Raw genomic sequence first — 113877 nt, 5'->3', positions numbered from 1 at the left:
CCCGGTACGGCAGCTCGCACTTAGCCAGCATCTCCTCTTCCCAGGCCAGCAACCGCTCATGCTCGGCCGCGGCCTCTTCCACCGTGGTGTAGATGAACATCTCCACCTTGTTGAACTGGTGCACGCGGATGATGCCGCGGGTGTCCTTGCCGTGCGAGCCGGCTTCACGCCGGTAGCAGGAGCTCTGGCCGGCAAACCGGATGGGACCCGAGGTGAGGTCCAGGATTTCGTCCGCGTGGTAGCCGGCAAGCGCCACCTCGGAGGTTCCCACGAGGTAAAGGTCGTCCTCCGCCAGACGGTAGATCTCGGCGTCGTGCTTTACGTCAAAACCGGTGCCCTGCATGGTTTCGGGGCGCACCAGGGTAGGTGTGATCATGGGAACGAAACCGGCTTCGATGGCCTGGTCCATGGCCATCTGCAGCAGCGCCATCTCCAGCCGCGCACCCACGCCGCGCAGGAAGTAGAAGCGGGAGCCGGACACCTTCGCGCCGCGCTCCATGTCGATCGCGCCGATCAGCTCACCAATTTCCAGGTGGTCCTTGGGCTTGAAATCGGGGAATTCGCGGGGCGTGCCAACGGTCTTGACCACAACGTAGTCGTCCTCGCCGCCCTCAGGGACGCCGTCCTCAATGAGGTTGGGGATGCTGCGCAGCAGTTCGTCCTGCTTCGCCTGCACTGCATCAGATTCGGCGGAGGCCGCCTTCACGGTGTTGGCCAGTTCTTTGACCTCGGCGAGAAGGGCTTTTTTCTCATCGCCCTTGGCCTGCGCCACCTTCTTGCCGAAGACATTCTGCTCGGCCCGGAGGTTTTCGTACCGGATCAGGGCGGCCCGCCGGGCGGAGTCTGCTGCGATGATCGCGTCCACCACTGATTCGTCGGCGCCGCGGGCGCGCTGGCTGGCACGGAACTTGTCCGGGTTTTCGCTGAGGTCTTTTACGTCGATCACCAGACAAGAGTATCTAATCCCGCGCACGGAGGACTGCCGCCCGGAACGCGGAAATAGCGGCGGCGGGCCCGGGCTACTGTTGAAGCACCATGAATGACTGGCTTCTTTACCTCCTGAGTGCGGCAGCGCTGGCTTTTGCTGTCTCCAGTTGGTGGGGTGTGCGGAAGCTCAAAGCCCTGCACGTGCGCAGCGCCGTCAACGAAGTTGCCCACGAGGCCGGCCTCACCCACCAGCGTGTGGCCGTCATCCTTAACCCCGTCAAAGCGCGCTCCTCCGAGGCGAAAGCAGCCATCCAGCGCGCCTGCCTCACAGCCGGCTGGGACGATCCCCTCTTTTTGGAGACGACGGCGGAGGACCCCGGCTACTCCCAGGCCAAAGCGGCGCTGGACTTTAAGGCCGACGTCGTCCTGGTGGGCGGCGGCGACGGTACCGTGCGGGTGGTGGCTGAGTCGCTCGCGCATACGGATATTGCCATGGGCATCATTCCGCTGGGAACCGGGAACCTGCTGGCGCGCAACGTTGAGCTGGACGTCAACGACCTCCGGGCCAACATTCAGACGGCCCTGTTTGGCCAGCAGCGCTACATCGACACCGCACGGATGGGCATCGAGAACTCCCGCACCGGCCACTCCTCCAAACACCTCTTCCTGGTGATCGCAGGGATCGGGATGGATGCGGAAATCCTGGCAGACACCAATGCCGGACTCAAGAAAGCGGTGGGCTGGCTCGCCTACACCGAAGCCGGCATGAGGCACCTGCCTGGGCGCCGGCGCAAAGTGTCAGTGTCCCTGGACGAAAGCCCGGAGCAAGCCCGAAACATCCGCACCGTCCTCTTCGCCAACTGCGGGCTGGTGCCCGGCGGCATCGATTTCATCCCCGAGGCCATGATCGACGACGGAATGCTCGACGTGGTGGTCATGAGTCCGCGCAGTGCCTTCGGCTGGCTGGCTATGTACGGAAAAATCCTGCTCAAACACCGGGGCAACCTGCCCATCATGACGATGTACCGGGCGGGGAAGATCGTCATCAAGTGCCCGGAGCCCATGCCGACCCAGATCGACGGCGATCCGTCGGGTTTGGCCACGAAGGTCACCGTCCAGGTGGCGCCGCGGTCACTCCTGATCAGGGTGAAGGGTCAGCAGGCCTGAGCCAGGCCGGTCCTCAGGCGGTGGCTTTCTTGGCGGCTTCCTCTGCGGCGGCCTTTGCGGCACGCGCCTCAGACTGCTCGCGGATCAGGGCCTGTTCCTCTTCGAAGCGCAGGCGGTCGGCGCGGTCTGCTTCGTCGCCGTCCCAGTCCTGGTTGTCTTCGGCCGGCTTGGGGTTAACGATCATGCCCTGGCCGTCATCGTCTGTACTGCTGGTACTCATGACCCGCTCCCTTCGTTAGGGGCCGTCCCCCAAGTGGATCAGGCAAGCATACGCACAGTAACTAGCACGCGGAAGTACCCTGTTCTACGCTGTGGGCGAAGCTCCGGAACCGGTTTCGGGGCGGACCGGCTGCGCCTGCAGGATCCCGCCCACCCATTGATGCGCTGCACGGAATGCCTCGTCCGAGGTGTGCGGAGCCACAAGGACCTCGTGTGCGTCCGCCCGCCCATAGGAACCCAGGAAGCGGGTGGCCGGGCTGATGCGGTGAAGTCCTGCGAGTGCGTCGGCTACGCGGGCATCCTGGACATGGCCGTCGGCGTCGATGCTGAAGAAGTAGTGACCCAGGTACTGACCGGTGGGCCGGGACTCGATCCGGCTGAGGTTCACGCCCCGGGTGGCAAACTGATCAAGGATTTCCATCAGCGCCCCCGGCCGGTCCTCGGGCAGCGGGACCACCACGGTGGTTTTGTCCGCCCCGGTCCGTTGGGGCAAGGCACCGGGCCGGCCCACCATGATGAACCGCGTTACCGCACCTGGGTTGTCGCCGATGTTCTCCGCCACGACGGCCAGTCCGGGCTGTTCCTGAGCGACGATCGGTGCACAGATGGCGGCGTCGTAGTGGGCATCGTCGGCCAGGAGCCCCATGGCGGCGGCCGCCGTGGAGGATCCCGGGATGTATTCCGCACCGGGAATGTTCGCCTCGACCCACAGCCGGCACTGCGCCCACGCGTGGCCGTGGGTGGAAATGCGTCGGATCTCGGTACTCTTCACCCCCGGCCGGGCCACCAGCACAAAACTGATGGGCACGAGGACCTCCCGCGTAATCCGGAGTTCCGGACCACTGGCAATTGCGTCCAACGTGGCCGTGACGCCGCCTTCCACGGAGTTTTCGATCGGGACCATGGCGGCATCCGCAGAACCATCCCGGACCATGTCCAGCGCAGCATTTACGTTGGAGGCCGGGATGCGAGTGGCCTCGGCGGCCCCCGGCACCTGCATCAGCGCCGCCTCGGTAAAAGTTCCCTCAGGTCCAAGAAACGTGTAGATAGCGGCTGACGCAGGCATGGCATATTCCTCTATGGCGATGGATGCAGGAAGAGTCGCGGCTTAAAGGACCAGCGGCTTGAGCCCGTTGTCCGAAACCAGCGGCTTGCCTGACTCCAGCCACTGGTCCATTCCGCCAGCAACATTGATGGCGGCGTAGCCCTGGCCGGTGAGCCACTGGGCAGCGCGGAAGGACCGCCCGCCGGTCCGGCAAATGATGTAAAGGTCCTGGTCCGGGTCCAGTTCGTCCAGGCGTGCGGGAAGCTGGTCCAGCGGAATGTGGAGGGCGCCCTCGGCGTGGCCGGCCACCCACTCGTAGTCTTCGCGGACGTCAAGAATAGCCGCGTCTTCCGGAACGTCGTTGACAGGCACGGATTCGAAATCGCTCACGGGATCCCTTTCGGATGATTGTGGTCTCCTCCCAGCCTAACGCCGGCCACCTGCCATCCCGGCCGGGAACGGGGAGGTTACGCTTCTACATGATCCCGAGGAGGACCCTTGCCCGCTAAGCAGCCCACCGGTTCCCTGAGCGACCTTCACGAAATATCCGCCGTCCAACTGCGGGACTCCCTTCGGTCCGGAGAACTCTCCGCCCGTGAAACGACCGCACACTTCCTGGCCCGCATCGCCGAGCGGAACCCCCTGCTGGGCGCTTTTATTACCGTCACCGCCGAACAGGCCATGGCCGATGCCGCTGCGGCCGACGCCCGCTACGCCCGGCTTCGGAAGAGTTCTGGGGCAGCCCCCGCCGGCGGTACTGCGAAGGACCTGCCGCTCCTGCACGGCATGCCGCTCGCCTTCAAGGACCTGACCGATGTGGCGGGCGTGGTGACCACCCACGGGAGCGCTGCGCTGGACCACAAACCTGCGCTTACCGACGGGGCAATCGTTGCAGTCCTCAAGGCAGCCGGCGTGATCTCGCTGGGTAAGACGCAGGTCCCGGAGTTCGGACTGACGGCATACAGCGAAAACCGCATCGCCCCGCCGTCGCGCAATCCTCACGCCCCCAGCCGCAGCTCCGGCGGTTCCTCTGGCGGCAGCGCCGCCGCCGTGGCCGGCGGCTTGCTGCCCTTTGCGCCCGGGAGCGACGGCGGCGGCTCCATCCGGATCCCGGCGGCGGCCTGTGGACTGGTGGGACTCAAACCGGGCCGTGGGCTGGTGCCCTCCGGCGAGAGCTCTGCTGATCCCGCCGGGCTGGTGGTGGCCGGCCCGTTGGCACGGAGCGCAGCCGACGCTGCCCTGCTTCTGGACGCCCTGGTGCCCTCCCCCGGAAGCGGCTACCTCGACGCTGTGACGCAGGAACCGCGTCCGCTGCGGATCGGCCTCAGCCCGGACAGCCCCTGGTCTGCTGCCTTCCCGTTCACGCCCGAGCCGGAGGCCCTGACGGCATTGCGGACGGGCCGCGAGATGCTGGAACATGCCGGGCACGCCGTGACCGAAGCCAGCATCCGCTACGACAACCGCTACCCTGACGCCTTCACCACAGCCTGGACTGCCGCCGTCGGAACCGCCCGGATCAGTCCGCACCTTGAGGCATTGCTGACCCCGCTCACCAGGACGTTCCGGCGCAGGGCCCAACAGCGCAGCGCATCCAAGCTGAGCGAATCCCTGGCGTTCCTCCGGCAGTTCACGCGTGACACCATCACCCAGTACGGCGCGTGGGATCTCATGCTCATGCCTGCCCTGGCGCAAACGCCCCGTCCGGTGGGCTGGTTTACCGGCGCCTCCCACGGTGACGAGCGTTGGCCCGCCGCGGCATGGGCGGGCGACGCCGACGACGACTACCGCAGGCAGTGCGAATTCGCGCCGTGGTCGTCCATGGTTAACGTTTGCGGCCTGCCGGCCGTGACCATTCCCGTCCACTGGACCGGCGGGCAGTCAGGCGAGGGACTCCCGATGGGCATTCAACTGGTTGGTCCGGAGGGGTCGGAGCTGCTCCTGCTGCAGGTGGCGGCACAGCTGGGATTCTGAAGTGGGTTGAACGGCTCCGGGGTGTCGACTCTGCGGCCAATCGGGTGGACCATTAAAGGGCAGTCACCTAAGAGGAGGCCTGTGATGTGCTATTCATCAAGCAAGGATTTCGGGTGGGGCACCAAGAAGGACGCCACCCGCGAACCCGAGGCGCGCCAGCAGAAACTGCCGGACCGTACCGAGCCGCATTACACGGCTCAGGACTTCACCTTCTGGACATTCCCGCGTCGGCGGAAGACCCATGAAGCCGAAGAACCTGCTGCCGAGCGCACCAGCGAGAGGGTCTGACCCGTTGGCCAAGCCCGCTTGAAGAAAGGCCCCGCCCGGGGCCTTTCCCCTGCCCCGGTATGGCACCGCATGGCTCCGCCGCCGCGCCCTTGGCCCCGCATCATGCGGGCCACGCCCGGGACGGCAACGAGGTCAGGCTCAGGGTCGTCTTCGCCACCGAACCGGCTAAGGAAAACGAGGTCCGCCGCCGGATCGAAAAGGCCCTGGCGGGCGGGTCCCTCCCTGGGCCAGGCGGAGTGAAAACGAACTGGACATTCGGCGAAAGCGGGCCCGCAGAGCTGAGCGAGGCGGAGCGGGAGCAGGCGAGGAGGATCGCCGCGAAAGCCCCGTCCCCCGAAGCCTAATACCCGTACGAGGAGGTGCGGTAGGCCGACAGCCCGAGGATGAGGAGCAGCCAGAATGCGCCGTAGCCGAGCAGGCACAGGTATCCCAGGATCAGCCCGGTAATGGACATGCCCTTGCCGGAGGGTTCGCGGCCGAGGGCCAGGTGGCCGGTGATGATCGCGGCGAGCTGTGGAATGAGGAACCACCCCAGCAGGACCGAGGAAATACCGCAGACCATGCTCGTGATGCTGAGGCCCTTGGGCTCGGCTGCCGGCATGCCGTAGTACGCGGGCTGGCCGTAAGGGTTGGGCTGGGCGTCGGTGCTCGGCGGACCGTAAGGGCTGCCCGGCTGGGCGTAGGGCGCACCATACTGTTCGGCAGGCTGGTTGTACGCGCCTGGGCCGGGCTGGCTGTACGCGCCTGCTCCGGGCTGGGTGCTCCCATACTGGCCTCCGCCGTACTGGTCCCCGCTCTTGCTCCAGTCATAAAGGGGCGGTGCGGGAATCTCCGGGCCCTGCGGCGGCACAAACTGCGGCGGCTCGTAGCCGGCCGGTGAATCGCCTGCTCCTTGGGCGCCGGACCCCTGGGAATCCGGGCGCGGCGTGGTGTGGTCACTCATGGTTTTCCCCGTTCGAAGTCTTCGCTTTCCAGCCTACCGCCGCGCCCCCTGCGGGCCTATCGTCCCAAATACGGCAGCACGTACACAGCGAAAACCACAAAGCCCACGAGGCACAGCAACCGGCCCATCCCCGCGGCAGCCTGCTGTTGGACATTCTCTTTCCGGCGTCCGTAGCCGCTGCGTGCCCCGCTGGCGACGGGCGGGAGTTGCCCGGAACCGCGCGGACCCGCCGGTGCCGCCGCTGGCCGCCGGGACGCATCCGGCCGGTAAGACACCTCGGGGCCGCGGGACGGATCGGTGCCCCGAGACGGATTGGGCCGCGGAGGCACGTCGGGCCGGCCGGTCGACGGCACCACACGATGGCTGGTCAATGACCTCAGGGCGAGGCTTTCCGCCTCCGGTTCCTGCGTGAGCTGCTGGCTGAGGTTCGCATGCAGGCCCACCACGGTCGCCTTGTCCAGCACCGCAGGCAGTGCCAGGACGGCCTCAACAACGCGTTCGGCACCGGTGACGGCGACGTCGGCATTCGTGATGGCGAAGAGGTCCGGCTGACCTGCCAGGCAGATCAAGGGGCGGACCAGGCGGCGATGCGGCGGCGTCAGGACCGAGGCGACGGCGGCGCACTGCGCCAACGCCCCTTCCACCGACTGCGTCCTGGCAAACCGGCCCTGCCACAGGACCCCGGCGGAAACGCGGACCTCCCCTGTCCAGTTTTTGGCATCCACAACCACCACGCCGCCGGGACCCACCAGTACGTGGTCGAGGGTGGCCCTGGGCCTGCCGGGCCAGTGCACGTCGTGGAGCAGGAACCAGCCGTGCGGGACGAGCAGACCGAGATGCTCGGCAACCATCCGCTCGCCGACAGCGCCTTCGTCCCAGGACTTGGTTGCACGCTCCGCCTGGTCCAGTTGGTGTTTAAGCCGCTGCACGCGCTCCGCTGCGAGCCTGGACTGCTCGGCCGCGCCGTCTCCTGCCCCCATGACCGGTCCCTTACTTTCCTGGCGGCGGTGCTGCCGCATGCGCGACGGCGGTGCTGCCGCCGTCGCGCTTTCCTTGCTGACTTTTCCGAACGTAACAGCGGCGGCGGGAGCCGGTATATAGGTACTTTGGGGCTGAGTACTCAGGTTTGACCACCTGTTTCATGACATTCCGCGTCACAGGGTCCGGAATTTGGACAGGGGCGTATTGCCGTCCGCCCGTGTCTGGCATGCTGGTCCCATGGCTAGCCGCGCGGGCACAGTTGCCCAACCCCAGGACCTTGTTGACATCACTGCGCTCCTCGACGCGTACTACGACATCTCGCCGGATCTGGGTGATCCCGGCCAGCGCGTAGCGTTCGGCACGTCGGGACACCGTGGATCCAGCCTCAAGGCGTCGTTCAACGAAAAACACATCGTTGCGATCACGCAGGCCATTGTGGAATACCGCGCCGGCCAGGGCATCACCGGCCCGCTGTTCCTGGCGAAAGACACCCACGCATTGAGCGAACCAGCGCAGAACTCCGCCTTGGAAGTGCTTGCCGCCAACGGCGTTAACGTGCTGGTTGACGCCCGCCACGGCTACACCCCCACACCTGCCCTCAGCCACGCCATCCTCACGTACAACAACAACCGCCAGCCCGGCTCTCCCGAGGCGGACGGCATTGTGGTCACGCCCAGCCACAACCCGCCGGGCGATGGCGGCTTCAAGTACAACCCGCCCCACGGCGGCCCCGCCGATTCCGACGCGACGGGCTGGATCGCCAACCGGGCCAACGAACTGCTCGAGAACGATCTCCGCGGCGTCAAGCGCATCCCCGTCGCCGAGGCCCTCGCGGCGGACAGCACCGGCAAGTTCGATTTCCTCAGCAGCTACGTTGACGATCTCCCGTCGGTCCTGAACCTGGACGCCATCCGCGAAGCCGGCGTCCGCATCGGCGCCGACCCCATGGGCGGCGCGTCCGTTGATTACTGGGGCGAGATCGGCGAGCGCCACCACCTGGACCTCACCGTGGTGAACCCCACCGTGGACCCGCAGTGGGCCTTTATGACCCTGGACTGGGACGAGAAGATCCGGATGGACTGCTCCTCACCCGCCGCGATGGCCTCGCTCATCAAGCGGATGTCCGACGGCGGCACTTCGGCCGCGTTCGACGTCGCCACCGGGAATGACGCCGACGCCGACCGCCACGGCATCGTGACCCCGGACGGTGGGCTGATGAACCCGAACCACTACCTCGCCGTCGCCATCGATTACCTCTACCGCAACCGCAGCGGCTGGAACCCGAACTCGGTGGTGGGCAAGACCCTGGTGTCGTCCTCGATCATCGACCGCGTGGCGGAGAGCCTGGGCCGCAAGCTGGTGGAGGTTCCCGTGGGCTTCAAGTGGTTTGTGCCGGGCCTGCTGTCCGGTGAAGGTGCGTTCGGCGGCGAGGAATCAGCCGGCGCGTCGTTCAACAAGCTGGACGGCAGCGTCTGGACCACCGACAAGGACGGCATCCTGCTGGCACTGCTGGCCTCGGAAATCACTGCGGTGACCGGCAAGTCCCCGTCGCAGCTGTACAAGGGCCTGACGGACCAGTTCGGCGCCCCCGTCTACGCGCGCATCGATGCAGCAGCCACGCGGGAGCAGAAGGCGGCACTCGGCAAGCTCTCGCCGTCGGACGTCACCGCGACGGAGCTGGCGGGCGAAACGATCACTGCGAAGCTGACAGAGGCGCCCGGCAACGGCGCACCCATCGGGGGCCTCAAGGTGGTCACGGAGAACGCCTGGTTCGCCGCGCGTCCGTCCGGCACGGAGGATGTCTACAAGATCTACGCCGAGTCCTTCAAGGGCGAGGAGCACCTCAAGCAGGTGCAGGCCGAAGCCAAGGCCCTCGTGGACAGCGTCATCGCCTGACCGCCTCATAGAGCCAAACGCTCTCTCACCTAACGCAATTAAAACACCATCGCTCTCTCACTTTCTTGAGGAAAGTGAGAGAGCGATGGTCGTTAATCTGCGTTAAGTGAGAGAGCGTTTCCCCAAAACACGCATTAAGTGAGAGAGGGTCAGACGGTGCGGACGACGTCCTCGTAGGTGAACTTGGGCTTGGCCGCGCCCCAGGCGCCTTCACCGGGCTGGCCGATGTTGACCACCAGGAAGCTCTTCTGCTCGCCGGCCGGGAAGAGCTGGGCATCGATGGCGCTGAAGTCGGCGCCGGTCATGGGGCCCGCGGCGAGGCCGAGGGACCGGACGGCAATGATGAAGTAGCCGGCCTGCAGGTGCGCGTTGTTGTTGCCGGTGGCTGCAGCCAGGTCCGGGGCGGCGTCGTACATGGCCTTCGGCGCGTTGTACTCGGGCAGGAAGGTGTCCCACTGCTCAGCCCAGGCGGTGTCGTAGCTGAGGACGGCAACCAGCGGAGCCGAGGCGGTCTTCGCCTTGTTGCCGTTGGAGAGGGCGTCAACAAGCTTGGCGCGGGCCTCGTCCGAACGGACATAGGTGACGCGCAGCGGCTGGGAGTTGAAAGCCGTGGGGCCGAACTTGGTGAGCTCGTAGATGGCGCGGGCCTGGTCCTCAGTCACCTCGCCGGTGAAGGAGTTGGCTGTGCGGGCTTCGGCAAAGATGGCATCGACGGCGGCCGAATCGATGACTGCTTCTTCGTGGGCAATAGTCATATGCGTACCTTTCGCTGGGCCCGCTCATCGGGGTGATGTGCCGGCGGTCTGCTTTCCATAGTTGCAACTTCAAGCGTTCCTGTCTTCTTCCCATGACGGCACGTGACGTCCGGCACAGCCGCGCGGCAGGCGGGGTGGCGCGGTATTCTTGCACCGGAAGATTCAGCCCCAGCGGCAACCCCCTTGAAAGGCCCCCGACCATGAGCATGCTCGGAATGAAATGGAAGCTGCACGGCACCGGCAGGTCGATCAAGCCCGGCCACGTGGTTGCTCCGGACGAGCGGCTGGCCTGGCCACTGACCATTGGCGTCGGCATGCAGCATGTCGTGGCCATGTTCGGCGCCACGTTCCTGGTCCCCATCATCACCGGGATGCCGCCGGCCACCACGCTGTTCTTTTCCGGCATCGGCACCCTGCTTTTCCTGGTCATCACCAAGGGCCGGGTGCCCAGCTACCTCGGCTCCAGCTTCGCCTTCATCGCGCCCATCATGGCGTCCCAGCAGCAGTTCGGCATCCCCGGAGCGCTGGGCGGGGTGCTGCTCGCCGGCGTCGCGCTGGCCCTGATCGGTGCGATCGTGCAGAAATTCGGCGCGGGCTGGATCAACCGGCTGATGCCGCCGATTGTCACCGGCGCGATCGTGGCCCTGATCGGCCTGAACCTGGCCCCCGCGGCGAAAATGAACTTCGCCGCCGCCCCCATCACGGCAGTGGTCACCCTGGCCACCATCATCCTGGTCAGCGTCCTGTTCCGCGGGATCCTTGGCCGGCTGAGCATCCTGGTGGGCGTGGCGGTGGGCTACCTGGTGGCCATGCTGCGCGGCGAGGTGAGCTACGACAAAATGGACGCCGCCGCATGGATCGGCCTCCCCCACTTCCAAACACCCGAATTCCATGTCGGCGTGCTCGGTCTCTTTGTTCCGGTGGTCCTGGTCCTCGTGGCTGAGAACATCGGGCATGTGAAGTCAGTGGCGGCGATGACCGGCCAGAACCTCGACGACGTCTCCGGACGTGCGCTGATGGCCGACGGCATCGCCACGGTACTCGCAGGTGCAGGCGGTGGTTCCGGCACCACCACCTATGCGGAAAACATCGGCGTCATGGCGGCCACCAAGGTGTACTCGACGGCGGCCTACTGGGTTGCCGGGACCTTCGCGATCGTGCTGAGCTTCTCACCGAAGTTCGGAGAACTGATTGCCACCGTCCCCCCGGGCGTGCTCGGCGGTGCGGCCACCATGCTGTACGGCATGATCGGCATTCTCGGCGTGAAGATCTGGGTGCAGAACAAGGTGAACTTCGCCAACCCGGTAAACCTGACCACCGCCGCCGTCGCCCTGATCATTGGCATCGCGGACTACACCTGGACCATCGGGGAGCTGACCTTCACCGGCATCGCGCTGGGCTCTGCCGCCGCCCTGGTGATCTACCACGGCATGAAAGCCATTGCGAGGGCCCGGGGCACGGTGGCAGAACCGGAAACTGAGCTGGCCGGCCTTCCGCCGGCGGCGAAGGCCGCCCTCAATGCCGCAGCGAAACGTGGACCGAAGAAACGCTGATCACGCGGCGTGGCTGCCCCCGATCAAGGGCCCGGGTGAGCTTCCAAAGCCAAACACCGGCCCTGGCTCGGGCCGCTTGGCGGTCAGCGCCTCCACAGCCGGGTGCCTCAGCTGTCTGATCACCCATGGGACCAGATATTCCCGGGCCCAGATCAGATCCTCGGACCTTGCCGCCTTCCAGTTACGCGGCAGCGGCGGCTTGGGTACCAAGGGCACCAGCGTGTGCGGGACGCCGAGGGCCGTCAAGACTGCCGTGGCGATGGTGTGGTGCCCGAGGGGTGAGAAGTGCAGCCGGTCACGATCCCACATGCCGGGGCTTGAGAGTTCGCGCAGGAACCACAGATCAACCATCACCGCGTCGTGATGGGCGGCCACGGTGTGCAGGTTCTCATTGAGGATGGCCACTTTGCCACGGATCTGGTTGAAGACCGGAGTGGCACCCCAGTCCGGCCCGGCGAACATGACCACGGTGGCGCCGGACCGGGTCAACTGGTCCACCCCGGCGTCGATCTTTTCTGCCAGTCGGTCCGGATCGCTGCGCCGGAAAACAATGTCGTTGCCGCCTGCGGAGAGCGTCACGAGGTCGGGCTTCAGTGCGAGTGCCGGCCCGAGCTGCTGGTCAAGGATCTGCTGCACCAGCAGCCCTCGGACGGCGAGGTTGGCGTAGGCGAAACCAGGCTGGTTGGCGCTGAGCTCCTCGGCCACACGGTCAGCCCAGCCGCGCAGGCCGCCGTCGCTGCGGGGGTCAGGGTCACCGATCCCTTCCGTGAAGGAATCGCCCAGGGCCACCAGCCGGTGCCAAGGGTGAAGTGCTGGCTCTGCGGGGGCGCTTGTGGCTGCCTTCTCCTGCTTCCAGGCGTTCATGCCGTACTCCCTGTTTTGTAGGGTCCTTCGTCCAGCGCCGGTGTTTCGACCGCGATAAGGCCGAAGTCAGCGTTGTCCTGGCGGGGTACCGCCGTTTCGGGGCGTGAGGCCGCCACGATATTCAGGGCCGTCTGGCGCAGCCCTTGGCTGGTATGCCTTGCGACGGTCCGGAGGTACTGCATAGCCGCTTCATGGCCGAGTCCGTAGTCGGACATGAGGATGCCGACGGCCAGGTCCATCAGGACTGCGGAACTCTGGGCTACTGCCAGTTGCGCAGCGACTTCGGCCCGCGCAGCCACCCGCACCACCAAGCGCAGGGACCTCGCGACCTGCCGGGCATACCGGCGCGCCAGGACGATGTCTTCGCTGCTGAAGGTATGGGGTGTGGCGGCATAGAGGCTTAGGGCCGCATGCCATCCTGCCGCAGACACAATCGGGATGGACAGCAGCGACCTGACCCCGTGGTCTGCGGCAGCGTTGGCGTAGCCTGGCCACCGGCGGTCGCGGGCCGTATCTGCCAGGTGAACAAAATCTCCGGTGCGCAGCGATTCCAGCACGGGTCCGTCGGCGAACGAACACTGTTCTTCGTCTGCGGCCCTGGCCGCAGCGCTGCCGGCGGCGGCTGTCCGGGCCGCCCCGAGACGGAAGAACGTGACAGCCCAACTGATTGAGCGGACGTCGCCGTCCAGGCTACGCATGAACTCGCCGGTGACCGAAGCAAGGAAGTCCTCAACGTCCGTGCTCTCGAACACCACATCCTGGGGGTCGGGAAGGGATTCCCAACCCGGCACCCTTGGAGTCTCCGCGGCCATGTTCCACGCCTAGGATCGATACGCGCGGCCCACTGCAAAACCTGTTACTAGGATACGTCCGGAGTTGGTTTCGCGGGTGCGGTTCTGCGAGACCAATATGCGGCGTCTATAGCCGGGGGTGGCACAAAAGTGCCACCCGGGGCTCACCCGGGCGGCACTTTTGCTGCGTCACTGGCGCCGGGGCTAAACCTGGCGGCACCTCGGGTCAGCCGGCGTCGAAACTTTCGTCTTCGTCGTTCGGGGACTTTTCCTTCGGCAGGTCATTGCCGCTGCCGTCCGGCAGGCCGGCCGCGTCGTTTTCCGATTCCGAGGAGAAAGGCTCCGAGCCCTGTGAATCCGCGTTTGACTCGTCGATTTCGGCCTCTGCGGACGGTACGGCCGCGTCCCGCGGCACGGGCGGCTCACCCGGTTCGAACCCAGGATCGTTCGAGTCGACTTCGGCATGGTGCTGCTCGTCGGTGCCGCCGAACCGGCCAGCTCCGGGCTCACCGGCACTGTCCTTGTCCTCCTCGTCGAAGTGACTGAGGTTGGGCGTGCCCGTGGCGAACGTTTCGCCGTCGGGGCTGTCCTGGTTCAGGCCGGCGGCGTCGAAGTCCTCTTCGTCCCGGGGCTGCGCGAACTGCTTGTTGTCAGCTCCGCCCATCTCCTGCTCTGCGGTTGGCGAGCCGTATCCGCCCACTTCCTCTTCCGGTTCCGTGCGCTGGTTTTCCTGACTCATGGTTCCTCCTGTTGTGGATGTGGAATGAATCTGACGGGCAAGTATTAGAGACCCTTGCCGCCGGTGACCGGCAGCACCGCTCCGGAGATGTAGGACCCCTGTTCAGATGCCAGCAGCACATAGGCCGCTGCGAGCTCTGCCGGCTGGCCGGCCCGCTGAAGTGGAGTGTCCTGGCCGAACGTGGGGAGCTTGTCCGGCCACTCGGTTGCCGGAATCAGCGGGGTCCAGATGGGCCCGGGTGCCACGGCGTTGACGCGGATCCCCTTGGGTCCCAACTCCTGGGCAAGCGCCTTGGTGAACGCCACCTGGGCGGCCTTGGTCATGGCGTAGTCAATCAGCCCCGGGGACGGGTTGAAGGCCTGGATGGAGGCCGTTGTAATGATCGATGAGCCTGCTTTGAGATGGGGTACCGCGGCCCGCGCTGTCCAGAGCAGCGAGTAGAGATTGGTCCGGAACACCCTGTCGAATTCTTCGGTGGGGAGGCTCTCGAAGCTGTCCCGGTTCTTCTGGTAGGCCGCGTTCAGCACCACCACGTCGAGCCCGCCGAACTCGGCCACCGCGTCCTCCACGATCCGGGTGCTGAAATCCTCTTCCCGTCCGTCGCCGGCCAGCAACAGCGCGCGCTGGCCCGCCTTGCGGATCCATTCGGCGGTGTCCTGGGCGTCTTCCTCTTCCTCCGGGAGGTAGGAAATTGCGACGTCGGCCCCCTCGCGGGCGAAGGCAATGGCCGCAGCCTTTCCAATCCCGGAGTCTCCCCCGGTGATGAGGGCTGCTTTGCCTTGGAGGGCGCCATGACCCTCGTAGCTGAGTTCGCCATGATCCGGTTTGGGATCCATGGGCGCCGTGAGCCCCGGCTGCTCCTGCTCCTGCCTTGGGAAGCCGCCGGAATGGTAGCTGCCCCGGGGATCTGCGGGCGGTTCTGTCTGCTTCTGCTTATCGCTCATAGTCCACCTCTTCACTGAATCGGTTTTCGAAGGGCGCATGCTGCACCAGCCCTTCGAAACTATCCCGCCTGGCGGACCAAGTCCACCGTTCGACACAAACCATAAGTAACCTTAGCAATTGTTGATCTTGGCGCAACTTCGGCCTAGCTTGGGAGCAAATGGCTTGGGAGCTGACGGCTCGGCGGCGATGGCCGGGGGCGAGGAGGAGTAATGTCCGGTGTGGAGGACGTCAGCGGCAAGTCGGGCCGGAACGAAACCCGGGAAGAGCAGCTCGACCGGAACTGGGCCGAACTGCTGCAGGAACTCCGTGTCCTGCAGACCGGGGTGCAGATTCTGGCAGGCTTCCTGCTGACCCTTCCCTTCCAGCAACGCTTCGAGGAACTGGACGACTTTCAGGTCACCCTCTACCTCGTCAACGTTGTCATCGCCACCCTCACCACCGCCTGCATCCTGCTTCCGGTGAGCGTCCACCGCCGGCTGTTCCGCCAGCGCCTTAAAGAGATGCTGGTGTCAAGCGCCGACACCATCACGAAACTGGCCCTGGCCGGGGTTGGCATGCTCAGCGTCGGAACCGCGGCACTCGTTTTTGATGTGACTGCCGGCCGCTCCGCGGGCCTGACCGCCGGCGGCATTCTGCTGGCGGTCCTCCTGGTCCTGCTGATCTATGTCCCCCTGCGGCTGAACCGCCGCGCCGAGGGACGGTAAGCCGGCCAGGTTGAATCAGGGGCGATAACCGCCCGACCCCGCCGACTGCGGCGGAAGAGACCTTCAAACAAAGGAGCAAACATGCGCAAGTGGGCCAAAGAACATGGGCTGCTGCTCGCGAACGCCGGACTGTTCCTGGCGTTTTTCGGCGGAATGATCCTTTCCGGCGCAGCGGCGTACAGCGAGGATCAGGCGGCCCACGGTCAGCCGGGCGTCACCGTGCTGGAGTACCTGTCCACGGGCGATTTTGTGGAAGCCACGTTCGAAAACTGGGAATCCGAGTTCCTGCAGATGGCCATGTACGTGATCCTGACGGTCTTCCTTTTCCAGAAGGGCTCCTCCGAATCCAAGCCCATGGGTAAGACCGCCCCGCAGGACCAGGACCCGCGCGATGCCACCATCAAGGACTCAACGCCCTGGCCGGTGAAGCACGGGGGATTTGTGCTGAAGCTCTACGAGCACTCGCTCTCCATCCTCCTGCTGCTGCTGTTTCTTGCCTCGTTCAGCCTGCATGCGGCGGGCGGGGCCGCGGCGTACAGCGATGAGCAGCAAAGCCATGGCCAGCCCGGTGTCACCATGCTGCAGTACCTGGGCACCAGCCGGTTCTGGTTCGAGTCCTTCCAAAACTGGCAAAGTGAATTCCTGGCGGTGGCCGTTTTGGTGGGCGCCTCCGTTTACCTCCGGGAGAAGGGCTCGCCGGAGTCCAAGCCGGTGGCCGAGCCGCACTACGAAACGGGCGCCTGATGGCGAAGCGGCCGCGACGAAGGGCCCGGGTCTCAGGCGCCTTCCAGGACCTGGCTGGTTGCCCACGCCAGGTACTTTGCGGCGTTGGCGACGGCGTCTTCGGGGCTGGCTGCCACATCGAGCAGCTGCGCGGCGGCTACCACGCCGTGGCCGGCCAGGTCCTCGGGCGTGACCAGGATCCGGCCCGCCACCACAATGACGGGGATGCCCCGTTCGCGGGCGGCATCGGCGAGCGCGATGGGGGCCTTCCCGGTCAGCGATTGCGAGTCCAGGGACCCTTCGCCGGTGATCACGAGGTCTGCGTTGTCGAGCTGGGCCGAGAGTCCGGTGAGCCCTGCCACTAGCGCAAACCCGCCCTCCAGCCGGGCGCTGCTGAAGGCAAGGAACGACGCCGGGAAGCCGCCGGCTGCCCCGGCCCCGGGGAGGTTGACGTCCCGGCCGGTCGCTTCACGCAGCACGGACGCCCAGTTGCGGAGGCCGGCGTCGAGCAGTTCCACAGCTTCGCCGTCGGCTCCCTTCTGGGGACCAAACACATGGGCGGCGCCGGTGGGGCCGAACAGCGGGTTCTGGACGTCCACGGCGATCCGGAATGAAACGGAGGACAGCCGCGGATCCAGTCCGGAGGTATCAAGGGCCACCACGTCCGCAAGCGATCCGCCGCCCAACGGGACCACGTTTCCCGCGCTGTCCAGCGGCTTGAGGCCCAGTGCGCGCAGGGCGCCGCTGCCGCCGTCGGTCATGGCCGAGCCGCCAAGGCCGAGCACAATCTCGGTGGCGCCGGCGTCGAGGGCCGCGGCGATCAGCTGCCCGCAGCCATAGCTGTGGGCCCGCAGCGCGTTGGCCGCGGTGGGCTCCATCTGCGCGAGGCCCGAGGCCTGCGCGGTTTCGATGACTGCGACAGCGCCGCCGTCGGTATTCTTACGGATGGCCCAGGCCGCGCCGACGGGCTTAAGGATGGGCCCGACGACGGCGTTGAGCCGCTCCTCGTAGCCGGCGGAAACGGCTGCCTCCAGGGTTCCCTCGCCGCCGTCGGCAATGGGAAACTGGTTGGCAACGGCCTCCGGATAGACGCGCAGCGCCCCTTCCGCGATGGCGGCGGCGGCCTCGGCTGCGGTGAGGGAACCCTTGAACTTGTCCGGAGCGATGAGAATGCGCATGCGCTCCATCATGCCAGTCCGGCATGGGAAAGCGCTTGCCTAATCCGCTATGCGGACAGTTCCTTTTGGGCGGGCGCCTTGCCCTTAAGGACGGCGAAGTAGCCGGGGATTCTGCTGTCCCCGTCAGCATCCATCAGCGGATTGGTTTCGATGGTGGCGGCGCCGTCTTCCACGAGCGTCCACCGGTCCGTTGGCATCACCACGGCCAGCTCGTCAGGGCCGAAGTGGCCGGGCATGGGCAGCTTACGGATGGCCAGTTCCAGCGGCGCCGGGATCCTCCGAAGCGAGGCACCCAGGTGCGAAACGTATTCCACCGGGTTTCCGCGAAAGTTCGTCTCCGCCAGGAACACCCGGCCGCGCTCGCCCACCAACAGCCGGAGATTTTCCATCAGGGCAGCCTGATCGGCCGTATCCAGGACATGGAGCACCCCCCGGATGAAGACATTGGCGTCCGTCGGTCCCGCCAGTCCGGCACCCGCTCCCGGCAGCGTCATGTCGCATGCCACAAAGCTGACGTTGTTCACCCCTGCCGACGTGGCCCGCGCGCGGGCCACGGCATGATCAGCCACGTCCACGCCGATCACCTGCGGCGAAAATGCCGCCAGGGCGCGGCTGAAGGCACCATGGCCGCAGCCCACATCAACCACGGGCAGGTCCGGATCGAAGTGCCGCGCAAGAATGTCCCGGTAGCCCCGCAACTCATTGTCAGAGCCGGAATCCCAGAGCACTTCACTCCTGGTCCCGGTGCAGACGATTCCTGCCCAGTACTTATCCCAGGCAACGGCCCGGTCCTTGGGGGCGGAGCGGGACAGCCGGATGAGCTTGGGCAGGATCAAGTACTTCCGCCAGGCGGAGCGCATCGGTTTCGAGGGGGAGGGCACCGTTCAAATATAGGACCCTGAACGCCCTGCGCCTGCGCCGGCAAGCATGGCGGAGTTCAGGCGACGGCCTGCTGGTCCTTCAGCAGCCAGGCCGTGGCCTCTTCCCTGGACGTGAAAAACCGGGTGGGGCAGGGCAGCTTGTTGATGCCCAGGATGAAGTTTGCCAGCACTTTGTCCACGGGCGATGCCCCCAACAGCGCGATCCGGGACGCCTGGCACGGCTTGCCGAAAACCGCACGGGCACCGCGGCTGACCTGCGCCGTCGTGGCCATGTCCACCAGCATGGGATAGCGGAGGGCGCCGCACAGTTCATTCACGCCGCGCATTGCAGCTTCGGCGTCGGCCTGGGAGATGGACACCGCGCGGGGCCACTTCAGTTGGATGACACCCTGCCCATCCAACGTCAGATCCGCCTTCACACCTTCAGCAGGCTGATTCGTCACGATTACCCTCCGCGCATCCTAATAAGGGCCAGCTGTGCCCCGTCACCCTACAATGTACTCATTCAGGACTGAACAGTGCTCAACCACATCGAGGGGGACGGGTTGCCAACGGACACACCACACGTAGCAACCGTGCCCTACCTGGCCGTAGTCGCGGACCCGGATTCCGGGCGTCGGCAATTCATCACGGCAGCGCTGGAGGCGGCCGGCTTCACGGTCCGCGCTGCCGGGAATGCCTCTCGCCTGTCGGCGATCCTGGACGACGCCGAGCCCTCCGTCCTGGTCCTGGACAGTTCCCTGTCCGATATCGACGTTTCAGCTCCTGTGCTGGCGCTCGTGGACCTGGACAGTCCGTCCGAGGTCAAGGCCGTGGAGCATGCCGGCGTGCGGGACTGCATCGCCAAACCACCTGCGGCCAAGGAGCTGATCCACCGGGCCACCGCACTTATCAACCTGGTCTCCCGCCGCGCAGAGACGCGGCATGAAGCCGAGACGCTGCGCGAAAGGCTGCGTCAGGTTTCGGCGGCCCTTCGCGGAACCAACGACCCGCAGCAGATCGCCGACTTTGTGGTGACGGGTTTCGGTGAGACCTTTGGCGCCGACCGGGTCTGCCTGGCCACGTTCGAGGACGACAGAGTGCCGCTGATCACTGCCCAATGGCACCGGCGCGGGCTGGAGCCCCTGCCTGCGGAGTTGTTCGCGGCTGCGGAGGAGGCCCGCTCGGCAGCGGATCTGCTCTGGTCGCGGGCAGAGCCCCTGACAGCGACCGGGGCCTTCGTACAGGGCGGCACCGATAGTGTCGGGCTTCCGGCCGAGCTGGCCGCCCTCAACGCGGCAGCATACGTTGCCGTCCCGATGGGCGACGGCAGTTCGTCCCTGGGCATCATCTGGATAGCGCTGCTGGACTCCCCCAGGGAATGGTCGCGCGCAGAGCTCGGCCTCATCCAGCACGTGGCCGGCAACGCGGCACACGGACTGATCCAGAGCCACCTGATCACCAGTCAGCAGCAGGTGGTCAAGCAGCTCCGGGAGCTGGACAAAGCCAAGACCGACTTCCTGGCCACCGTCAACCACGAACTCCGCACCCCGCTGACCTCGATCATGGCGTACCTGGACATGATCCAGGAAAACACCTCAGATCCGGTGTCCACCGACGTCCACCACATGCTGGACATTGTGGTCCGGAATACGGAGCGGCTCCGCCTCCTGATCGAGGACATGCTGAGCGTTTCCCGCAACGGCCACGAGCTCAGCCCGCTGCAGCTGACGCCTGTCCGGCTGGCCCGGACACTGAAGATTGTCACCGCCGCGCTCACTCCGCTGGCGAAACTGCAGAACGTCAGCATGGTTCTGGCCCCCAACGCCGAAGACCTCGACATCATGGCCGACGAAGTCCAGCTGCAGCAGGTTTTTACCAACCTGGTTTCCAACGCCATCAAGTTCACCCCGGGCGGAGGACGGATCGACGTCAGCAGCGTCTTCGAGAACGACGCCGACGGCACCTGCTGGGCAACGGTCAGGGTCGCAGATACCGGGATGGGGATCTCCGACGATGAGCTGGCCCACGTCTTCACCCGCTTTTACCGGGCCTCCAACGCCATGTCCGGGGCGGTGCCCGGCACCGGTCTGGGGCTTGCCATCACGCAGGACATCGTGGACCGCCACGGCGGCCGCATTGAGGTGGCGTCCCAGCTGGGCCTGGGCACCACTGTCACAGTGAAGCTCCCACTCGATACCCATTCGCCACAGAACCCCTGAACCGCAGCACCCCTGAACCGCAGAACACTGATCCCCGGAGAGGAGGTCCCCTTGTTCGCCGACGATGACCCCAGGCTGTCCCAACTTTTGGAGGGTATTGTCCGGCTTGCCTCCGGCGACCTCCAGTCCCGGATAGACGTCTCGCCCGCCCGCGACGAACTCGACGCCATCATCATGGGCACCAACCTCCTGGCCGAGGACCTGCAGATCATATACGAGGAACTCGAACAGCGCGTAGAGGACCGCACCCAGCTCCTCCACGAGGCACACCGCGAAATGCAGAAGATGGCCATGGAGGACCCCCTTACCGGCCTTGCCAACCGGTCGGCACTCCTTGCCGCGCTGAAGTCCGCCCAGGACCACCAGGGCGCCGGCCAGCCGGTGATCCTGCTCCTTGACCTGGATGCGTTCAAGTCCATCAACGACAGCCTGGGCCACGCCGCCGGAGACAAGGTGCTCACGACCGTCGCAACGCGCATCCGCAGCGCCGTCCGTCAAACTGACGTTGTCGCGCGGCTGGGCGGAGATGAGTTCGCCATTGTTATGCCTGCGACTGGCGCCGACCAGGCCGCCGTCGTCGGTCAGCGCGTCCTGGCCTCCCTCAAGGAACCGATCGAACTGCCGGACAGGACCATCCGCTGCGGGGCGAGCATCGGACTCAGCGTCGGCGAACCGGGCCGGTCGCCGGACGACCTGCTCATGGAGGCTGACGTTGCCATGTACGCTTCGAAGGCCGAGGGCCAGAACCGGCTCCATGTGTTCGAACCCGGCCTCCTTCTTGTCCGCAGGCTCCGCAGCCAACTCCTCGATGACCTCCGGACCGCGGTCAAGGGCGAAGGGCTGGTGATCCATTACCAGCCCGTGATTGAGCTGGACACGGGCAGGATTGAAGGCGTGGAAGCTCTGGTCCGCTGGCAGCACCCCACCCGGGGGCTCATCATGCCGGATGAGTTCATCCCCCTCGCTGAAGACGCCGGACTGATCTCCGAGCTTGGCCTCTGGGTCCTTACGACGGCGGTGCACCAGCTCCGTCAATGGGTTGACGATGCGCTGGTGGACAGTTCGTTCTCCGTACGGATCAACATCTCCGCCACCGACCTGCAAAGCCTGCGGTTCATCGAGGACGTCCGCGGCGTGCTCCGCGAAACAGCCGTCCGGCCGGAGCAGGTTGTCCTCGAGCTGACGGAAGTTGCGATCGTCAGGGGCAACGACCTGGACCGGTACTCGCTGGGCGGTCTGCGGGGCCTCGGTGTGGGAATCGAGATCGATGACTTCGGGACGGGCTACTCCTCCATCAGCTACCTGCGCCGCCTCCCTGTGGACCGCGTCAAGGTTGACCGGTCGCTGATCGAAGGCCTGGGTACTGATCCGAGCCAACCCGCCCTGGTGGCTGCCGTCCTGCAGTTGGTGCGGGCCTGCGGGCTGGAAGCTGTCTGGGAGGGGGTAGAAACTGCGGAGCAGGCTGAGCACCTCCGCAACCTGGGCTGCCTCAGTGCGCAGGGATACTACTTCAGTAAACCTGTTCCGCCCGAACAGATCCCGGGGCTCCTGGCCGGAAGTTCGGCGCAAAGTAATAGCGCTTAATCGTTGGGGGGCTGCGCTTTTGGCATGTCCCGATATACGATCTACTTGCGGTATCCGATTCTTCGCGGTAGGGAGATCGGCCTAATCAGAAGTATCGAATTCTGGAAAGTGCCAGGAAATTTGAAAACTAAACGGCCACCGGGCCATTACTTCGTCAACTGGGGGCGTCGCTAATGACAGTGCGCGTGCAAGCATGGGGAGTTATCGCTGCGGTTTTGGCGGATCCGGATCCTGCGGGGGCGGCCATCCGCCAGCGCCTCAGCGATCGCTTGGGCGAAAACCCCGGCGTACCGGAACGGGCCCTGCTGGAATACCTGCTGGAGCGCCGGCAGCTTGATGCCGCCCGGGAGGGGAGCGCGGACACGGCCCGCGCCCTTCAGCCCCTGGGTGCCGTGCCACCGCATCTTGCTGAGCGGCTTGATTCGCTGCGGAGCCTCTCCAGGATCAGCGCCTTGCTGGAGCACCAGATGCTGATGACCGCTTTCCAGCCTATTTACGGGCTGGACTCCAAGAGTGTGGTGGGCGTTGAGGCCCTGTCCCGCTTTGTGAGTGACGACGGCGCCGGTGCGGAACTCTGGTTTGCCGAAGCTGCCTCGGTTGGCCTGGGCGCCAATCTGGAATTCTCAGCGCTCGGTTCTGCAGCGCTGGCCGCCGCGAATCTCCCTGAACACCTTTATGTTGCCATGAACATCTCGCCGGCCTCGTGCCTCGACCCGCGCCTGCCGGAATTGTTTGACCACATTGAGTTGCCTATCGAGCGAATTGTCTTGGAATTGACGGACGGAATTCCTGACGAGCAATACTCGCATTTCATTGCCGCAATTACTCCGCTGCGGGAACGAGGGCTGAGAATTGCCATCGATGACTCCCATTCCAGCGCGGGCACGCTGAGCCGGATGCTCCACTTGCGCCCCGACTTCATCAAGCTGGGACGAAGCGTCATCAGCGGCGTGGACCAGGACCCGACACAGCATGCCGTTGCCTCCTGCATGGTGGAGTTTGCCACGCAGATCGGAAGCGTCGTGGTGGCGGAAGGCGTCGAAACCGCCGAGGAACTTGCGGCCCTGACCGAGTTGGGTTTCAGCGCCGGGCAGGGCTACCTGCTCGGCAGGCCCTCTGTGCGGCCGATGGACTGGGCCGTCTGGAATGCTCCCCTCGACCCGGACGAGCTCCGGCCCCTCGCCGCGGATTCCGGCCGTTCATTCCCAGGCACAGGCGGCGCTGACCGGCACTAACCGGCCGCGCCGCCGGTGGATGGACGCGCTATTCGTCGCGGCCCTGGTCCCCGCTCATTTGGTCTTCCATGGGCGGGGTTTCGCCGGGCGGTACTCCCCCGCCCGGCTCGAGGCCGGTGATGTTGCCCTCCGCGGGGTCCGGGTTAGCCGAGCCGGCGGAGTCTTTGTCCGCAGAATCCCTGGCGTGGACGGACGGCTTCGCTGACTCTGCAGAATCGTCTTCCGGATAGTTGCTCATGTTGCCGGTTTCCTTCCTCGGGTCGGCTGCGGCTTCTCCTCAGCTCTGGACTAATTGTAAGCATGCTGATAATTCTGGACGATAAGTTCCGGCGCGACTTGAAGAGCTTTGCCGGAGCCCAACGTCAAGGAGGAGCGGTCAGATGGGCATAGGAGACAGCATCAGCAAGGCAGCGGAAAACGCCATGGAGGACCTGGCTGGCACGTCTAAGCCGACCGATGGCACAGACGTTCCGGAGCCCACGGATCCCAACAGCGACGTCGAGGTGCACTCATCCATCAGTGAGGGGTCCAATGCCATGGAAGCGGAAAAGGAGAAGGCGCCTGCCCTGAAGCCTGGCTCCGCCACCGGGCCGGTGTCCGCCAACCCTGCGCAGCCGGAAGACGGCAACAGCGGCAGCTGACACTTTGGGGCCGGGGCCCGGCATTGCCCCACACCTCAGCTGCCGGGCCACTCGCCCCGTTCCAGGAGCACCTGCCTCAGCAGGTCTGCCCGGTCCGTCATGATCCCGTCCACGCCAAGGTCCAGCAGGCGGTGCATCTCGGCGGGATCATTGATGGTCCACACGTGGACCGCGAGGCCGAGGGCGTGCGCGCGGCGGACAAAACCGGGCGTGACCACACGGATCGCCCCCTGCCGCACCGGCACCTGCAACGCCTGAACGTCACGCAACGGGCTCCGGAGCACAAAGCGCAGCAAAGGGACCGGAAGAACAGGGCCGAGTAGGACAAACAGTCCGTTTGTCACCACCCCGGCCGAGGACGCAACCGGCCGGCTGAGCAGCTTCAGTACCGCACGGCGTCGGCGGTCTGAAAAGCTGGCCACCAGGACGCGGTCATGCGCGCCGTGGCGTTCGATGCCTGCGGCCAGGGTGTGAACAGAGCCCCAGTCCTTGATGTCCAGGTTCACCCGCACTTCGGGGAACGCCGTAAGGAGCTCGTCGAACAGCGGCACCGGTTCGAACCCGCCGATCCTGGCGGCTGCGACGTCGGCGGCAGTCAGATCGGAGATCCGGCCGCGGCCGTCCGTGACCCGGTCCAGGGTGTCGTCGTGGAAGAGCAGCAGCACGCCGTCGGAGGTGGTGTGGACGTCGGTTTCGACGTACCGGCAGCCGAGCTCCACTGCGGCACGGAAGGCAGCCATCGAGTTTTCCAGCCCCTCCCGGGAGAAACCGCGGTGGGCCATGGCGATGGGACGCGGCGGGAGCGAGGCATCCCCGGAAGAGTCAAAGTACCGCTCAGTCACGCTGCGAGCGTACCGGAAGCTGCCCGCTATGCCTCCTGCGGCACGATCTCCACGCCGTCGCTGCAATGAAGCATCGTACGCCCCAGCCCGCCGTCGAGATTCACCCACACAGACGTGTAGTCCGAGGTGATGGCGTCCACGAGCCCGCCGGTTTCGTAACCGGGAGTGAGGAGGACGCGCACACGGTCGCCCTCTTTGAGCACCTTCCAGTGCGCAGCCGGCTCCGCCGGGCGCACTGCCGCTTCGGACCTGCGTTGGTTGCCGTTCCTTGCCATGACGTTCCCCTCAAGCCGTGGATGCTTGTCCACCCCAACGTTAGGGGAAGAAAGTTAACGCGAGGTGAGCGGTAGCTGTGAAAAAGGACTATGCCACCCGGTCAGGCACGCCCTACCCCGAGCCGCGCGAGCCTGGCCTCGAGAATCTGGGCCACGCCGTCGTCGTCGAAGTGCGGTGCCTGCTGCCCGGCGGCGCGGATGGCGTCCGGGTGGCCGCTCGCCATTCCGTAGCCGTTGCCTGCCCAGCGCAGCATCTCGACGTCGTTGGGCATGTCGCCGAAAGCCACCACGTCCGCGGCATCGATCGAGAGGGACCTGGCGTATGCGGCCAGGGTGACTGCCTTGTTGACGCCGGGAAGGCACAGTTCCAGCATGGCCACGCTGGGGGCGGAGTGCGTTGCGTACGCAAGATGCGCGACGGCGGGGCGGACCTCAGCGAGGAAGTCGTCCGGAGTGCCCTCCCTGACGATCGCAAGGAACTTCACGACGGCGTCATCCGCGGTGAGCGTTTCCGCCAGCGGGGCAGGGGTGAATTCGGCCAGCAACTCGCTGGAGCCGTTCTCGATAAAGCCCGGCTCCAGGTGGAACCCGGTCAGGGTCTCCGCAGCGAACAGCGAAGCGGGCCGGAGGGCCTTGATGATCCGGCGCGCCTCCCGGACGGCATCAATGCTCAGCGTCTGCGCGGAGACCAGCCGGTCCGTCTCGAGGTCCCACACCACGGCGCCGTTGGAGCAGATCACCGTGCCGGTGTGGCCCAGCTGCTCCTGCAGCGGGTGCAGCCAGCGCGGCGGCCGGCCAGTAACAAAAACCAGTTCGACGCCGGCCTCCCGGCAGGCGTGGAAGGCGCGGACGGTGCGGTCACTAATTTTTCCGTCGTGCCCCAGAATAGTTCCGTCAATATCACTTGCTACGAGCCGCATCCTCCCAGTCTACGTGGATCCATTGGGGGCCTTGCCGTTCAGGGGAGGGCCCCCGGGAGAGGGTCGCCGTTGTGGGCGGCCAGCAAGTAGCGGGTGAACCACCCGGCAGCCAGCTTCGCCGCCTGCGCGAGCGTTCCAGGTTCTTCGAAGAGGTGGGTGGCACCCGGAACGACCTCAAGGCGGGTCAGCCCCCGCATGTTGTTCATCGCCGCGCGGTTCAGGGCCAGGACCTGGGTATCGGCGCCTCCGACGATCAGGAGGGTGGGGGCGCGGACGGCAGCAAGCCGCGGGCCCGCCAAATCTGGCCGTCCGCCCCTGGAGACGATCGCGCCCACCTGGCTGCCGGCGTCGGCTGCGGCCCGGAGCGCGGCGGCGGCGCCAGTGCTTGCCCCGTAGTAGCCGACGCGCATTGAGGTGCCGTATTGACTCGCCAGCCACTGGGTTGCCGCGGTTAGCCGTTGGGCCAGCAACGGGATGTCGAACACGTTTCCGCGGTCCGCTTCCTCCGCCGGAGTCAGCAGGTCCAGCAAGAGGGTGCCCAGGCCTGCGTCTTGGAGGATGGAGGCAACATACCTGTTGCGGGGGCTGTGCCGGCTGCTGCCGCTTCCATGGGCGAAAACGACAACCGCTTCGCAGTGTCCGGGCAGGTGCAGGTCTCCCTGAAGCATCAGGGCGGCGGCCGGGATCTGCACCGCTTGGTCAACCGCTGCGCCCTGCCCTCCGACGACTCTGCTGGAATCGTCGCTGGTGGAATCGCTGGCGGAATCGCGCTGTGCAAGGGCGTCCAGCAGGTGCACCACCTCCTCGTCTGACGTGGGTGAGAAGTCACGGTAATACTGACCGACTGCCTGGAAGTCACGGGCGGAAATGAGGGAGACAACCTCATTCGGTTCAGTCATGGTGTCCAGCAGGTGTGCCGGGGCCACCGGGACGGCGAGAATTATCGTGGCCGCGCCGAGCTGCCGTGCCACTTGGCAGGCAACCCTGGCCGTTGATCCCGTGGCCATGCCGTCGTCGACAATGAGGGCAGTCTTCCCGGTCAGGTCCGGTCGCGGCCGTGCCCGGCGGTACCTTTCCACCCGGGACTTCAGAAGTGCTCGCGCCTCCCGTTCCACGGTCCGCAGATCGTCTTCCGTTATCCCTGCGAGCGAGATGACGCGCTTGTCCAGTACGCGCGCGTTTCCTTCCCCAATGGCTCCCATCGCCACCTCCGGCCGGAACGGGACGCCGAGTTTGCGGACCACAATGACGTCCAGCGGCGCGTTGAGCGCTTTCGCAACCTCAGCTGCCACCGGAACACCGCCGCGGGGCAGCCCCAGAATGATCACGTCCGCCCCCCGGAAACGGCTCAGCTGCTGCCCCAGCCGCCGGCCGGCGTCGACCCTGTCACGAAACTTATTCATCGCGGCAGGATGAAGTGGCCCTCATCGCTGTTGCGGGGGCGCAGTTGGGTGGTTCCTGGCGTCATGCTCCCATCCGACGCCCTGCAGGGTGGCGTGGCAAGGGTAGAAAGTCCCCCGGGAAAGCGACGTACCGCGACGGTCTTTGACGCTGTGCGACGCCGTATTGAGCCTTCGCTACGCCCGGTGACCGCCCGTGTCCGGAACCGTTGTGGCGCATCAGGCCCGTCCGTAATCTCTTCTCAACACCCCCGCCAGCAAAGGAAAACCCCATGAGCGCACCCTCGGACAAGAGTCCACAGAACCAGCAAGGATCCACCCGCATCGTTGCCGGGCAGTCAGCCACTCCCAAGCGGCCGCTTGGGCTGAAGATCGGCGTCGCGGCCGGTATCCTCGCCCTGGTGGGCGGCGGCGTGGCCGTGGCCTCGGCGTTCTCCGGCAACAACGCCGCTGCACCCGCCGCATCAGCGGAAGCTCCTGCGGGCAATCCCGCGGCCGAGCTGAAGCTGGGCTACTTCGGGAACGTCACCCATGCCCCTGCCCTGGTGGGTGTCAGCAAGGGTTACATCGCCGGCGAACTGGGTGACACGAAGCTGACCACCCAGGTGTTCAACGCCGGCCCCGCCGCCATCGAAGCGCTGAATGCCGGCGCCATCGACGCCACGTACATCGGCCCGAACCCGGCCATCAACTCGTTCGTCAAGAGCGGCGGCGAATCGATCAACATCATCGCCGGTGCTGCCGCCGGCGGCGCCCAACTGGTGGTCAAGCCGGAGATCAACTCCGCAGCCGACCTCAAGGGCAAAACCCTGGCTTCCCCGCAGCTCGGCGGCACGCAGGATGTTGCCCTGCGCGCCTGGCTCACCGCTCAGGGCTACAAGACCAACGTTGACGGCAGCGGCGACGTCGCCATCAACCCCACCGAGAACGCCCAGACTTTGAAGTTGTTCCAGGACGGAAAGCTCGACGGCGCGTGGCTGCCTGAGCCTTGGGCGTCCCGTTTGGTACTGACCGCCGGCGCCAAGGTTCTGGTGGATGAAAAGGACCTCTGGGACGGCTCGCTCTCCGGCAAGCCGGGCGAGTTCCCCACCACCATCCTGATCGTGAGCAAGAAGTTCGCCGCTGATCACCCGCACACCGTGAAGGCCCTCTTGCGGGGCCACGTTAAGTCAGTCGAGTGGCTGAACGGTGCGGCGGCCGGCGAGAAGGCAACAGTCATCAACGCCGCGCTGAAGGAAGCTGCCGGCGCAGAGCTGAAGGCGGACGTGATTGACCGATCGCTGAAGAACATCGTGTTCACCGTTGACCCGCTGGCCGGAACCTACCAGAAGCTCCTGGCCGACGGCGTGACTGCGGGAACCACCAAGCAGGCGGACATCAACGGCATCTTTGACCTGACCGCGCTCAACAGCGTGTCGGGTGAGAAGACCTCAGCTGCGGGGCTGGGCAAGGAATAGTTTCTCGTCCGACACCCAGGCGTCGCTGAGTTACTGCTGCTGCCGCTTCACCATCTCGGTGATCCAGACGGGTGCGAACGGTGAGGTGCAGTTCGGCGGCGTCGGGTAGTCCTTCAGCACCCCGAGCCGCTCCCCGATGTCCAGGGCGCGGGCACGGTGCTCGGCGTGCTCAATGCCGATCTGGGCCAGGCAGTGGTTCATCGCCCACTGCAGGCGGTCCGGCGCAGCCTGCATCTCAGCCTCGATGACGTCGAGCAGCCACGGGAGGTCCAGGCCCTCCGGCTTCTTCGCCACGCGTTCTGTGGTCAGGGCCCAGCCGGCACTCGCCACCACCGGATCAGGATCGAAGAACCAGGCCACGCGGAGCTCCTCGGCGTGCGGGCTCTTTTTCACCACATAGTTGACTAGCCAGTCTTGGACTTTGGGCGTGCGAGCCTCGTGCAGCATGGCGTCCAGCTCCGCGCGCCCGAACGCCTTGGGGCGGCAGATCAGCAGCGCCAACAGCCGGGCGGCCGTGCCTCCGGTTTTCCACAGTTCGAGGGCAAGCTCCTGCTGGGTCTTCAGCCGTTTGGCTACCGCCCGCAGCTTGCTGAGGTTCACTCCGTGATCGTCGCCGTTCCGGGCATTCACTTCACGGGCCCGGGGATCATCGAGCGCTGCCAACTCGGCCAACAGCTCGTTGAGCGTCGTCCCGGCCATCGCCGTCGTCTGGGCCACCTGAGTCTCCTGTCCATCGTCCGTATGGGATGCAGATTCAGCCTACCCATCGATGCGCGCAATTATCGAGTATCCATAACCGCTGTGAAAGACTGGCGGCATGTCGGTCCCTGCAGCATTTGAAAACGAGAGCCTCTCGGAAAAGGTCAAACGGACCATCGTGGACCGGGTCGTTGATGGCACCTACCCTCCCGGCATGCGCCTCGTGGAGTTGCAGCTCGCCAAGGAGTTCGGCGTCAGCCAGGCACCGGTCCGCGAAGCCCTGCGGGAGCTGTCCTCCACCAGGCTGGTCGAAAACATCCCCCGCCGCGGAACCTTTGTCCGGTCCGCTTCCCAGGATGATCTGGCTGAAGTCTATTTTGTCCGCCTCGCCCTGGAGGGAGCCGCGGCCGCCGCCGCCTATCCCGCCTTGCACGCCGACTCCTCACCGCTGGACCAGGCGCTGAGCGGCATGCGCGAAGCCGCGCTGGCGAAGGATGCCCACGGCATCGCCAAATACAGCACGGCCTTCCACCGCGCCGTCATTGTGGCCACCGGGAACCGGCTTCTGATAGAAATCTGGGACTCGCTCCATGTTGAGGCCCGGACCATGGCCACCGTGGTCCGCGGCCACGTGGATCTTCACGCGGCCGCGGAAGCTCATGTCCCGATCCTGGAAGCCTTCCAGACGGGCACGCCGGAACTCTGCACCAAGCTTGTCATCAAGCACCAGCACGAGTACTCCATCCTCCCCCAGGAATAACGCCGCACGCGGGCACAACCTGAAGCCCCCTTCAAAATTATCGATAATCGCTTGTGATCTGAATCACTCGCGTGTATAGTCTTTCTTATCAATTATCGATAATCGATCAAAGGAGATCACTTTGAAGCTCATCACTTTCCGCCACCAGGGCGCCCAGCAGACCGGCGTCCTCAACGAGGACGCCTCGACCGTGACCGCCGTCCCCGGCGCGCAGGACCTGCTCTCACTCATCGACAACTGGGACGGGGCCGCGGCGCAGCTCGCCGCCGCCACCGGTCCGGCCATCAACATCGCTGACGTTGAACTGCTCGCCCCGATCCCGCTCCCCCGCCGCAACATCTTCTGTGTGGGACGCAATTACGTCGAGCACGCCAAGGAATTCGCGAGCTCCGGGTACGACGCCACAGCCAGCGCGACCGCGCAGCCGGAATACCCGGTCGTGTTCACGAAGGCACCCTCCACTGTCATCGGCACCGGCGCGGACATCGACCCGCACACCGGCGTTACCAACGAACTCGACTACGAAGCCGAACTCGGAGTCATCATCGGCAAGGGCGGCCGCGGCATCAGCCAAGCCGATGCACTGGACCACGTCTGGGGCTACACGATCATCAACGACGTCACAGCCCGGGACCTGCAGAAGGACCACAAGCAGTGGTTCCTCGGCAAGAGCCTGGACACCCACGCACCCATGGGTCCGTGGGCTGTCACCCGCGACGAGGTCGGCGACGGGCCGCTGGACCTGCTCTGCACCGTCAACGGCGAAACCCGGCAAAAGGCCACCACCGCCGACCTGATCTTCGACATCCCCACCATCATCGAAACCATCAGCGCCGGCATCACGCTCCAACCCGGTGACATCATTGCCACCGGCACCCCCGTCGGCGTGGGCATCGGCTTCACCCCGCCGCGGTTCCTGACCACCGGAGACGTCATCGAAATCAGCATCAGCAAGCTCGGTACCCTGCGCAACCGGATCGGAGAAGGACGATGAGCACCACCACCCTCGCCCCCGGCCTGACAGCAGTCGGCACGAAACAGCTCTTCGTCGAAACCACGGGCGCCGGACCCGACGTCGTTCTGGTCCACGGCCTGGGCGGCACCACCAGCTTCTTCGAGCCCCTTGTCGCCTCGCTGGCCGAGCGGTTCCGGGTCACCCGGTATGACTTCAGCGGACACGGACGCTCACCCCGGGCCGGGGAACTGACCCTGGAATCCCTGACCGCCGAGCTAGCTCTGGTCATCGAATCCCAGACAGCCTCCGGACGGGCGCACCTTGTGGGCCACTCGATGGGGACCCTCATCGTCCAGCAGCTGGCTTCGACCCGCCCGGACCTGGTCCAGGAAGTCGTCCTGCTCGGCCCGGTCCGCGAACAGGCCCAGGCCGCAAAGGACGCCACCCGGGCACGCGCCGCCCTCGTGCGGGACAAAGGCATGGCCGCCGTGGCCGACACGGTCGCCAACGGCGCAACCGCCGACCACGCAGCAATCGGGAACCCGCTCGTTCGGCCCTTCGTCCGCGAGCTGCTCCTCGGCCAGGACCCGGAAGCGTACGCCCAGGCCTGCGAAGCCCTCGCAAACGCCACCAACCCGGACCTGACCGCCATCCAGGCCAAGGTCCTGCTCCTGACCGGCAGCGAAGACAAAGTCAGCACACCGGCCTCCAACGAGGACATGGCCACAGAGCTCGGTGCCGCCGAACTCCTGGTCGCGCCCGGTACCGGCCACTGGACCGTACCCGAGGCGCCGGACTTCGTCACCGCCGCCGTCCTCGACTTCCTCACCGGCGCCACGCTCACGCCGGTAACGAAGAAGACCTGTGCATGCACCAAGGCCAGCCCGGGCTGTCAGTCCCGCCGCCAGCAGACCATCACCATGCAGATCCGCAAAGCCCCTTAACCACCGCTCCACTTTCTCCATCTCAAGATAAGGACAACGAAGTCATGTCGAAAACCCTCTTCACCAACGTCAACATCCTCGACAGCACCGGAGCCCAGCCCTTCCTGGGCGAAGTGCTGGTCGCCGATGAGCGCATCACCGATGTCCGCGCCGGTTCCGGAAACCTGCCCCGCGAGGGCGTCAAGGTCATCGACGGCCGCGGACAGACCCTGATGTCGGGCCTGTGCGACGCACACACCCACTTCACCTGGAACGACGGCGACCTCAACGGCCTGGAAACCATGCAGGTCGAAGAGCACCTGCTCCACACCGTTCAGTCCGCCAAAACCTACATCGACTACGGCTACACCATGTGCTTCGGTGCCGCCAGTGCCAAGAAGCGCCTCGACGTCGTGGTCCGCAACGCCATCAACGCCGGCGACATCCCCGGCCCCCGCTACCTGGCCAACGGCCAGGAAATCGCCACCACCGCCGGCGACCTCGTCCCCGGCATCACCCAGATCGCGGACGGCGTCGAGGAAATGCGCAAGGTGGTCCGCGAAACCATCGGCCTGGGCGTGGACCAGATCAAACTCAGCATCTCCGGCGAGGAAATCACCGGCTCCAAAGCAGCGACCGACACCTACATCACCGAAGAAGAACTCCAGGTCGCCGTGGACGAGGCCCATCGCCGCCACGTCCGCGTCTGCACCCACGCCCGCAGCCGCGACTCCGTCATCATCTCCCTGAAAACAGGCGTGGACATGATCTACCACGCCTCCTACATCGACGACGAAGGCATGGACATGCTCGAAGCCGCCAAGGACCGCGTCTTCGTCGCACCCGCCATCAACTGGATCGTCGCCACACTCAACGACGCCGCCGCCTTCGGCTACTCCCACGAAGCCGCCGAAAAAGCCGGCTACGCCCGCGAACTCGAAATCGCCTGCAAAGCCATCCAGGAAATGCGCCGCCGCGGCATCCGCGTCCTGCCCGGCGGAGACTACGGCTTCGCCTGGACACCCCGCGGCACCTACGCCCGCGACCTGGACCACTTCGTCAAGCTCTTCGGCTACACCGAAATGGAAGCCATCATCGCCGCCACCGCCCTCGGCGGAGAACTCTTCGAAAAGCCCAACGAACTCGGCAAGGTCCTGCCCGGCTTCTACGCCGACCTGATCCTGGTCGACGGCAAGCCGCTCGAAGACATCACCATCCTCCAGGACATCACCAAAATCACCGCAGTCATGAAAAACGGCGAATTCCACCGCGAACCCGCCGAACACAGCCCGGCCACCCCGGAAACCGCACCCGACCTCGCACTGACCCACCTCTAACCGGCGCCGCTACGGTCCCGGCCTCACTGGTTGGGACCGTAGGCGGTCATACCGGTAAAGCGGAACGCAGTGCGGCTCGCCCTCGGGAGTGCCTGTTGTTGCATGCACTGCCAACACCTGTCTGGCGGCATATCCCGGCCTACTCCTCCGGGACCGCGTTCAGTTCCGCCCGGGTGGGCGGGTTTGCTCCGGGCCGGGAGACGGTGATGGCGGCCGCGCGTGAGGCGTGGGCCAGGAGCTCAGCAAGGCCCTCGGCCGAGAGCCCGCGGAGGTCCTCCCGGTTCTGGGCGCCGTCCAGGCCGCGGTCCACAATCCCGGAGAGCAGGGCAGCCATAAAGGAATCCCCAGCGCCCACGGTGTCCGCCACCACCACTTCCGGTGCCGGACATTCCACCTCGCCGGCGGCTGTCATCCCCCATGGACCGTCCGCGCCGCGGGTGACCACCACCATCGCCGGCCCTTCCTCACCGCCCGGAGCCAGCCAGCGCCGGGCTGATTCCAGCACATCGACGCCCGGATACAGCCACGCCAGGTCCTCGTCGGAAGCCTTCACAACATCCGCCAGGGAGGCAAACTTTTCCGCCTGCCGCCGTGCGTAGTCCACGTCGGTGATGATGCTCGGCCGGCAGTTGGGATCGAAGCTGATGGTGGCGGAGGGGTGTGCGTGTTCGACGGCGGCCAGCACGTCTGCGGCGCCCGGCGCCAGCATCGTGGCGATGGAACCGGTGTGCAGCAAAGTGGTGCCCTGCAGCATAAACGCGAGCCGGTCCGCGAGGCCGGGGAGCTCCCAAGCGAGATCGAAGGTATAGGTAGCGGCGCCGTCGTCGTCAATCACTGCGGTGGCCACGCTAGTAGGCAGCTCATCCGGCCCCTGCGGCAGCATGACGGAGCTCGCGCGCAGGTGGGCGGCAACGGAGTCCCCGTAGGCGTCGCGGCCGTAGCGCCCTATGAACTGCACGGGATGGTCCAGTCGGGCCAGGCCCACCGCGACGTTCAGGGGGCTGCCGCCCACGTGGGCCTCGGTTCCGGAGGCGCGCTGGACAACGTCAACAAGGCCCTCGCCAATTACAGTGAGCATGCTCATACTCTGCCAGAGAAGCGGCCCCGGCACGCAGGTTTATTGCCCATCGCCTACCATGGAGATATGACATCCCACGTCTTGCCGATGACGACCGCCGTGCCCGACGTCGAGCACGTCCTCGCGGTCCGGGGTGCCGGCGGGTACCGCCAATACAGGATTCCCGCCCTAGCTGTATCGCGGCAGGGGACCCTGCTGGCGGCTTACGACGGGCGGCCCAATCTTGACGACCTGCCCAATCCGATTGACCTCCTGGTCCGGCGCAGCACGGACAACGGCCGGACGTGGGGATCCCAGCAGGTGGTGCGCACCGGCGTCGGGCTCAACGGCTACGGCGATCCGAGCCTCCTGGTGGACGCGGACACCGGCCGGATATTCATGTTCCACGCCGCCGGAACGCACGCAGGCTTCTTCGAAGCGGTGGCCGGGATGGCGCCGGGTGACCAGGTCCAGCACTGCGATCTGAGTTTTTCCGACGACGACGGACTGACCTGGCAGCACCGCCGGATCACCGCCGAGCTCAAACTCCGCTCGCCAACACGCACCGCCGAACCCGCCATCACGGGAATTTTCGCCGCCGCCGGCCAGGGCATCCAGATCCACACCGGGCCCTTCCGCGGCCGGCTGGTGCAGCAGTATGTTGTCCTGGCCGGCGGCGAGATCATGGCCGCGTCCGCGTTCAGCGATGACCACGGCGAGAGCTGGACGCTCGGGGAACCGATCGCCGCGGGCACCCACGGCTTCAGCCCTAACGAAAACAAGGTGGCCGCCCTCGCAGCCGGCCGGCTTCTCCTCCACAGCCGCGGAACGCCGCGCCGCCTTGCCGCAACGTCAGACGACGGCGGCGCCACCTGGAGCGCGCTGGTTCCGGTTGAAGACCTCCCGGACCCGGGCGACAACGGGTCGCTGGTCCGCTTCGATGGCCTGCCTTCGGTGACTTCCTTCCCCGGGGGCGCCACCGACTCGTGGCTGCTGGCGACCAACAACCACGACACTGCTTTGCGGCGGAACACCGTCCTCAGCCTCTCCCCCGACAATGGACGCAGCTGGCCGGCCAAGCTGGTGCTGTGTCCCGGCAGCTCCGCCTACTCCACGGCCACCCGGCTTCCCGACGGCAACATCGGCGTGCTGTATGAGCGGCAGGGGTACCGGGAGATCGTGTTTGCTTCCGTGCCCGCGGGGCAGCTCATCGAACAGCTAACCGCCGGGCCCTCTGACTACGGCGAAGCACCCGGCCCCGACGGTGCCGCGGGCCTGGTGTTCGACATGGTGCTCCGCTCCATCACCCCCGGCCGCCCGCCCGTCTGGCAGAATGCCGGAGAGTTCCATGTGATGCCCGCCGGTGCAGGCGAATGGGGTGTGCACACCTGGAAGGAAATCGGCCAGGGCTACACGGCTGACGCTGCGCAGGTGATCGGCACCCGGGAAGCGCAGGACCTGAATTACGGCCCCATCGTTCCCGGCTACAAGGCCGGGGATATCCTCGCCTTCACCGGCCGGGCGCGCAACGACGGGGATTTGCCGGTGACCGGCGTCCGGTTATCCGGGCCGGGCTCGGAGGCCTTCCCGGCCGCCGACCTCGGCCCCGGTGAGGAAGTCCTCTACTTCACTCCCGCCTACACCGTCACCGAGGCGGACGTGGCAAGCGGCTGCGCGGAAGTCGCGTTCGAAGTGACCGCCGGGTGCGGCACCACAGCCGTGCGCCGCCGTCGTGCGTTCAGTTTTGACACCCGCACCGGCGGCGTCAGCGCGCCCGAGTGAGAGAGCGTTGCGCCCCAACCCGCGTTAAGTGAGAGAGCGTCCGGGAAAAGCCCACATCAAGTGAGAGAGCGTCGGCGGGGGAACGGGGGGAGCGGCGCTTGACGGGAGGCTGTGATCCGACTTACAGTCATCCTACGAGCTCGGACGTCCTACATCCGATAAACCTTCTGGAATGGCGAGGCTTTTATGAACAACATCACCAAGAATCTGCCGCTGGTCAACGACGCCAGCCGCCGAAACTTCCTCAAGCTGACCGGTGCCATGGGCGCTGCCGCAGCATTCACCGCCTCCGTCGCCGCCTGCGGTAGCCCGGCGGCCACCACCACCGGCAGCTCCGCGAGCGCCGGGGCCGTGAACAAGGACCTCACCATCGAAGCGGGCATCTCCTACGCCCTCTCCACCGGCTTCGACCCGCTGAGCTCCTCCGGCGCCACCCCGATGGCCGCCAACCTGCACATCTTCGAAGGCCTGATCGAACTGCACCCGGCCACCCGCGAACCGTACAACGCCCTCGCCGCAGCGGACCCCAAGAAGGTCAACGACACCACCTACCAGGTCACCATCCGCGACGGCGCCAAGTTCCACAACGGGTCCCCCGTCACCACCGAGGACGTGGCCTTCTCCTTCACCCGCGTCATGGACCCGGCCAACAAGTCCTTGTTCTCGCAGTTCATTCCGTTCATCCAGGACGTGAAGCCCGTCGATGCCAGGACGGTCGAGTTCACCCTGAAGTACGCGTTCCCCGGCTTCGGCCCCCGCATCTCCGTGGTCAAGGTCGTCCCCAAGGCCTTGGCCACGGACCTCAAGGCGTTCGACGCCGCACCGGTCGGCACCGGCCCCTACAAGCTGATCTCCGCCGTCAAGGACGACAAGATCGTCTTCGAGGCCTTCGCCGACTACAACGGCCCCAAGCCGGCACTGGCCAAGGGCATGACCTGGCTCCTGCTCTCGGACGCCGCAGCCCGCGTCACTGCCGTCCAGTCCGGCCGCGTCCAGGCCATCGAGGACGTCCCCTACCTGGACATCGACGGACTCAAGTCCAAGGTCAAGGTTGAATCAGTGCAGTCCTTCGGACTGATGTTCCTGATGTTCAACTGCAACAAGGCCCCGTTCAACAACAAGCTGGTCCGCCAGGCCCTGCACTTCGGCCTGGACAAGGACGCCATCATCAAGAAGGCCCTGTTTGGCAACGCCAAGGCCGCCACCTCCTACTTCCAGGAAGGCCACCCGGACTACGTCAAGGCCAAGAATGTCTACGGCTACGACGCCAAGAAGGCTGAAGACCTGCTCAAGGAAGCCGGCGTCACCAGCCTCGAGTTCGAGCTGCTCACCACGGACACGGCCTGGGTCAAGGACGTTGCACCGCTGATCCTCGAGTCCTGGAACAAGATCCCGGGCGTGAAGGTCTCCGTCAAGAGCATCCAGTCCGGCGCCCTGTACACGGACCGTGTGGGCGCCGGCGACTACTCCGTGGTTGCCGCCCCCGGCGACCCGTCAGTCTTCGGCAACGACGCGGACCTGCTCCTGAGCTGGTTCTACTCGGGCGCCACCTGGATGGAAAAGCGTGCCTACTGGACCGCGCCGGAACGCGCCAAGGTGCAGGAACTCATGAACAAGGGTTCGCAGGCAGCCGCAGCAGACGCCAAGAAGATCACCGGCGAAATTGTGGACCTCGTCTCCGAGGAACTCCCCCTCTACCCGATCTTCCACCGCCAGCTGCCCTCCGCCTGGGACGACAAGAAGCTCAACGGCTTCAAGCCGCTGCCCACCACCGGCATGTCGTTCATCGACGTCGGACGCACTTCCTAACAAGGGCGTGCGTTGCGAGGCCCGCTCTGCGCCCCTCATCCCCTGGAGCACGCAGAGCGGGCCTCGCACCATTTTGAACTGCAGCACCCCAAACAAACCGGAGAATAAATTGGTCACGATATTGCGTCTGCTCGGCCGCAGACTCGCAGCACTGCCATTGATGATCCTGGGCATCACCCTGCTCGTCTTCCTTGTCCTGCAGGCCGCTCCCGGTGACCAGGCCAGCTCCGCCCTCGGCGACGGTGCGTCCGAAGAGGCGAAGGAGCAGTACCGCCAGGAAAACGGCCTGAACGATCCGCTGGTCCTGCAGTACTTCAGCTTCCTCGGCAAGCTGCTGCGGTTCGACCTCGGCGTCACCACCCCGCCGGCCAAGTCGGTGGCCTCCATGATCGGTTCCGCGTTCCCCCTGACGCTGCAGCTGACCTTCCTGGGCGTCCTCATCGCCATCGTGGTGTCCCTGGCGTTCGGCATCCTGGGCGCCCTCTACCGCGACAAGTGGCAGGACCAGCTGGTCCGCGTCTTCTCGATCGCCGCGATCGCCACGCCGTCGTTCTGGCTGGGCATCCTGCTGATCCAGTGGTTCGCCCTCGGCGCCACCCCGCTGTTCCCCTCGGGCGGCATCGCGACGCCGGAATCCGGCTTTGGCGGCTGGCTGAACTCCATGGCCCTCCCCGCCCTCGCGCTCGGCATCCCCGTGTCCGCCTCGCTGATCCGCGTGGTCCGTACCTCCATGGTGGAGGAACTGGACCGCGACTACGTCCGCACCGCCATCGGCAACGGTGTCCCCTACCGCGAGGTGGTGTCCAAGAACGTCCTGCGCAACGCCCTGGTGACCCCGGTGACCGTGCTGGGACTGCGGGTGGGCTACCTGCTCGGCGGCGCCGTCGTGATTGAAATGATCTTCGCCCTGCCCGGCATGGGCCAGCTGATCCTCAACGGCATCACCAACCTGGACGTCAACCTGGTCCAGGGCGTGGTGCTCACCATCTCCGTCACCTTCGTTCTGGTGAACATTGTGGTGGACCTCCTGTACTTGCTCATCAACCCCCGAATCAGGACGGTATAGCTCATGCGCAGCAAGCTAGCTGAACGGCTGAGTGCCCCGGGCATCCGTTTCAAGGCCCTCCCGTGGGGCTCCCGCATCGCCCTCCTCTTCCTCATCATGATTGTGCTCGCCGCCGTCTTCGCGCCGGTCATTGCCCCGCACGATCCGCTGGAGACCTTCATTCCGGCCACCCCGCCCGGCGCCGAGCACTTCTTCGGCACCGACCGCCTGGGCCGCGACATCTTCTCCCGCATCCTCTTCGGCGCGCAGTCCTCGCTGATGATCGGCCTCGGCGCCGTTGCCCTGGCGATCCTGGTGGGGTCCCTCCTGGGTTCCTTCGCGGCGACATCCAGCAAGGCCGTGAACGAACTGATCATGCGCCTCATGGACATCCTGATGGCGTTCCCGGGCATCGCCCTGGCCGCAGTGCTGCTGGCCGCGTTCGGCAACACGGTCCCCACCATCATCATCGCGATCGCCATCATCTACACCCCGCAACTGGCCCGCGTGGTCCGCGCCAACGTACTCTCCCAGTACGGCGAAGACTACGTCCGTGCCGAGCGCGTGATCGGTGCCGGCCGCTTCTACATCCTGCTCAAGCACATCGTCCGCAACACCGCCGCCCCCGTGCTGGTGTTCGCCACGGTGATGGTGGCCGACGCCATCATCCTCGAAGCCTCGCTGTCCTTCCTCGGCGCCGGCGTCCAGGACCCCGCACCCTCGTGGGGCAACGTGATCTCCTACGGCCGCAACCTGGTCCTGTCCGGCGGCTGGTGGGCCACCACCTTCGCCGGCCTGACCATCCTGCTCACCGTGCTATCCCTGAACATCCTGGCCGAGGGCCTCACCGACGCCATGGTGAACCCGAAGCTACGCAAGGCAGTTGTTGTTAAGGACGACGACGGCGCGTCGGCTGTTGTTGCCGGCGCTGCGGTGGGTGCCCCCGCCGTCGATACTGAAGTGGCCACCTCCGTGGCGCAGCCATCAGTGGTGGAGGCGCACGAGCTCGACGGCGTCCGCGCCGCCTATGGTGATGTCCTCACCGAGGAGCACTACAACGAGGCTGCCATCCTCTCCGATGCGAAGCTGGCCGCAGCCAACCCGCACCTGCTGCTGGACAGGGAACTGGAACTGCTCGCTGCCATCGAGGCCCGGCGCACGGACCGCCTCCCCCAGGTCCCGGCGGATGCCCGCAACGTCCTTGAGGTCAGGAACCTGTCCATCCGCTTCCCCGGCCGCTTCGGCGACACCGCGATTGTGGACAACGTCTCCTTCACTGTCCGCGAAGGCGAAACCATGGGCCTGGTGGGCGAATCCGGCTGCGGCAAGTCCATCACGTCCCTCGCGGTCATGGGCCTGCTCCCCAAGACCGCCGTGGTCACCGGGTCCATCAAGTTCGACGGCAAGGAACTGCTGGATCCGGCCACCAAGCACAGCAGCGTCAAGGCTTACGAAGGCCTGCGCGGCGAGCAGATCGCCATGGTCTACCAGGACGCCCTGAGCTCCCTGAACCCGTCCATGAAGATCAAGGACCAGATGACGCAGCTGACCAGGCGCGGCGGCCGCAAGACCCCCGCGGAGCTGCTGGAACTGGTCAAGCTCGATCCCGTCCGGACGCTCGCCAGCTACCCGCACGAGCTCTCCGGCGGGCAGCGCCAGCGTGTGCTGATCGCCATGGCCCTGTCCCGTTCGCCAAAGATCGTGGTGGCCGATGAGCCCACCACCGCCCTGGACGTCACTGTCCAGAAGCAGGTGGTGGATCTGCTCAACGAACTGCGCGAGCAGCTCGGCTTCGCCATGGTGTTCGTCAGCCACGATCTCGCCCTGGTGGCGTCCCTGGCCCACCGCATCACGGTCATGTACGCCGGCCAGGTGGTGGAATCCGCGCAGGCTTCGGAGCTGCTGCAGAACCCCAAGCACGAATATACCCGCGGCCTGCTCGGCGCTGTCCTCTCCATCGAGGCCGACGCCGTCCGCCTGCACCAGATCCCCGGCACCGTCCCGTCCCCGCGCGACTTCGCCCCGGGTGACCGCTTCGCCGCACGTTCGCTGCGGTCCGACGCCGACCCCAACCAGCAGCTGGTCCTGACCTCGGTTTCCTCCGCCGGAGGCGAGGCTGCAGACCACTTCTGGGCGAGCCACCTCAAGGAGGACGCAAAGTGACTGAATCCACCGGCAAGCCGGTCATCGAGCTCAAGGACGTGAAGGTCTACCACCATGCACGTGGCGGCGGGCTGTTCCGGCCGAACATCGTCAAAGCGGTCGACGGCGTCGACTTCACCATCAGCCGAGGCGAAACCGTGGGCATCGTGGGTGAGTCCGGCTGCGGCAAGTCCACGCTCGCGTCAGTGCTTGTGGGACTGCAGACGCCGACGTCGGGCGAGGTCCTGTTCCACGGCAAGCCCGCCATCAAGCGGAACGCCGCGATGCGCAAGGAATTCGGCCGCTCCGTGTCCGTGGTCTTCCAGGACCCGGCCACAGCCCTGAACCCGCGCATGACGGTCCAGGACATCCTCACGGACCCGCTGCAGATCCACGGCATCGGCACCGCAGCAACGCGCGCGGCCAAGGTCAAGGAACTGCTGGCCCTGGTGGGCCTGCCGCAGTCCGCGGCCGAGGTCACGCCGTCGCAGGTTTCCGGCGGCCAGCGCCAGCGTGTGGCGATCGCCCGCGCCCTGGCGCTGGACCCGGACATCATCGTGGCGGACGAGCCGACGTCGGCCCTGGACGTTTCCGTCCGCGCCCAGGTGCTGAACCTGCTGTCCGACCTGAAGACCCAGCTGAACCTCGGCATGGTGTTCATCTCGCACGACATCCAGACCGTCCGCTACGTCTCCGACCGCATCTGCGTGATGTACTTCGGCAAAATCGTCGAACAGGGCACCGCTGCACAGGTTTTCGACAGCCCCACCAATGACTACACCAAGAAGCTGCTGGGCGCCGCGCCGAGCCTGCTCCACATCTAGATTCCCCCAGTAAGTTTTCGTCTAACCATCAATATTTGGAGAACACTGTGACAACTGTCGCTTCCCGCTTCCAGGGCGTCATCCCGCCCGTCGTAACCCCCCGCACCGTCGACGGCGCCATCGACGTACCGTCGCTGGAAAACGTCACCAGGCACCTGCTCGACGGCGGCGTCAGCGGCCTGTTTGTGCTGGGTTCCTCCGGCGAGGTCACCCATATGACCAACACCGAGCGCGACCTCGTTGTACAGACCGTGGCAGGCGTGAACGCCGGCCAGGTGCCCGTGATTGTGGGCGCTGTAGAGCAGACCACCAACCGCGTCATCGAAGAAGCCAAGCGCGTCATCGCGCTGGGTGCCGACTCGATCGTGGCCACCAGCCTGTACTACGCCATCTCCAACGCCCAGGAGAACAACACGCACTTCCGCTCCATCGCCGCCGCAGTGGACGTCCCCGTCTTCGCCTACGACGTCCCGGTGCGCACCCACTTCAAGCTGCCCACGGACCTGCTGGTCGAGCTGGGCCGCGACGGCGTCATCGCCGGCGTGAAGGACTCCTCCGGCGACGACGTCTCCTTCCGCCAGCTGCTCATTGCGGCCAAGGACATTCCCAACTTCGACATCTTCACCGGCCACGAGGTGGTAGTGGACGGTGCCCTCCTGGGCGGCGCCCAGGGTGTTGTTCCGGGCCTCGGCAACGTTGACCCGGCCGGCTACCGCCGCCTCTACGACGCAGCCGTTGCCGGCGACTGGGCCAAGGCCGCCGCCGAGCAGGACCGCCTGGCCGATGTCTTCGAAATCGTCTACACCCCCAGGGCAGGCCGCATGTCCGGCAACGCCGCGGGCCTGGGCGCCTTCAAGACCGCCCTGCAGCTCATGGGCGTCATCAAGACCAACGTCATGAGTGCACCGATGCTCTCCCTGGACGAGGACGAGACCAAGGCAATCAGGGTCATCCTCGAACGCAACGGGCTGGTCTAGTGTTCGCGGCCGGCGACTGACATTTTCCGGCTGCTGCGCTCGTTCCTCACGCAACAACGCAGCCTACAAAAATGCCACTCGTCGTCCGCCTGCATAACCACCCCGGTAATCGAGATTGGCCTAATCCCTTGTTAGGAAGACTGTGATGTACGCGATCGGTGTTGACCTTGGCGGTACTAAGACTGCTGCCGGGGTTGTTTCCGGGGATGGGGCGGTCTTGTTTTCGGAGACTGTTCCTACGCTGAACCGGGATGGTGGGGACGCCATTTTGGATGCTACTGCAGCCCTGGTTTCTTCGCTCATTTCGAAGGCTCAAGCAGAGGGCCTGGATGTTGTGGGGGTTGGCGTTGGTTCTGCCGGGGTGATTGATGCCGGGCGCGGGGTGGTGGTTTCGGCTACAGATGCCATTCTCGGGTGGGCCGGCACGGAGCTGACCGCTGGATTGGCGGCGCGCGTCGGTTTGGGTCCAGAGGCGGTGCGAGCGGTGAACGATGTCCATGCGCATGCTCTCGGCGAGTCGTGGACCGGTGCCGCTGCCGGCACGGCCAGCTCCCTGTTGGTGGCCTTTGGCACCGGCGTCGGGGGCAGTTTTGTGCTCGGCGGGCAGCCGGTCCTCGGGCACCGCTACGTCGGCGGGCACGTGGGGCACTTTGCCTCGCCGTATGCGTTTCATGAGGGTGCGGCTGTTCCCTGCGTCTGCGGTGGAGCCGGGCACGTTGAGGCCATCGCCTCCGGGCCGGCCATCCGCGAGTCGTACCTGCGCCTGGGCGGTGAGGAACCGGCGGCGGACGCCCGGGCGGTCTTTGCCCACGCCGGGGCCAGCGATCCGGTCGCCATCAAAGCCGTGGGCATAGGCGCGGGAGCGGCCGGGCAGGCCGTGGGCGGGCTCGCCAACATCCTGGACCCTGAGGTGGTGGTGGTTTCGGGCGGCCTCTCCGACGCCGGCGCGCCTTGGTGGCGCCCCATGGAACGTGCCCTCCGCGCCGAGCTCCTGCCCGCTTTGGCCGGGCTTCCTGTTCTCCCGGCTAAACTCGGCAACGCGGCCGCCATGGTGGGTGCCGCGCGCCTGGTCCTCGCTTCCCCGTCCTGACACCATCGTCCTAAGCACCTCGACTAACCGCCCGCCAAACTTCCAGAGGAACCGATAGTGATCCTGACCCCCGAAGCCCTTGAAGCCCTCCGCGGGCAACTGATCGTCTCCTGCCAGGCGTACCCGGGCGAGCCCATGCGCGATCCCCGCACCACGGCGCAGTTTGCCGCCTCGGCTGTGATCGGCGGTGGCGCCGCTGTCCGTGTGCAGGGTCTGGCCGATGTGCAGTTCACCCGTGCAGCTGTGGAGGTTCCGGTGATCGGGCTCTGGAAGGACGGGCACGACGGCGTCTTCATCACTCCCACGCTCCGCCACGCTCTGGCGGTGGCCAACGCAGGCGCGCACGTCGTGGCAATCGACGGCACCCGCCGCCAGCGTCCCGACGGACTGACCCTTGCCGAGACGGTTGCAGGCATCCACGCCGAATCCCACGCGCTGGTGATGGCCGACTGCGGTTCCTTCGACGACGCCGCAGCCGCCGTCGAAGCCGGGGCTGACCTGATCGGCACCACCCTGTCCGGCTACACCGGCGAGCGCCCCAAAACGGACGGCCCGGACCTGGAGCTGCTGGCACGGATCGCCGCGGCCGGCTTCGGCGTGCCCCTCATCGCCGAAGGCCGTCTCCACACCCCGGCGCAGGCCCGGCAGTCGCTCGACGCCGGCGCGTTCGCCGTTGTGGTTGGCACAGCCATCACACACCCTGCCACGATCACCGGCTGGTTTGCCGAGGCGCTGAAGTGACCACACCGCCGGAACGAGAACGGCCGGAACGAACACTTCCGGAACAGACACCGCCGGTCCAGAAACAGCAGCGTCCCGCCGGCTCCGGAAGTTATCTCCTGGCAGGCACCGTCCTGACGGACGGAATGTCCATGGACAACGCCGTCGTGGCCGTCGCTGATGGCCGCATCGTATACGTGGGCCCCCGCGCAGGCATGGACGCATCGATGCCGGACCATGAAGAACTGGAGTTGCCGCCGGGCAGCATGATCCTGCCCGGCCTCATTGACCTCCACTGCCACGGCGCAGCGGGCGGCGACTTCCCCACCGGCAGCAGCGAACCGGCCCGCACCGCCGCCGAATTCCTGCACCGCACCGGCACCACCACGCTGCTCGCAAGCCTGGTGACTGCTTCCCGCGCGGACCTGCTGCGGGGCCTGGAAACACTGCGGCAGCTGGCCGACGAAGGTCTCATAGCGGGTATCCACTCCGAGGGCCCGTTCCTGTCGCACGCCCGCTGCGGCGCCCAGGACCCGCGGTTCCTGCTTGAGCCGGACCTCCACTTCCTCGGTGAGATGATCGACGCCGCCGGCGGTCACCTGCGCACCATGACCTACGCGCCCGAACTCCCCGGTGCCGACGCACTGGTGCGGATGCTCGCCGAAAACGGTGTGACGCCGTCGCTGGGCCACACAGATGCGGACGCGCACACGACGGCGGACTCCCTCACCATCGCAGCGGAACTGCTGCATACATCCGGGCGGGGACCGGCGTCGCGCCCCACCATCACGCACCTCTTCAACGGCATGCCGCCGCTGCACCACCGCAGCCCCGGCCCCGTGGCCGCGTGCCTTCGCCTGGCCGGCGCCGGCAGAGTGGCGGTGGAACTCATCGCCGACGGCGTGCACCTGGACCCCGAAACCGTGCGGATGGTGTTCGAACTGGTCGGCCCGGAAAACGTGATCCTCGTGACCGATTCAATGGCCGCCACCGGGCTGCCCGACGGCCACTACGAGCTCGGTCCGGCAACTGTTTCCGTGAGCGCTGCCGTGGCACGGCTCAGCGACGGCACCCTCGCCGGCGGGACAGCAACGCTGTTGGACGTGGTGCGCCGGACCATTGAGGCCGGGGTGGAACCCGCCGCCGCGGTCCTGTCCGCGACGGCCGTGCCGGCAACGATCATCGGCAGGCAACAGGACATCGGGAGCCTCCGCGCCGGGATGCGTGCCGACGTTGTGGTGGTGGACGGCAGCTTTGAGCGCCTCCTGGTCATGCGCGCGGGACAATTGCTGGATGCCTAAGGCCACTGGGCGAACACCCATTCGATAATCGCACCCCTTGTTCTAATATGGGACTGCCCCTCCCCGCGCGTTGTTGCATGGGACATATCAACCGCCTGGTCACAGGCGGGATGACCGGGCAGACGCGAGGGGAATGGGAATGGCGAATGCAGCACAGCCGGGCGAGAAGGCGGCACCCGCCCATTCTCAGACGCTTTCCCGCGGCATCAGGATGCTGGAGATCCTGAGCGAGGAAACTGCGGCGCTCAGCATCGCAGAAATTTCGGAGCGGATGGGGGTGCACCGCTCAATTGCCTACAGAATCCTTCGCACCCTTGAAGACCACGGACTCGTTGCCAGGGATAGTGCCGGCGGCATCGTCCTGGGCACCGGATTGGCCACGCTGGCCCGCGGCGTGGCCCGCGACCTCCAAACGGCGGCGCTGCCGGAGCTGACATCCCTTGCCAATGAACTCGGCACCACCGCCTTCCTGGTGGTACTGGACCGCGGGGACTGCACCACGCTGGCCAGCGTGGAACCGCGGCACAGCCGCGCCGCGGTGGTCCAGCGGCCCGGCACCCGCCACTCGCTGCACGTGGGGGCGCCGGGCCTGGCCATCCAGGCGGTCGTGGACGACTCGCAGTGGGAGGCGATTTCTCCGGATCAGCCACGGCGCCCGGAAGTGGCTTCGGTTCGCGAGTCGGGATTTGCCGTCAGCCACCACGAAGTCCTGCCGGGGGTGACGTCTGTGGCCGTCCCGCTCAGTCTCACGCAGGGGCTGCAGCCGTCCGCCATCGCGGTGGTTTACCCCAGCGCCCTGCTCCCTGCCGAGCAGGTTGGAAGCTCAGTGAAGGAAGCCGCCCGGCGGATCAGCGAGCAGCTCCGCTGACCAAGGATGCCTGCACGCGAGTGCCCCTGAGGGGAGCGAAGAACGCCGCGAGTTCAGAAGTCGCCGTCAGCGGCAGGACGTTTGCCACGTACTGGTCCGGCCGCACCACCACCACCACGCCCTCACGGCTCAGGCCCCGCAGCTCGAAAATATCGGCTGCGGGATCGGTGGCGTACACCTTCTCGTAATCGGTGAGCTTGAACGGTCCGACCTGCGGTTTGAACACGGCCGGAACCGCCCCGAAGTCCAGGCCGGCGTGGTCCTGCTGGTAGATCACCTTAAGGTCGAACCAGGCGTCAGTATCAGCGTCCGACGGCGTTGCGGCCAGCGGTGATTCCGGCGAGTTCGCGATCCACTCGGCGAACTGGTCCGTGACCGATCCTGCCGACTGGTTCCCTCCTGACGGAAGTGCCTGGTCCGCGAAAACGTAAATGCGCCAGCGGCCGTCCGCCGTGGCGTGGTGGCCAAGGTGGACCGGGTTGGTGTCCCCCACCCGCACAACAGGGGCTGACTTGAACCGCTTTCCCACCGGGAAGCCCGTGGCCAGGTTTTGGTGGTCGGCGGGTGCCACCAGCAGGGACGGCGCATATTCGGTCATGAACCCGGCCGGGAACTCGGCTGTGCTGACGTAGAAGTTTTCAAGTTCTGTGGGGTCCGCAAATTCCTCGGGCTTCTTCGCCATCATGGTGGACCACTCTTTGTCGAAGTCGATGAGGTTCTTGGCCACCACCTGACGCTCGTCCGAGTAGGTGGAGAGCAGGGCTTCCGGGCTGCGGCCCTCGAGTACGTGTCCCAGCTTCCACGCGATGTTGAAGCCATCCTGCATAGAGACGTTCATGCCCTGGCCGGCTTTTGCGCTGTGCGTGTGGCAGGCGTCCCCGGTAATGAACACCCGCGGGGTCCGCGTGCCGCGATCCTCCGGAAGGACGTCGTCGAACCGGTCCGTGAGGCGGTGTCCCACCTCGTACACGCTGTGCCAGGCGACGTTCCGCACGTCCAGGGTGTAGGGGTGAAGGATCTCGTTGGCCTTGGCGATGATCTCTTCGATGGTGGTGTTGCGAACGGCACCGTTGTCGTCCGGGTCCACTTCGCCCAGGTCAACGTACATCCGGAAGAGGTGGCCGCCTTCGCGCGGGATATGGAGGATACTGCCGCCCGAGCCGGACTGGATGGCGCACTTAGTGCGAATGTCCGGGAAGTCTGTCACGGCGAGGACATCCATCACGCCCCACGCGTGATTGGCGGCGTCTCCGGCCAGGGTGCAGCCGATCGAATCCCGCACTTTGCTGCGGGCGCCATCGGCGCCGACGACGTACTTTGCCCGGACGATGCGCTGTTGTCCCTCGAGGGGGCCGGACGTATGGAGCAGCGCGACGGTGACGGGGTACTCCCCCTCGCTGGCGACCTCGAGGCCTTGGAATTCAAAGCCGTAGTCGGGCTTCATGCGGGTGGGTGAATTGGCCATGAACTCAGCGAAGTAGTCCAGCACGCGGGCCTGGTTCACGATGAGGTGCGGAAATTCGCTGATCCCGGCGGGATCGTCCGGCGTGCGTGCTGCCCTAACGATGCGCGAGGGGTCAGCGGCGTCAGGCTTCCAGAATGCCATTTCCGTAATGGCATACGCCTCGGCGATGATCCGCTCGGCGAAGCCGAAAGCCTGGAAGGTCTCTACGCTCCGGGCTTGGATACCGTCGGCCTGGCCGATGGCGAGCCGTCCCGGGCGGCGCTCCACCATTCTGGTGGTGACGTTCGGAAACTGGGACAGCTGCGCGGCGGCGAGCATCCCGGCAGGCCCGGAACCGACGATCAGCACGTCAACCTCGTCCGGGAGCTCATCGTGGCGGTCGATGCCAACCCCTGCAGCGGGCTGGACCCGCGGGTCTCCGGATACATAACCGTGGTGGTGGAACTGCATGGGGCGTTTCCTCACTTCATTGTGGGCTTATTAATTACCAAGCGGTGTTCTATATGAGAATTTATATTTCTATATTAGAAAGCAGGGGCTTGGTCCAAGACTGTACGGCATGTGTGACGCTGCATACAAGTGACCGGCGCGGGGGCGTGAATTACAAAAGTGACGGACCTGACCCTGTTGCGCACGTCACACGGCGGTGCTACTGTCTATCCGCCCAATGACAAGCATCTCCCACTAGATGGGAAGTCTTGCACTCGAAGACGCAGGCAGGAATCTCATGACGCAGGAACTTCAACTGGAGGGCAATTCCCTCCCCCTTCAAGGCATCCGTGTGCTGGAACTCGGCAGCTTCATCGCCGCCCCGTTTGCAGCGCGCCTCTTTGGCGACTTCGGTGCCGAGGTCATCAAAATCGAAAAGCCGCAAGGAGGCGACGAGCTGCGGGACTGGCGCAAGACCCGCGGCACCACCTCCATGCTGTTCCGCACCATCGGCCGCAACAAGAAGTCGGTGGCGCTGGACCTCCGCTCCGACGCCGGGCGCGAAGCGGTCAAGAAGATCGCCGCACAGTGCGACGTGGTGATTGAAAACTTCCGGCCGGGAACCCTGGAGAAGTGGGGGCTGGGCCCGGACGTGCTGCAGGAACTCAACCCGGACGTGGTCATGGTGCGCATCTCCGGCTACGGGCAGACCGGCCCGTACAAGAACCGTGCCGGCTTTGGCAGTTCCGCGGAATCCTTCGCCGGGCTGCGCTACATCACGGGTGAACCTGACCGTCCTGCCGGCCGCGCTGCTGCCAGCATGGGCGACACTGTCGCCGGCCTCTACGGGGTCATTGGCGCACTGATGCTGATGCTGCAGAAAGCCCGCGGGCTGCCGGCGGGCCCGTCGCAGGTGGTCGATGTGGCGCTCTACGAAGGCGTCTTCAGCCTGCTCGAATCCCTGGTCCCGGACTACGACGCGTACGGCATGGTCCGCAAGCGCACCGGCGGTGCCCTGCCCGGCGTTGTGCCCACCGGCTCGTATCTTTGCGGGGACGACCTTGAGGTGGTCATCGGCGGAAACTCCAACTCGGTGTTCGTGCGGCTCATGCGCGCCATTGGCCGGGACGACCTTGCCGAGGACCAGACCCTGCTCGCCACCGAGGCGCGCGGCGCCCGGGAGGAGGAGCTCAACGGCGCCATTTCCGCCTGGACGGGAAGCATGCCGCTCACCGAGGTCCTGGACAAGCTGGACGATGCCGGCGTACCGGCCGGCCCCGTCTATGACGCACCCAGCATCGCAGTGGACAAGCACTACCTGGCACGGGACATGATCCAGACCCATGAGGTGGTCATCGAAAACGAGCCCGAGCTGATCCGCTTCCCGGGCGTTGTACCCAAAATCCCCGGTCATGAAGGCCGGGTCAAATGGGTGGGCCCCGAGCTGGGCCAGCACACGGCGGAGGTACTCCAGGAGCTCGCCGGCATGACCGCGGACGAGGTCGCCGGGCTCGGACTGCAGGAGGTGCGGTAGATGAAAGTGGAAATCACTGACGTCTTCCTGCGCGACGGGCTGCAGGACGAACCGGTCATCGCGTCCACAGCACACAAGCTTGAAATTGCGGAGGCCCTGGTCGCGGCCGGGCTTAGGCGCATTGAAGCGGCGTCCTTCGTGAATCCAAAGCGCGTGCCGCAGATGGCCGACGCAGCCGAAGTCATTTCCTCGCTCCCGGCGGCCCCCGGGGTCACGTATACGAGCCTGGCACTGAACGGAAAAGGTATTGAACGGGCCGTGGACGCCGGGGCCACCGACATTCAGGTGGTCACGTCCGCAAGCCAGGCCCACAGCAACGCGAACGCCGGTCAGGCCGTCGAGGATGCCCTCGCCAGCCTCGCCTCGACGGTGTCGAAGTACCCGGAGACGCGGTTTTTCGCCGGCATCTCCACCGCCTTCACGTGCCCGTTCGAAGGGAGCATCGACCCCGGCTACCTGCTGCGCGTAGTCCGCGCCTTCAAGGACATGGGCATCACGGACATCGGGCTTGCTGACACCCTGGGTACCACGCCAACGGAGCAGGTAATGGCAAGCATGCACCACGTGCGCAGCGCCGAACCGGACCTTGTGTACTACCTTCACCTGCACAACGCCCACGGCCAGGCCCTGGCAACCGCCAGCGCCGCCGTGGACACCGGCATCATCCGTTTCGACGCCGCCCTTGGCGGATTCGGCGGCTGCCCGTTCGCGCCAGGCGCGCACGGCAACATCGCCACCGAAGAGCTCGTCCGGCACCTGCATCACACCGGGCACGAAACCGGCATCGACGAGAGCCGCCTTGCCGAGGCCGTCCGGCTGGCCCGGGACATTGTGGCGCACTCCCCCGCAGCCGGCCTGCTGGACCCTGCCCGCTAAAGGCTCTCCCCCAAAAAAAGAAGCACATCAAACAATTCCTACACAGTTTCGGAGACGATGATGTCTACAAGTCCACGCACCACGGAATCCTCAACCCAACCAACGGATCCAGCCATGAACGAGACCTTCCCCGGCCCCGCCGGCGGAATCGAGCATCCGGTGACCCGCACCGCAGGACCGCGGCCCGGGACGCACTACCCCGGCCGGCTGGGCTTCCGCATCGCCAGCGTCCCCGCTCCCCTCTACCTCGTCCTCGCCGGCCTGGTAGTCATCGCTGCCCTCACGGGCAACCTTCCGGACACCATGGTGGTGGGCTTTGCCACCACCATCCTGTTGGGCGGGCTGTTTATCTGGATCGGCAACCTGTTCCCGGTTGTCCGCGACTTCGGCCTCCCCACCATCCTGTGCACCTTCGTCCCGGCCACCCTGGTGTTCCTGGGCGTGATGCCCGAAAACATGGTCACTGTGGTCAAGAACTTCGTTGACGGCCACGGTTTCCTGGACTTCTTTGTGGTGGGCATCATTGCCGGCTCCATCCTCGGCATGCCCCGGGCACTGCTGCTGAAGGCAGGCCCGCGCTTCGCGGTCCCGGTCATCGGCTGCCTCATCGCCACGTTTGTCCTGGTGGGGCTGCTCGCCTCGCTGACCGGATTCGGCTTCATTGAGGGGATCCTCTTTATCGCCGCCCCCATAATGGCCGGCGGCCTGGGCGTCGGCGCCCTTCCCATGTCCAAGATGTACGCCTCGGCCACCGGCGGCGATTCCGCAGCCTTCATGGGCGACCTTATGTCCGCCGTCGTGATGGCCAACGTGGTGTGCATCCTCATCGCCGGCATCTACAACGGGCTCGGCAAGCGCAAGAAGCAACTCTTCGTCGGCTTCAACGGTCATGGCCAGCTGCTGCGGATCAGCGGCCGCTCCGACGAGCTCACCCTCCCGCCCAAGCGCGACACTTCCTCGTTCATCGCCCTCGGCAAGGGCCTGCTCATTGCCGGCAGCCTGTTCATTTTCGGCAACCTGGTGGCCGCCTTCATTCCCGGCCTTCACCCCTACGCCTGGACCATCCTCGCCGCGGCCGCCGTGAAAATCTTCAAGCTGCTCCCGCAGGACGTGGAAGACTCCACGGCCGACTGGGGCGACCTGATCGGCGCCATCCTGGTGCCCGCCCTGCTGGTCGGCGTCAGCATCACCTACATCGACATGACCCAGGTCTTCGCCGCGCTCAGCAACCCGCTGTTCATCCTGCTCACCGTCTGCACCGTGGTGATTGCCACCCTGTCCTCGGGCGTCCTGGGCTGGCTGGTGAAGTTCAACTTCGTTGAGGCCTCCATCACGCCGGGCCTGGTCATGGCGGACACCGGCGGCAGCGGTGACGTGTCCGTCCTGAGCGCCGCGAACCGCATGCACCTGATGCCCTTCGCGGCGCTGACCAACCGCCTCGGCGGTGCGCTGGTCCTCTTCGTCACATCGCTGATCGTCCCGTTCCTCGCCTAGCGGCCTTCGCACCCAGCAACGTCTTCTCACACAGCAACACAGAATCACGACGGCGGTGCCCCGCACGTTCTGCGGGGCACCGCCCCTCCACCTCACCCAAGGGAACCCATGACCGCACACATCCTGGCCGTCGACGGCCGCAACCCCGCACTCTCCGAAGACACCTGGATAGCCCCCACCGCCGTCGTCGTCGGATCTGCGGCCATCGGTGCCGGTACCGGAATCTTTTACGGCGCCGTTGTCCGGGCGGATATGGAGGACATCACCATCGGTGCGGGCAGCAACGTCCAGGACGGCGCTGTTGTTCACGCCGACCCCGGCTATCCGGCCCGCATCGGCAGCAACGTCAGCGTGGGACACGGAGCTGTCCTGCACGGCTGCACCGTTGGTGACGGGTCGCTGATCGGCATGAATGCCACGGTTCTCAACGGAGCCGTCATCGGGGCCGGTTCCCTGATCGCAGCCAACGCGCTGGTCCTTGAGGGCACCGAGGTTCCGCCGGGATCCCTCGTGGCAGGCGTCCCCGGAAAAGTCCGCCGCCCGCTCACAGCCGGGGAAATTGACCACTGCCGCCGGAACGCGGCCACCTACACCGAGCTCACGCGGAAGCATCGGCACGCAGAGCCCACCGTCCCGTCCGTCTGACACGCCGGGCCCGAATTTAGCAGGATGAAAGAAGCCATGACCAGCACCAGCACCGAAGTTCCAGCCACCGGCAAGGCCACCGGCGTCCCGGACGAGGGCAATGTGGCGGCGATCGTCGCCGACGTAGTGGCCGAACGCGCAGGCCACCTGTTCGGGCTGATGGGCAACGGCAACGTCCACCTCATCAGCAGGCTCACGCGCCGCGGTTTTCCCTTCACCTCCGCCCGGCATGAAGCCGCCACGGTGTCCATGGCGGACGCCTACCACCGGGCGACCGGAGGCGTTGCCGCCGCCACCACCACCTATGGCGCTGGCTTCGCCAACGCCTACACAACCCTCGCCGAGGCCCGGATGGCCCGCATCCCGCTGGTTTTGGTGGTGGGCGATGCACCCACCACCGGGCTCCGTCCTTTCGACATCGACCAGGCCAAGGCGGCTGAGGCGGCGGGCGTGGTTACCCTGGTGGTCGGCCCGGGCAACGCTGCCGCCATCACGCACCGCGCGTTCGATCTCACGCTGCAGACCGTCCAGCCCGTGGTCCTGGCCATTCCCTACGACCTTGCCACCGCCGAGCCCGCGGACCCGGAACCGCTCGAACCGTTGCCTGCCAAACCGGCGTGGCCTGCTGATCCGGACGATCTGGACCGGGTCGCGGGCCTGCTCGCCGCCGCGGAACGGCCTCTGATCCTGGCGGGGCGCGGCGTCCTGTTGGCCCGGGCCACTGAACCGCTGGGCGGCGTGGGGGACCGGCTCGGCGCACTCTTCATGACCTCAGTCATGGCAGCCAACGCCTTTGACAGCCCCTGGGACCTGGGCATCGCCGGCGGCTTCACCCGCAGCCACCGCCTCGACATTGCCCGCCAGGCCGACGTCGTCCTGGTGGTGGGAGCCAGCCTGAACGCCTTCCAGACACGCTACGGAACCCTGTTCCCGCCAAGCACCAGGATCATCCGGGTGGACAACGAGCCGGACCCGGGTCTGGCCGCACCGGAGTACATCCGGGCCGACATCCGCCCCTTTATCGAGGGGCTGCTGGAGCGCATCCCCACAGCCGCCCTCACCTGGCGGGACCGGGTCCCGGAGGTGTCCGCGGCGGAGTTCCGTTCATCGCACCCCAGCGAAGACGCGGCAGAGTTCGGCCCGGACGGCCGCCTGAATCCCCGGGCCGTCGTCGCCGCCCTGGACCGGATCCTCCCGACAGAACGCTCGGTGGTGATGGACGGCGGGCACTTCATCGGCTGGGCGCCGATGTACCTTTCGGTGCCGGACCCGCAGGCAATGATCCTCGTGGGTACCGCGTTCCAGTCCATCGGCATGGGCTTTGGGTCCGCCGCCGGCGTCTCGGTGGCCCGCCCGGATCGCACCACCGTCCTGGTCAGCGGTGACGGCGGAGGCCTGATGGGCCTGGCCGATTTCGAGACCTTCCTCCGGGCCACGCGAAGGGGCGTCGCGGTGGTCCTCAACGACTCCGCCTACGGGGCCGAACTTCACCAGTATGCCGCCAAGGGACTCCACGACCAGGCCATGCTGATTGACGAAGTGGACTTTGCCGCCGTCGGGCGCGCTTTGGGGGCGGAAGGCTCCAAAGCGCACACGCTGGCCGACCTTGGCCGGTTGCAGGAGTGGCTGGCCACCCATGAGGAAGGCGTCTATGTCCTGGACGTTGCGATCTCCCAGAAAGTGGTGGCCGAATACATGGCTGAGTCCGTGGCCGCCAAGGGCTGAGCGGACGCCATAAGCTGGCCATATGCCCTCTCCTGAGACCAACGGAAGCAACCGCACGCTCGAACGTGCCGCCGCCATCCTTGATGCTGTGGGCCGGTCCGCCGTGTCAGCCAGTGAGCTGTCCCGGCGGACCGGCCTGTCGCTGTCGACGGCGCACCGGCTTGCCCTGCAGCTCGCGGACTACGACTTCCTGCGCCGCACGGACAGCGGAGCGTTCCGAATGGGTGACCGGTTCGTCCGGTCAGCCCTGGAGAACGCAGGCATATCGGTCCTCAATGACCTCCGGGACCAGACCGGCGAGACCGCGCAGCTGTGGGTGCGGCGGGGGGATGAACGAGTCTGCCTCTACAGCGCCGACAGCCGGCACGAGCTCCGCGCCACCCTTCCCCCGGGCTCCAGGCTGCTCCTGCCGCAAGGCTCCAGCGGCCGCCTCCTCGCGGCCGAAGAGGACGCCCTTGCCGAGTTGTCCCTGACCGGCTGGATTGAATCGGTTGGTTCCCGCACCCCCGGCCTTGGCTCAGTCAGCGCTCCCGTGCGCACCGGGGAAGGGATGGTCGCCGCAGTATGCCTGGCCATGCCCCTTGCCCGGGTATCGGAATCGCCCGGAAAAGATCACGGGAACCTGGTGGTCACGGCTGCGCGGCGAATCGCCGAGGCAGTGGAACTGAGCATCTAGGCGCTCCGCGTTAAGGCACTGCGCATCCAAGCCTCTCAGGCCGTTTCTGCCGGATGAAGCGCACCTCAAACTACTTCCCATTTGGGGGTTGACAGGCACCCAAGCGGTTTGCCATAGTCATCGTATACGATTTCGTACTTGATGAGGAGACGGTTTTGGAGCAGGTCAACGGGGACATCCTCGCAGCGGCACGCAAGGTGATCGCGGTACACATCAACTACCCCAGCCGGGCAGCCCAGCGGGGCCGCACGCCGGCCCAGCCGTCCTACTTCCTCAAGCCGTCGTCCTCGCTCTCCCTCAGCGGAAGCGTGGTGGAACGCCCCGCAGGCTGCGAACTGCTCGGCTACGAGGGCGAGATCGCCCTGGTCATCGGAAAGGCGGCCCGGCGCGTCGGCATCGAGGATGCCTGGAGCCACGTTGCCGCGGTGACCGCCAGCAACGACCTGGGCGTCTATGACCTCCGCTACGCGGACAAGGGCTCGAACCTCCGGTCCAAGGGCGGAGACGGCTTCACCCCGGTGGGCCCGGCACTGCTCCCGGCGGATGCCGTGGACCCTGCCGGACTGCGCATCCGCACCTGGCACAACGGCGAACTGGTCCAGGATGACACCACCGAGGACCTGCTCTTCCCGTTCGCCCGGCTGGTGGCGGACCTGTCCCAGCTGCTCACGCTCGAGGAGGGGGACATCATCCTCACCGGCACACCGGCCGGCGCCTCCGTGGCCAAGCCCGGTGACGTGCTGGAAGTTGAGGTCAGCACTGCTGACGGCCGCCTCACCACAGGGCGCTTGGTCACCGCCGTGGAGGAAGGCACGACGGCGTTCGCTGAGTTTGGTGCCGCACCCAAGGTTGATGACCTGCAGCGGGAGGAGGCGTACGGTTCACGCGAAGCGGCGGGTTTGGCACCTGCGGAAGCGGCCGCCGTCGGGCCTGTCCTCTCCCCCGAGCTGAAAGCCAAGCTGGAAAGCGTCGCCACTGCCACCCTGTCCTCCCAGCTGCGCAAGCGCGGCCTGAACAACGTCAGCATCGACGGCCTGCAGGCCACCCGGCCTGACCGCCGCGTTGTGGGCCTGGCCCGGACCTTGCGCTACGTCCCCAACCGTGAGGACCTCTTCAAGACCCACGGCGGCGGCTTCAACGCCCAGAAGCGCGCCATAGATTCGGTCAACGAAGGCGAAATCCTGGTAATGGAGGCCCGCGGCGAGAAGGGCACGGGGACGGTCGGCGACATCCTGGCCCTGCGCGCCCAGGTCCGCGGCGCTGCGGCGATCATTACCGACGGCGGCGTCCGCGACTACACCGCGGTGGCCGGCCTGGAGATGCCCACCTACTTCGCCAACCCGCATCCTGCCGTGCTGGGCCGCCGCCACATCCCGTGGGACACGGACATCACCATCGCGTGCGGCGGTGCCACGGTTCAGCCGGGCGACATCATCGTGGCCGACTCCGACGGCATCCTGGTGATCCCGCCGGCCATCGCCAAAGAACTGGTGGAGGACTGCATCCAGCAGGAAAAGGAAGAAACTTTCATCTTCGAGATGGTCCAGCAGGGCAACAGCGTCGACGGGTTGTACCCCATGAACGCTGAGTGGCAGGACCGGTACAAGGAATGGGAAGCAGGGAAAGCCAATGACTGAGACTGCAGTGGCTGAATCGACAGCGGCCGCCGGCAGCAAGTCCCAGCAGGCCTACGAAGCAGTAAAGGCCCAGATTGTGGGCGGCACCTTCACGCCCGGGTACCGGTTGGTCCTGGCGGTCATCGCCAAGGACCTGGGTTTCAGTGTGGTACCGGTCCGGGAGGCCATCCGCCGGCTCGAGGCCGAGGGACTGGTGAAGTTCGAGCGGAACGTGGGCGCCACGGTGGCCGGGATCGACCCCACCGAATACCTCTACACGATGCAGACCCTGAGCATTGTGGAGGGCGCTGCCACCGCGTTGTCCGCTCCGCTGATCGGCGAGGCGGATGTAGCCCGGGCCCGCGCAGTGAACGAAGAGATGCGCGAGTGCCTGGAGCACTTCGATCCCGTCCGCTTCACGCACCTCAACCAGGACTTCCACAGCGTCCTCTTCGAACACTGCCCCAACCCGCACATCCTGGACCTCGTCCACCGGGGCTGGAACCGGCTCGCGTCACTGCGGTCCTCCACGTTCCGCTTCGTCCCCGGCCGTGCCCACGACTCCGTGGACGAGCACGAGGCGTTGCTCCGGCTCATAGAATCCGGGGCCGACGCCGAGACCATCGAAAAAGCAGCACGACTCCACCGCAGCGCCACCCTTGACGCCTACCTCGCGCAGGCTCAACCCCTCCCATAAAGCAACGCGGGGTCACTAATCGCCCGATAAACGGCCCTCATTGGGCGAAAAGTGACCCCGCGTTGGACTAGTAGCTAAGGAAACAACAATGACGTTCACTGCCGCAGAAGCCAGCACGCATTACGTGCCGCAGGACCTGCCCACCCACATCCAGCACTACATCAACGGCCAGTTCATTGACTCCGTGAACGGTGCGACGTTCGACGTCCTGGACCCGGTCTCCAACACGAACTACGCCACCGCGGCAGCCGGCCAGAAAGAGGACATCGACCTCGCCGTCGCCGCCGCCCGTGAAGCCTTCAAGAACGGCCCCTGGCCCAGGATGAAGCCCCGCGAACGCGCCCGGATCCTGAACAGGATCGCCGACGCCGTCGAGGCCCAGGAAGAACGGCTCGCCGAACTCGAGACCTTCGACACCGGCCTGCCCATCACCCAGGCCAAGGGCCAGGCCCTGCGTGCGGCCGAGAACTTCCGCTTCTTCGCGGACCTGATCGTGGCGCAGTTCGACGACGCCATGAAGGTTCCCGGCTCCCAGATCAACTACGTGAACCGCAAGCCGATCGGCGTCGCCGGCCTCATCACGCCGTGGAACACCCCGTTCATGCTGGAGTCCTGGAAACTCGCCCCGGCGCTGGCCACGGGCAACACCGTAGTCCTCAAGCCGGCCGAATTCACCCCGCTCTCTGCCTCGCTGTGGGCGACCATTTTCAAGGACGCCGGCCTGCCGGACGGTGTGTTCAACCTGGTCAACGGCCTCGGCGAGGAGGCCGGCGACGCCCTGGTCAAGCACCCGGACGTTCCGCTCATCTCCTTCACCGGTGAGACCACCACGGGCCAGACCATCTTCCGGAACGCGGCGGCCAACCTTAAGGGCCTGTCCATGGAACTCGGCGGCAAGTCCCCCTGCGTCGTGTTCGCCGATGCCGATCTCGACGCCGCGATCGATTCCGCCCTGTTCGGTGTCTTCTCGCTCAACGGCGAGCGCTGCACGGCCGGGTCCCGCATCCTGGTGGAACGCGCCATCTACGACGAGTTCTGCGAAAAGTACGCGGCCCGGGCCAAGAACATCGTGGTCGGTGACCCGCACGACCCCAAGACCCAGGTGGGGGCGCTGGTCCACCCGGAGCACTACGAGAAGGTGGCGTCCTACGTGGAAATCGGCAAGTCGGAAGGCAAGCTCCTTGCCGGCGGCGGCCGCCCCGAGCACCTCCCCGAAGGCAACTACATCGCACCCACGGTGTTTGCCGACGTCGCCCCCGACGCGCGGATCTTCCAGGAAGAAATCTTCGGCCCCGTCGTCGCCATCACCCCGTTCGAGAACGACGACGAAGCGCTGGCTTTGGCGAACAACACCAAGTACGGCCTGGCGGCCTACATCTGGACCCAGAACCTGACCCGGGCGCACAACTTCTCCCAGAACGTCGAGGCCGGCATGGTGTGGCTGAACAGCCACAACGTCCGCGACCTCCGCACCCCGTTCGGCGGCGTCAAAGCCTCGGGCCTCGGCCACGAAGGCGGCTACCGCTCCATCGATTTCTACACCGACCAGCAGGCCGTGCACATCACGCTCGGCAGCGTCCACACCCCCAAATTCGGCGCCTGACAGCGCTTCCCAAACCCTTTCAAAGAAGAGAGAACTCCATGACGAACTTTGTTCCCACCCCCACCGTTCCGGCACCGGACATCGTGCGCTGCGCCTATATGGAAATCGTGGTTACCGACCTCGCGAAATCGCGGGAGTTCTACGTGGACCTCCTGGGCCTGCACGTCACCGAGGAAGACGAGAACAACATCTACCTGCGATCCCTTGAGGAGTTCATCCACCACAACCTGGTGCTCCGCAAGGGACCCATCGCCGCCGTCGCCGCCTTCGCCTACCGGGTGAAGTCCCCCGCCGAGGTGGACGCCGCCGAGGCGTACTACAGGGAACTCGGGTGCCGGGTGGAACGCCGCAAGGAAGGCTTCACCAAGGGCATCGGCGATTCCGTCCGCGTCGAGGATCCGCTGGGCTTCCCCTACGAGTTCTTCTACGATGTTGAGCACGTGGAACGCCTCACCCAGCGCTACGACCTCTACTCCGCCGGCGAACTGGTCCGCCTGGACCACTTCAACCAGGTCACCCCGGACGTGCCCCGCGGCCGCAAGTACCTCGAGGACCTGGGCTTCCGCGTCTCCGAAGACATCAAGGATTCCGACGGCGTCACGTACGCCGCGTGGATGCACCGCAAGCAGACCGTGCACGACACCGCCCTGACCGGCGGCAACGGCCCGCGCATGCACCACGTCGCGTTCGCCACGCACGAGAAGCACAACATCATCCAGATTTGCGACAAGATGGGCGCCCTGCGCATCAGCGACAGGATTGAACGCGGCCCCGGCCGCCACGGCGTCTCCAACGCCTTCTACCTCTACATCCTGGACCCCGACGGCCACCGCATCGAGATCTACACCCAGGACTACTACACCGGCGACCCGGACAACCCCACCATCACCTGGGACGTCCACGACAACCAGCGTCGCGACTGGTGGGGCAACCCCGTGGTCCCGTCCTGGTACACCGAGGCCTCCCTGGTCCTGGACCTCGACGGCAACCCGCAGCCCGTCATCCAGCGCACCGACGCCTCCGAAATGGCCGTCACCGTGGGCGCCGACGGGTTCTCCTACACCCGCAAAACCGAAGGAGAGGGGGCCGGCGCCGTTGAACAGAAGTCCGGTTTCAAGCTCGGAGCGCAGCTGTAGCCATGCTGGATTCCAAGACGATTGAGGCCATTGCGGACGAACTGCTCGAAGCTGGCCGGACTCGCACCCCGGTCCCCCGCCTCACGGCCCGCTACCCGGAGATGACGGTGGAGGATTCCTACGCCGTCCAGCAGCTGTGGCGCCGCCGGAACGAGGAAGCCGGCCGCACGCTGGTTGGCCGGAAGATCGGCCTCACGTCCCGGGCCATGCAGGCCGCCACGGGCATCACCGAGCCGGACTACGGCGCCATCTTTGATGACATGGTCCTGGAAACGGGCTGCTCGGTGGAGTGGGACAAGTACACGCATCCCCGCGTGGAGGTGGAGCTGGCGTTTGTCCTGAAGAGCGCGCTCAAAGGCCCCGGCTGCACCATCTTCGATGTCCTGAACGCCACCGATTACGTGATCCCGGCCCTCGAAATCCTGGACTCCAGGATCGAGATGGAGGGCCGGACCATCGTGGACACCATTGCGGACAACGCCGCCATGGGCGCCATGGTGATCGGCGGCAACCCGGTCAAGCCGGACGCCGTGGACCTCCGCTGGGTCTCAGCCATCCTGTACAAAAACCAGACCGTCGAGGAGACCGGCGTAGCCGCAGGCGTCCTGGACCACCCCGCCAACGGGGTGCACTGGCTGGCCAACAAGATCGCAGCCCACGGCGACGGCATGAAGGCCGGCGACATCATCCTGGCCGGCTCCTTCACCCGCCCGATGTGGGTCTACAAGGGCGACACCGTCCACGCCGACTACGGACCGCTGGGAGTTGTGACATGCCGCTTCGACTAGAAGACACGTTCCGGGACGCCCTGCGGAGCGAACAGGGTGAAGCAGGCCGTCCGCTGGCCGGGATGTGGGTGTGTTCCGGCAGCCCGCTGATCGCCGAGCTCTGCGCCGGGTCCGGCCTGGACTGGCTGCTGGTGGATGCCGAGCACAGCCCCAACGGCCTGGAATCCATCCTCGCCCAGCTTCAGGCCGTCCACGGCTACCCGGTCCACACCCTGGTCCGGCCGCCGGTGAACGACACCGTGGTGATCAAGCAGTACCTGGATCTCGGTGTGCAGAACCTGCTGATCCCCATGGTCAACTCGGCGGCGGACGCGGAGGCTGCCGTGGCGGCCACCCGCTACCCGCCTCACGGGGTCCGCGGGGTCGGTTCGGCGCTTGCCCGGGCCGCCCGCTGGAACCGGGTCCCGGACTACCTTGCCCGGGCCGGGGAAACCATCAGCGTCACGGTCCAGATCGAGTCAACGGCGGCTGTCGACCACGTGGAAGACATCCTCGCGGTTGACGGCGCGGACGCGATCTTCCTGGGCCCCTCGGACCTCGCCGCTTCCCTGGGCCTGCTGGGACAGCAGGAACACCCCAAGGTGCGCGCCGCCGTCGAACATTGCCTGGCGGCTGCGAAAGCGGCCGGAAAGCCTGCCGGCGTCAACGCCTTCAACCCCGACACCGCCCGGCACTACCTCAACAGCGGCGCCAACTTCATCCTGGTGGGCGCCGACGTCGCCTTGCTGGCCCGGGGCTCCGAAGCCCTCGCGGCCCGGTACGTCCAGCCGTCCGACGGCGATTCGCCCGCCAGCTACTGATCACTCCTAAGGACTTTCCTCATGACCGTTTCCGAGATCGCCCCTGCCATTTCACCCGAGCGTGAAGCCGAACTGCTCGCCTCTGTTCCCACCGGCCTGCTGATCGGCGGGCAGTGGGTGGACGCGTCCGACGGCGGCACTTTCGATGTGCACGATCCCGCCACGGGGGAGGTGCTCGCCACCCTCGCCTCCGCCACCAGCGAGGACGCGGTCGCCGCGCTCGACGCCGCGGACAAGGTCCAGGCGTCCTGGGCGCGGACGGCACCGCGGGAACGGGCCGAGATCCTGCGCCGTGCCTTTGACCTGGTCACTGAACGCGCCGAGGACTTCGCGCTGCTGATGACCCTGGAAATGGGCAAACCGCTGGCCGAAGCACGTGGCGAGGTGATGTACGGCGCCGAGTTCCTGCGCTGGTTCTCGGAGGAAACCGTCCGCGATTACGGCCGCTACCTCACCACGCCCGAGGGCAAAAACAAGATCCTCGTCCAGCACAAGCCGGTGGGCCCGTGCCTGCTGATCACACCATGGAATTTCCCGCTGGCCATGGCCACCCGCAAGGTGGCCCCCGCCGTCGCCGCCGGCTGCACCATGGTCCTGAAGCCTGCAAAGCTCACCCCGCTGACAGCTCAGTTGTTCGCCCGGACCATGCTCGACGCCGGCCTGCCCGCCGGTGTCCTGAACGTGGTGTCCTCCGCGTCGGCATCCGGCATCTCCGGGCCGCTGCTGAAGGATTCCCGGCTGCGGAAGGTTTCGTTTACCGGCTCCACGCCGGTCGGCAAACGCCTCATCGCCGACGCAGCGCAGAACGTACTGCGAACCTCCATGGAGCTCGGCGGCAACGCACCCTTCATCGTCTTCGAGGACGCCGACCTGGACCAGGCCGTCGAGGGTGCCATGGCGGCGAAGATGCGGAACATGGGCGAGGCCTGCACCGCCGCCAACCGCTTCCTCGTTCAGGAATCTGTCGCGGCGGAGTTCACAGCCAAGTTCGCCGCCGCGATGGGCGCCCTCACCACCGGCCGCGGCACCGACCCCGCCACCCAGGTCGGACCGCTCATCGACGCCGGCGCCCGTGACGACGTGCACGCTCTGGTGAGCGCCGCCGTCGCCGCCGGCGCCACCGCCATTACCGGCGGGACACCCGCGGAGGGCCCCGGCTACTTCTACCCGCCCACCGTGCTCGCCAACGTGCCCAACGACGCCGCCATCCTCCGCCAGGAAATCTTCGGACCCGTCGCCCCCATCACCACCTTCACAACCGAGGAAGACGCCATCCGGCTGGCCAACGCCAGCGAATACGGCCTCGCCTCCTACCTCTACAGCCGCGACTTCAACCGGCTGCTGCGGGTGGCAGAGCAGATCGAATTCGGCATGGTGGGCTTCAACGCCGGCGTCATCTCCAACGCGGCGGCGCCCTTCGGCGGAGTCAAGCAGTCCGGCCTTGGCCGCGAAGGCGGTTCGGAGGGCATCGCCGAATACACCACCACCCAATACATCGGCATCGCGGACCCCTACGCCGGGCATAAGGAGCAGACTATGTAGCCAGGCCCGTTAGACGCCGGCGCGTGCACCCGCCACCCGGACGGCCACCTGGCCGCTGCCCGGTGCCAGCTGCGAAGCGGCTGCCTCGTCGGCCACCACCGTCACGTGCGGGTGCCGCTGCAGGACCGACGCCGGGCAGTCGGCGGTGACGGGACCGTTCAGGGCGGCGGCCAGGATGCCGGCCTTGTCCGCGCCGTTGACCACCAGCAGCAGGTGCCGGGCTTCCATGATGGTGCCCAGGCCCTGGGTGATGCAGCGGAGCGGAACTTCGTCCGCCGTGCTGAAGTAGCGGGCGTTGGCCGCGCGGGTGCGCTCGGTGAGGACCTCCACGCGGGTCCGTGAATCCAGGTCGGAGCCGGGCTCGTTGAAGGCCAGGTGACCGTTGTGGCCGATGCCGAGGATCTGCACGTCGATGCCGCCGGCGGCGGCGATGGCGGCATCATATTCGACAGCTGCCCGCTCGGGGTCAGCGGCGCTGCCGTCCGGGACGGCAACCTTGGCGGGGTCCAGCTGCAGCCGTTCAGTCACCTCGCGACGGACAACCTCGGCGTAGCTTTCGGGGTGTCCGGCGGGCAGGCCCACATACTCATCGAGGGCGAAGCCACTGACCCGGGACATGTCCACGGTGTGGCCTGCGAGCGCAGCGTAGATGGGCAGCGGTGAGCCGCCCGTCGCCAGGCCCAGGACTGCGTCGGGCTTGCTGCGGATGACGGCGGCAAGGATCCCGGCGGCAACGGAACCGGTGGCTGAGGCGGTAGGCACTACGAAGATTTCCACGGCAAGGGCACTTTCTACGAAAATTCGGGCAGGGCTGAGGCCGCCCGGTTGTGCAGGCGGTGGGGACGGACGGGTTCAGGCGGCCGGCCTAACTGGCGGCGACGTCCTTGAGTTTCGAGCGGATGCCGTCAAAGTGGCGCTGCAGGCGTTCGGAGGCCAGTGCTTTATCCTTGTTGGCCACGGCCTCGTAGATGTCCCAGTGGTCCTGGGTCTGCTCTTCGAGGTTAACGGGACCTGTTCCGAGGGCCAGGTGGATCTTGCGGTACACCTGCCAGAACACGTCCATCAGGTTGATCAGCAGCTCATTGTTAAGGGGTGCGTACAGGCGGCGATGGAACTCGGCGTCGTGAACGTACAGGTGTTCGCCGTTCTTGGCTGCGGCTTCCATGGCTTCCATCGTGGCGCGCAGGTCGGCCAAGTGCTGGTCCGTGAGGAGGTCGATGGCCGACCCGATGAGTCCCGATTCAAGGGCCTGGCGCACATCGATCAGTTCCATGGCTTCCTCGCCCTTGTGGCGAAGCGACAGCCGGCCGCGGAAGGTCAGGCCGGAGACGAGGGCACTGAAGTTGTTAGGTGCAACGAACATGCCGAAGCCGTGCCGGATCTCGATGACACCCAAAGCCTGCAGTACCTTCAGGGATTCGCGGACGGTGTTGCGGCCCACGCCAAGTTCGGCGGAGAGCTCGCTTTCGGTGGGCAAGGAATCGCCGACGTCCAGGCCGCGCTCCAGGATGAGGTCCATAATCCGCGTCTGCAGGGCATGCGAACGGAGCTGGGCGCTGAAACGGGCGGGCGATACTTCTTGGGATGCGGTAGCCACGTGGTCTCCTCCTTGCCGCGCCCGGGGGCAACGACTTGTATTACCTCAAGGGTACAGGAGATGGGACGTCCAATGTCTAGAGTGGCTTAACTAATTATCCACCCTTCCCCCTACAGACCGAATCTAACCCAGAAGCGACCGAACCAGCTCGCGGCACGTCCGGTATGCGGGGGTTTTCGGATCGATGAGGTCGAAGTGGTCGCCGGGCACGCTGACCAGGCGCGTCGCCATGTGAGCTGCCGTCCCGGCATTGACGTAGGACTCGGACTGGCTCTGGGGAACACTGTCGTCGTCGGCTGCGTGGACCGCGATGACCGGCACCGCCGGCGGGAGGGTGGTCATGGGGTCCGCGTATCTGTGGCGCTGGGGATATTCCGACGACGGCCCGCCCAGCAGGTTGCCCACCGCACCGTTGCTGAGGTTCAGTCGCTCCGCCTCGGCGAGGTTGAGGAGTCCGGACTGGCTCACCACGCCGGTGAGGTGGACCGACGTCGCATCCTGCCGGCGCGGTACCTGGCTGTCCGTGTCCGGAAGACCCAATTGGGCGAGCTTGCCCCGGCCCGCAGCCCATGCAGCCAGGTGCCCGCCGGCTGAATGGCCCAGCGCCACTACCGGCCCCAGGTTCAGGGCGTGCACGGCCGCAAGGTCCTGCAGTTTGTCGATTCCCGCCAGCACATCGATGAACGTGTTCGGCCAGCCGCCGCCGTTGCCGGCCCGGCGGTATTCAAGGTTCCAGGCGGCCATACCCTGCGCTGCCAGGTCCTTGGCGATCGGTTCCCCGAGTTCGGCGCCGTACTGCGAGCGCCAGTAGCCGCCGTGGATCACCACCACCACGCCATGATGCTCTCCCCCGGCCTGCAGTTCCGGCAGGAAGAGCTCACCCCACTGGCTGGGGTCCTCGCCGTACTGGTACTTGTGCCGCCTCACCGCAACCCCCGTGACACTGCCGGAATCGCCGTCCGTAGTGGTGCCGCTCGAACACGCGGCCATCGCGCCCCCGGTTGCCGCCACAGCGGCGCCCGCCAAGGTGCGCAACACCAACGTTCGACGCCGCAGCTCAGTCATGTGCCGAGCCTACAGCGTTGGGACAAGGGATTTTGTGCACTTGAATAGAGGCAACAATGGGGCCGCGACCCGCCTCCGCCGCCCCCCCTAATGCGTGGCCCGAACCGCCCGCCGCGGCCCCGAATGAGCGTAGTGTCGGTAGTAGGAGATTTCGGGTGGTGAAAGAGGTCCGGGGTTGAATACTCGGGCCGTGCGCGCAGAGAGCGCGCAGCCGCCAGCCGGGTCCGGTGACCCCCCAGCGTTGCATGGAATCGAGGCCGCATGGCCGAGAACGACGCTCGCCCGTCAGCGGAACAGTTGCAGGACCTGCTTCTTGAGAGTCCAGGCTTTACCGAATTTCTGCTGGGACTGACAGCCATTTCAGCGTCCTTGCTCGGCGGGAACGCGCCCATGCTGTGGGCCATCACGGTTGAGCGTGAGACGGGGGCCGGCAACGGTGGGCAGTAGCTCGGAGGGGGCCCGCGCCCTGGACGAACGGCATACATGCAGGGCCTGCTCTCCCTGCCGCAGCTCCAACGGGACCTTTTGGCACTGGCTGCCAACGAACTTTTCGCCGACCACAATGGCCCGTGCGCACCCTACTCCGACGAGATCGAAGCCGGGGACCCGCCAACGCCCGAGGCCACGTAGCAGCGCCGGACGCTCTCTCACTTAATGCTTGTTTTTGACCGTCCCTCTCTCACTTTCCTCAGGAGAGTGAGAGAGGGATGGGTAGAAACCCACATTAAGTGAAAGAGCGTTCCGGTTTTTCTTGCACTAAGTGAGAGAGCGTTTGGGGTCTTTAGAGTGCTGGGGCGGCGGCGGCGGCGGTGTTTCCGCCCAACCTCGCCGTGACCTTGTTGGCCGCTGCCGCGCAGGATTCGCCAAGGTTCTGCAACCGCTCCTGGGAGACGCGGAACCGCGGGGCGGGGATGAGGACAGCTGCCACAACATCGCCGCGGTGATCGTAAACGGGGGCGGCAACGCCGACTTCATCCAGCGAGCTCTCCCCGTAATTGACCGCCCACCCACGGCGGGAATCGTCTTTAAGGCGGACCAGGTAGCCGTCGAGGCTGGTCTCATCCACCCCTGCGTACGTGATGGCTCCGCTGCGGATAAGGGAGCGCACGCGTTCTTCCGGTTCCGTTGCAAGGAACACCTGGACCGAGGCGCTCAACGCGTCGTTGTACCGCGCCCCCAGCGGGGTGGTGTGTTTGATCTGATGGCGGCTCGCGATCTGCTCCACGCAGATGGACTGATTGCCCTCCCACATCATCAGGGCGCTGGTCTCCCCCGTCAGTTCGGTGAGCTCCCGGAGAACCGGATAGGCGACGCGGCGCTCTTCCAGTTCAGCCAGCAGCGGCCCCGCGACGGCGATCAGCCCCAGTCCGAGGCGGAAACGGCGGGTGTCCGCGTCCCGCTCCACGAGGTTTTCCTGTTCAAAAGTCGCCAGGATCCGTGACACCGTGCTCTTGTGCAGGCCGACCCTGTTCGCGATTTCTGTGACGCCCAGCAAGGGTTCGTCAGCGGTGAAGGATCGCAAAACGGCGATGGCGTTGACAATGACCGAGGCGCCTTTGGTATCGGCCTTGCCGTTAACGTCGCTGCCGTTGGTGTCACGGGAATCTGGTGTGGTCATGGTGCTCACTATCATTGCGCATAGTCCGCGGAAAGCGGCGCCGCAGCCAGTGCGGCGCCGCTTTCCGGCCTAGGAACCCGGAGGGGCCAGCCTCGGGGCTAGGCTCCGATGATGTTGTATTCCGGGCCGAACGGGAACTTGGTGATGTTCTCGGCTCCGTCTTCGCCGACCACGAGGATGTCGTGTTCGCGGTAGCCGCCGGCGCCCGGCTGGCCATCGAGAACGGTGATCATCGGCTCCATGGAGACCACCATGCCCGGTTCCAGCACGGTGTCGATGTCCTCGCGGAGCTCCAGCCCGGCTTCACGGCCGTAGTAGTGGCTGAGCACACCGAAGGAGTGGCCGTAGCCGAACGTGCGGTTGGCCAGCAGGCCGTGGCCCACGTAGATCTCGTTGAGCTCCGCGGCGATGTCCTTGCAGACAGCGCCGGGCTTGATCAGCTCCAGACCGCGCTTGTGGACCTCGACGTTGATGTTCCACAGCTCCAGTGAGCGGGCATCCGGTTCGCCGTAGAACAGGGTGCGCTCCAGGGCGGTGTAGTAGCCGGACGTCATCGGGAAGCAGTTCAGGGACAGGATGTCGTGTTCCTGGATCTTGCGCGTGGTGGCCCAGTTGTGGGCGCCGTCGGTGTTGATGCCGGACTGGAACCACACCCAGGTATCGCGGATTTCGGAGTTCGGGAAGGTCCGGGCGATCTCGTGGACCATGGCCTCGGTGCCGATCAGGGCGACCTCGTATTCGGTGATGCCGGCAGTGATGGCGTTGCGGATGGCTTCGCCGCCCAGGTCGCCGATGCGTGCACCGTGCTTGATGACCTCGATCTCCTCAGCGGACTTGATCATGCGCTGACGCATGGCGGCCTGGGCCACGTCCACCAGGGTGGCGCCGGAGAAAGCGGCCTGGATCTTGTTGCGATTGTCCAGCGGCAGGGAGTCGTCCTCCACGCCGAGGCGGCGCGGGTTGATGCCGCGGGTGCGCAGGACTTCCTGGATGGCGAAGATGTAGTTGTCGCGGCGCCAGTCCGTGTAGATGATGTTGTCGCCGTAGCTGCGGCGCCACGGCATTCCGGCGTCGATGTTCGCGGTGACGGTGACGTTGTCATCCTTGGTGACCACCATGGCGTAGGAACGGCCGAAAGTGGTGAAAAGGAAGTCGGAGTAGTACTTGATGGAGTGGTAGCTGGTCAGGACGACGGCGTCGAGGTCCTTCTCGACCATGATGCGGCGCAGGCCGGCGAGCCTACGCTCGAACTCCGTGTCGGAGAACGTGAGGCTGACCTTCTCGCCGTTCTTCAGGACCTTGGTGCGCTCCAGTTCAGCGATGGACGATGCGTTCTCGGTGGTGATGGTCATGGTGTTGCCTTTCTGTGGTGCAGTTACTTTGAGGTGGGAAGTGGTGGAAAGAATTGGGTTACTCATGGCGCAGCGGTTCGTTGCAGGTTTCCCTGGAGAGCGCCACGGCGATCAGGGAAATGACGGCCGCGCCGACGAGGTACCAGGCGGGGGCCAGGTTGTTGGCGGTGGCTGCGATTAGGAGGGTTGCCATGAACGGTGCGGTGCCGCCGAACAGGGCGTTGGAGAGGTTAAAGCTGACGGCGAAGCCGCTGTAGCGGACCCGGGTGGGGAACATTTCGGCCAGGAAACTGGGAAGCGTCCCGTCATTGAGCGTGAGCATTGCGCCCAGCAGAATTTGGACGAGGACGATAACCAGGAAGTTCCCCGTTCCCAACAGTGCGAAGGCGGGTACGGTCAGCACGATGAAGGTGATGGACGCACTGATCAGCACCTTTTTGCGGCCGTAGCGGTCCGAGAGCATCCCAGTCAGGAAGATGAACCCGATGTAGGTCAGCAGCGCGATGGTCGTGGCAAGGAACGATTCGGTGGCGCCGAGGCCCAGCTCCGAGGACAGATAGGTGGGCATGTAGCTGAGGATGACGTAGAACCCGACGGCGTTGAGCAGCACGGCTCCGACGGCCTGAAGCAGCTGCCGCCAGTGGTTCCGGAACAGGTTGGACACAGGCGCCTTGACCGCCTGATCCTCCTTCGCCATTTCGCGGAACACGGGAGTGTCTTCGAGTTTGGTCCGGATGTAGCGGCCGATCAGTCCCATCGGGGCAGCCAGCAGGAACGGCAGGCGCCAGCCCCAGCTGTGCATCGCGTCGGACGTGAGCAGGACGGTTAAGAGGCCCGCGAGCAGGGAGCCCAGGAGCAGCCCGGCCGCGGTGCTGGCCGGTACAACTGCCGCGTACAGGCCGCGCTTGTTGGCGGGTGCGTACTCGACGAGGAAGGCCGATGCTCCGGCGTACTCACCCGAGGCTGAGAAGCCCTGCACTACCCGGATGATCAGGAGCAGGACGGGCGCCCAGATGCCGATCGTGCCGTAACCCGGGATGAGTGCGATGCAGAACGTGGCCCCGGACATGATCAGGATGGACAGCGAAAGTGCTGTCCGCCGGCCCACCTTGTCGCCGATGTGGCCCCAGACGAAGCCGCCCAACGGGCGGACCAGGAACGAAATGGCGAACAGGGCGAAGGTCAGCAGGAGTCCGGTCTGGGGGTCGGATTCAGGGAAGAACACTGTGGCGATTGTGACGGCAAGGTAGCCGTAGACGGCGTAATCGAACCATTCAACGAAGTTGCCGATGAAGCTGGCCGCGATAACTCTGCGGCGGGTTTCCCTGCTGACAGCGTTGTCAGCAGGGTTGTAGCCCTGGCCACTCAGGGTGCTGCGGCCCGCACCGGAACCATCGTGCGTGGGATCTGGCTCCGGGTTATGCTCCCGGCCACGGGCCGGGGAGGAAGTTTCGTTACTCATGTATCCACCAAATTGGTTTGGGGTTGCATTCAGCGCAACGCTGTTGCAACAGACTATGGGTGATGGGCGCCACAGTCAATGGTCTATTTTGAGTATTGCGGCGACTTGGGCGCCGTGGATGTCCCCCGGGCCGTAACACAGGAGGCAACGTGGTCCGAGTGGCCGCATTGAAAACCGGATATCCTACAGTTGCGTTTAGCGAAGCCTCGTTGCGCCGCGGCGACTTGGGCCATGGTCCTGAGGCCACGCACCCACGCAGCACTGCGGCGTTCTATTGACAGCCACAGCGCGGGCTGACATATTTCGAGTACGCGCGATACGCGCCGTGTTGTGTAATACGCACTATGCAGTCTGCGAGCCTCGGGCTGGGAGCCGCGGCGAAACCCTAAACTGACGGGCGCCGGCTGGCGCCCAAGCGCCGTCCCCGAGTCCCTGTCCTCAGGAAGGAAACCAGCCAATGGTTCACAAAGTAAAAGCGGTCATCGCCAAGGAAAAGAACGCCCCGGTTTCAGTGGAGACCATCCTCGTACCGGACCCCGGCCCGGGCGAGGCGCTGGTGGATATCCTGACGTGCGGTGTCTGCCATACGGACCTGCACTACAAGCAGGGCGGCATCACCGATGATTTCCCCATCCTGCTGGGCCACGAGGCAACCGGTGTTGTCAGTGCCGTCGGGCCAGGCGTCACTGAGGTGGCCCCCGGGGACCGCGTCATCCTGAACTGGCGCGCCGTGTGCGGCGAATGCCGCGCCTGCGCGAAGGGCCAGCCGCAGTACTGTTTCAACACCCACAACGCCACGCAGAAAATGACGCTCGAGGACGGCACCGAACTCTCCCCCGCGCTGGGCATCGGCGCCTTCGCGGAGAAGACCCTGGTTGCCGCCGGGCAGTGCACCAAGATTGACGACGACGTCGATGCTGCCGCCGTCGGGCTGCTCGGCTGCGGGGTGATGGCCGGCATCGGTGCCGCCATCAACACGGGAGAGGTCAAGCGCGGCGAGTCCGTGGCCGTGATCGGCTGCGGCGGCGTGGGCATCGCCGCGATCGCCGGCGCCAAACTCGCCGGCGCCACCACGATCATTGCCGTGGACATCGACGCCAACAAGGTGGCGATGGCCAAGTCCCTCGGCGCCACGCACGGCGTGGATTCCAGCAAGGAAGACCCCATCGAGGCGATCCGGGCCCTCACCAACGGCAACGGCGCGGACGTGGTGATTGACGCCGTCGGACGTCCCGAAACGTACAAACAGGCGTTCTACGCCCGCGACCTCGCCGGCCGCGCAGTGCTCGTGGGTGTCCCCTCGCCGGACATGAAACTCGAACTGCCCCTGCTGGACGTCTTCGGCCGCGGCGGGTCGCTGAAGTCATCCTGGTACGGGGACTGCCTGCCCTCCCGCGATTTCCCCATGCTCGTGGCCCACTACAAGCAGGGCAACCTGGACCTGGACGCCTTCGTCACCGAACGCATCACCATCGACCAGGTGGAGGAAGCCTTCGCCAAAATGCACGAAGGCAAGGTCCTGCGCTCCGTCGTCGAACTCCCCGCCGCGGCGGCCTCATGATGGGCGTCCGGATCGAGAACCTGGTCACCTCAGGCACGTTTTCGCTCGACGGCGGCACCTGGGACGTGGACAACAACGTCTGGATCGTGGGCAACGACGATGAGTGCGTCATCATCGACTCCCCGCACGACGCCGGGGCGATCATCAACCAGGTCCGTGGCCGGAAGGTCCTGGCCGTCCTCCTCACCCACGCCCACAACGACCACATCGGGGCCGCCCGCGAAGTCGCGGCCGCCGTCGGCGCCCCAATCATCCTGAACCCCGAGGACCTGGTCCTCTGGAAGCAGGTCTACCCCGATACGGAACCGGACCGGCACCACGCCGACGGCGACGTTTTCGAGGTGGCCGGCGCAACCCTGCAGGCCATCCACACCCCCGGTCACTCATCGGGTTCCACCTGCTTCTACTTGGAAAGTGAGGGAACAGTCTTCACCGGCGACACGCTCTTCAAGGGCGGCCCCGGCGCGACGGGGCGCTCCTACAGCGACTACCCCACCATCCTCACCTCCATCCGGGAACGGCTCTTGACGCTCCCGCCCGACACCGTGGTCCGCACCGGCCACGGCGAGGACACCACAATTGGGGCCGAACGGGAAACGCTGGCTAAGGTGTCCCAGTAGAGCAGGATTCCCCAACGGCACGATCCCGACGAGGCGCGCCACAACACTCGGCGCGCCTCATCGGGCGTTTTGAACAGGAACGGCGTGAGCCGGTAAGGAAGTTGGAACAATGAAGTTCGGTAAGCAGCCCGCCCCCGTCGCAGACATCAACGAGAACGACCTCGAGGTTCACAAGCCGAAGAAGGAAGCGGCCGGGGTCAAGGCTGTGATGGTCGCGCTGGAGCGCGCCGTCGCCCAGGCCGGCGTCACCCGCACGGCGCAGTCTCTGCTGCGGCTGAACCAGCAGGGTGGCTTCGACTGCCCGGGCTGCGCCTGGCCCGAATCGGCCACGAAGCGCAAGGCGGCCGAGTTCTGCGAAAACGGGGCCAAGGCAGTAGCCGAGGAGAACACCCTCCGCACGGTCGGGGCGGAGTTCTGGGCCAAGCACTCCATTGCCGAACTCTCCACCAAGACCGAATACTGGCTGGGCAACCAGGGCCGGCTGAGCGAACCGATGGTGATCCGCGAGGGCGAGGCCCACTATTCCCCGATCTCCTGGGCTGATGCCTTCGACCTCGTTGGCGAACACATCCGCGCCTCCACCCCGGACCGCTGTGTCTTCTACACCTCCGGGCGCACGGCGAACGAGACGGCCTTTATGTACCAGCTGTTCGCGCGCGCCCTGGGCACCAACAACCTGCCGGACTGCTCGAACATGTGCCACGAGTCCTCGGGCTCAGCGCTGAACCCGACCATCGGCATCGGCAAGGGAACCGTCTCCTTGGAGGACATCCACGACTCCGAGCTCATTTTCGTCGTCGGGCAGAACCCCGGCACCAACCATCCCCGTATGCTCTCGGCCCTGAAGGAATGCAAGGACAAGGGCGGCAAGGTAGTGGCGGTCAACCCGCTCCCCGAGGCCGGCCTGTTCAACTTCAAGGATCCGCAGACCGTTTCGGGTGTGGTGGGCGGCGGCACGCCGCTGGCAGACGAGTACCTCCAGATCAAGGTGGGCGGTGACCTGGCTCTGTTCCAGGCGCTCGGCCACCTGCTCCTGGCGGAGGAGGAACGCAACCCGGGCACCGTCGTCGACCGTTCCTTTGTCGACGCGCAGACCGACGGATTCGACGCCTACCGCGACGCACGCGGCGAACTGGACTGGGACGAGACCGAGAAGGCCACCGGACTTTCCCGCGAGCAGATCGAGACCGTGGCCGGGATGCTCATCAAGTCCAAGGCCACGATCTTCTGTTGGGCCCTCGGAGTGACGCAGCAGCCGCACTCGGTGGACACCATCAAGGAAATGGTCAACGTCCTGCTCCTGCAGGGGAACTTCGGCAAGCCCGGCGCCGGCGCCTGCCCCGTCCGCGGGCATTCCAACGTCCAGGGCGACCGGACCATGGGTATCTGGGAAAAGCCCAAGGAGTGGCTCCTTGAGGCACTCGACAGCGAGTTCGGGATTACCTCGCCGCGCCATCACGGCTACGACGCCGTGGAAGCCATGGAAGCGTTCGAACGTGACGAGGTGGACGTTTTTGTGTCCATGGGCGGCAACTTCTCGCTCGCGTGCTCCGACACGGAAACGCTGGAAGCCGGCATGCAGCGGATCGGCCTGACCGTGCACATCTCCACCAAGCCCAACCGGTCCCACGTGGTGCACGGCCGGACCTCGCTGATCCTGCCCACACTGGGCCGGACGGACAAGGACGACAAACACCCCAAGGGCGCGCAATTCCTTTCGGTCGAAGACTCCATGTCCGTGGTCCACTCCACCCAGGGCCGCCTGACCCCGGTTTCCGAGCACCTGCTGGCGGAGCCGGTGATCGTCGCGCGGATGGCCGAGGCAACTTTGGGCGACGGCGGTCCGGTGGATTGGAAGGCCATGGCCGAGGACTACGACGTGGTCCGGGACCACATCTCGCGCGTCCTGCCAGGTTTTGAGGACTTCAACACCCGAGTCCGGACCAAGAACGGCTTTGTGCTGCCCAACCCGCCGCGCGACACCCGGTCGTTCAAGACGGACATCCGCCGCGGCCGTTTCACGGTCAGCCCACTGGAATACCTGACACCGCCCGACGGGCACCTGGTGCTCCAGACCATCCGCAGCCACGACCAGTACAACACCACGTTCTACGGCCTGGACGACCGCTACCGAGGGATCTCAGGCGGCCGCCGGGTCATTCTGGTGCACCCGGAAGACCTGGCCGAGATGGGCTTCGAGGACCGGGACCTCGTGGACGTCGTTAGCACCTTCCGCGGGCACGACCGGCAGGCAGACAAGTTCCGCCTCGTGGCCTACCCGACGGCGAAGGGCTGCGCCGCCGCATACTTCCCCGAAGCCAACGCCCTGGTCCACAAGGAAAACGTGGCGCGGGAGTCCAACACGCCTGGCTTCAAAGCGATGTTCGTCCGCTTCGTCCCGCACCTCGCTGCCACAGCCGACGAGGAGGCCGCCGGGGCAGAAGCCGGGGAGCTCGAAGCGGCCGGCGCGGTGTAGTCCCGCAGCCCTCCTTTCAAGCGCTTATGACGACGGCGACACTCGGCAAAAGCCGGGCGTCGCCGTCCACCACGGGGCGGTTGAGCCTGCCGAACCACGTGCTGTCAGGCGGGTGGGGCGTGAAGGAGCCGCTGCAGGGCTTCTTCAACCGGGGAGCGCCAGGCGTAGACAAAGTCCGGATAACCGGCGATTGAGGCTTTCTGCCGTTGCGGACCAGGGTCCAGTCGTAGAGCCAGTTTGTCTGGCCAGTGGGGTGGTTCCCAGTCCTGGTGTTCGCTCTTGTAGTGCCTGCCCGAGGGTGAGATCCAGCCGGGCGGTTCGTTCTTGGCGGCCGGGGTGGGTTTCCAGGCGCTCGTATGTCTGAGGCGGTGGTGCTTGGGGCAGGGCTGGCCCAGATTCGCTATGCCGGTGGTTCCGCCCTTGTGCCAGGCGAGGAGGTGGTCCGCTTCGTTGTCCAGGGAGCTGTTGCTGCAGCCGGGGAACGGGCACTTGCCGTCGCGCAGCCGCAGCCATTGCCGCATGGCTTTGGTGAGCCGGTAGCTGGTGCGGCCGATCTCCAGGGGCGCCCCGTCCCGCGGATCGACCAGGACCCGGTAGAACGAATCGGCGCCGTTCGCTACGAGGTCCCGGGCCATCGACGCCGGGATCGGCCCGTACCCGTCGAGCATCGCCGGCTCATCGGTGGCGCCGAGGAGGGAAAACACCGGCACTGTCACCAGCACCTGGGCCCGCGGCGGCGGGACCTGCCCCGGACCGTATTCCGCCGGGTCGGCGTGGCTGATGGTATTACCACTGTCTGCCGGGTTCCCGTTGCTGAGCTGGGTTCCGCCGCTGAGGAGGGCGGTGGCGAAGGCATCGGCGCGGAGCTGTGTGAGGGTGCGGGGTTCGTCGGGCCCTGCAGCCCGCGCCACAGCGGTGGTGCGGTTCCAGATCGCTGCCCCCTGGTCCGCGGGCAGGTAGGCCGTGAGCCAGGCCATCCCGTCCTGGTCCGGCGCGTACTCGACGCGACGGTCCAGGACACCCTTGGCGTGGCGCTTTTCGATGCTCTCGGCGTGGTGACGTTCCCGCCACGTGCGGGCCCGGTGACGGAACCGGGATGCCGGCATTTCCCCGGCGGGACACCCGCGGGCCGAGCCCGGCGAGTCCGGGTCCAGGAAGTGGGCCTCCAGCGCTGCGGCACCGGCCCGGTCAAGGGTGGCGGCTTCGTCCGCCATCACCCGGGCATGCTGCCACGAAATAACACCGTTCTGCAGGGCGGCCAGGGTCAGCGGCAAGGTAGTGGTCAGGGCGTGCGAAATGACCAGGAACGAACCCGCCGCCCGCTCACCGATGGTCAGGGCACACGCAACCTCCGCCGTGACTGCCATCTCCTGGGCCTGCACCGAAGCATCCGGCGGGGCAGCGGCCTGGGCAGTGTCCGCGTATGTCACGGCAGCTAGTGCTTTCAACCCGGCCATCTGCGCATCCGCTCCCGCGGCCCCGGCCAGAATATCCAGGCAATCCCCGGACAATTCCTGCAACGGATCGCCCTCCGCAGAAAGACCACCGGAACCGGATTCGTTCACCACGCCGGTGAGCACAGAAACGGCCGCGGTGATGTCCGCAAACGCCTTCGCCACCACCGGATTCCTCATGACTTCATCATCCATCGAGGGTCTGACATTTAAGGAAGACAGCCGCTGAGCACGCGAAAACCGGGGGCCGCCGGCCTGGCATCCCCCGGTTTTCGAGTGGCTCAATCACCGATAAGTCAGCCGCGCAGCCTCTCCATACCCGGATCGAACAGCGGCTCGGCCGTGACGGTGGCCGCCACGCGGCGCCCGAAGTACTCGATCTCAACGGAATCACCGACAGAAACTGCAGAAGGCAGCCAGGCGTACGCAATCGGCTTACGGACGGAGTAGCCGTAGGCGGCGCTAGTGACGTAACCGGCTGCAGAACCATCCACGTACACAGGTTCCTTGCCCAGCACGATGGAAGTACCGTCGTCGACCGTCAGGCATCGCAGCGCCCGCGTAACCGGCTGCTCCTTGCGGGCAATCAAAGCTTCTGCACCCACAAACCCCGTCTTGTCCTTGGCCACGGAGAAGCCCAGGCCGGACTCAAACGGGTGGTGCTCAGACGTCATGTCAGTGCCCCACAGCCGGTAGCCCTTCTCAAGCCGCATGCTGTTGAACGCGCCACGCCCGGCGGCAACAATGCCGTGCTCCCGGCCGGCCTCAAACAGCAGGTCCCAGAGCTTCAGCCCGTACTCGGCCGTCGTGTAGAGCTCCCAGCCAAGCTCGCCCACGTAAGAGAGCCGCATGGCCGTAACGGGGATGCCGCCCACCGAGATTTCCTTGGTCCGGAAGTACTTCAGGCCGTCGTTGGTGAGGTCGTCGGAGCTGACCTTGCCAATCACTTCGCGCGCCAACGGTCCCCACAGCCCGATGCAGCAGGTGGTGCCGGTGATATCGGTGACGTGCACCCACTGCGCGGGATCCGCGGCCGACTGCTTCCGCGCCTCCACTCGCAAGTAGTCAAAGTCCACGTTGCTGTTCACGCCGAGCTGGAACTCTTCCTCCGCCAAACGCGCCACCGTCACGTCGCTGCGGATGCCGCCGTCGTGCTCCAACAGCAGGCAGTACGTCACGGCACCCGGCTTTTTGGCGATGTTTCCGGTGCTGAGCCGGTGCAGCAGTGCCTGCGCGCCGGGGCCGGCGACGGAGAGCCGCTTCAGCGGCGTCATGTCATAAAGTCCGACGGCGGTGCGCGTCTTCCACGCCTCGGCTGCGGAAATGGGGGAAGAGAACATGGCCGACCACTCATCCCGCGGAGGCGTCTGCCATTCCTCCGGCAGTTCCTCGAGCAGGCCGCGGTTGGCCTCGAACCAGTGCGGCCGCTCCCAGCCGGCTGACTCCAGGAAGAACGCCCCCAGTTCCTTCTGCCGGACGTTGAACGGGCTGACGCGCAGGTCCCGCGGGGATTCCCTGGGCTGCAGCGGGTGCATCACATCGTAGATCTCCACGAAGTTCTGCTGCGACGTCTCGCTGACGTAGGCGTCGGAAGTCTGGACCTTTTCGAAGCGGGTTAGCTCGGTTCCGTGCAGGTCGGTGCGGGACCGGCCCTCGATCAGCAGTTCGGCCATGGCCTTGGCCACGCCGGCGGAGTGCGTCACCCAGACGGCTTCGGCAACAAAGAGGCCCTGGAGGTCGGGCGCCTCGCCCATGAGCGGGCCGCCGTCGGGGGTGAAGGAGAAGATGCCGTTGAAGCCGTCCTGGATCTCGGAGCTGCGCAGTGCCGGCAGCAGGTCCTGGCTGTCCTCCCAAGCGGGCAGGAAGTCTTCCAGGGTGAACTCCAGGCGGGAGGGCATGCGGTGGTCCGACATTTCCTCTGCGGAAACCTTCGGCAGGGCGGACATGTCCACCGGCATGGGCCGGTGGGCGTAGCTGCCGATGCCGATGCGGTCGCCCCATTCGCGGTAGTACAGGTCCCTGTCCTGGTAGCGCAGGATGGGCTTGCTGGCACCCTTGGGAAGCTCGTTGACGCCCTCAAGTTCGGGCAGCGGAGTGCTGATGGCGTACTGGTGGGCCAGCGGCAGCAGCGGGACTTCCAGGCCCACCATCTTGCCGAGTTCACGGCCCCAAAAACCTGCGCATGACACCACGATGTCCGCCGGGATCAGTCCGTTGTCGGTTTCGACGCCGGTCACCTTGCCGCCCTCCTGGGCAATGCCGGTCACCGTAGTGGAGCCTTGGAACGTCACGCCACGCTCGCTGGAGCGCTCGATCAGCAGCTCTACCGCACGGGCGGCCAGGGCCACGCCGTCGGTGGGGATGAGCAGGCCGCCCAGGACTTCGCGGCCGCCGGTGAGCTTGCCGGTGTTCAGGAGGGGGTAGATCTTTTCGCATTCGTCGGCGTCGACGATCCGGCTTTCGACGCCCCAGGAGGTCATCACACCCATCTTGCGCTTGAGGTCGGCGAGGCGCTCGGGGGTGGTTGCCAGCTCCAGGCCGCCCACCTGGTTGAAGCAGGACTCGCCGTCCTTGCTCAGGGCCAGCAGCTTGTTCACCGTGTAGGTCGCGAATTCGGTCATGGTCCGTGACGGGTTGTTCTGGAACACGAGGCCCGGCGCGTGCGAGGTGGAGCCGCCGGCAAGTTCCAGAGGGCCCTGTTCCACCACCGTGGTGTTGGTCCAGCCGCGGGTGGCGAGTTCGTCGGCAAGATTGGTTCCGACAATGCCGGCGCCGATAATGACAACGCGTGGTGATGCGCTCATGGTGTTGATTCTCCTGTGTGGCTTGGCGGGCGTTGGCGTTAGCGGAAGACGACGGTGCGGGTGTTGTTGAGCAGGACCCGGTGCTGGCTGTGCCACCTGACGGCGCGGGACAGTGCCTGCGATTCGGCATCCCTGCCTACAGTGACCAGTGCGTTCGGGTCCAGGCTGTGGTCAACCCGGAACACTTCCTGCTCGATGATCGGCCCCTCGTCCAGGTCTGCGGTGACGTAGTGCGCGGTGGCTCCGATGAGCTTCACGCCGCGGTCATAGGCCTGGTGGTAGGGCTTGGCCCCCTTGAACCCGGGCAGGAAGGAATGGTGGATGTTGATGGCGCGGCCGCGGAGGCTGGCGCACAGGTCGTTGGACAGGACCTGCATGTAGCGGGCCAGGACCACCAGGTCCGCGTTGTACTCGGCCACCAGTTCCAGCAGGCGTGCTTCCGCTTCGGACTTGGTAGCGGCCGTCACCGGGACGTGGATGAACGGCAGGCCGGCGGCTTCCGCCATGGGGCGGAGGTCCTCGTGGTTGGACACCACGACGGCGATCTCCGCACCGAGGCTGCCGGCGCGCCAGCGGAAGATGAGGTCGTTGAGGCAGTGGCCGAACTTCGAAACCATCACCAGCAGGCGCTGGGGGCGGCCGTCGTGGATGGCGAATTCCATGTCGAACTCATCGGCGATGGCAGCGAACTCCGCGCTGAGGCCTTCCGCGGTAACTTCCTTGTCTCCCGGAGTGAAGGCCGTGCGCAGGTAGAGCTTGCCGCTGATGTGGTCATCGAACTGCTGGTGTTCAACAATGTCGAAGCCGCGATCAGCGAGGAATGCGGTGATGGCCCGGACGATTCCGGGGCGCTCCGGGCACGCAAGGGTAAGGACGTACTGTACGGTGTCGGTGCCGCGGACGCCGGCGACGTCGCCGGCCTCCACCGTCACGTTACCGGTGGGGCGGCCTTCGAGGACTGTGGTCATGGTCTACTCCTGGTTCTTTGCGGGGGCTTGGGTGTCAGCGGGGGAAGCCGCGCAGCGGGCGTCGTCCGGACAACGCTGATCACATTGATGCTTGGTAACGAGATCAAACTGGACCCCGCCGTGCTGGTCCACGCCGCTGCGAATGGCGCGCTCCACTACGGAGTCCGCCAGCCGGCGCCGGAGGGACAGCGGATCCCGGCGCAGGTCCTTGACCAGGGCGAAGCACAGCAGCAGCATGACCAGCACGAATGGCAGGGCCGCCACAATGGTGATCCGCTGCAGGCCGGAGAGCGCCTCGGACGGTTCATCACCGCCGGCCAGCATCATCACGGCGGCCACCGCCCCGGTGAGCAGGCCCCAGAAGATGACCAGGCCGCGCTTCGGGTCGGAGGACCCATTGGAGCTCAGTGACGCCATGATGATCGACGCCGAGTCGGCCCCGGTGATGAAGAAAATGGCCACCAGGACCATGGCCAGGATGATGACCGCAGTGGTCAGCCAGGCAGGCATGGACATGTTCTTCACCAGGTCGAACAGTGCTCCGTCGAAATCGATGGACGGTGCCCCGTTAACCATGGACACCAGGCCGGTGGTGCCCGCCTTGACCGCTTCCTGCTGGACGTGGAAAGCCGTTCCGCCAAAGATTCCGAACCAGATGACGCTGACGATGCTCGGGACCAGCAGGACGCCGGTAACGAACTGGCGGATGGTCCGCCCGCGGCTGATCCGGGCGATGAACATGCCGACAAAAGGCGTCCAGGAGACCCACCAGGCCCAGTAGAAGATGGTCCAGCCGGACATCCATTTGCGCAGGGCCTCGTCACCGACTGCCTCGGTACGTGAGGACATTTCGGCCAGATCCCTGGCGTAGTCGCCCACAGCAGCCGGGATTAGGTTGAGGATGAAGAGGGTGGGTCCGGCGATGAAGACGATGAGCGCCAGGACCACGGCCAGGACCATGTTGATGTTGGACAGCCACTGGATGCCGCGGCTGATGCCGGACACGGCCGAGGCCACAAAGCAGGCCGTCAGGATGGCAACGATGGCCACCAGCACGGGGGTGCCGATTTCGCCGATCCAGCCGTTGGACGTCAGGCCGCTGCCGATCTGCAGTGCACCGAGGCCGAGGGATGCTGCCGTGCCGAAGAGCGTGGCAAAGATCGCGAGAATGTTGATGAACTTCCCCACCGGCCCTTCCACGGTCCGGATACCGAACAGCGACGTAAACGCTGCGGAGATCAGTTGCCTGCGGCCCAGGCGGTAGGTGCCGTAGGCCATGGCAATGCCAACCACTGCGTACATGGCCCACGGGTGGAGGGTCCAGTGAAAGATGGAGGTTGCCATGGCCGTCTGGATGGCGGCAGGCGTGCTCCCGTCCACGGTTCCGGGCGGCGGGGAGACGTAGTGGTAGAGCGGCTCGGCGACGCCGTAGAACATCAGGCCGATGCCCATGCCGGCCGCGAACATCATGGAGATCCAGGAGACCGTCTTGAACTCAGGTTTTTCGCCGTCCTTGCCCAGTGGGATATTGCCCCACTTGCCAAGGGCCAGCCAGAGGACAAAGACAACAAACAGTGAGGCAAGGACCATGAAAAGCCAGCCGGTGTACTCCATCACCCAGTCGAGGGCGAGTGTCGAGGTGGTGGCGAGGCTGTCGCGGCCGAGGAAGCCCCAGGCCACGAAGGCCAGGGCGACGGCGCCGGTGATGCCGAAGGTGGCCTTGTCGAGGGTGAGCTTACGGTTGCGGCGGTTTGCCACCGCCTGCTCGGCCTTGGTCTGGCGGAGTTCCTGCATGATCTGTTCGGTGTCCTCCGCGTCGTGTGAGCCGTGGGAGGAAGGAGAGTTCTCCAGAGCAGGAACGAGTGTGGACTCCTCCAGCTCAAGGGGGGTTTGGGCATCCGTGCGGATGTCGCTACTCAAAGCCATGTCAGGTCCTTTGGTTTGAATTCACGGGATGACGCTGTACTCCGGCGTCCCCAAGCCGGGTTGAAACAAGGGCTAGGCATCGATAACCAGGTCCGTCTGCGCTGTGGAGCAGCAGGGCAGGAACTTGCCTGCAGAGATTTCCCGCGCCCGGATCCCGCCCTGGTGGTTCATCTCGATCTCACCTGAAAGCTTGACGACCTTGCAGGAGCCGCACATGCCTTCCTTGCAGTTCGCGCCGATCCTGACGCCCGCACGCTGGGCCACCTCGAGGATGCGCTCGGCGGGGTCGATCCGCACATTGATGCCGGTACGTATGAAGGACATGGTGAGGTCGCCCGTTCCCACCGTGCCGAAGCTCGAGGCATCAGGGGAACCGGCTTCCGGCTCCCCGCCCGGGCTGTCGGCGGAGGGGTCGGAGCCGGGCGTTTCCGGGTCGACGATTTCCAGCGGCAGGCCCGAAGCCTGCAGAGTCCCATCAGCGTCGTAGCCAGGCTCGTAGAGCCCGAACGCGGCGGGCTGGCCTTCAAAGTAGTCCTCGGCGGATTCGGCGATCTCCTCGGCGATCTCCTCCGCGACGTCGGCTGCAAGTGCCACCTCCGCCTGGTATTCAAGGAGCGTCTGGCGGTCTCCGGAGAAGAACTCCATATGGATGGAAGTGTCGTCCACGCCGACCTTCTTGAGGAGCTCAGTGGCGGTGTTCAGGTAACCCTCGGGACCGCATGCGTACACCTGACGGCCGTTGGCGTCCGGAGCCACCTCCTCGAGCATGGCCGCCGTCAGCCTTCCGCTGAGTCCTTCCCACCCCTCGGGGATGCTGCGGTCGCCCAGCGAGTAGTAGACCTTGATGCGTGAGTCCACGGAGGCGATATAGGCCAGCTCCCGGTGGAAGGCAAAGCCTCCAGCATCCGAGCCGTGGTAGAGCACCACAACATCGGCGTGTCCGGGCAGGGAGTGGATGGTCCGCATCATGGACATGATGGGAGTGATGCCTGCGCCGGCGGCAAGCAAAAGATACCGTGCCCGGCGGTCAGCATCGGGCAGGTGGAATGCTCCCACCGGTCCCAGCATCTCAAGAACGGTGCCGGGTTTGACGTTCTCGTGCACCCACGGCGAGACCAGCCCCGTGGAATCGCACTTGACGGTAATGCTGAAGGTCCACGGCTCGGTGGGCGAACTGGACAGCGAGTAGCTGCGGTCCACCGGTTCCTGGTCCTCGCCATTCACGGGAAATGCGACGTTCACGTACTGGCCGGCACGGAACGCCAGGGGCGCACCGTCGCAGCGTCGGAACACGAAGGTCATCATGGCGCCGGCCTCGGGAATAGTCTCGACGCATTCGGCCATGAACTCCTGCGGATGCCATGGGCCCAAAGCACGGGCTGCCCGGGCGGGTGTCTCAGTGCTTCCCATCACCCTGTTCCAGGGCATCTCAAGACCGCGAATACGCTGTGGTTCCTGGATTGCCGTTTCAGTGAGGAGTTCAATCACGCCAAGTGCTCCTGCACGCGCTGCACGTACCAGTTGATGAATGCCTCGACCTGGTATTCGCTCTTCATGTAGGGACCGGGCTCGTAGGCGGGACTGCCGGCGCCCTGCTGGCACAGCTCCACGAACGCCTTGTCCTGCAGGTTCGTCTGCTTCCAGGTGTAGGTGAGCTTCTCCAAGTCGTAGTCGACGCCTTCCACGGCGTCGTCAGCCACAAGCCAAGTGGTGCGTACCAGGCTCTGGTGTTCGTTGATGGGGAAGACGCCGAACGTGATGACATGATCGCCGAGGAAATGGAACCAGCTGTTGGGCTGCAGGTGCATCGAGCAGCGGCCAAGGCGGAAGTCGCGCAAGTCACCGAGGAGCTTCTTGGAAAGCCTTCGACCGTCGGCAGAGAACGATTCACCGTCTCCATCGAGTGATTCCCGCGAGATGCGGATTCCAGCGATGCGCGTGTCAAGCTGCTCGACCACCTCGTAGGGAAGGCCGTAGCGGCGGCAACGCTCCTCGAGGGAGGACTGGGCCTCCTTGTTCCGGTTCCACACTTCCTCAAGGTGGGGCGGGACCAGGCCCTCGGTCAGGCCCCAGGTGGGGAAGAGGGAGCAGGCGAGCTCAGGGTGGCCGTCGCAGTGGTAGCACTCACGGTTGTTCTCCATGACGAGCTTCCAGTTGCCCTCTTCGATGATGTTCTGCTGGTAGGCGATTTTTGTCTTCGAGAGATCGTGGGGCGCCAGGTAGGGTTCAAAGATCTTTGCGGTTTCGTCGAAGTCCGTCGGCGGTTCATCCGCAATGCAGACGAAGATGAGTCCGGCGACCTCGCGGCCGTGGGCGCGCTTGAGGCCGAAGCAGCTCTTGTCGAACTTCGTTTCCCCCGGCGCAGAGGCATGGATCAAATTGCCCTCTGGGGAGTAGGTCCAGGAGTGGTAGCCGCAGACCAGGTTTCCGGTTGACCCGGCAGCTTCGGTGAGAACGCGGGCGCCACGGTGGCGGCATACGTTGTGCAGGACGTTCACGGCGCCGTCGTCGTTGCGCAGCACAATCAGGGAGTAAGGCCCGTAGTCGACAGTGACGTAGTCGCCCGGCTCCGGCAGTTCGGCGGTGCTGGCGGCAAAGATCCAGTGCTGGCCGAAAATGGCCTCCATGTCGATGTTGAAGATCGAGCGATCGGTGTAGAAGGGGGCATCGAGGGAGTAGCCGGTGCGCCGGAACTCAAACAACGCGGTGATTTCTGCCAGCTGCTCGGCGGGCAAGGATGCAGCGATTTTTCCGCGTGAATTGAGGGGGACGTTCACTGAAGCAGTCATGGGTTTCCTCCCGGGAGGCATGGGTAGTGGGTGTTGCGTGTTGGCCACGGGTGCGCGGGTGCTAACGGCGTGATCGAAGAACTTGTAATGATGAGATTAGGGTCACAACAGCAGCAATAAAAGCGCAAGATTTTGAAGATAACCATGCAGAATAGATGCATGATCGATGCGAGGCTCATCACACTGCGCGTATTCGCCCGGTGCGGGACCATTGGAGCGACCGCGGAACTCACGGGCTATTCCCCCTCTGCCGTCTCCGCGCAATTGCGGGAACTCCAGCGCGTGCTTGGAATGCAGCTGCTGACGAAAGACGGCCGGGGCCTGCGCCTTACCGCCACGGGACGCTTTCTCGTGGCGGGCTCGGATCCCCTCATTGCCCAGTGGGAGAGCCTGCGCGCCGCAGCCATGGAGGCCGGCGAGCAGGTGCAGTCCCACTTTGGCCTCGGCGGATTCTCCTCTGCAGCCGCCCAGTTGCTCGCGCCGCTGGCGGCCACCCTGCGCTCAAGGCACCCCCTGCTGGAGGTGCAGGTTCTTGAGGCTGATCCGGCCCGCTGCTTCGACTTGTTGATTGCGGAACGAATCGACCTTGCAGTTATCGTCGCCATGCAGTCCGACAGTTACGGTGAGGGCGATCCGCGCTTCGAGCAGAGAGTGCTGCTCGACGATCCACTGGACGTGATCATTCCCGGTGACCATCCGCTGGCATCACGGGAAACAGCGACGCTTGAAGAGCTGGCATCGGAACCCTGGATCACGGAGGCCGCCGGTTCCACCTACCATTCCCTCTTCACCGCGGCGTTCACGGCAGTCGGGGTGACCCCCCGGATTGCCCATGAAGCCGTTGAATGGGAAACCCACATCGCATTCGTGGCAGCGGGGCTGGGCGTCGGCCTGCTGCCCCGGCTCGCGCCTTTGCATGGTGCCGAAAACGTGGTTCGGCTACGTATCACGGGTCAGACGAAACCTACGCGCCGCATCGTCGCCGCGGTGCGCAGGGGCAGCATCGCCTCACCCCTGATCCAGGAGTCGCTCGGCATCCTGCAGGTCAACGCCAACCGGATCCTCACCGCCCGGCTCGAAGAGGAGGATCTCTGAGCGCTGCCGGCGTGGGGCGTTCAGGGACCTGATGCCCTAGCGGCGGGTGTAGCCCATCTTTGCGCTGACCTGCAGGCCCGCCTGCTTCAGCGCCTCGATGAGCCCAGGCGCCTTTTCAGGATCGAAGCGGAAGGCCGGCCCGGAAATACTGACGGCACCGATCACGGCACCCATGTGATTGAAGACCGGGACAGCGGCCGCAGTCAGTCCGATCTCGAACTCCTCCCGCACCACTGCGTAACCGTGGCGGGCAACGTCAAGCAGCTGGTTTTCGAGTTCTTTCCGATTGGCGATGGTCCGCGGAGTCCGCTGCGGCAGTCCGGTCTCCTTGAGGATACGGTCCCGCTCGTCCGCGGACAGCGCCGCCAGCAGCACCTTCCCGCTCGAGGTGGCGTGGAGCGGCGTCAGGTTGCCCACCCAGTCATAGGTGGCCAAGGTGGACGGCCCCATCGCCTGATCCACGTTGACCGCGTAGTTCGAGCGCAGGACAGCGAGATTCACCGTCTCTTTAAATTCGTCGGCCAGGCTTTCCAAGATGGGGCGGGCCTCGCGGACCAGGCTCAGCCTGCCCGGGATGGAGCTGGCCAGCCGCAGGATGCCGAAGCCAAGCTGGTACTTTCCGCGATCACTGTTCTGGTGGACCATCTCCCGGCTCACAAGCGAACCCAGCAGCCGGGAGACTGTGGATTTGTGGATTCCCATCTCCTCGGCGATGTCGCTCACGCCGGCGTGACCGTCCCGCGCCAGGATTTCCAGGACCGCGAGGGCCCGGTCCACGGACTGGACACCGCCGTGCTGGCCCGCCTCCGCATCGCCGTCGGGTTCACGTTCATTTTTCGCAGCCATGGTCCATAGTCTCAAGTAGGTGGCCCGTGGTGAAATCAGGGCCGCGCAAAGTCAGCGGAAACCGTTGCTGTGCGCGAGCGCTATCGCCTCGGTGCGGGACGATGCGCCGATCTTCCGCTAAAGGTCCCGGAGATGGAACTTCACCGCGTTCTCACCGATGTGAAGTTGTGCACTAACGGCTTTTACAGCACCTTGCGGATGGTTTCCTCAAAGCTCGTCACGTGGTGCAGGGCCAGCTCCCCGGCCTTGTCCGCATCACCCTCGGCCACAGCCCTGAGCAGGTCCACATGCTCGGTGATGTGGCCGCTGACTGACGGCAGTTTGTCCAGGACCAAGCACCAAATACGGGTGGCAAGGTTGTCGTAGCGGATCAGCGTGTCTTCCAGGTGCGGATTCGCAGCCGCCTTGTAGATCAGCCGGTGCACGGTCAGGTCATACCGCATCAGGTCACGCGACTCCGCGGGGTCGGGCTCGAGCCCTGCGATGGTGTCAGCGACTTTCAATAGTTCACGGCGCATGGCCGCGTTCGCCCGGATGGCAGCACTGCGCGCAGCGAGCGGTTCCAGCAGCTCGCGGACTTCTGAGACATCGGCCAGTTCCGTGAAGTCCACGCTGGTGGCAAAGGTTCCGCGGCGCGGATACGAAATAACCAGATGGTCCACCTCCAGCCGTTTGATAGCCTCGCGCACGGGTGTCCGCCCGAAGCCAAGCTCGGCGGCCAATTGCCCGTCATTGATCGGCTCCCCCGGGCGGATCTCAAGCATGATCAGCTTGTCCCGCAGCTGCCGATATGCAGCCTCGGCCTGGGACAGCACCTCGTCCTCCGCTGGGGGCAGGGCAAGAATTGCATTCACGGCGCCGCTCCGTTCTTTCGATACCGCTGAACCACAAGTTGTAGCTTTACGCCGGTTTCGGTCCAGCTATTGACTCTGCTGTGATCCTAATCATACCATTGACCTCACACTGATATATCAGTCATAACAACAGTGGTATTTCAAAGGAGCACCCGTGGTTGAGCAGTTGAACGAGCGACTTTCCGCAGTCGATCCCGAGGTCCAGCAGGCCATCAATGACGAGCTGGTCCGCCAGCAGTCGACGCTGGAAATGATCGCCTCGGAGAATTTCGCGCCGTCCGCCGTGATGGAAGCCCAGGGCTCTGTCCTGACAAACAAATACGCCGAGGGCTACCCGGGCAAGCGCTACTACGGTGGCTGCGAGCACGTGGACGTCATCGAGCAGCTGGCCATCGACCGTGTCAAGGCCCTGTTCGGTGCTGAATTCGCCAACGTGCAGCCCCACTCCGGCGCACAGGCCAACGCCGCAGCCATGTTCGCGCTGCTGAACCCGGGCGATACCATCATGGGCCTGAACCTCGCCCACGGCGGCCACCTGACCCACGGCATGAAGATCAACTTCTCCGGCAAGCTGTACAACGTGGTCCCGTACCACGTCCGCGAATCCGACCTCCGCGTGGACATGGCCGAGGTGGAAGCACTGGCCCTGGAACACCGCCCGAAGCTCATCGTCGCCGGCTGGTCCGCCTACTCCCGCCAGCTCGACTTCGCCGAGTTCCGCCGCATCGCTGATCTCGTGGGCGCCTACCTCATGGTGGACATGGCGCACTTCGCCGGCCTGGTGGCCGCCGGACTGCACCCGAACCCGGTGCCGTACGCCGACGTCGTCACCACCACCACCCACAAGACCCTCGGCGGTCCGCGCGGCGGCGTCATCCTCGCCAAGGAGCAGTACGCCAAGAAGATCAACAGCGCAGTATTCCCCGGCCAGCAGGGCGGCCCGCTGGAGCACGTCATCGCTGCCAAGGCCGTGGCCTTCAAGCTCGCCGGCAGCCCGGAGTTCAAGGAACGCCAGGAACGCGTCCTGCAGGGATCCAAGCTCCTGGCCGAACGGCTCCTCCACGACGACGTTGCCGCGGCCGGAATCTCCGTGGTCAACGGGGGCACCGACGTTCACCTTGTCCTGGTGGACCTCCGCAATTCAGAACTGGACGGACAGCAGGCCGAAGACGCCCTGCACCGCATCGGCATCACCGTCAACCGCAACGCCGTCCCCTTCGACCCCCGCCCGCCTATGGTGTCCTCCGGCCTCCGGATCGGCACGCCGGCGCTGGCCACCCGCGGGTTCGGCGCCACCGAATTCACGGAAGTTGCGGACATCATCGCGACGGCGCTCATCGCCGCCGCGGGCAACGGCACCACCGGGACGACGTCCCTGAGCGAGAGCACCGTCGTCGAACTCCGTGCCCGCGTCACCGCACTTGCAGACAAATTCCCCCTCTACCCCCACCTCAACAGCAACGACGAGATCGCAGCTTTTGAAAACGACATGATCGGAGCAGCCCAGTGAGCGCAGATCTCCTCCCCGAGCACCCGGACTTCCTCTGGCGCAACCCGGAACCCAAGTCCTCCTACGACGCCGTCATTGTTGGCGGCGGCGGGCACGGCCTCGCCACCGCCTACTTCCTGGCCAAGAACCACGGCATGACCAACATCGCCGTCCTGGAAAAGGGCTGGCTCGCCGGCGGCAACATGGCCCGGAACACCACCATCATCCGTTCCAACTACCTCTGGGACGAGAGCGCGGCCATCTACGAGCACGCCCTCAAGCTCTGGGAGATCCTGCCCGAGGAACTCGAGTACGACTTCCTGTTCAGCCAGCGCGGCGTCATGAACCTCGCCCACACGCTGGGCGACGTCCGCGAGAGCATGCGCCGCGTGGGAGCGAACCAGCTCAACGGCGTGGACGCTGAGTGGCTGGACCCGAAGCAGGTCAAGGAACTCTGCCCCATCCTGAACATCAGCGACAACATCCGCTACCCCGTTATGGGCGCCACCTACCAGCCCCGGGCCGGCATCGCCAAGCACGACCACGTGGCCTGGGCCTTCGCCCGCAAGTGCGATGAGCTCGGCGTGGACATCATCCAGAACTGCGAAGTCACCGGCTTCGTCAAGGACGGCAACCGTGTGGTGGGCGTCAAGACCAACAAGGGCACCATCAACACCGAGAAGGTTGGCCTGGCGGCCGCCGGACACAGCTCGGTCCTCGCGGAAATGGCCGGCTTCCGGCTCCCCATCCAGTCCCACCCGCTCCAGGCCCTGGTCTCCGAGCTGCACGAACCGGTACACCCCACCGTGGTCATGTCCAACCACGTGCACGTCTACGTCTCCCAGGCCCACAAGGGCGAACTGGTGATGGGCGCCGGCGTGGACTCCTACAACGGCTACGGCCAGCGCGGCTCCTTCCACGTGATCGAGCACCAGATGGCAGCCGCCGTCGAGCTCTTCCCCATCTTTGCCCGGGCGCACGTGCTCCGGACCTGGGGCGGAATCGTGGACACCACCCTGGACGCCTCGCCCATCGTGGGCAACACCCCGGTGGAGAACATGTTCGTGAACTGCGGCTGGGGCACCGGTGGCTTCAAGGCCACGCCGGCCGCCGGCCTGACGTTTGCGCACAACATCGCCACCGGCACGCCGCACCAGCTGAACAAGCCGTTTGCCCTGGAACGCTTCGAAACCGGCGCGCTGATCGACGAACACGGCGCAGCCGCCGTCGCCCACTAGCCGCCAGCGATCCCTGCACTTTAGAAAGAAGACGCACATGCTGCTCATCTCCTGCCCCAACTGCGGTTCGCGCGACGAGACCGAATTCCACTACGGCGGCCAGGCCCACGTGGCCTACCCGGAAAACCCGAACGAACTGAACGACCGCGAATGGGCCGAGTTCCTGTTCTACCGGGACAACACCAAGGGCGCCTTCGCCGAACGCTGGCTGCACAGCACCGGCTGCCGCCAGTGGTTCAACATGCTCCGGGACACGGTCACCTACGACATCCAGGCCGTCTACCCGATGGGAACGCCCCGGCCGGCCGCCGCACCTGCCGCTCCGGAATCGGGTACAGCCAGCATCGCCGCTGACAGCACCACCACCGGCACCGCGGCGCCCAGCATCTCGGGCACCAGCACCTCGGCACCAAGCCTCCCTGAAACCAGCACCACCGCCAGCACCACCGCCCCGGAAGGAGCAACCAAGTGACTTCCCAGAACGCCCGCCTCGCCGCCGGCGGACGCATCGACCGCACCATCTCCTGGCGTTTCACCGTGGACGGCGAGGAATTCACCGGCCACCCCGGCGACACGCTCGCTTCGGCCCTGATTGCCAACGGCCGGATCTCCGCCGGCAATTCGCTGTACGAGGACCGCGCCCGCGGCATCATGTCCGCCGGCGTGGAGGAATCCAACGCGATGGTCAAGATCTCCCCGCGCTTCCCCGGCGACGTTGCAGAGTCCATGCTCCCCGCCACCACCGTCACCCTGGTGGACGGCCTGCAGGCAGAGCTGCTCAACGGACTGGGCAAGCTGGACCCGCAGGAAGACAAAGCCGAGTACGACAAGAAGTACGTCCACACCGACGTCCTGGTGATCGGCGGCGGCCCCGCCGGCCTGGCCGCAGCCCGTGAGGCTGTCCGCACCGGCGCCCGCGTCATCCTGATGGACGACCAGCCCGAACTGGGCGGCTCACTCCTGTCCGGCTCAACCGCCCCTGAATTGGCTGAGACCATCGAAGGCAAGCCGGCCCTGGAGTGGGTAGCCGACGTTGAGGCCGAGCTCGTTTCCGGAGCCGAATCCACCGTACTGAACCGCACCAGCGCTTTCGGCGCCTACGACGCCAACTACGTCATCGCCGTCCAGAACCGCACCGACCACCTGTCCAGCCCTGCAGCGCCCGGCGTCTCCCGCCAGCGTATTTGGCACGTGCGTGCTAAGCAGGTGGTGCTGGCTCCCGGCGCCCACGAACGCCCGCTGGTGTTCGAGAACAACGACCGCCCCGGCATCATCCTGGCCTCCGCCGTCCGCAGCTACCTCAACCGCTACGCCGTAGCCGCCGGGCAGCGCGTGGTCATCAGCACCACCAACGACAGCGCCTACGCCCTCGCCGCGGACCTCCGCGCCGCCGGCGTCAAGCTCGCCGCCGTCGTCGACGCCCGTCCCCAGCTCACGAAGGTGGCTGCCGCCGCCGTCGAAGCCGGCACCCGGGTGCTGATCGGCAGCGCGGTGGCAAACACCGCATCCGGCGCCGCAGATGGCCGCGTTGAGAGCGTCACCGTCCGCAGCATCAACGACGACGGCGAACTCACCTCCGGCGTCGAAGAAATCGCCTGCGACCTGCTGGCAGTTTCCGGTGGCTGGAGCCCGCTGGTGCACCTCCACTCCCAGCGCCAGGGCAAGCTGCGCTGGGACGACGAGCTGGCCGCTTTTGTGCCGAGCACCGTGGTCCCGAACCAGCAGACCATCGGTTCCGGCCGCGGCAGCTTCGAACTCGCGGACGTACTGGCAGAGGGCATCTCGGCCGGCGCATCGGCCGCCATCGCTGCGGGCTTCGCTTCGGAAACCAAGCCGGCCGTGATCGGCGAGCCGAAGGCCTCCGCCCCGACCCGCCAGCTCTGGCTGGTCCCGGGCCAGGCCGGCACGCCGGATGACTGGCACCACCACTTCGTGGACTTCCAGCGGGACCAGTCCGTGGCTGACGTGCTGCGGTCCACCGGTGCGGGCATGCGGTCCGTGGAACACATCAAGCGCTACACCTCCATCAGCACCGCCAACGACCAGGGCAAGACCTCCGGCGTCAACGCGATCGGCGTCATCGCCGCCGCACTCCGCACCGCCGGCGAAGCATCCCGCGGCATCGGCGACATCGGCACCACCACCTACCGGGCGCCGTTCACGCCGGTGGCGTTCGCAGCACTGGCCGGACGCCAGCGCGGCGAGCTGTTCGACCCCGCCCGCGTCACGTCCATCAACCCGTGGCACGTCGCCAAGGGCGCCCTGTTCGAGGATGTTGGACAGTGGAAGCGCCCCTGGTACTACCCGCAGGCCGGCGAGGACATGGACGCAGCCGTGCTGCGCGAATGCGCCGCCGTCCGCGACTCCGTGGGCTTCATGGACGCCACCACCCTCGGCAAGATCGAGATCCGGGGCAAGGACGCCGGTGAGTTCCTCAACCGGATCTACACCAACGCGTTCAAAAAGCTCGCCTCGGGTTCCGCCCGCTACGGCGTGATGTGCATGGCAGACGGCATGATCTTCGACGACGGCGTGACCCTCCGCCTCGACGACGACCGGTACTTCATGACCACCACCACCGGTGGCGCCGCGAAGGTTCTGGACTGGCTGGAAGAATGGCTGCAGACCGAATGGCCCGAACTCGACGTGCACTGCACCTCGGTGACCGAACAGTGGTCCACCATTGCCGTCGTCGGGCCTAAATCCCGCGCCGTCCTCGCCAAGGTGGCACCGGAACTCGCCAAGGACGGCGGGCTGGAAGCCGAAGCCTTCCCGTTCATGACCTTCCGCGAAACCACCCTCGCGTCCGGCGTGCAGGCCCGCGTCTGCCGGATCTCGTTCTCCGGCGAACTGGCCTACGAGATCAACGTGCCGTCCTGGTACGGGCTGAACACCTGGGAAGCCGTGGCCGCTGCCGGGGCCGAATTCAACATCACTCCCTACGGCACCGAAACCATGCACGTGCTCCGCGCCGAAAAGGGCTACCCGATCGTCGGGCAGGACACCGACGGCACCGTCACCCCTCAGGACGCGGGTATGGAATGGGTCGTCTCCAAGGCCAAGGAATTCATCGGCAAGCGCTCCTACGCCCGGGCTGATGCCAGCCGCGAGGACCGCAAGCACCTGGTCAGCGTCCTGCCGGTGGATGGCTCCATCCGCCTGCCGGAAGGCACCCAGCTCGTCGAAAAGGGGATCAGCACCAGCCCCGCCTATGGCCCCGTCCCCATGCAGGGTTTCGTCACCTCCAGCTACCACAGCGCCGCACTGGGCAGGTCTTTCGGTCTGGCCCTGATCAAGAACGGCCGTAACCGCATCGGCGAGTCCCTGGTGGCCGTCGCCGGCGATCAGCTGGTTGACGTTGTTGTCGCAGAAACCGTACTTTTTGACCCCGAAGGAGCCCGCAAAGATGGCTAACACAGCAGAACTCAATGGCGTCAATGGACTCCGGGACATCCGCCGCAGCCCCGCTTCACACCTGGCCTCCGCCTTGGAAGCCGGTTCGGTCCAGGGAACCGTGGTCCTGAGCGAAGGCCCGTTCCACACCATGGCGGGCGTCCGCGTGGACCCCCGGTCTGAGGAAGGGACGCGGATCGCGGCTGCTGCCGGCGGCCTGCCGGCACGCTGCGGCGAAGTGACCGGCAAGGACGGCATCAGCGTCCTCTGGCTGGGACCCTCGGAATTCCTGGTCGTTGCACCGGAGCAGGCCCACGACTCCCTGGGCGGAGACCTTATCGGTTCCCTCACCGAAGCGCTGGGCGACGCCCCGGGCCAGGTGGTGGACCTGTCCGCCAACCGCACCACGTTCGAGCTGTCCGGTCCCCGCGCCCGGGCCGTCCTGGAAAAGGGCTGTGCCCTGGACCTGCACCCGCGCAGCTTCACGCCGGGAACAGCCCTGAACACCGAGGTGGGCAACATCCCGGTGGTCCTGCAGAAGACCGGGGAGGAGAGCTTCCGGCTCTTCCCCCGCGCCTCCTTCGCGGACTTCCTGGGCCGCTGGCTCCTCGATGCAATGCGCGAGTACGCCTCGCCTGAGGTCCCCTAAATGGCCCTCAGCGTCCTGGACCTGTTCTCCGTTGGCATCGGGCCGTCGTCGTCACACACGGTCGGCCCGATGCGGGCGGCGAAGCTGTTCGCCGACGGACTCAAGGGCGACGGCCACCTGAGCTCCACCAAACGCGTCCAGGCAGAGTTGTTCGGTTCGCTGGGTGCCACGGGGCGGGGCCACGGTTCGGACAAGGCCGTGGTCCTGGGCTTCAAAGGGCTGGACCCGGAAACCGTGGACACCGCCACGGCGGACGATCAGGTGGCCGCCGCAGCCCTCGACGCCGAACTCCTGATTGCCGGGACTCACCGGGTGGACTTCAACTGGGACGAGGACGTGGTGCTTCACCGGCGCAAGTCCCTCCCGGCCCACCCCAACGGCATGACCTTCCGGGCGCTGGACCACGCCGGCACCGTCCTGAGCGAGCGGAGCTTCTACTCCATCGGCGGCGGCTTTGTGGTGGACGGCGATGCCGACGCCGGGGACCGGGTGGTGGCCGACGCCACCGTCCTCCCCTACCCGTTCACCACCGCCGACGAACTCCTGGCGATCTGCAAGCGCGAGGGCTTGTCCATCTCCGACGTGATGCTGGCCAACGAACTGACGTGGCGGAGTGAAGCGGAACTCCGCGAAAAGCTGCTGGCACTGTGGGCGGTCATGCGGGAATGCGTGGACAACGGCTGCGCCGCGGAAGGGATCCTCCCTGGCGGGTTGAACGTCAGGCGCCGGGCGCCGTCGTTATTCCAGACTCTGAGCGCGGACACGGGCGTCACCGATCCGCTCCGCGCGATGGAATGGGTGAACCTCTTCGCGCTGGCGGTCAACGAGGAGAACGCCGCGGGCGGGCGCATCGTCACCGCGCCCACCAACGGCGCGGCCGGAATCGTCCCCGCCGTCCTGCATTATTACGTCAAGTTTGTGCCCGGCGCCAACGACGACGGTGTGGTGCGCTTCCTGCTGGCCGCGGCCGCCGTCGGAATCCTGTTCAAGATCAACGCCTCCATCTCCGGTGCGGAAGTGGGCTGCCAGGGCGAGGTGGGCTCGGCCTGCTCCATGGCCGCCGCCGGCCTCTGCGAGGTCCTGGGCGGTACGCCCGAGCAGGTGGAAAACGCCGCCGAAGTGGGGATCGAACACAACCTCGGCCTGACCTGCGATCCGGTGGGAGGGCTGGTGCAGATCCCTTGCATCGAACGCAACGCCATCGCCAGCGTGAAGGCCATCAACGCCGCACGGCTGTCCCTCCACGGGGACGGCAGCCACAAAGTTTCCCTGGACAAAGCCATCAAAACCATGCGTGAGACAGGAGCGGACATGAAAACCAAGTACAAGGAGACCTCCCGCGGGGGTCTCGCCGTCAACGTCATCGAGTGCTGACCATGACTGCCATCCAGACTGAATCCTCCGCCTCCGCGGCTCCGACCACCGTGGAGCACGTCCTGACCCTCGACTGCGCGGAGACGCCCGGCATCGTCCACGCCGTCTCCGGGTTCCTGCTCGAGCATGGCTGCGACATCCTGGACAGCAAGCAGTTCGGCGAGCGCGACGAGCGGCACTTCTTTATGCGCGTGCATTTTGCGTCCGACGGCGATGCCTCCACCGCGGACACGCTGCGGGCCGGTTTCGGGCCGGTGGCCGAGCGGTTCGGGATGCGCTGGCGGCTGGAGCCGCAAGGTGCCAAGCGCCGCGTGCTGATCATGGTGTCCAAGTTCGGCCATTGCCTGAACGACCTGCTGTTCCGGGCCAGGACCGGTGAACTGCCGGTGGAGATCGCTGCCGTGGTCTCCAACCACACGGACCACCAGGCACTCGTGGAATGGCACGGCATCCCGTTCTTCCACGTGCCGGTCACCGCCGCCACCAAACCTGAGGCCGAAGCCCGGCTGCTGGAACTCGTGGACGAGTACGACGTGGAGCTGGTGATCCTGGCCCGCTACATGCAGGTCCTCAGCGACGACCTCACCCGGCGGCTGGACGGCCGGGCCATCAACATCCACCACTCGTTCCTGCCCAGCTTCAAGGGCGCCAAGCCGTACCACCAGGCCTACGCGCGCGGGGTCAAGACCGTGGGCGCCACAGCTCATTACGTCAACGCCGAGCTCGACGAGGGCCCGATCATCTCCCAGCAGACCGTGGACGTGGACCACACCTACGGCCCGGAGGACCTGGTTGCGGCCGGCCGGGACACCGAATGCAAGGCCCTGTCCAACGCGGTGCGCTGGCACTGCGAAGGCCGGGTCATCCTGCAGGGCAACCGCACGGTAGTGCTCCGCTGACCTGCCCCTCCCCCGGACGCTCTCTCACTTAATGTGGGTTTTCCGGTGACGCTCTCTCACTTAATGTGGGTTTTGACGTGACGCTCTCTCACCCTCCGGTGAGGGGGCGTCACGGCTTTAAGGACGGGACTGACGACGGGGCAGATTCGGCGGACGATCAGTCGCTGCCGGCAAAACCAGCCGCCTGCGGGTGGTCAAGCCAGCCGTTGCGCAGGCCTTTCTTGATCTGCACGAGTGCCCGCTGGAAATCATCGGCGAGGTCGCTCTTATCGAAAACGAGGACCGTCCAGCCGGCTGACTCGAACGCCTTATCCCGTCTCCGGTCGCTGAGGATCTGTGCATCACCAAGGTGATGACCGCCGTCGTACTGGATGGCAAGGCGGCGGTGACGGTAGCCGAGATCGGCCGACGGCGATCGTGCGTCTCCGGCGCGCAGCGGCACCTGGAGTTCGGGCTCGGGCAGGCCGTTATCGGTCATTGCCAGGCGAAGCAGCGATTCCGGGCCGGAATCGGCGCCAACCCGCATCAGCTCGAGTGCTTGGCGAGCCCGCACGACGCCTTGGAGGTTGGGGTGGCGGCCAGCCAGGATGCGCAGCCCGGCAAGCGTGTCGTAGGGGTGCGTCCTGCCCTCGAAATCCACCCGCGGGATACGGATCAGTTCATCACCCATGCTGACCAGGTCTTTGAGCGGCAGGGTTCGTGCCAAATCAAGCCACGTCCGGGACCGCGTACTCAGGCGGATGCCGTCGCTCAGTTCGGTCTCGTCTTGAAGCGTCAGGACGGTGTGGCCGAACACGCCCTTCCGGCGGACCGATGGCAGTGAACGCGGTTTGCTCAGATGAAGCTCCGTGGAATCGGCGAGCCAGGGAGGCAACAGCTGGCACCGAAGCCGGGCCGCGGTGACGTGGGAAATCCAGGCTCCCGGGGACGCAGCCGACAGCGCCCGGGCCGCACCCTCCAGATCAAAGTCCCAGTCAGTGGGCCGGTAGAGGCCTCGGCCCACGTTGACCATGTCCTTCCGCCGAAGCCGGTTCAAGGTGACGCCGGCGGTCACGGCTGAGTCGAAAGTGAAGGGGGCCGCAGCCAGCGGCTGGGGCAGGAAGTCTTGCTTTCGCATGCTGGCATTGTGCCCCGAAACGACAGGACGCTGCTGAAGTTATCCACAGGCGCGCGCTGGCACGAGGGCGGGGTGCGAGAGGGATGCCCGAAAAGCCACATTAAGTGAGAGAGGATCGCCAGAAAACCAGCATTAAGTGAGAGAGCGTCCTGGCTATTTGGACTGCAGCGCCGCGAGGCGGGTGGCCAGATGCAGCGCCGCGAGCCGGCCCGTCCCGCGGGGGTCGCCGCCGCAAAGTGCGAAGATCCGCTGGAGGCGCTGATGCATCGACTGACGTTCCAGATGCAGCTCCCGCGCGGCCTGGGCGGTATTGCAGCCTGAGTCCAGCCAGACCCGCAAGGTCTCCAGGAGGGCGGAGTGGCGCTGCTCATCGTGCGCGAGGATGGCTCCCAGCTGCTGGCGGACGAAGTCCGTGCGGCGGCCGTCGTCCAAAGAGTGGGATGCGAGCCGTTCCACCGCGAAATCCTCAGCATCGAGCACACCCCCGGACTGCATGGTCCCCTGCCTGTGGACCCCGACGCCGGAGGAAAGTTCCAGCGTCAGCCTGGCTTCGGTCAGCGACCACGGAGCGGCGGCGATGCCGGCGGCCACGGGACCCACTGCACTGACGCTCCCCTCGGGCAGTTCAAGCGCCTGCAGTCCAGCCAATATGTCCTTCCTGTCTTGCTGGGCGCTGTCCGGGCGGAGGACGGCGAGCGCCAGGAGCTCCGCATTGTCCGCGTAGCTCGCGCTGTGCCGTCCGGCCCGGTCCAGCAGCTGTTCGACGGCGGTGCGGAGCTGTCGCGAGCCAGGGGACCGGACCACAATGGCCACCAGCTGCGCTGACAGCGGGATCCCTGCCGCCGGGGCCAGCTGTTGGAGCCGCCAGTTCTGGGTGCCCGAATCGACGGCGCGGATCAGCGCCGCGCCGGCCATCTCCTTCAGCCCCGGGGGCATGCGCTGCAGCAAAGCCAGGGCCAAAATGTCCACTGAGCGGTTCCCCGCGATCCTCGCCAGGTTCACATCGGATCCGGCCAGGGCGCGGAGCGTGAGCCGGGCCGACGGGATGCCGCGAACGGAAACGTCAACGACGACGGTCCGGGCACGGTCCTGCTCTGCGTTGGCGGTCAGTGCGGGTTCGGCCGCCGCGGCCTGGTCAGCAGGCAGTGCACTGGCCAGCGGAGCCCCTTCGTTGGATGTCAGGACAACTTCCGCGCCGGTAGCGTCGGCGAGGACGGCCAGGATCCGGTCCAGGCTGCCGCCGTGGGCCAGCTCCACCGCCATCGCATGGCTTGCCCCGTCAGCCTGTTGCAGGTGCGCGGCTGACTCGCTCACGAGCAGCGAGTTGATGGCTTCCATAACGCCAACGAAGGGCACCACTTTGCGGAGCTCTATCAACGGAAGCCCGGCGGCCTCGGCTGCTGCAACCATGGCGGACGGAATGGACGGCAGGCCGGTACCCGTCTCAATGGCCAGCGCAGCCACTCCACGTTCCGCCAGCTCCCAGATGTACCCAACACGCCGCTTATCCGTTGCTGCCACCAGCGCTTGGCCACCGGTGAGCAACAGTTCACCGCCGCCGAGTAACGGGGCGATGTCCAATACCTCACTGGAGTGAATCCAGCGGAGCTGCGTCTGGGCCGCGACGGCCGCCGCCGCGCGGATCACCGGATCGGCCGGGGTGAGGCTGGAGTGTTTCAAAACATCCGCTAAGCGTATGGGCATGACACTCCGTCGCGTAAATGGGTGATGTTCATGACACATTGTATGTGGTGGTTGTGGCCTGAGCCACATAATCTGGATCTATCCCTTTTACTCATGGAGGCTCCCCCCATGCACAACAATCTCTCCACTCCGCAGCAAGAGTCGGCAATGGTGCCGGCAGAAGACTGCGAAGCCTGGCTTCAGCCCATTCCCGAGTCCCAGCGCACGCGCAAAGTTTCCGGTCAGTTCTGGATCTGGGCCGGCGCCAACCTCGCACCGATCAACTGGGTGCTCGGCGCCCTCGGCATCCACCTAGGCCTCGGCTTTGCCGACACGGTCACCGTTCTGGTTTTGGGGAACCTGATCGGCATGCTGCTGTTCGGCTGCTTTGTCCTGCTCGGCCAGAAAACCGGCGCAACCGGCATGGTCCTGGCCCGCGCAGCGTTCGGCCGCCGCGGCAACTACCTCCCCGCAGCCATCCAGGCCCTCTTGGTGATTGGTTGGTGCGCGGTTAATACCTGGATCATCCTGGACCTGGTCATGGCCCTGTTCGGCACCCTCGGCTGGGTTGATCCGACAGCACACAACTATGTCTGGAAGATCGGTGTGGCCACCGCCATCATGGCCGCACAGGTTGCCATCGCCTGGTTCGGCTACAAGGCCATCGCGGCCTTCGAAAAGTGGACCGTACCGCCCACCATCATCATCCTGGCCGTGATGTCCGCCGTGGCATGGTTCGGCATGAAGATCGACTGGGGCTACGCCGGCCCGGCCGGACAGATCCTTGAAGGCTCAGAGCGCATCGCCGCCATGAGTGCCGTGATGACCGCCATCGGCATCGGCTGGGGCATCACCTGGTTCACCTACGCCGCCGACTACTCCCGCTTTGTCAGCACCGAAGTCCCCAAGAGGAAGGTCTACCTGGCATCCGTCCTGGGACAGTTCATCCCCGTGGTGTGGCTCGGAATCCTCGGCGCCAGCCTCGCCACCAACAGCGGTGAAATCGACCCCGGCAAACTCATCGTGCAGAACTTCGGCGTGATGGCGCTGCCCGTACTTCTGATGGTGCTGCACGGACCCATCGCCACGAACATCCTCAACATCTACACGTTCTCGGTGGCCACGCAGGCACTGGACATCACCATCAGCCGCCGCAAGCTCAACCTGTTCGTCGGCGTCTTCTCCCTCGCCGCCGTCGTGTTCTTCATCTTCCAGGAAGACTTCGCGGCAGTCCTCGACGCCTGGCTGATCGGACTCGTGGCCTGGGTGGCCGCCTGGGGCGGAGTCATGCTGGTTCACTACTTCTGGCTCGACAAGCGCTGGCCGGGCAACCCGGAGAGGCTCTTTGACGCAGTGGGCACCAAACGGCTCCCGGTAGTCAACTGGGCCGGTGTGGTCTCGCTCCTGGTCGGCATCTTCGCCACGTGGCTGTTTATGTACGGACTCGTTCCTGCCATGCAGGGCCCCATTGCCGTGGCCCTGGGCGGCTGGGACCTCTCCTGGCTCGCAGGCGGCCTGGCGAGCGCCGGCAGCTACGCCCTCCTTGGCCCGGCTTACCACCGCAGGCACCTGGACTCCGCCCTGCCGGCCGAGACGGTTGCCCAGGCCACCGCGGACCTGCGGTTCGCCACCCAGCCCGTCGCCCAGACTGCCACCCAGCCTGTTTCGCCGGCCAGCCCGGTGCAACGGCAGGAATCTGAAACGCTGACGCTCGAACGGCCCTGACGCCCACACGGACCCACCTAGGAAACGAAACACACCATGACCATTGACGCATTCGCGGATTCCGTCCACCCGATCACCTGGCCCGATGGCAAGCAGGCGGCAGCCTCCTTCACCTTCGACGTGGACGCCGAGTCCTGCACCATCGCCCACGATCCGAAAAGCACGAGCCGGATGTCCTTGATGACGCACCAGTCGTACGGGCCCAAGGTGGCGGTGCCGCGGCTGCTGCAGATTCTCCAGCGGCAGGACATCCGGGCCACCTTCTTCGTCCCCGGCTTTACCGCCGAGTGCTACCCGGATACCGTCCGGCGCATCGTCGATGCCGGGCACGAGGTTGCGCACCACGGCTACCTGCACGAACCCATGCAGGGGATCGACGCCGCGACCGAGGCCCGCTACATCGACCGCGGGCTGGCGGCCCTCGCCAAGGTCGGCGTGGAGCCGGTGGGCTACCGGGCGCCGTGGTGGGAGCTCAACTGGCAGTCGCCGGCGCTCCTGGCGGACCGCGGCTTCCTCTACGATTCGAGCCTGCTCGACGGCGACGCACCGTACCGCTTTGCGGTGGCGGAAGGCGACAGCCGGGACATCGTGGAGATCCCGGTGGACTGGACCCTGGACGACTGGGAACAGTACGCGTTCTACCCCGGCGTCACCGGCAGCGGTGTGATCGAGAGCCCGGCCAAGGTCCTGGAAATGTGGACTCTCGAGGCAGAGGCGCACCACGCCCAGGGCAGCTGTTTTGTCCTGACCAACCACCCGTTCATCTCGGGGCGGCCGTCCAAGGCCGTGGCCCTGGAGAAGCTGATCGAGCGGGTGAAATCGATGGACGGCATGTGGGTGACCACCATGGAGGAGATCGCCGAGCACACCCGCCGGACCGTCCAGGAAGTTCACACCCACGCCCGGATCGAAGTCCCTTCCTTCCCGGACACGGGGGCAAGGTTCACGCCGGCTGCCGTTCACCAGCACAGCCCGGCCGGTACCCACAGCCGGTAAGTCCGGCGGCGGCACCCCGGAAACAAGTAGCGCCCGACGGCGGCAGGAGACTGCCGCCGTCGGGCGTTTCTTTTGTACTGCGCTCAGACCGTCAGACGGATCCCGAGGCGAGCACGCGTTTGACGTCGTCCTCATCGGGGTAGGCGGCCTGGGTGCCCTTGCGGGTGGTGGCGAGCGCGGCTGCGATAGACGCAAAGGCGGCGGCGTGGGCCAGTGATGCGCCGGCGGCCAGGCGCGCGGCCACGGCCCCGGTGAAGGCATCGCCGGCGCCGGTGGTGTCCACCGCCTTGACCCTGACCGGTGCGATCTGGACAAGCTGCTGCCCGGTGTCGGCGAGTGAATCGAGCACCACGGAGCCGTTGGCCCCCAGCGTGACGAGGACCTGCTGGAGTCCCCGCTCGGCGAAGCTCACGCGGACCGCTTCCCAGTCGCCGGCGTCCCCGTCGCTGCCGGGAATGTCGGCGGAGCCGAGGAACTGCGCCGCCTCGTGGGCGTTGACCAGCAGGACGTCCGTCAGGTCCGCCAACTGCTGCGGGATTTCCGCATACGGCGAGAGGTTGAGCACCACTGTTGCGCCGGCGTCGTGCCCTGCCTGCGCGGCGGCCAGCACGGTCTCCATGCTGACTTCGAGGCAAAGGCAGACCACGGCGGCACGGTTGATATCGTCCGCTGCCGAGGCGACGTCCGCCGGCGACAGGGTGCCGTTGGCTCCCGCCGAGATGATGATGTTGTTCTCACCGCTGGCGTCCACGGCGATGACGGCGACGCCCGTCTCCGCGGCGGCGGTCCGGACGTGCCCGAGGTGGACTCCCGCGCCCGAAGCCGAGGTGATCAGCATCTCCCCGTTGGAATCGTCACCCACGGCACCGACAAGGCTGACGTCCGCGCCCAGAAGGGCCGCCGCAACAGCCTGGTTGGCGCTTTTGCCGCCCGGATTCACCGCGAAACCGGTGCCGTGCACCGTCTCGCCGGGCAGCGGGAGCCGCTCACAGTAGATGGTGAGGTCCGCGTTCAGGGAGCCGACGACGACGATCCCGCCTGCGGTGCGTGCTTCGGGGGCGGTCATTCGGTCACCTCAGCCTCGACGGGCTTGGGGATCAGGAGCGAGGCTGCGAAGGCGGCCACGGTGATGACGAGCCCGGTGAGCACCACGCTCAGGTAGGAGGCCTTGGCCTCGCCCATGGCGGACGTGGCCACCAGTACTGCAGGCAGCACCAGGAAGCTGAGGCCGGCGCCCAGGTTGAAGGCTCCCGCGTTCATGCCGGGCAGGAACCCCGGGTTTCCGGCGGGTGAGAGGACAACTCCGAGACCGTTCAGCATGATGTTGACCGTACCGGCGTACATGATGCCCAGCAAGACCGTGCCGGCGATCATCAAGGGCAGGCTGCTGAGGCCGAAGAACGCGATGATGGCCAGGGCAGCGATGCTGCCGAGCATGCCGATCCGGAGGACCTTGGTGTAGCCGAGCACCGGAGCGAGCCGGCCGCTGATGGGGCCCACCAGCCAGCCGAGCAGGGCGTACGGGGTGAGGATGATCAGCGACATTTCGGTGGGGCCGATGCCGAATCCGGGTGCGGCCGCCTGGACGTAGGCCGGGACGATCCCGTTGATGACGGCGAAGATGCCGGTCATGGTCAGCGTGGTGGTCAGCAGCGGCGCCCAGGTGGAGCGCTGGCGCAGATGAACCGTCTCCACCATCGGCTGCTTGGCGCGCTTTTCGGTCCGCCAGAACAGGTAGAACGCGGCGGCGGCAACCAGCACCAGGCCGATGGACAGCATCAGGGTGCCGGCTTCGAAGGCGCCGACCAGCTTTGAGCCTTCGTTGAGGGCTGTGAGGAGGGCGCCCACTGCGATCACGATGAAGAACACACCCAGCCAGTCCATGGTGGTGCCGGCGGCCGGCTTGCTTTCGCCGGCGAGCAACGCGATCAGGGCGGTGGCCACGACGGCCAGGACCACCATCAGCCAGAAGATGCTGCGGAAACCGTAGTGCTCGGCGAAGTAGCCGCCCACGAAGGAGTCCACGCCGGCCACGCCGCCGTTGACTGCGGTGATCAGGCCCATCAGGGTGCCGTACTTCTTGGGGCTGCTGACGGCGGAGCGGAGCATGATGAGGCAGAGCGGGACAGTGGGTCCGCTGACGCCCTGGATGATGCGGCCCACAAACAGCCAGGTGACGTCCGGGGCCAGCGCTGCGATGACCGAACCGACGGCCATCAGGACCATCATGCCGATCAGGATTTTCTTGCGCCCGATGATGTCGCTCAGGCGGGGCAGGAAGAGGGAGAACAGGGCGGCCGCGGTGAAGAACCAGGTCTGGGACAGGCCGATGGTGGCCTGGTCAGTGTTGAGCTCTTTTCCCATGGTGACCAGGGCGGGGCTGAGCATGGAAGCGTTGAGCTGGAAGGCAACGCAGGCGGCCAGCAGGGCCACCATCAGGGCAGTGACGTTGCCGGTTTTGCTGTTCGTAAGTGTGGTGCTCATTTACTTGGCCCCTACCGTTGCTTCGAGGGCTGCGGGTTCGCCGATTCGTACGAGTGCGTCGGTGACGAGGTCCCAGAACTTTTTGTGGTCCAGGTCGACCGCCACGGAGGTGTTGCAGTCTTCGGGTGCGGGGGCGCGGAAGTCGGCCACGGTCATGCCGAGCGTCAGTTTGCCCTGGAGTTCGATGTCGACGGGCACCTTGCGGGTGCTGACGATGCTGGGGTCGATCACGTAGGCCACGGCACAGGGATCGTGGACTGGCGGGTAGTCGAAGCCCTGGGCATCCTTGTAGGTCTTGGTAAAGAATTCCATCAGTTCCAGCACGAACTTGGCCGGGCCGGTGCCCACTGCGGCGATGTTCTCCACCACCTCGGGAGTGGCCAGGGCCTGGTGGGTGAGGTCCAGTCCCACCATCACCACGGGCCACTTCTCGTTGAACACGATGTGCGCGGCTTCGGGGTCGATGATGATGTTGAATTCGGCCACGGCGCTCCAGTTGCCCACGTGGTAGCCGCCACCCATCAGGACAACTTCCTTCACGCGTTCCACGATGCGCGGTTCCTTGCGGGCAGCGAGCGCGATGTTGGTCAGGCCGCCGGTGGGGACGAGGGTGACGGTGCCGGGTTCGTGGGCCATCACGGTGTCGATGATGAGGTCGACGGCGTGGCGCGGGTCCAGTGCGATGGCCGATTCGGGCTGGGCGGGGCCGTCCATGCCTGACTCGCCGTGGATGTCCGGCGCGTTTTCGATGGTGCGGACCAGGGGGCGGGCGCAGCCGGCGGCGAAGGGAACGCCGGTGATGCCGGCGATGGTCCCGACGGACAGGGCGTTTTTGGTGACCTTTTCCAGGGTCTGGTTGCCCACCACCGTGGTGACGGCCAGGAGCTCGATGTCCGGGTTGCCGTGCGCGAGCAGCATGGCCACGGCGTCATCATGCCCGGGGTCGCAGTCGAGGATGATCTTCCTGGGGGCGGGTTTCGTCGGTTGGGATTCCACGTTTATTCTCCACGTCATTGGGGCCTGCCAGGGCAGCGGGCGAAAGCAATCAGAGCGATCATGACACCCGGAGCAGCATCACGTCAAGCGCTTAACGTTGACGCACGTCAAGCGCTTGACTATATGCCGGATAAGGCGGCGGTGCGGAGAGAGCCACGCGACAGCAGTGGAGACGCCGGGCATACAAAAGCGGTGGCCGGTTCTGATGCAGAACCGGCCACCGCCGAAGAGTCCGGACCGAAGGTCAGGCGTTAGTTTTTCGTTTCAGCCAGCCCCAGACGGCCGTGGCGACGAAGAGCACCAGGCCGATGATGGCCAGCCACAGCAGCCCCTTCACCACGAAACCGAGGATGGAGAGCACAAGCCAAATGATAAGTAGTGTGATTATTAGTCCCATATCGGAATCCTATGCCCTCGGACCTCACACCTCGGACCTCGGGTGCGGTGCAGCGGGGCGGCCGTGCGCTGACCGCACTCCCCGCCTACTACGATCGAGGGATGGAATCCGTGGAACAGCAGCCGCAGCCCCTGCGTTCCCGACGGATTACGGCAGCCATGGTCGCTGCCCGCGCCGGCGTTTCAACGGCGACCGTCTCCCTGGTGGCCAACGGCAAGACCGCCGGCCGGGTGTCGGAGGACAACATCCGCCGCGTACGGGACGCGATTTCCGAGCTCGGCTACGTGGTGGACAGCGTGGGCAGCTCCCTGGCCAAAGGGGTCAGTTCGATCGTTATCCTGGTGGCTCCGGACATCTCCAACCCGTTCTTCGCCAAGGTGATCGCCGGTGTGCGCGAGTCGCTTGGGGCGGACTACCAGCTGTTGCTGTCCGTCACCGATGCCGGGGAGTTTCCGCAGGCGGACGACGTGCGCAAACTGATGGCGCTGCGGCCGGCAGGGCTGCTGGTTGATGCTCCGAACGCCGGGTTCCTGGATGACCTTGCTGTTGGCGGGCCGCTGGTGCTGCTCGACGCTCCCGGGATGGAGGCCTATGCGCCGTCGGTGAATCTGGACGTAGCCCACGGAGCCCGGGAACTGGCGGCGCATCTGGCAGCTGCAGGGCATCAAAAGGTTGCCTATGTGGACAGCGTCACCGGAACAGCGACGTTCGCCCTTCGCCGCGAAGCCTTCCTGGCGGAGGCCGCTCACCACGGGATCACGGTGGATTCCGGTCACATCATCAGCACCACCATCGACGTCGGTGCGGCAGCGGCTGCCTTCGCCGCTGCATGGCCGGCGTGGCAGCGCGCGGGGGTCACCGCCGTCGTCTGCGGTACGGACACGCACGCCTACGGTGTGCTGCAGGAAGCACGCGTGGCCGGCGTGCAGATCCCGGGCGAGCTGGCGATAGCGGGCTTCGACGATCTGCCGTACTCCGCCACCAGTAATCCCAGCCTGACCAGCGTGCACCTGCCCGCCACCCCCCTGGGGCTGAAGGCCGGCGAGCAGCTGCGCCACCTGATGGAAGGCCGCGAGCTAGAGCAGCCGCAACTCACGTTGGAGAGCTCACTGGTGGTCCGCAACTCCACATCCCCCGCGACCGCCGCCCCCAACCCCTAGGACGCTCTCTCACTTAATGCGGCTTTTAAGGCAACCCTCTCTCGCTCTCCTAAAGAAAGTGATAGAGGGTTGCCGCTTTTCCCGCATTAAGTGAGAGAGCGTCCTCACGGGAGTGTCGCAGCCCCGCCGTAAGCTGGGTGCATGCCGAGTAACTGGGACAGCCTGGACGTCAGCCTCCGCGAATCCGTGCAGGAGAACGTGGAGATGTACGAGCGCGTCCGGCCTGCCCTGAAGCTGGTCACCCGTGATGTCCTCCTTATCCTGCGAGACATGCTCAAGGACACCGAGGTCACGCCGCTGTTCGTTACGGGGCGCACCAAAACGGTGGAATCGTTCCGCGAAAAGATCTCCCGGATTGAGGAACCGTTGGAGCCCGGCGGCCCTCCGGTGCTGAAGTTCCCGGACCCGTTCCGGACCCTCAATGACATGGTGGGCATCCGCGTCATCACCAAGCTGCCCGCCGAGAATGCGCTGGTGGCCAACATCATCAAGCGCCAGCGCCAGGTGTTCGATTGCCGCGGGGACCGGGAGAAGGACATCGGCTCCATCGAGTCCGGCACCTACGGCTACTCCAGCCGCCACCTCATCCTGCGAACCATCCAGAACGAGGCCGTCAAGGAGTACCAGCAGGCCTACAATCCGGAGGTCCCGCCCAACGGCAGCTACTTCTTCGAGTGCCAGATCCGCACGGTTTTCGCGCATGCCTGGAGCGAGATCGAGCATGACATCCGTTTCAAAGCCGAGGATCCGCGCGCCTGGACGCCGCATTTCGACCGCCAGTTCACCGCCACCGCGGCCATGCTGGAGACCGTGGAGAGTGCCTTCGCGGACCTGCACGAGCGCTACGAAGAGGTCCGGAGCTACTGGGACATGGACGGTGAAGGCGCCGCACAGCTCACCCCCAACCGGATCCGCGACGTCTGGCGCACCCTGCTGCCGCACGTGGACCGCAAGGTGGACGACGACTGGGGCTGGGCGGCGGAACTGATGGCGGCCCACGGCCTGAACCAGACCGTCCAGCTGGCGGGCCTGCTCAGCGCCCAGCGGATCACCGAGGTCCGCAAGGCCCTTGACCACCGCTACTCCCCCGGCCCGGACCGCCTGCTGGATGACCTCCTGCTCTGGCAGTACGGCACCAAACACATTGACCTCACCGCGGAAGCGCACGACGTCGTCCCTCACCCGCGGCGCGACAGTCTCCTGCGGCGGCTGAAACAGATTGAGCGCTACCGCCACGCCAAGGCCACGTAACTGTTTTAGGGCCCAATAAGAGACGCGTGCGGGGCCGCAGATTATTGGCCGCCCCTCCCGGTCAATTACCCTTGACTCATAGGGGCGGCTGTTATAAACGGACCCCCGATGCTTCCGGTTCCCGCCCCGCGGCACGATCCGGCACCCGTCTTGCCCCTCTCTGACAAGGATTCCGCCATTTCCACGGACGCATTCTTCGCCTCGCTCACCCGGGTCCGCAACGTCATCCTGCCGTCGCCCGTCCGGTCCTGGTTGAACACTTCCCGCGGGCTGCTTACCGGCTTCATCCTGGTGCACCTCGGATTCCTGATCTTCGGTGCGCTGCTTTCCCTCCGCGGCGAGGCGTTCAGTGACACCTTCATCTACCGGGACTGGGCTGCGGCCGGGTTCAACGAGGCGAACCTCACCGGCGGTCCCAGCCCGTGGGTGTACCCCATCCTTGCGCTGATCCCCATGGCGATCGCGGGACTGGCCGGACCGGGGCCGTTCTTCTTCCTATGGGTGCTGATGACCACGCTCCTCAACGGGTGGGGCCTGGCAAAGCTGACTGACCGGGGCCGCAACCGGGACGCGATCCCGGCGGGCTGGTGGTGGCTGATGTTCACGCTGCTGATGGGCTGGCTGGGCTTCGCCCGCGTGGACGGCCTCACCGCTCCGATCGTTTTGGTCGCCCTCGCCTACGGGGTGGGCCGGCCGTTCATCGCCTCGGTCATCCTCGCCGCCGCCACCTGGGTGAAAGTCTGGCCGGCCGCGGTGATGCTGGCCCTTTTCGCCGTCGTCAAGAACCGCCTGCTGGTGGTGCTGGCCGGCGTGGCCACGTCCGCGGTTGTGGTGGCCCTCGCTGCCGCCGTGGGCAGTGTGCCCAAGCTGCTGAACTTCCTGACCCAGCAGGGCGACAGGGGCATGCAGCTCGAGGCAACATTCACCACCCCGTGGCTGTGGCTGTCCGTGCTGAACATTGGCGACTCCCGGATGTACATGAACACCGACATCAACTCGATGCAGGTGGACGGGCCCGGCACCGCAGTGATGTCCGTGCTGATGCAGCCGCTCCTGATCCTGGCTGCGCTGCTTGTGGCCGGCCTGACCTTCTGGGCGCTCCACAACGGCAAGCTGAAGGGTGGCGGGACGGACGGCGGCGTGGACCGGACCGAACTGCTGCTCGCCGGAGCCCTCACCCTTACCACCGCGTTTGTGGTCTTCAACAAGGTGGGATCGCCCCAGTTCATGGTGTGGCTGGCGCCCGCCGTCGCAGTGGGCTTGGCGCACAGCTGGCGTGAATGGCGGGTTCCCGCGGCCATGCTGATCGCCATCGCCGTGGCCACGTTCTTCATCTATCCGCTGTTCTACGATGCCCTGAGCCACAACAACCCGCTCATGGCCGGCGTGCTGACCATCCGCAACATCCTCCTGGTGGTGCTGTTCCTGTGGTCCGTCCGGCGCCTGTACTTGCTGGGCAAAAAGACTCCCGCGTCCGTCCCCGCGCTCAAGGAGTCCTAAGATTTCCACGACGTTCTTCGACCGGCTGGTCAGTGTCCGCAGCAAGCTCCTGCCCGCGCGTGTGGTGGACTGGTTCGCCCGTCCGTCCAGCGTCTGGTGGGGGTTCGCGGTCATCCACCTGTACTTCCTGGGCTGGATGGCGTCGTTCTTCCTGAACGGCAACACCTTCAGCGATACGGAGCAGTACCGGCAGTGGGCCGTGGACGGCTACAACCCGGACAGCCTGGACGGGAAGATCAGCCCGTGGGTGTACCCGGTCCTGGCGCAGATCCCGATCTTCCTCGCGAACATCGCCGGACCCAGCCTCTACCTGCTCTGCTGGTTCCTGATCATCACAGCCCTCAACGCCGTCGGACTTGTGTACCTGACCCGCGGACCGCGAAAGGTGCGGGGCATTGCCCCGGCCTGGTGGTGGCTTTTTTTCACGGTCTTTATGGGGTATCTCAGCTTCGCCCGGGTGGAGGGCATCACCGCCCCCATCGTGCTGATTGCCCTGCTCTGCGCGGCCGAACGCCCTGTGGTGGCGGGTGTGCTGCTGAGCGTCGCCACCTGGATCAAGGTGTGGCCGGCGGCCGTCCTCGTGCCGATTGTCATTGCCAGCCGGAAGAGGATCCAGGTGCTGGCCTCCGGCGTCGCAGTCACCGCCGTCGTTGGCCTTGGCACGTATCTGTCCGGCGGCCTGCCGCACATCATGGACTTCCTCACCAACCAGGGCGAGCGGGGCATGCAGCTTGAGGCCACGTTCTCCACGCCGTGGGTGTGGCTTAGCGTGTTCAACATCGCCGGCTCCAAAATGGCGGACAACACGGCCATCAATTCCACCGAAGTCTACGGACCCGGTGCATCGGTGGCCGCCTTCCTGATGCAGCCGCTGCTCATCGTCGCTGCCGTGGTGGCCGCGATCCTGCTGGTGCGGGCGCTGAAGCGCGGCGCCGAGCGGGAGGAACTCTTCCTCGAAGGCGCGTTGATGATGACCACGGCATTCATCGTGTTCAACAAGGTGGGCTCGCCGCAGTTCATCATCTGGCTGGCGCCGGTGATCATCGCGGGGCTGACCCACGACTGGGACCGCTGGAAGGTCCCGGCCGCGCTGCTGATGGGCATCGCCATGACCACGTTCGTGATCTACCCGCTGTTCTACACCCCGCTCATCCACGCCCACCCGGTGATGGCTGCCATCCTCACCACCCGCAACGTGCTCCTGGTGGTGTTGCTGTGGTGGTCGGTGAAGCGGACCGCGGAACTAGGACGGAAGTCGACGGCGGTGCCGGAGGCGCGGACGGCCTGAGGCGCCGCACTGTGGGGGAATCGCGCTGTGCGGGAATACAGTCCCGTAATCAGGCGCGGGACCTGCCTTGAATGAAATGGAAGATCAAGACAACCACCGCCACAACCAAAAGAATGTGAATAAGCCCGCCGCCAATATTGGCGAGCAGGCCCAGGAGCCAGAGAACTGCGATGATGATGGCGATCCAAAGCAACATGAGATTCTCCTTCGTTTCGCTTGGCCAAGGGTTGGCCCGGGCCTAAGCACCACCCGGTATCGGGTAGTGCTTATCACCATATTTCAGAATTGGGTCACTGGAAATGGCAAAACAATAATCAATTTCACGGCGGGTGCGGTGGCCGGCGTCGGTTAGCTTGCCGCTGGTGGTTGCTGCTCAGACGGTGTCGGCCCGGGCGAGAGCCGCGCTGCAAGGCCGGACAGCAGGATGCTCAGTCCCTGGTCCAGTTCGGCCTCGCCGTCGTAGTCGGCGAGAATCGGCGCCAGCTTACGGAGGCGGGGAAACTCGCGCGGCGGCAGCCGGTGCAGGCCCAGCCGGAGCAGTGCCTCGTTTTCTTCAGGATCAACGATAAACTCCTGCAGTTCATTGAGGATGTGCCCGTACAGGAACCCGTAGTAGGCCCGGTAGACATGGAGCGCATCACCGGGGCTGAACCCGGCGTCGATGAGCAGGGAGAGGATCTGTTCAAGCGGACGCAGGGTCCCCAAGGGACGCAGCCCCAGGGGCGTGGACAGCGGCCGGGTGACCAGCAGTGGCACGACGTTCGGATGGCGGAGAGCCAGCAGCCGCAGGTCATGGGCAATGTGTCGGAGCTGCGCCTGCCAGTCCGGATCATCGGGAATGATGGCCAGCTCGTTCAGGACAAGCTCTGAAACCCCATCCAACAGTGCGGCCCGGTTGTCCGCGTAGCGGTAAAGACTCATCGGATCCCGGCCGAGTTCCTGTCCCAGGCGGCGCATTGTCAGGGCGTCGAGCCCTTCTGCATCCACCAACTCCAGCGCGGCGGTGAGCACCAGTTCCCGGTTCAGCCGCTTCTTCTTACCGGCGGTCGAGGCAGGTTTTTGATCTTGTGCGGGCACCACGGCTCCCTCCACGAGGACGGACCTGACCCTGGCCCTGAGAAATAAAGCATGCTTGCTTATGCGTAAGTCTACGCGTAAAGTCTACAACGTAGAGCATCCGTCACCGGTCGCAGCAGGGACCTGAGCGGGAGGGCCGTTCCCGGCCGCTCACGCATCAGGGAATACGAGTTCTTCTTACCTGCCGCCCGTGAAGAGGCGGTCCACGGCCAGCCACCGGCTGCGACCTGCTCC

Annotated in this window: 103 protein-coding genes (1 of these 103 cut by a window edge); 59 read left to right on the top strand and 44 right to left on the bottom strand. The window is 65.9% G+C overall.

Annotated features, from left to right (window positions below; translation table 11 throughout):
• Positions 1-946: the 5' portion of a serine--tRNA ligase gene (gene serS / locus AC1MCD_RS01070; RefSeq protein ID WP_498675053.1), read on the bottom strand. Its footprint begins 335 nt before the window's first position; 946 of the gene's 1281 nt are visible here — the first part of the coding sequence; its start codon is at positions 944-946; its stop codon lies off the left edge, out of view.
• Between the two features lie 89 nt (positions 947-1035).
• Between serS and AC1MCD_RS01065 the strand changes: the two genes are divergently transcribed.
• Positions 1036-2094 (top strand): diacylglycerol/lipid kinase family protein, encoded by a 1059-nt coding sequence (locus tag AC1MCD_RS01065; RefSeq protein WP_498675051.1) that lies wholly within the window; start codon positions 1036-1038, stop codon positions 2092-2094.
• 13 nt (positions 2095-2107) lie between these two features.
• On the opposite strand, the gene AC1MCD_RS01060 is transcribed toward AC1MCD_RS01065, so the two are convergent.
• The 3 genes from AC1MCD_RS01060 to AC1MCD_RS01050 form a co-directional block, all read right to left on the bottom strand.
• A complete protein-coding gene (locus AC1MCD_RS01060; protein ID WP_498675050.1) occupies positions 2108-2314 on the bottom strand; it encodes a hypothetical protein in 207 nt (68 codons plus the stop codon).
• 84 nt (positions 2315-2398) lie between these two features.
• Positions 2399-3379 carry a prephenate dehydratase gene (gene pheA, locus AC1MCD_RS01055; protein WP_498675048.1) on the bottom strand — a complete coding sequence of 327 codons (981 nt, stop codon included), beginning with the start codon at positions 3377-3379 and terminating at the stop codon, positions 2399-2401.
• A gap of 42 nt (positions 3380-3421) precedes the next feature.
• Positions 3422-3748: a rhodanese-like domain-containing protein gene (locus AC1MCD_RS01050; RefSeq protein WP_190990095.1), complete on the bottom strand. Its 327-nt coding sequence runs from the start codon at positions 3746-3748 to the stop codon at positions 3422-3424.
• A gap of 135 nt (positions 3749-3883) precedes the next feature.
• Here AC1MCD_RS01050 and AC1MCD_RS01045 point away from each other — a divergent pair, with 135 nt between their 5' ends.
• The 3 genes from AC1MCD_RS01045 to AC1MCD_RS01035 all read left to right on the top strand — a co-directional run bounded on the left by AC1MCD_RS01045 (position 3884) and on the right by AC1MCD_RS01035 (position 5961).
• On the top strand, positions 3884-5329 hold the full coding sequence (locus AC1MCD_RS01045; RefSeq protein ID WP_498678461.1) for an amidase: 1446 nt from the start codon (positions 3884-3886) through the stop codon (positions 5327-5329).
• A gap of 84 nt (positions 5330-5413) precedes the next feature.
• The gene (locus AC1MCD_RS01040; RefSeq protein ID WP_498675046.1) at positions 5414-5617 is read left to right on the top strand and encodes a hypothetical protein; all 204 of its coding nucleotides are present in this window, start codon (positions 5414-5416) and stop codon (positions 5615-5617) included.
• A 59-nt stretch (positions 5618-5676) separates the two neighbouring features.
• On the top strand, positions 5677-5961 hold the full coding sequence (locus tag AC1MCD_RS01035; RefSeq protein ID WP_498675044.1) for a hypothetical protein: 285 nt from the start codon (positions 5677-5679) through the stop codon (positions 5959-5961).
• Here AC1MCD_RS01035 and AC1MCD_RS01030 read toward each other — a convergent pair.
• Positions 5958-6560, bottom strand: coding sequence for a DUF4190 domain-containing protein (locus AC1MCD_RS01030; protein WP_498675042.1), 603 nt, complete (start codon positions 6558-6560; stop codon positions 5958-5960). The genes AC1MCD_RS01035 and AC1MCD_RS01030 overlap by 4 nt on opposite strands.
• Before the next feature lie 56 nt (positions 6561-6616).
• Positions 6617-7540: a nuclease-related domain-containing protein gene (locus tag AC1MCD_RS01025; RefSeq protein ID WP_498675040.1), complete on the bottom strand. Its 924-nt coding sequence runs from the start codon at positions 7538-7540 to the stop codon at positions 6617-6619.
• A gap of 238 nt (positions 7541-7778) precedes the next feature.
• On the opposite strand from AC1MCD_RS01025, the gene pgm reads away from it, so the two are divergent.
• The gene (gene pgm / locus AC1MCD_RS01020; RefSeq protein ID WP_498675037.1) at positions 7779-9437 is read left to right on the top strand and encodes a phosphoglucomutase (alpha-D-glucose-1,6-bisphosphate-dependent); all 1659 of its coding nucleotides are present in this window, start codon (positions 7779-7781) and stop codon (positions 9435-9437) included.
• 149 nt (positions 9438-9586) lie between these two features.
• Here pgm and AC1MCD_RS01015 read toward each other — a convergent pair whose 3' ends face one another.
• Complete coding sequence (locus AC1MCD_RS01015; protein ID WP_498675035.1) at positions 9587-10192, bottom strand: malonic semialdehyde reductase; 606 nt, start codon at positions 10190-10192, stop codon at positions 9587-9589.
• A 200-nt stretch (positions 10193-10392) separates the two neighbouring features.
• Here AC1MCD_RS01015 and AC1MCD_RS01010 point away from each other — a divergent pair, with 200 nt between their 5' ends.
• Complete coding sequence (locus tag AC1MCD_RS01010) at positions 10393-11745, top strand: uracil-xanthine permease family protein (RefSeq protein WP_498675033.1); 1353 nt, start codon at positions 10393-10395, stop codon at positions 11743-11745.
• On the opposite strand, the gene AC1MCD_RS01005 is transcribed toward AC1MCD_RS01010, so the two are convergent.
• The 4 genes from AC1MCD_RS01005 to AC1MCD_RS00990 all read right to left on the bottom strand — a co-directional run bounded on the left by AC1MCD_RS01005 (position 11746) and on the right by AC1MCD_RS00990 (position 15083).
• Entirely contained in the window at positions 11746-12609 is an 864-nt protein-coding gene (locus AC1MCD_RS01005) for an SGNH/GDSL hydrolase family protein (protein ID WP_498675030.1), read from the bottom strand.
• Positions 12606-13421, bottom strand: coding sequence for a GAF domain-containing protein (locus AC1MCD_RS01000; RefSeq protein WP_498675027.1), 816 nt, complete (start codon positions 13419-13421; stop codon positions 12606-12608). The genes AC1MCD_RS01005 and AC1MCD_RS01000 overlap by 4 nt, the downstream gene beginning before the upstream one ends.
• 205 nt (positions 13422-13626) lie before the next feature.
• Positions 13627-14139 (bottom strand): hypothetical protein, encoded by a 513-nt coding sequence (locus AC1MCD_RS00995; RefSeq protein ID WP_498675026.1) that lies wholly within the window; start codon positions 14137-14139, stop codon positions 13627-13629.
• Between the two features lie 44 nt (positions 14140-14183).
• Complete coding sequence (locus AC1MCD_RS00990; protein WP_498675024.1) at positions 14184-15083, bottom strand: SDR family oxidoreductase; 900 nt, start codon at positions 15081-15083, stop codon at positions 14184-14186.
• A gap of 210 nt (positions 15084-15293) precedes the next feature.
• Here AC1MCD_RS00990 and AC1MCD_RS00985 point away from each other — a divergent pair, with 210 nt between their 5' ends.
• Together AC1MCD_RS00985 and AC1MCD_RS00980 are read left to right on the top strand one after the other, a co-directional pair.
• Positions 15294-15788, top strand: coding sequence for a DUF6328 family protein (locus tag AC1MCD_RS00985; RefSeq protein WP_498675022.1), 495 nt, complete (start codon positions 15294-15296; stop codon positions 15786-15788).
• Positions 15789-15869: 81 nt separating this feature from the next.
• Entirely contained in the window at positions 15870-16532 is a 663-nt protein-coding gene (locus tag AC1MCD_RS00980; RefSeq protein WP_498675021.1) for a DUF6766 family protein, read from the top strand.
• Between the two features lie 32 nt (positions 16533-16564).
• Here the strand turns inward: AC1MCD_RS00980 and AC1MCD_RS00975 are convergent, their stop codons facing one another.
• From AC1MCD_RS00975 to AC1MCD_RS00965, 3 genes are all read right to left on the bottom strand, one after another.
• A complete protein-coding gene (locus AC1MCD_RS00975) occupies positions 16565-17689 on the bottom strand; it encodes a glycerate kinase (RefSeq protein ID WP_498675020.1) in 1125 nt (374 codons plus the stop codon).
• A 47-nt stretch (positions 17690-17736) separates the two neighbouring features.
• Complete coding sequence (locus AC1MCD_RS00970; RefSeq protein ID WP_498678459.1) at positions 17737-18549, bottom strand: class I SAM-dependent methyltransferase; 813 nt, start codon at positions 18547-18549, stop codon at positions 17737-17739.
• 77 nt (positions 18550-18626) lie between these two features.
• Positions 18627-19013, bottom strand: a complete 387-nt coding sequence (locus tag AC1MCD_RS00965; protein WP_498675018.1) for a DUF7793 family protein — start codon at positions 19011-19013, stop codon at positions 18627-18629.
• Positions 19014-19088: 75 nt separating this feature from the next.
• On the opposite strand from AC1MCD_RS00965, the gene AC1MCD_RS00960 reads away from it, so the two are divergent.
• The 3 genes from AC1MCD_RS00960 (at position 19089) to AC1MCD_RS00950 (ending at position 23590) form a co-directional block, all read left to right on the top strand.
• Positions 19089-20771, top strand: coding sequence for a sensor histidine kinase (locus AC1MCD_RS00960; protein ID WP_498675017.1), 1683 nt, complete (start codon positions 19089-19091; stop codon positions 20769-20771).
• Between the two features lie 51 nt (positions 20772-20822).
• Positions 20823-22355 carry a putative bifunctional diguanylate cyclase/phosphodiesterase gene (locus AC1MCD_RS00955; RefSeq protein WP_498675015.1) on the top strand — a complete coding sequence of 511 codons (1533 nt, stop codon included), beginning with the start codon at positions 20823-20825 and terminating at the stop codon, positions 22353-22355.
• 185 nt (positions 22356-22540) lie between these two features.
• On the top strand, positions 22541-23590 hold the full coding sequence (locus AC1MCD_RS00950) for an EAL domain-containing protein (protein ID WP_498675012.1): 1050 nt from the start codon (positions 22541-22543) through the stop codon (positions 23588-23590).
• A 28-nt stretch (positions 23591-23618) separates the two neighbouring features.
• On the opposite strand, the gene AC1MCD_RS00945 is transcribed toward AC1MCD_RS00950, so the two are convergent.
• Positions 23619-23828, bottom strand: coding sequence for a DUF6480 family protein (locus AC1MCD_RS00945; RefSeq protein ID WP_498675010.1), 210 nt, complete (start codon positions 23826-23828; stop codon positions 23619-23621).
• 142 nt (positions 23829-23970) lie between these two features.
• Here AC1MCD_RS00945 and AC1MCD_RS00940 point away from each other — a divergent pair, with 142 nt between their 5' ends.
• Complete coding sequence (locus tag AC1MCD_RS00940; RefSeq protein ID WP_498675009.1) at positions 23971-24231, top strand: hypothetical protein; 261 nt, start codon at positions 23971-23973, stop codon at positions 24229-24231.
• A 35-nt stretch (positions 24232-24266) separates the two neighbouring features.
• On the opposite strand, the gene AC1MCD_RS00935 is transcribed toward AC1MCD_RS00940, so the two are convergent.
• The 4 genes from AC1MCD_RS00935 to AC1MCD_RS00920 form a co-directional block, all read right to left on the bottom strand.
• Positions 24267-25013, bottom strand: coding sequence for a glycerophosphodiester phosphodiesterase family protein (locus AC1MCD_RS00935; RefSeq protein WP_498678458.1), 747 nt, complete (start codon positions 25011-25013; stop codon positions 24267-24269).
• 86 nt (positions 25014-25099) lie between these two features.
• On the bottom strand, positions 25100-25348 hold the full coding sequence (locus tag AC1MCD_RS00930; RefSeq protein WP_498675007.1) for a hypothetical protein: 249 nt from the start codon (positions 25346-25348) through the stop codon (positions 25100-25102).
• Between the two features lie 101 nt (positions 25349-25449).
• Complete coding sequence (locus AC1MCD_RS00925; protein ID WP_498675005.1) at positions 25450-26268, bottom strand: HAD family hydrolase; 819 nt, start codon at positions 26266-26268, stop codon at positions 25450-25452.
• Positions 26269-26306: 38 nt separating this feature from the next.
• Complete coding sequence (locus tag AC1MCD_RS00920; protein WP_498675003.1) at positions 26307-27671, bottom strand: phosphoribosyltransferase family protein; 1365 nt, start codon at positions 27669-27671, stop codon at positions 26307-26309.
• 269 nt (positions 27672-27940) lie between these two features.
• Between AC1MCD_RS00920 and AC1MCD_RS00915 the strand changes: the two genes are divergently transcribed.
• Positions 27941-29125 (top strand): ABC transporter substrate-binding protein, encoded by a 1185-nt coding sequence (locus AC1MCD_RS00915; protein ID WP_498675002.1) that lies wholly within the window; start codon positions 27941-27943, stop codon positions 29123-29125.
• Between the two features lie 30 nt (positions 29126-29155).
• Here the strand turns inward: AC1MCD_RS00915 and AC1MCD_RS00910 are convergent, their stop codons facing one another.
• Positions 29156-29824: a DNA alkylation repair protein gene (locus AC1MCD_RS00910; protein ID WP_498678457.1), complete on the bottom strand. Its 669-nt coding sequence runs from the start codon at positions 29822-29824 to the stop codon at positions 29156-29158.
• Between the two features lie 118 nt (positions 29825-29942).
• Between AC1MCD_RS00910 and AC1MCD_RS00905 the strand changes: the two genes are divergently transcribed.
• The 4 genes from AC1MCD_RS00905 to AC1MCD_RS00890 all read left to right on the top strand — a co-directional run bounded on the left by AC1MCD_RS00905 (position 29943) and on the right by AC1MCD_RS00890 (position 33799).
• Entirely contained in the window at positions 29943-30584 is a 642-nt protein-coding gene (locus tag AC1MCD_RS00905; RefSeq protein ID WP_498674999.1) for a GntR family transcriptional regulator, read from the top strand.
• 121 nt (positions 30585-30705) lie between these two features.
• Positions 30706-31578 (top strand): fumarylacetoacetate hydrolase family protein, encoded by an 873-nt coding sequence (locus tag AC1MCD_RS00900; RefSeq protein ID WP_498674997.1) that lies wholly within the window; start codon positions 30706-30708, stop codon positions 31576-31578.
• A complete protein-coding gene (locus tag AC1MCD_RS00895) occupies positions 31575-32483 on the top strand; it encodes an alpha/beta fold hydrolase (RefSeq protein ID WP_498674996.1) in 909 nt (302 codons plus the stop codon). Before AC1MCD_RS00900 ends, AC1MCD_RS00895 begins: the two co-directional genes overlap by 4 nt.
• A gap of 44 nt (positions 32484-32527) precedes the next feature.
• Complete coding sequence (locus AC1MCD_RS00890; RefSeq protein WP_498674994.1) at positions 32528-33799, top strand: metal-dependent hydrolase family protein; 1272 nt, start codon at positions 32528-32530, stop codon at positions 33797-33799.
• A gap of 139 nt (positions 33800-33938) precedes the next feature.
• Here AC1MCD_RS00890 and AC1MCD_RS00885 read toward each other — a convergent pair whose 3' ends face one another.
• On the bottom strand, positions 33939-34877 hold the full coding sequence (locus tag AC1MCD_RS00885) for a carbohydrate kinase family protein (RefSeq protein ID WP_498674992.1): 939 nt from the start codon (positions 34875-34877) through the stop codon (positions 33939-33941).
• A 66-nt stretch (positions 34878-34943) separates the two neighbouring features.
• On the opposite strand from AC1MCD_RS00885, the gene AC1MCD_RS00880 reads away from it, so the two are divergent.
• From AC1MCD_RS00880 to AC1MCD_RS00835, 10 genes are all read left to right on the top strand, one after another.
• The gene (locus AC1MCD_RS00880; protein WP_498674990.1) at positions 34944-36638 is read left to right on the top strand and encodes a sialidase family protein; all 1695 of its coding nucleotides are present in this window, start codon (positions 34944-34946) and stop codon (positions 36636-36638) included.
• A gap of 186 nt (positions 36639-36824) precedes the next feature.
• Positions 36825-38447, top strand: a complete 1623-nt coding sequence (locus tag AC1MCD_RS00875) for an ABC transporter substrate-binding protein (protein ID WP_498674988.1) — start codon at positions 36825-36827, stop codon at positions 38445-38447.
• 160 nt (positions 38448-38607) lie between these two features.
• Entirely contained in the window at positions 38608-39513 is a 906-nt protein-coding gene (locus tag AC1MCD_RS00870; protein WP_498678455.1) for an ABC transporter permease, read from the top strand.
• Between the two features lie 3 nt (positions 39514-39516).
• Entirely contained in the window at positions 39517-41655 is a 2139-nt protein-coding gene (locus AC1MCD_RS00865; protein ID WP_498674986.1) for a dipeptide/oligopeptide/nickel ABC transporter permease/ATP-binding protein, read from the top strand.
• Positions 41652-42458, top strand: a complete 807-nt coding sequence (locus AC1MCD_RS00860) for an ATP-binding cassette domain-containing protein (protein ID WP_498674984.1) — start codon at positions 41652-41654, stop codon at positions 42456-42458. Before AC1MCD_RS00865 ends, AC1MCD_RS00860 begins: the two co-directional genes overlap by 4 nt.
• 47 nt (positions 42459-42505) lie before the next feature.
• Positions 42506-43435: a dihydrodipicolinate synthase family protein gene (locus AC1MCD_RS00855; RefSeq protein ID WP_498674982.1), complete on the top strand. Its 930-nt coding sequence runs from the start codon at positions 42506-42508 to the stop codon at positions 43433-43435.
• A 145-nt stretch (positions 43436-43580) separates the two neighbouring features.
• Positions 43581-44525, top strand: a complete 945-nt coding sequence (locus AC1MCD_RS00850; protein ID WP_498674980.1) for an ROK family protein — start codon at positions 43581-43583, stop codon at positions 44523-44525.
• 57 nt (positions 44526-44582) lie between these two features.
• The gene (locus AC1MCD_RS00845; RefSeq protein ID WP_498674978.1) at positions 44583-45266 is read left to right on the top strand and encodes an N-acetylmannosamine-6-phosphate 2-epimerase; all 684 of its coding nucleotides are present in this window, start codon (positions 44583-44585) and stop codon (positions 45264-45266) included.
• Positions 45267-45391: 125 nt separating this feature from the next.
• On the top strand, positions 45392-46546 hold the full coding sequence (gene nagA, locus AC1MCD_RS00840) for an N-acetylglucosamine-6-phosphate deacetylase (RefSeq protein WP_498678454.1): 1155 nt from the start codon (positions 45392-45394) through the stop codon (positions 46544-46546).
• A gap of 139 nt (positions 46547-46685) precedes the next feature.
• Positions 46686-47414: an IclR family transcriptional regulator gene (locus AC1MCD_RS00835; protein WP_498674976.1), complete on the top strand. Its 729-nt coding sequence runs from the start codon at positions 46686-46688 to the stop codon at positions 47412-47414.
• Here the strand turns inward: AC1MCD_RS00835 and AC1MCD_RS00830 are convergent.
• A complete protein-coding gene (locus tag AC1MCD_RS00830) occupies positions 47395-49329 on the bottom strand; it encodes an FAD-binding monooxygenase (RefSeq protein ID WP_498674974.1) in 1935 nt (644 codons plus the stop codon). The two genes, AC1MCD_RS00835 and AC1MCD_RS00830, sit on opposite strands and share 20 nt — an antisense overlap.
• A gap of 277 nt (positions 49330-49606) precedes the next feature.
• On the opposite strand from AC1MCD_RS00830, the gene AC1MCD_RS00825 reads away from it, so the two are divergent.
• The 13 genes from AC1MCD_RS00825 (at position 49607) to AC1MCD_RS00765 (ending at position 64440) form a co-directional block, all read left to right on the top strand.
• Positions 49607-50842, top strand: a complete 1236-nt coding sequence (locus tag AC1MCD_RS00825) for a CaiB/BaiF CoA transferase family protein (protein ID WP_498674972.1) — start codon at positions 49607-49609, stop codon at positions 50840-50842.
• A complete protein-coding gene (locus AC1MCD_RS00820; protein ID WP_498674970.1) occupies positions 50843-51718 on the top strand; it encodes a hydroxymethylglutaryl-CoA lyase in 876 nt (291 codons plus the stop codon).
• A 114-nt stretch (positions 51719-51832) separates the two neighbouring features.
• Positions 51833-53212, top strand: coding sequence for a 2-hydroxycarboxylate transporter family protein (locus AC1MCD_RS00815; protein ID WP_498674969.1), 1380 nt, complete (start codon positions 51833-51835; stop codon positions 53210-53212).
• A gap of 108 nt (positions 53213-53320) precedes the next feature.
• Positions 53321-53857, top strand: coding sequence for a gamma carbonic anhydrase family protein (locus AC1MCD_RS00810; protein WP_498674967.1), 537 nt, complete (start codon positions 53321-53323; stop codon positions 53855-53857).
• A gap of 36 nt (positions 53858-53893) precedes the next feature.
• On the top strand, positions 53894-55582 hold the full coding sequence (locus tag AC1MCD_RS00805) for a thiamine pyrophosphate-binding protein (RefSeq protein WP_498674965.1): 1689 nt from the start codon (positions 53894-53896) through the stop codon (positions 55580-55582).
• A 22-nt stretch (positions 55583-55604) separates the two neighbouring features.
• Positions 55605-56258 carry an IclR family transcriptional regulator gene (locus AC1MCD_RS00800; protein WP_498674963.1) on the top strand — a complete coding sequence of 218 codons (654 nt, stop codon included), beginning with the start codon at positions 55605-55607 and terminating at the stop codon, positions 56256-56258.
• Positions 56259-56413: 155 nt separating this feature from the next.
• A complete protein-coding gene (locus AC1MCD_RS00795) occupies positions 56414-57895 on the top strand; it encodes a fumarylacetoacetate hydrolase family protein (protein ID WP_498674961.1) in 1482 nt (493 codons plus the stop codon).
• The gene (locus tag AC1MCD_RS00790; protein WP_498674958.1) at positions 57888-58571 is read left to right on the top strand and encodes a GntR family transcriptional regulator; all 684 of its coding nucleotides are present in this window, start codon (positions 57888-57890) and stop codon (positions 58569-58571) included. The genes AC1MCD_RS00795 and AC1MCD_RS00790 overlap by 8 nt, the downstream gene beginning before the upstream one ends.
• Positions 58572-58659: 88 nt before the next feature.
• Complete coding sequence (hpaE, locus tag AC1MCD_RS00785; protein WP_498674956.1) at positions 58660-60174, top strand: 5-carboxymethyl-2-hydroxymuconate semialdehyde dehydrogenase; 1515 nt, start codon at positions 58660-58662, stop codon at positions 60172-60174.
• 38 nt (positions 60175-60212) lie between these two features.
• A complete protein-coding gene (hpaD, locus tag AC1MCD_RS00780; protein WP_498674954.1) occupies positions 60213-61310 on the top strand; it encodes a 3,4-dihydroxyphenylacetate 2,3-dioxygenase in 1098 nt (365 codons plus the stop codon).
• 2 nt (positions 61311-61312) lie between these two features.
• Positions 61313-62098, top strand: coding sequence for a 2-oxo-hept-4-ene-1,7-dioate hydratase (gene hpaH, locus AC1MCD_RS00775; RefSeq protein WP_498674953.1), 786 nt, complete (start codon positions 61313-61315; stop codon positions 62096-62098).
• On the top strand, positions 62083-62898 hold the full coding sequence (locus AC1MCD_RS00770) for an HpcH/HpaI aldolase family protein (protein ID WP_498674951.1): 816 nt from the start codon (positions 62083-62085) through the stop codon (positions 62896-62898). The genes hpaH and AC1MCD_RS00770 overlap by 16 nt, the downstream gene beginning before the upstream one ends.
• Positions 62899-62919: 21 nt before the next feature.
• A complete protein-coding gene (locus AC1MCD_RS00765; RefSeq protein ID WP_498674947.1) occupies positions 62920-64440 on the top strand; it encodes an NAD-dependent succinate-semialdehyde dehydrogenase in 1521 nt (506 codons plus the stop codon).
• A 9-nt stretch (positions 64441-64449) separates the two neighbouring features.
• Here AC1MCD_RS00765 and AC1MCD_RS00760 read toward each other — a convergent pair whose 3' ends face one another.
• From AC1MCD_RS00760 to AC1MCD_RS00750, 3 genes are all read right to left on the bottom strand, one after another.
• Positions 64450-65217, bottom strand: coding sequence for a glucosamine-6-phosphate deaminase (locus AC1MCD_RS00760; RefSeq protein WP_498674943.1), 768 nt, complete (start codon positions 65215-65217; stop codon positions 64450-64452).
• A gap of 88 nt (positions 65218-65305) precedes the next feature.
• Positions 65306-66037 carry a FadR/GntR family transcriptional regulator gene (locus AC1MCD_RS00755; RefSeq protein WP_498674941.1) on the bottom strand — a complete coding sequence of 244 codons (732 nt, stop codon included), beginning with the start codon at positions 66035-66037 and terminating at the stop codon, positions 65306-65308.
• 123 nt (positions 66038-66160) lie between these two features.
• Positions 66161-66964 carry an alpha/beta hydrolase gene (locus tag AC1MCD_RS00750; protein ID WP_498678451.1) on the bottom strand — a complete coding sequence of 268 codons (804 nt, stop codon included), beginning with the start codon at positions 66962-66964 and terminating at the stop codon, positions 66161-66163.
• 399 nt (positions 66965-67363) lie between these two features.
• Here AC1MCD_RS00750 and AC1MCD_RS00745 point away from each other — a divergent pair, with 399 nt between their 5' ends.
• On the top strand, positions 67364-67549 hold the full coding sequence (locus tag AC1MCD_RS00745; protein ID WP_498674939.1) for a hypothetical protein: 186 nt from the start codon (positions 67364-67366) through the stop codon (positions 67547-67549).
• Between the two features lie 36 nt (positions 67550-67585).
• Positions 67586-67732 carry a hypothetical protein gene (locus AC1MCD_RS00740; RefSeq protein WP_498674937.1) on the top strand — a complete coding sequence of 49 codons (147 nt, stop codon included), beginning with the start codon at positions 67586-67588 and terminating at the stop codon, positions 67730-67732.
• Between the two features lie 151 nt (positions 67733-67883).
• Here AC1MCD_RS00740 and AC1MCD_RS00735 read toward each other — a convergent pair whose 3' ends face one another.
• From AC1MCD_RS00735 to AC1MCD_RS00725, 3 genes are all read right to left on the bottom strand, one after another.
• Positions 67884-68720, bottom strand: coding sequence for an IclR family transcriptional regulator (locus AC1MCD_RS00735; protein WP_498674935.1), 837 nt, complete (start codon positions 68718-68720; stop codon positions 67884-67886).
• 98 nt (positions 68721-68818) lie between these two features.
• Positions 68819-70072 (bottom strand): aminopeptidase P family protein, encoded by a 1254-nt coding sequence (locus AC1MCD_RS00730; protein ID WP_498678449.1) that lies wholly within the window; start codon positions 70070-70072, stop codon positions 68819-68821.
• 58 nt (positions 70073-70130) lie between these two features.
• Complete coding sequence (locus AC1MCD_RS00725) at positions 70131-71534, bottom strand: MFS transporter (RefSeq protein ID WP_498674933.1); 1404 nt, start codon at positions 71532-71534, stop codon at positions 70131-70133.
• Between the two features lie 457 nt (positions 71535-71991).
• On the opposite strand from AC1MCD_RS00725, the gene AC1MCD_RS00720 reads away from it, so the two are divergent.
• From AC1MCD_RS00720 to AC1MCD_RS00710, 3 genes are all read left to right on the top strand, one after another.
• On the top strand, positions 71992-73095 hold the full coding sequence (locus tag AC1MCD_RS00720; protein WP_498674930.1) for an S-(hydroxymethyl)mycothiol dehydrogenase: 1104 nt from the start codon (positions 71992-71994) through the stop codon (positions 73093-73095).
• Positions 73095-73715 (top strand): MBL fold metallo-hydrolase, encoded by a 621-nt coding sequence (locus tag AC1MCD_RS00715; RefSeq protein WP_498678446.1) that lies wholly within the window; start codon positions 73095-73097, stop codon positions 73713-73715. Before AC1MCD_RS00720 ends, AC1MCD_RS00715 begins: the two co-directional genes overlap by 1 nt.
• 109 nt (positions 73716-73824) lie before the next feature.
• Positions 73825-76191, top strand: a complete 2367-nt coding sequence (locus AC1MCD_RS00710) for an FdhF/YdeP family oxidoreductase (protein WP_498674928.1) — start codon at positions 73825-73827, stop codon at positions 76189-76191.
• Positions 76192-76295: 104 nt separating this feature from the next.
• On the opposite strand, the gene AC1MCD_RS00705 is transcribed toward AC1MCD_RS00710, so the two are convergent.
• The 6 genes from AC1MCD_RS00705 to AC1MCD_RS00680 form a co-directional block, all read right to left on the bottom strand.
• Positions 76296-77825, bottom strand: a complete 1530-nt coding sequence (locus AC1MCD_RS00705) for an HNH endonuclease signature motif containing protein (RefSeq protein ID WP_498674926.1) — start codon at positions 77823-77825, stop codon at positions 76296-76298.
• 116 nt (positions 77826-77941) lie between these two features.
• A complete protein-coding gene (locus tag AC1MCD_RS00700; RefSeq protein ID WP_498674924.1) occupies positions 77942-80449 on the bottom strand; it encodes a GcvT family protein in 2508 nt (835 codons plus the stop codon).
• Positions 80450-80487: 38 nt separating this feature from the next.
• Entirely contained in the window at positions 80488-81417 is a 930-nt protein-coding gene (gene purU / locus AC1MCD_RS00695; RefSeq protein WP_498674921.1) for a formyltetrahydrofolate deformylase, read from the bottom strand.
• Positions 81418-81420: 3 nt separating this feature from the next.
• Positions 81421-83343 carry a BCCT family transporter gene (locus AC1MCD_RS00690; RefSeq protein ID WP_498674918.1) on the bottom strand — a complete coding sequence of 641 codons (1923 nt, stop codon included), beginning with the start codon at positions 83341-83343 and terminating at the stop codon, positions 81421-81423.
• A gap of 72 nt (positions 83344-83415) precedes the next feature.
• Positions 83416-84831: a ferredoxin reductase gene (locus AC1MCD_RS00685; RefSeq protein ID WP_498674916.1), complete on the bottom strand. Its 1416-nt coding sequence runs from the start codon at positions 84829-84831 to the stop codon at positions 83416-83418.
• Entirely contained in the window at positions 84828-86132 is a 1305-nt protein-coding gene (locus AC1MCD_RS00680; RefSeq protein ID WP_498674915.1) for an aromatic ring-hydroxylating oxygenase subunit alpha, read from the bottom strand. The genes AC1MCD_RS00685 and AC1MCD_RS00680 overlap by 4 nt, the downstream gene beginning before the upstream one ends.
• Before the next feature lie 159 nt (positions 86133-86291).
• On the opposite strand from AC1MCD_RS00680, the gene AC1MCD_RS00675 reads away from it, so the two are divergent.
• Positions 86292-87227: a LysR family transcriptional regulator gene (locus AC1MCD_RS00675; RefSeq protein ID WP_498674913.1), complete on the top strand. Its 936-nt coding sequence runs from the start codon at positions 86292-86294 to the stop codon at positions 87225-87227.
• Positions 87228-87263: 36 nt separating this feature from the next.
• Here AC1MCD_RS00675 and AC1MCD_RS00670 read toward each other — a convergent pair whose 3' ends face one another.
• Together AC1MCD_RS00670 and AC1MCD_RS00665 are read right to left on the bottom strand one after the other, a co-directional pair.
• A complete protein-coding gene (locus AC1MCD_RS00670) occupies positions 87264-88073 on the bottom strand; it encodes an IclR family transcriptional regulator (RefSeq protein WP_498674911.1) in 810 nt (269 codons plus the stop codon).
• 182 nt (positions 88074-88255) lie between these two features.
• The gene (locus tag AC1MCD_RS00665; protein WP_498674909.1) at positions 88256-88927 is read right to left on the bottom strand and encodes a GntR family transcriptional regulator; all 672 of its coding nucleotides are present in this window, start codon (positions 88925-88927) and stop codon (positions 88256-88258) included.
• Between the two features lie 154 nt (positions 88928-89081).
• Between AC1MCD_RS00665 and glyA the strand changes: the two genes are divergently transcribed.
• From glyA to purU (AC1MCD_RS00630), 7 genes are read left to right on the top strand one after another with little or no spacing between them, the layout of a single operon-like run.
• Entirely contained in the window at positions 89082-90437 is a 1356-nt protein-coding gene (glyA, locus tag AC1MCD_RS00660; protein ID WP_498674907.1) for a serine hydroxymethyltransferase, read from the top strand.
• Positions 90434-91654 (top strand): sarcosine oxidase subunit beta family protein, encoded by a 1221-nt coding sequence (locus tag AC1MCD_RS00655; RefSeq protein WP_498674905.1) that lies wholly within the window; start codon positions 90434-90436, stop codon positions 91652-91654. Before glyA ends, AC1MCD_RS00655 begins: the two co-directional genes overlap by 4 nt.
• A gap of 37 nt (positions 91655-91691) precedes the next feature.
• Complete coding sequence (locus tag AC1MCD_RS00650; RefSeq protein WP_498674901.1) at positions 91692-92126, top strand: sarcosine oxidase subunit delta; 435 nt, start codon at positions 91692-91694, stop codon at positions 92124-92126.
• Complete coding sequence (locus tag AC1MCD_RS00645; RefSeq protein WP_498674899.1) at positions 92123-95068, top strand: 2Fe-2S iron-sulfur cluster-binding protein; 2946 nt, start codon at positions 92123-92125, stop codon at positions 95066-95068. Before AC1MCD_RS00650 ends, AC1MCD_RS00645 begins: the two co-directional genes overlap by 4 nt.
• Positions 95061-95696, top strand: coding sequence for a sarcosine oxidase subunit gamma (locus AC1MCD_RS00640; RefSeq protein WP_498674898.1), 636 nt, complete (start codon positions 95061-95063; stop codon positions 95694-95696). Before AC1MCD_RS00645 ends, AC1MCD_RS00640 begins: the two co-directional genes overlap by 8 nt.
• Positions 95697-97070, top strand: a complete 1374-nt coding sequence (locus tag AC1MCD_RS00635) for an L-serine ammonia-lyase (protein ID WP_498674895.1) — start codon at positions 95697-95699, stop codon at positions 97068-97070.
• A 2-nt stretch (positions 97071-97072) separates the two neighbouring features.
• Positions 97073-97969, top strand: coding sequence for a formyltetrahydrofolate deformylase (purU, locus tag AC1MCD_RS00630; protein ID WP_498674894.1), 897 nt, complete (start codon positions 97073-97075; stop codon positions 97967-97969).
• 157 nt (positions 97970-98126) lie between these two features.
• Here the strand turns inward: purU (AC1MCD_RS00630) and AC1MCD_RS00625 are convergent, their stop codons facing one another.
• On the bottom strand, positions 98127-99086 hold the full coding sequence (locus AC1MCD_RS00625) for a DUF559 domain-containing protein (RefSeq protein WP_498674892.1): 960 nt from the start codon (positions 99084-99086) through the stop codon (positions 98127-98129).
• Between the two features lie 153 nt (positions 99087-99239).
• Complete coding sequence (locus AC1MCD_RS00620; RefSeq protein WP_498674890.1) at positions 99240-100790, bottom strand: helix-turn-helix domain-containing protein; 1551 nt, start codon at positions 100788-100790, stop codon at positions 99240-99242.
• 108 nt (positions 100791-100898) lie between these two features.
• Here AC1MCD_RS00620 and AC1MCD_RS00615 point away from each other — a divergent pair, with 108 nt between their 5' ends.
• Positions 100899-102494, top strand: a complete 1596-nt coding sequence (locus AC1MCD_RS00615) for a purine-cytosine permease family protein (protein WP_498674888.1) — start codon at positions 100899-100901, stop codon at positions 102492-102494.
• A gap of 36 nt (positions 102495-102530) precedes the next feature.
• Complete coding sequence (locus AC1MCD_RS00610) at positions 102531-103490, top strand: polysaccharide deacetylase family protein (RefSeq protein WP_498674886.1); 960 nt, start codon at positions 102531-102533, stop codon at positions 103488-103490.
• 91 nt (positions 103491-103581) lie between these two features.
• Here the strand turns inward: AC1MCD_RS00610 and AC1MCD_RS00605 are convergent, their stop codons facing one another.
• The 4 genes from AC1MCD_RS00605 to AC1MCD_RS00590 form a co-directional block, all read right to left on the bottom strand.
• On the bottom strand, positions 103582-104556 hold the full coding sequence (locus AC1MCD_RS00605) for a ribokinase (protein ID WP_498674885.1): 975 nt from the start codon (positions 104554-104556) through the stop codon (positions 103582-103584).
• The gene (uriT, locus tag AC1MCD_RS00600; RefSeq protein ID WP_498674884.1) at positions 104553-105974 is read right to left on the bottom strand and encodes a uridine transporter UriT; all 1422 of its coding nucleotides are present in this window, start codon (positions 105972-105974) and stop codon (positions 104553-104555) included. Before uriT ends, AC1MCD_RS00605 begins: the two co-directional genes overlap by 4 nt.
• On the bottom strand, positions 105975-106988 hold the full coding sequence (gene uriH / locus AC1MCD_RS00595; protein WP_498674882.1) for a uridine-preferring nucleoside hydrolase UriH: 1014 nt from the start codon (positions 106986-106988) through the stop codon (positions 105975-105977).
• A gap of 226 nt (positions 106989-107214) precedes the next feature.
• Complete coding sequence (locus AC1MCD_RS00590; protein WP_491352295.1) at positions 107215-107367, bottom strand: LPXTG cell wall anchor domain-containing protein; 153 nt, start codon at positions 107365-107367, stop codon at positions 107215-107217.
• Positions 107368-107468: 101 nt separating this feature from the next.
• Here AC1MCD_RS00590 and AC1MCD_RS00585 point away from each other — a divergent pair, with 101 nt between their 5' ends.
• From AC1MCD_RS00585 to AC1MCD_RS00570, 4 genes are all read left to right on the top strand, one after another.
• On the top strand, positions 107469-108527 hold the full coding sequence (locus AC1MCD_RS00585; RefSeq protein ID WP_498674880.1) for a LacI family DNA-binding transcriptional regulator: 1059 nt from the start codon (positions 107469-107471) through the stop codon (positions 108525-108527).
• 141 nt (positions 108528-108668) lie between these two features.
• Positions 108669-109778 (top strand): GTP pyrophosphokinase, encoded by a 1110-nt coding sequence (locus AC1MCD_RS00580; RefSeq protein WP_498674877.1) that lies wholly within the window; start codon positions 108669-108671, stop codon positions 109776-109778.
• Between the two features lie 150 nt (positions 109779-109928).
• Positions 109929-111278: a glycosyltransferase family 87 protein gene (locus AC1MCD_RS00575; protein WP_498674875.1), complete on the top strand. Its 1350-nt coding sequence runs from the start codon at positions 109929-109931 to the stop codon at positions 111276-111278.
• 61 nt (positions 111279-111339) lie between these two features.
• Entirely contained in the window at positions 111340-112566 is a 1227-nt protein-coding gene (locus AC1MCD_RS00570; protein ID WP_498674873.1) for a glycosyltransferase 87 family protein, read from the top strand.
• Positions 112567-112615: 49 nt separating this feature from the next.
• On the opposite strand, the gene AC1MCD_RS00565 is transcribed toward AC1MCD_RS00570, so the two are convergent.
• Positions 112616-112762: a lmo0937 family membrane protein gene (locus tag AC1MCD_RS00565; RefSeq protein ID WP_498674872.1), complete on the bottom strand. Its 147-nt coding sequence runs from the start codon at positions 112760-112762 to the stop codon at positions 112616-112618.
• Between the two features lie 152 nt (positions 112763-112914).
• Positions 112915-113643, bottom strand: a complete 729-nt coding sequence (locus tag AC1MCD_RS00560) for a TetR/AcrR family transcriptional regulator C-terminal domain-containing protein (RefSeq protein WP_498674870.1) — start codon at positions 113641-113643, stop codon at positions 112915-112917.
• Positions 113644-113877: the final 234 nt, after the last annotated feature.

The organism is Arthrobacter sp. BF1, assembly GCF_056680215.1.
The sequence above is the reverse complement of the archived record's forward strand: the minus strand, read 5'-3'. Positions and strand labels throughout refer to the sequence as shown.

Excerpts from the sequence above, each read along its gene's own strand:
- AC1MCD_RS01065 (WP_498675051.1), top strand. The coding sequence starts at position 1,036 with ATGAATGACTGGCTTCTTTACCTCCTGAGTGCGGCAGCGCTGGCTTTT.
- AC1MCD_RS01060 (WP_498675050.1), bottom strand. The coding sequence starts at position 2,314 with ATGAGTACCAGCAGTACAGACGATGACGGCCAGGGCATGATCGTTAAC.
- pheA (WP_498675048.1), bottom strand. The coding sequence starts at position 3,379 with ATGCCTGCGTCAGCCGCTATCTACACGTTTCTTGGACCTGAGGGAACT.
- AC1MCD_RS01040 (WP_498675046.1), top strand. The coding sequence starts at position 5,414 with ATGTGCTATTCATCAAGCAAGGATTTCGGGTGGGGCACCAAGAAGGAC.
- AC1MCD_RS01035 (WP_498675044.1), top strand. The coding sequence starts at position 5,677 with ATGGCACCGCATGGCTCCGCCGCCGCGCCCTTGGCCCCGCATCATGCG.
- AC1MCD_RS01030 (WP_498675042.1), bottom strand. The coding sequence starts at position 6,560 with ATGAGTGACCACACCACGCCGCGCCCGGATTCCCAGGGGTCCGGCGCC.
- AC1MCD_RS01025 (WP_498675040.1), bottom strand. The coding sequence starts at position 7,540 with ATGGGGGCAGGAGACGGCGCGGCCGAGCAGTCCAGGCTCGCAGCGGAG.
- pgm (WP_498675037.1), top strand. The coding sequence starts at position 7,779 with ATGGCTAGCCGCGCGGGCACAGTTGCCCAACCCCAGGACCTTGTTGAC.
- AC1MCD_RS01015 (WP_498675035.1), bottom strand. The coding sequence starts at position 10,192 with ATGACTATTGCCCACGAAGAAGCAGTCATCGATTCGGCCGCCGTCGAT.
- AC1MCD_RS01010 (WP_498675033.1), top strand. The coding sequence starts at position 10,393 with ATGAGCATGCTCGGAATGAAATGGAAGCTGCACGGCACCGGCAGGTCG.
- AC1MCD_RS01005 (WP_498675030.1), bottom strand. The coding sequence starts at position 12,609 with ATGAACGCCTGGAAGCAGGAGAAGGCAGCCACAAGCGCCCCCGCAGAG.
- AC1MCD_RS01000 (WP_498675027.1), bottom strand. The coding sequence starts at position 13,421 with ATGGCCGCGGAGACTCCAAGGGTGCCGGGTTGGGAATCCCTTCCCGAC.
- AC1MCD_RS00995 (WP_498675026.1), bottom strand. The coding sequence starts at position 14,139 with ATGAGTCAGGAAAACCAGCGCACGGAACCGGAAGAGGAAGTGGGCGGA.
- AC1MCD_RS00990 (WP_498675024.1), bottom strand. The coding sequence starts at position 15,083 with ATGAGCGATAAGCAGAAGCAGACAGAACCGCCCGCAGATCCCCGGGGC.
- AC1MCD_RS00985 (WP_498675022.1), top strand. The coding sequence starts at position 15,294 with ATGTCCGGTGTGGAGGACGTCAGCGGCAAGTCGGGCCGGAACGAAACC.
- AC1MCD_RS00980 (WP_498675021.1), top strand. The coding sequence starts at position 15,870 with ATGCGCAAGTGGGCCAAAGAACATGGGCTGCTGCTCGCGAACGCCGGA.
- AC1MCD_RS00975 (WP_498675020.1), bottom strand. The coding sequence starts at position 17,689 with ATGCGCATTCTCATCGCTCCGGACAAGTTCAAGGGTTCCCTCACCGCA.
- AC1MCD_RS00970 (WP_498678459.1), bottom strand. The coding sequence starts at position 18,549 with ATGCGCTCCGCCTGGCGGAAGTACTTGATCCTGCCCAAGCTCATCCGG.
- AC1MCD_RS00945 (WP_498675010.1), bottom strand. The coding sequence starts at position 23,828 with ATGAGCAACTATCCGGAAGACGATTCTGCAGAGTCAGCGAAGCCGTCC.
- AC1MCD_RS00940 (WP_498675009.1), top strand. The coding sequence starts at position 23,971 with ATGGGCATAGGAGACAGCATCAGCAAGGCAGCGGAAAACGCCATGGAG.
- AC1MCD_RS00935 (WP_498678458.1), bottom strand. The coding sequence starts at position 25,013 with ATGGCCCACCGCGGTTTCTCCCGGGAGGGGCTGGAAAACTCGATGGCT.
- AC1MCD_RS00930 (WP_498675007.1), bottom strand. The coding sequence starts at position 25,348 with ATGGCAAGGAACGGCAACCAACGCAGGTCCGAAGCGGCAGTGCGCCCG.
- AC1MCD_RS00925 (WP_498675005.1), bottom strand. The coding sequence starts at position 26,268 with ATGCGGCTCGTAGCAAGTGATATTGACGGAACTATTCTGGGGCACGAC.
- AC1MCD_RS00920 (WP_498675003.1), bottom strand. The coding sequence starts at position 27,671 with ATGAATAAGTTTCGTGACAGGGTCGACGCCGGCCGGCGGCTGGGGCAG.
- AC1MCD_RS00915 (WP_498675002.1), top strand. The coding sequence starts at position 27,941 with ATGAGCGCACCCTCGGACAAGAGTCCACAGAACCAGCAAGGATCCACC.
- AC1MCD_RS00910 (WP_498678457.1), bottom strand. The coding sequence starts at position 29,824 with ATGGCCGGGACGACGCTCAACGAGCTGTTGGCCGAGTTGGCAGCGCTC.
- AC1MCD_RS00905 (WP_498674999.1), top strand. The coding sequence starts at position 29,943 with ATGTCGGTCCCTGCAGCATTTGAAAACGAGAGCCTCTCGGAAAAGGTC.
- AC1MCD_RS00895 (WP_498674996.1), top strand. The coding sequence starts at position 31,575 with ATGAGCACCACCACCCTCGCCCCCGGCCTGACAGCAGTCGGCACGAAA.
- AC1MCD_RS00890 (WP_498674994.1), top strand. The coding sequence starts at position 32,528 with ATGTCGAAAACCCTCTTCACCAACGTCAACATCCTCGACAGCACCGGA.
- AC1MCD_RS00885 (WP_498674992.1), bottom strand. The coding sequence starts at position 34,877 with ATGCTCACTGTAATTGGCGAGGGCCTTGTTGACGTTGTCCAGCGCGCC.
- AC1MCD_RS00880 (WP_498674990.1), top strand. The coding sequence starts at position 34,944 with ATGACATCCCACGTCTTGCCGATGACGACCGCCGTGCCCGACGTCGAG.
- AC1MCD_RS00875 (WP_498674988.1), top strand. The coding sequence starts at position 36,825 with ATGAACAACATCACCAAGAATCTGCCGCTGGTCAACGACGCCAGCCGC.
- AC1MCD_RS00870 (WP_498678455.1), top strand. The coding sequence starts at position 38,608 with ATGATCCTGGGCATCACCCTGCTCGTCTTCCTTGTCCTGCAGGCCGCT.
- AC1MCD_RS00865 (WP_498674986.1), top strand. The coding sequence starts at position 39,517 with ATGCGCAGCAAGCTAGCTGAACGGCTGAGTGCCCCGGGCATCCGTTTC.
- AC1MCD_RS00850 (WP_498674980.1), top strand. The coding sequence starts at position 43,581 with ATGTACGCGATCGGTGTTGACCTTGGCGGTACTAAGACTGCTGCCGGG.
- nagA (WP_498678454.1), top strand. The coding sequence starts at position 45,392 with ATGTCCATGGACAACGCCGTCGTGGCCGTCGCTGATGGCCGCATCGTA.
- AC1MCD_RS00835 (WP_498674976.1), top strand. The coding sequence starts at position 46,686 with ATGGCGAATGCAGCACAGCCGGGCGAGAAGGCGGCACCCGCCCATTCT.
- AC1MCD_RS00830 (WP_498674974.1), bottom strand. The coding sequence starts at position 49,329 with ATGCAGTTCCACCACCACGGTTATGTATCCGGAGACCCGCGGGTCCAG.
- AC1MCD_RS00825 (WP_498674972.1), top strand. The coding sequence starts at position 49,607 with ATGACGCAGGAACTTCAACTGGAGGGCAATTCCCTCCCCCTTCAAGGC.
- AC1MCD_RS00820 (WP_498674970.1), top strand. The coding sequence starts at position 50,843 with ATGAAAGTGGAAATCACTGACGTCTTCCTGCGCGACGGGCTGCAGGAC.
- AC1MCD_RS00815 (WP_498674969.1), top strand. The coding sequence starts at position 51,833 with ATGAACGAGACCTTCCCCGGCCCCGCCGGCGGAATCGAGCATCCGGTG.
- AC1MCD_RS00810 (WP_498674967.1), top strand. The coding sequence starts at position 53,321 with ATGACCGCACACATCCTGGCCGTCGACGGCCGCAACCCCGCACTCTCC.
- AC1MCD_RS00805 (WP_498674965.1), top strand. The coding sequence starts at position 53,894 with ATGACCAGCACCAGCACCGAAGTTCCAGCCACCGGCAAGGCCACCGGC.
- AC1MCD_RS00800 (WP_498674963.1), top strand. The coding sequence starts at position 55,605 with ATGCCCTCTCCTGAGACCAACGGAAGCAACCGCACGCTCGAACGTGCC.
- AC1MCD_RS00790 (WP_498674958.1), top strand. The coding sequence starts at position 57,888 with ATGACTGAGACTGCAGTGGCTGAATCGACAGCGGCCGCCGGCAGCAAG.
- hpaE (WP_498674956.1), top strand. The coding sequence starts at position 58,660 with ATGACGTTCACTGCCGCAGAAGCCAGCACGCATTACGTGCCGCAGGAC.
- hpaD (WP_498674954.1), top strand. The coding sequence starts at position 60,213 with ATGACGAACTTTGTTCCCACCCCCACCGTTCCGGCACCGGACATCGTG.
- hpaH (WP_498674953.1), top strand. The coding sequence starts at position 61,313 with ATGCTGGATTCCAAGACGATTGAGGCCATTGCGGACGAACTGCTCGAA.
- AC1MCD_RS00770 (WP_498674951.1), top strand. The coding sequence starts at position 62,083 with ATGCCGCTTCGACTAGAAGACACGTTCCGGGACGCCCTGCGGAGCGAA.
- AC1MCD_RS00765 (WP_498674947.1), top strand. The coding sequence starts at position 62,920 with ATGACCGTTTCCGAGATCGCCCCTGCCATTTCACCCGAGCGTGAAGCC.
- AC1MCD_RS00745 (WP_498674939.1), top strand. The coding sequence starts at position 67,364 with ATGGCCGAGAACGACGCTCGCCCGTCAGCGGAACAGTTGCAGGACCTG.
- AC1MCD_RS00740 (WP_498674937.1), top strand. The coding sequence starts at position 67,586 with ATGCAGGGCCTGCTCTCCCTGCCGCAGCTCCAACGGGACCTTTTGGCA.
- AC1MCD_RS00735 (WP_498674935.1), bottom strand. The coding sequence starts at position 68,720 with ATGACCACACCAGATTCCCGTGACACCAACGGCAGCGACGTTAACGGC.
- AC1MCD_RS00730 (WP_498678449.1), bottom strand. The coding sequence starts at position 70,072 with ATGACCATCACCACCGAGAACGCATCGTCCATCGCTGAACTGGAGCGC.
- AC1MCD_RS00725 (WP_498674933.1), bottom strand. The coding sequence starts at position 71,534 with ATGAGTAACGAAACTTCCTCCCCGGCCCGTGGCCGGGAGCATAACCCG.
- AC1MCD_RS00720 (WP_498674930.1), top strand. The coding sequence starts at position 71,992 with ATGGTTCACAAAGTAAAAGCGGTCATCGCCAAGGAAAAGAACGCCCCG.
- AC1MCD_RS00715 (WP_498678446.1), top strand. The coding sequence starts at position 73,095 with ATGGGCGTCCGGATCGAGAACCTGGTCACCTCAGGCACGTTTTCGCTC.
- AC1MCD_RS00710 (WP_498674928.1), top strand. The coding sequence starts at position 73,825 with ATGAAGTTCGGTAAGCAGCCCGCCCCCGTCGCAGACATCAACGAGAAC.
- AC1MCD_RS00705 (WP_498674926.1), bottom strand. The coding sequence starts at position 77,825 with ATGAGGAATCCGGTGGTGGCGAAGGCGTTTGCGGACATCACCGCGGCC.
- AC1MCD_RS00700 (WP_498674924.1), bottom strand. The coding sequence starts at position 80,449 with ATGAGCGCATCACCACGCGTTGTCATTATCGGCGCCGGCATTGTCGGA.
- purU (WP_498674921.1), bottom strand. The coding sequence starts at position 81,417 with ATGACCACAGTCCTCGAAGGCCGCCCCACCGGTAACGTGACGGTGGAG.
- AC1MCD_RS00690 (WP_498674918.1), bottom strand. The coding sequence starts at position 83,343 with ATGGCTTTGAGTAGCGACATCCGCACGGATGCCCAAACCCCCCTTGAG.
- AC1MCD_RS00680 (WP_498674915.1), bottom strand. The coding sequence starts at position 86,132 with ATGACTGCTTCAGTGAACGTCCCCCTCAATTCACGCGGAAAAATCGCT.
- AC1MCD_RS00675 (WP_498674913.1), top strand. The coding sequence starts at position 86,292 with ATGATCGATGCGAGGCTCATCACACTGCGCGTATTCGCCCGGTGCGGG.
- AC1MCD_RS00670 (WP_498674911.1), bottom strand. The coding sequence starts at position 88,073 with ATGGCTGCGAAAAATGAACGTGAACCCGACGGCGATGCGGAGGCGGGC.
- AC1MCD_RS00650 (WP_498674901.1), top strand. The coding sequence starts at position 91,692 with ATGCTGCTCATCTCCTGCCCCAACTGCGGTTCGCGCGACGAGACCGAA.
- AC1MCD_RS00640 (WP_498674898.1), top strand. The coding sequence starts at position 95,061 with ATGGCTAACACAGCAGAACTCAATGGCGTCAATGGACTCCGGGACATC.
- AC1MCD_RS00635 (WP_498674895.1), top strand. The coding sequence starts at position 95,697 with ATGGCCCTCAGCGTCCTGGACCTGTTCTCCGTTGGCATCGGGCCGTCG.
- purU (WP_498674894.1), top strand. The coding sequence starts at position 97,073 with ATGACTGCCATCCAGACTGAATCCTCCGCCTCCGCGGCTCCGACCACC.
- AC1MCD_RS00625 (WP_498674892.1), bottom strand. The coding sequence starts at position 99,086 with ATGCGAAAGCAAGACTTCCTGCCCCAGCCGCTGGCTGCGGCCCCCTTC.
- AC1MCD_RS00620 (WP_498674890.1), bottom strand. The coding sequence starts at position 100,790 with ATGCCCATACGCTTAGCGGATGTTTTGAAACACTCCAGCCTCACCCCG.
- AC1MCD_RS00615 (WP_498674888.1), top strand. The coding sequence starts at position 100,899 with ATGCACAACAATCTCTCCACTCCGCAGCAAGAGTCGGCAATGGTGCCG.
- AC1MCD_RS00610 (WP_498674886.1), top strand. The coding sequence starts at position 102,531 with ATGACCATTGACGCATTCGCGGATTCCGTCCACCCGATCACCTGGCCC.
- AC1MCD_RS00605 (WP_498674885.1), bottom strand. The coding sequence starts at position 104,556 with ATGACCGCCCCCGAAGCACGCACCGCAGGCGGGATCGTCGTCGTCGGC.
- uriT (WP_498674884.1), bottom strand. The coding sequence starts at position 105,974 with ATGAGCACCACACTTACGAACAGCAAAACCGGCAACGTCACTGCCCTG.
- uriH (WP_498674882.1), bottom strand. The coding sequence starts at position 106,988 with ATGACGTGGAGAATAAACGTGGAATCCCAACCGACGAAACCCGCCCCC.
- AC1MCD_RS00590 (WP_491352295.1), bottom strand. The coding sequence starts at position 107,367 with ATGGGACTAATAATCACACTACTTATCATTTGGCTTGTGCTCTCCATC.
- AC1MCD_RS00585 (WP_498674880.1), top strand. The coding sequence starts at position 107,469 with ATGGAATCCGTGGAACAGCAGCCGCAGCCCCTGCGTTCCCGACGGATT.
- AC1MCD_RS00580 (WP_498674877.1), top strand. The coding sequence starts at position 108,669 with ATGCCGAGTAACTGGGACAGCCTGGACGTCAGCCTCCGCGAATCCGTG.
- AC1MCD_RS00565 (WP_498674872.1), bottom strand. The coding sequence starts at position 112,762 with ATGTTGCTTTGGATCGCCATCATCATCGCAGTTCTCTGGCTCCTGGGC.